102 protein-coding genes, 7 pseudogenes and 1 CRISPR repeat array (1 of these 110 cut by a window edge) are annotated in these 104872 nt (G+C 67.4%); of the genes and pseudogenes, 44 read left to right on the top strand and 65 right to left on the bottom strand.

The features are described from left to right. Positions 1 to 570 precede the first annotated feature (570 nt). Entirely contained in the window at positions 571 to 2955 is a 2385-nt protein-coding gene (locus tag PZB75_RS30610; RefSeq protein ID WP_275533183.1) for a DEAD/DEAH box helicase, read from the top strand. Positions 2956 to 3016: 61 nt separating this feature from the next. On the opposite strand, the gene PZB75_RS30605 is transcribed toward PZB75_RS30610, so the two are convergent. After that, complete coding sequence (locus PZB75_RS30605; protein WP_275538520.1) at positions 3017 to 4483, bottom strand: serine/threonine-protein kinase; 1467 nt, start codon at positions 4481 to 4483, stop codon at positions 3017 to 3019. Positions 4484 to 5450: 967 nt separating this feature from the next. Between PZB75_RS30605 and PZB75_RS30600 the strand changes: the two genes are divergently transcribed. Both PZB75_RS30600 and PZB75_RS30590 read left to right on the top strand, forming a co-directional pair. After that, positions 5451 to 6530 (top strand): hypothetical protein, encoded by a 1080-nt coding sequence (locus PZB75_RS30600; RefSeq protein ID WP_275538519.1) that lies wholly within the window; start codon positions 5451 to 5453, stop codon positions 6528 to 6530. Between the two features lie 1208 nt (positions 6531 to 7738). Next, on the top strand, positions 7739 to 8704 hold the full coding sequence (locus PZB75_RS30590; RefSeq protein WP_201105336.1) for a PIN domain-containing protein: 966 nt from the start codon (positions 7739 to 7741) through the stop codon (positions 8702 to 8704). A 200-nt stretch (positions 8705 to 8904) separates the two neighbouring features. Here PZB75_RS30590 and PZB75_RS30585 read toward each other — a convergent pair. Continuing rightward, positions 8905 to 9507 (bottom strand): annotated as a pseudogene (locus PZB75_RS30585) (hypothetical protein); the annotation flags it as partial. Between the two features lie 657 nt (positions 9508 to 10164). On the opposite strand from PZB75_RS30585, the gene PZB75_RS30580 reads away from it, so the two are divergent. Next, a complete protein-coding gene (locus PZB75_RS30580) occupies positions 10165 to 10668 on the top strand; it encodes a hypothetical protein (RefSeq protein WP_275538518.1) in 504 nt (167 codons plus the stop codon). A gap of 105 nt (positions 10669 to 10773) precedes the next feature. Here PZB75_RS30580 and PZB75_RS30575 read toward each other — a convergent pair whose 3' ends face one another. Further along, entirely contained in the window at positions 10774 to 11016 is a 243-nt protein-coding gene (locus PZB75_RS30575) for a hypothetical protein (protein ID WP_275538517.1), read from the bottom strand. Positions 11017 to 11106: 90 nt separating this feature from the next. On the opposite strand from PZB75_RS30575, the gene PZB75_RS30570 reads away from it, so the two are divergent. From PZB75_RS30570 to PZB75_RS30550, 5 genes are all read left to right on the top strand, one after another. Continuing rightward, positions 11107 to 12675 (top strand): NACHT domain-containing protein, encoded by a 1569-nt coding sequence (locus PZB75_RS30570; RefSeq protein WP_275538516.1) that lies wholly within the window; start codon positions 11107 to 11109, stop codon positions 12673 to 12675. Positions 12676 to 12709: 34 nt separating this feature from the next. Next, entirely contained in the window at positions 12710 to 13798 is a 1089-nt protein-coding gene (locus PZB75_RS30565) for an IS630 family transposase (protein ID WP_275533190.1), read from the top strand. A gap of 44 nt (positions 13799 to 13842) precedes the next feature. After that, complete coding sequence (locus tag PZB75_RS30560) at positions 13843 to 15144, top strand: hypothetical protein (RefSeq protein WP_275533191.1); 1302 nt, start codon at positions 13843 to 13845, stop codon at positions 15142 to 15144. A 411-nt stretch (positions 15145 to 15555) separates the two neighbouring features. Then, positions 15556 to 15891, top strand: coding sequence for a hypothetical protein (locus tag PZB75_RS30555; RefSeq protein ID WP_275538515.1), 336 nt, complete (start codon positions 15556 to 15558; stop codon positions 15889 to 15891). Positions 15892 to 15940: 49 nt separating this feature from the next. After that, positions 15941 to 16480 (top strand): hypothetical protein, encoded by a 540-nt coding sequence (locus PZB75_RS30550; RefSeq protein WP_275538514.1) that lies wholly within the window; start codon positions 15941 to 15943, stop codon positions 16478 to 16480. Positions 16481 to 16604: 124 nt separating this feature from the next. On the opposite strand, the gene PZB75_RS30545 is transcribed toward PZB75_RS30550, so the two are convergent. Further along, positions 16605 to 17153, bottom strand: coding sequence for an AAA family ATPase (locus tag PZB75_RS30545; protein ID WP_343286288.1), 549 nt, complete (start codon positions 17151 to 17153; stop codon positions 16605 to 16607). A gap of 268 nt (positions 17154 to 17421) precedes the next feature. Here PZB75_RS30545 and PZB75_RS30540 point away from each other — a divergent pair, with 268 nt between their 5' ends. Then, the gene (locus PZB75_RS30540) at positions 17422 to 17649 is read left to right on the top strand and encodes a hypothetical protein (protein WP_275533194.1); all 228 of its coding nucleotides are present in this window, start codon (positions 17422 to 17424) and stop codon (positions 17647 to 17649) included. 48 nt (positions 17650 to 17697) lie between these two features. Here the strand turns inward: PZB75_RS30540 and PZB75_RS30535 are convergent, their stop codons facing one another. Continuing rightward, a complete protein-coding gene (locus PZB75_RS30535) occupies positions 17698 to 17874 on the bottom strand; it encodes a hypothetical protein (protein ID WP_275533195.1) in 177 nt (58 codons plus the stop codon). A gap of 94 nt (positions 17875 to 17968) precedes the next feature. On the opposite strand from PZB75_RS30535, the gene PZB75_RS30530 reads away from it, so the two are divergent. Further along, positions 17969 to 18715, top strand: a complete 747-nt coding sequence (locus tag PZB75_RS30530) for a hypothetical protein (protein ID WP_275538512.1) — start codon at positions 17969 to 17971, stop codon at positions 18713 to 18715. Between the two features lie 570 nt (positions 18716 to 19285). Here the strand turns inward: PZB75_RS30530 and PZB75_RS30525 are convergent. Then, a complete protein-coding gene (locus tag PZB75_RS30525; RefSeq protein WP_275538511.1) occupies positions 19286 to 19996 on the bottom strand; it encodes a DUF4238 domain-containing protein in 711 nt (236 codons plus the stop codon). A 223-nt stretch (positions 19997 to 20219) separates the two neighbouring features. Between PZB75_RS30525 and PZB75_RS30520 the strand changes: the two genes are divergently transcribed. From PZB75_RS30520 to PZB75_RS30510, 3 genes are all read left to right on the top strand, one after another. Then, positions 20220 to 21134: a hypothetical protein gene (locus tag PZB75_RS30520; RefSeq protein WP_275538510.1), complete on the top strand. Its 915-nt coding sequence runs from the start codon at positions 20220 to 20222 to the stop codon at positions 21132 to 21134. A gap of 19 nt (positions 21135 to 21153) precedes the next feature. After that, positions 21154 to 21306, top strand: a complete 153-nt coding sequence (locus tag PZB75_RS30515) for a hypothetical protein (RefSeq protein WP_275538509.1) — start codon at positions 21154 to 21156, stop codon at positions 21304 to 21306. A gap of 273 nt (positions 21307 to 21579) precedes the next feature. Further along, the gene (locus PZB75_RS30510; RefSeq protein WP_275538508.1) at positions 21580 to 22101 is read left to right on the top strand and encodes a DUF4145 domain-containing protein; all 522 of its coding nucleotides are present in this window, start codon (positions 21580 to 21582) and stop codon (positions 22099 to 22101) included. Between the two features lie 74 nt (positions 22102 to 22175). On the opposite strand, the gene PZB75_RS30505 is transcribed toward PZB75_RS30510, so the two are convergent. The 5 genes from PZB75_RS30505 to PZB75_RS30485 all read right to left on the bottom strand — a co-directional run bounded on the left by PZB75_RS30505 (position 22176) and on the right by PZB75_RS30485 (position 25997). After that, on the bottom strand, positions 22176 to 22658 hold the full coding sequence (locus tag PZB75_RS30505) for a hypothetical protein (RefSeq protein ID WP_275533200.1): 483 nt from the start codon (positions 22656 to 22658) through the stop codon (positions 22176 to 22178). A 25-nt stretch (positions 22659 to 22683) separates the two neighbouring features. Then, the gene (locus PZB75_RS30500; RefSeq protein WP_275533201.1) at positions 22684 to 22965 is read right to left on the bottom strand and encodes a hypothetical protein; all 282 of its coding nucleotides are present in this window, start codon (positions 22963 to 22965) and stop codon (positions 22684 to 22686) included. 178 nt (positions 22966 to 23143) lie between these two features. Next, complete coding sequence (locus PZB75_RS30495; RefSeq protein WP_275538507.1) at positions 23144 to 23956, bottom strand: hypothetical protein; 813 nt, start codon at positions 23954 to 23956, stop codon at positions 23144 to 23146. A 135-nt stretch (positions 23957 to 24091) separates the two neighbouring features. Further along, on the bottom strand, positions 24092 to 24289 hold the full coding sequence (locus PZB75_RS30490; RefSeq protein WP_275538506.1) for a hypothetical protein: 198 nt from the start codon (positions 24287 to 24289) through the stop codon (positions 24092 to 24094). Positions 24290 to 24305: 16 nt separating this feature from the next. Further along, positions 24306 to 25997, bottom strand: coding sequence for a pRL2-11 (locus tag PZB75_RS30485; protein ID WP_275533204.1), 1692 nt, complete (start codon positions 25995 to 25997; stop codon positions 24306 to 24308). Between the two features lie 264 nt (positions 25998 to 26261). Here PZB75_RS30485 and PZB75_RS30480 point away from each other — a divergent pair, with 264 nt between their 5' ends. Next, positions 26262 to 26936, top strand: a complete 675-nt coding sequence (locus tag PZB75_RS30480; protein WP_275533205.1) for a hypothetical protein — start codon at positions 26262 to 26264, stop codon at positions 26934 to 26936. A gap of 84 nt (positions 26937 to 27020) precedes the next feature. Here PZB75_RS30480 and PZB75_RS30475 read toward each other — a convergent pair whose 3' ends face one another. The 17 genes from PZB75_RS30475 to PZB75_RS30395 all read right to left on the bottom strand — a co-directional run bounded on the left by PZB75_RS30475 (position 27021) and on the right by PZB75_RS30395 (position 47557). Next, complete coding sequence (locus PZB75_RS30475) at positions 27021 to 27215, bottom strand: hypothetical protein (RefSeq protein ID WP_275533206.1); 195 nt, start codon at positions 27213 to 27215, stop codon at positions 27021 to 27023. 5 nt (positions 27216 to 27220) lie between these two features. Further along, the gene (locus tag PZB75_RS30470; RefSeq protein WP_275533207.1) at positions 27221 to 27688 is read right to left on the bottom strand and encodes a hypothetical protein; all 468 of its coding nucleotides are present in this window, start codon (positions 27686 to 27688) and stop codon (positions 27221 to 27223) included. Positions 27689 to 27760: 72 nt separating this feature from the next. Then, on the bottom strand, positions 27761 to 28621 hold the full coding sequence (locus tag PZB75_RS30465) for a TIGR02391 family protein (RefSeq protein WP_275533208.1): 861 nt from the start codon (positions 28619 to 28621) through the stop codon (positions 27761 to 27763). Between the two features lie 160 nt (positions 28622 to 28781). Beyond that, a complete protein-coding gene (locus tag PZB75_RS30460) occupies positions 28782 to 29645 on the bottom strand; it encodes a replication-relaxation family protein (RefSeq protein WP_275533209.1) in 864 nt (287 codons plus the stop codon). A 439-nt stretch (positions 29646 to 30084) separates the two neighbouring features. After that, a complete protein-coding gene (locus tag PZB75_RS30455) occupies positions 30085 to 30513 on the bottom strand; it encodes a hypothetical protein (protein WP_275533210.1) in 429 nt (142 codons plus the stop codon). Between the two features lie 757 nt (positions 30514 to 31270). Continuing rightward, complete coding sequence (gene mobF / locus PZB75_RS30450) at positions 31271 to 33163, bottom strand: MobF family relaxase (RefSeq protein WP_275533211.1); 1893 nt, start codon at positions 33161 to 33163, stop codon at positions 31271 to 31273. 652 nt (positions 33164 to 33815) lie between these two features. After that, positions 33816 to 34754 (bottom strand): hypothetical protein, encoded by a 939-nt coding sequence (locus tag PZB75_RS30445; RefSeq protein WP_275538521.1) that lies wholly within the window; start codon positions 34752 to 34754, stop codon positions 33816 to 33818. Between the two features lie 182 nt (positions 34755 to 34936). Continuing rightward, positions 34937 to 35944 (bottom strand): IS3 family transposase, encoded by a 1008-nt coding sequence (locus tag PZB75_RS30440; RefSeq protein WP_275533212.1) that lies wholly within the window; start codon positions 35942 to 35944, stop codon positions 34937 to 34939. Between the two features lie 20 nt (positions 35945 to 35964). Beyond that, positions 35965 to 36348 carry a hypothetical protein gene (locus tag PZB75_RS30435; RefSeq protein WP_275533213.1) on the bottom strand — a complete coding sequence of 128 codons (384 nt, stop codon included), beginning with the start codon at positions 36346 to 36348 and terminating at the stop codon, positions 35965 to 35967. A 27-nt stretch (positions 36349 to 36375) separates the two neighbouring features. Next, on the bottom strand, positions 36376 to 36750 hold the full coding sequence (locus tag PZB75_RS30430; RefSeq protein ID WP_275533214.1) for a hypothetical protein: 375 nt from the start codon (positions 36748 to 36750) through the stop codon (positions 36376 to 36378). Between the two features lie 411 nt (positions 36751 to 37161). Continuing rightward, a complete protein-coding gene (locus tag PZB75_RS30425; protein WP_275533215.1) occupies positions 37162 to 38430 on the bottom strand; it encodes an ATP-binding protein in 1269 nt (422 codons plus the stop codon). Between the two features lie 150 nt (positions 38431 to 38580). After that, a complete protein-coding gene (locus PZB75_RS30420; protein ID WP_275538505.1) occupies positions 38581 to 39399 on the bottom strand; it encodes a hypothetical protein in 819 nt (272 codons plus the stop codon). Positions 39400 to 39670: 271 nt separating this feature from the next. Beyond that, entirely contained in the window at positions 39671 to 41656 is a 1986-nt protein-coding gene (locus PZB75_RS30415; RefSeq protein WP_275538504.1) for a hypothetical protein, read from the bottom strand. A gap of 344 nt (positions 41657 to 42000) precedes the next feature. Continuing rightward, positions 42001 to 42345, bottom strand: coding sequence for a helix-turn-helix transcriptional regulator (locus PZB75_RS30410; RefSeq protein ID WP_275538503.1), 345 nt, complete (start codon positions 42343 to 42345; stop codon positions 42001 to 42003). Further along, positions 42342 to 43469 (bottom strand): site-specific integrase, encoded by a 1128-nt coding sequence (locus tag PZB75_RS30405; protein WP_275538522.1) that lies wholly within the window; start codon positions 43467 to 43469, stop codon positions 42342 to 42344. The genes PZB75_RS30410 and PZB75_RS30405 overlap by 4 nt, the downstream gene beginning before the upstream one ends. A 246-nt stretch (positions 43470 to 43715) precedes the next feature. After that, the gene (gene mobF, locus PZB75_RS30400; protein ID WP_275533220.1) at positions 43716 to 44555 is read right to left on the bottom strand and encodes a MobF family relaxase; all 840 of its coding nucleotides are present in this window, start codon (positions 44553 to 44555) and stop codon (positions 43716 to 43718) included. 170 nt (positions 44556 to 44725) lie between these two features. Beyond that, positions 44726 to 47557 carry a hypothetical protein gene (locus PZB75_RS30395; protein WP_275533221.1) on the bottom strand — a complete coding sequence of 944 codons (2832 nt, stop codon included), beginning with the start codon at positions 47555 to 47557 and terminating at the stop codon, positions 44726 to 44728. A gap of 418 nt (positions 47558 to 47975) precedes the next feature. Here PZB75_RS30395 and PZB75_RS30390 point away from each other — a divergent pair, with 418 nt between their 5' ends. Together PZB75_RS30390 and PZB75_RS30385 are read left to right on the top strand one after the other, a co-directional pair. Continuing rightward, a complete protein-coding gene (locus tag PZB75_RS30390) occupies positions 47976 to 49130 on the top strand; it encodes a ParA family protein (RefSeq protein ID WP_275538502.1) in 1155 nt (384 codons plus the stop codon). Next, a complete protein-coding gene (locus PZB75_RS30385; RefSeq protein ID WP_275538501.1) occupies positions 49127 to 50218 on the top strand; it encodes a ParB/RepB/Spo0J family partition protein in 1092 nt (363 codons plus the stop codon). The genes PZB75_RS30390 and PZB75_RS30385 overlap by 4 nt, the downstream gene beginning before the upstream one ends. A gap of 300 nt (positions 50219 to 50518) precedes the next feature. On the opposite strand, the gene PZB75_RS30380 is transcribed toward PZB75_RS30385, so the two are convergent. Together PZB75_RS30380 and PZB75_RS30375 are read right to left on the bottom strand one after the other, a co-directional pair. Further along, positions 50519 to 50809: a hypothetical protein gene (locus tag PZB75_RS30380; protein WP_275533223.1), complete on the bottom strand. Its 291-nt coding sequence runs from the start codon at positions 50807 to 50809 to the stop codon at positions 50519 to 50521. Between the two features lie 199 nt (positions 50810 to 51008). Next, a complete protein-coding gene (locus PZB75_RS30375; RefSeq protein WP_275538500.1) occupies positions 51009 to 51692 on the bottom strand; it encodes a hypothetical protein in 684 nt (227 codons plus the stop codon). 338 nt (positions 51693 to 52030) lie between these two features. Here PZB75_RS30375 and PZB75_RS30370 point away from each other — a divergent pair, with 338 nt between their 5' ends. Next, positions 52031 to 52771 (top strand): peptidase E, encoded by a 741-nt coding sequence (locus PZB75_RS30370; RefSeq protein ID WP_275538499.1) that lies wholly within the window; start codon positions 52031 to 52033, stop codon positions 52769 to 52771. A gap of 60 nt (positions 52772 to 52831) precedes the next feature. Here PZB75_RS30370 and PZB75_RS30365 read toward each other — a convergent pair whose 3' ends face one another. Beyond that, positions 52832 to 53122 (bottom strand): hypothetical protein, encoded by a 291-nt coding sequence (locus tag PZB75_RS30365; RefSeq protein ID WP_275538498.1) that lies wholly within the window; start codon positions 53120 to 53122, stop codon positions 52832 to 52834. Positions 53123 to 53172: 50 nt separating this feature from the next. On the opposite strand from PZB75_RS30365, the gene PZB75_RS30360 reads away from it, so the two are divergent. Next, positions 53173 to 53556 (top strand): hypothetical protein, encoded by a 384-nt coding sequence (locus PZB75_RS30360; protein WP_275533213.1) that lies wholly within the window; start codon positions 53173 to 53175, stop codon positions 53554 to 53556. Between the two features lie 20 nt (positions 53557 to 53576). Beyond that, positions 53577 to 54584, top strand: a complete 1008-nt coding sequence (locus PZB75_RS30355; RefSeq protein ID WP_275533212.1) for an IS3 family transposase — start codon at positions 53577 to 53579, stop codon at positions 54582 to 54584. Between the two features lie 231 nt (positions 54585 to 54815). Here the strand turns inward: PZB75_RS30355 and ltrA (PZB75_RS30350) are convergent, their stop codons facing one another. Beyond that, positions 54816 to 56576, bottom strand: coding sequence for a group II intron reverse transcriptase/maturase (gene ltrA / locus PZB75_RS30350; protein WP_275538497.1), 1761 nt, complete (start codon positions 56574 to 56576; stop codon positions 54816 to 54818). Between the two features lie 1277 nt (positions 56577 to 57853). Between ltrA (PZB75_RS30350) and PZB75_RS30345 the strand changes: the two genes are divergently transcribed. Then, positions 57854 to 58834, top strand: a complete 981-nt coding sequence (locus tag PZB75_RS30345) for a hypothetical protein (RefSeq protein WP_275538496.1) — start codon at positions 57854 to 57856, stop codon at positions 58832 to 58834. Between the two features lie 178 nt (positions 58835 to 59012). Here the strand turns inward: PZB75_RS30345 and PZB75_RS30340 are convergent, their stop codons facing one another. Next, positions 59013 to 59867, bottom strand: a complete 855-nt coding sequence (locus tag PZB75_RS30340; RefSeq protein WP_275538495.1) for a hypothetical protein — start codon at positions 59865 to 59867, stop codon at positions 59013 to 59015. 147 nt (positions 59868 to 60014) lie between these two features. Between PZB75_RS30340 and PZB75_RS30335 the strand changes: the two genes are divergently transcribed. After that, positions 60015 to 61436 carry an IS1380 family transposase gene (locus PZB75_RS30335; RefSeq protein ID WP_275538494.1) on the top strand — a complete coding sequence of 474 codons (1422 nt, stop codon included), beginning with the start codon at positions 60015 to 60017 and terminating at the stop codon, positions 61434 to 61436. A gap of 137 nt (positions 61437 to 61573) precedes the next feature. Here the strand turns inward: PZB75_RS30335 and PZB75_RS30330 are convergent, their stop codons facing one another. From PZB75_RS30330 to PZB75_RS30300, 7 genes are all read right to left on the bottom strand, one after another. Next, positions 61574 to 62701, bottom strand: coding sequence for a hypothetical protein (locus tag PZB75_RS30330; RefSeq protein ID WP_275538493.1), 1128 nt, complete (start codon positions 62699 to 62701; stop codon positions 61574 to 61576). A gap of 250 nt (positions 62702 to 62951) precedes the next feature. Continuing rightward, on the bottom strand, positions 62952 to 63320 hold the full coding sequence (locus PZB75_RS30325; RefSeq protein ID WP_275538492.1) for a hypothetical protein: 369 nt from the start codon (positions 63318 to 63320) through the stop codon (positions 62952 to 62954). An 8-nt stretch (positions 63321 to 63328) separates the two neighbouring features. Further along, positions 63329 to 63586 (bottom strand): hypothetical protein, encoded by a 258-nt coding sequence (locus PZB75_RS30320; protein ID WP_275538491.1) that lies wholly within the window; start codon positions 63584 to 63586, stop codon positions 63329 to 63331. A 114-nt stretch (positions 63587 to 63700) separates the two neighbouring features. Continuing rightward, positions 63701 to 64636: a phosphotransferase gene (locus tag PZB75_RS30315; protein WP_275538490.1), complete on the bottom strand. Its 936-nt coding sequence runs from the start codon at positions 64634 to 64636 to the stop codon at positions 63701 to 63703. Positions 64637 to 64832: 196 nt separating this feature from the next. Next, positions 64833 to 65495, bottom strand: coding sequence for an HAD family hydrolase (locus PZB75_RS30310; RefSeq protein ID WP_275538489.1), 663 nt, complete (start codon positions 65493 to 65495; stop codon positions 64833 to 64835). Next, positions 65492 to 66136: a hypothetical protein gene (locus PZB75_RS30305; RefSeq protein ID WP_275538488.1), complete on the bottom strand. Its 645-nt coding sequence runs from the start codon at positions 66134 to 66136 to the stop codon at positions 65492 to 65494. The genes PZB75_RS30310 and PZB75_RS30305 overlap by 4 nt, the downstream gene beginning before the upstream one ends. Continuing rightward, on the bottom strand, positions 66133 to 66654 hold the full coding sequence (locus PZB75_RS30300; RefSeq protein ID WP_275538487.1) for a sigma-70 family RNA polymerase sigma factor: 522 nt from the start codon (positions 66652 to 66654) through the stop codon (positions 66133 to 66135). Before PZB75_RS30300 ends, PZB75_RS30305 begins: the two co-directional genes overlap by 4 nt. Positions 66655 to 67154: 500 nt before the next feature. Between PZB75_RS30300 and PZB75_RS30295 the strand changes: the two genes are divergently transcribed. The 7 genes and pseudogenes from PZB75_RS30295 to PZB75_RS30265 form a co-directional block, all read left to right on the top strand. Next, a complete protein-coding gene (locus PZB75_RS30295; protein WP_275538486.1) occupies positions 67155 to 68609 on the top strand; it encodes a hypothetical protein in 1455 nt (484 codons plus the stop codon). A gap of 59 nt (positions 68610 to 68668) precedes the next feature. Then, positions 68669 to 68833 carry a hypothetical protein gene (locus tag PZB75_RS30290; RefSeq protein WP_275538485.1) on the top strand — a complete coding sequence of 55 codons (165 nt, stop codon included), beginning with the start codon at positions 68669 to 68671 and terminating at the stop codon, positions 68831 to 68833. A 124-nt stretch (positions 68834 to 68957) separates the two neighbouring features. Then, positions 68958 to 69146: a hypothetical protein gene (locus tag PZB75_RS30285; protein WP_275538484.1), complete on the top strand. Its 189-nt coding sequence runs from the start codon at positions 68958 to 68960 to the stop codon at positions 69144 to 69146. An 824-nt stretch (positions 69147 to 69970) separates the two neighbouring features. After that, a CRISPR array of direct repeats spans positions 69971 to 71123; the repeat unit is 21 nt; unit sequence CCTCATCGCCCCTGCGAGGGG. Positions 71124 to 71226: 103 nt separating this feature from the next. Then, positions 71227 to 72054 carry a DUF4158 domain-containing protein gene (locus PZB75_RS30280; protein WP_343286287.1) on the top strand — a complete coding sequence of 276 codons (828 nt, stop codon included), beginning with the start codon at positions 71227 to 71229 and terminating at the stop codon, positions 72052 to 72054. Positions 72055 to 72167: 113 nt separating this feature from the next. After that, entirely contained in the window at positions 72168 to 72923 is a 756-nt protein-coding gene (locus tag PZB75_RS30275; RefSeq protein ID WP_275538483.1) for an IS30 family transposase, read from the top strand. 620 nt (positions 72924 to 73543) lie between these two features. Next, a complete protein-coding gene (ltrA, locus tag PZB75_RS30270) occupies positions 73544 to 75346 on the top strand; it encodes a group II intron reverse transcriptase/maturase (protein WP_275538482.1) in 1803 nt (600 codons plus the stop codon). 73 nt (positions 75347 to 75419) lie between these two features. Next, a pseudogene (locus PZB75_RS30265) lies at positions 75420 to 75866 on the top strand (IS30 family transposase); the annotation flags it as partial. 283 nt (positions 75867 to 76149) lie between these two features. Here PZB75_RS30265 and PZB75_RS30260 read toward each other — a convergent pair. Together PZB75_RS30260 and PZB75_RS30255 are read right to left on the bottom strand one after the other, a co-directional pair. Next, positions 76150 to 77157, bottom strand: coding sequence for an IS3 family transposase (locus PZB75_RS30260; RefSeq protein WP_275533212.1), 1008 nt, complete (start codon positions 77155 to 77157; stop codon positions 76150 to 76152). A 20-nt stretch (positions 77158 to 77177) separates the two neighbouring features. Further along, a complete protein-coding gene (locus PZB75_RS30255) occupies positions 77178 to 77561 on the bottom strand; it encodes a hypothetical protein (protein ID WP_275533213.1) in 384 nt (127 codons plus the stop codon). Positions 77562 to 78171: 610 nt separating this feature from the next. On the opposite strand from PZB75_RS30255, the gene PZB75_RS30250 reads away from it, so the two are divergent. The 3 genes from PZB75_RS30250 to PZB75_RS30240 all read left to right on the top strand — a co-directional run bounded on the left by PZB75_RS30250 (position 78172) and on the right by PZB75_RS30240 (position 79638). After that, positions 78172 to 78510 carry a hypothetical protein gene (locus tag PZB75_RS30250; protein WP_275538481.1) on the top strand — a complete coding sequence of 113 codons (339 nt, stop codon included), beginning with the start codon at positions 78172 to 78174 and terminating at the stop codon, positions 78508 to 78510. A gap of 61 nt (positions 78511 to 78571) precedes the next feature. Next, positions 78572 to 79057 (top strand): winged helix-turn-helix domain-containing protein, encoded by a 486-nt coding sequence (locus PZB75_RS30245; protein ID WP_275538480.1) that lies wholly within the window; start codon positions 78572 to 78574, stop codon positions 79055 to 79057. Positions 79058 to 79107: 50 nt separating this feature from the next. Next, positions 79108 to 79638 carry a transposase gene (locus PZB75_RS30240; protein ID WP_275538921.1) on the top strand — a complete coding sequence of 177 codons (531 nt, stop codon included), beginning with the start codon at positions 79108 to 79110 and terminating at the stop codon, positions 79636 to 79638. 2069 nt (positions 79639 to 81707) lie between these two features. Here PZB75_RS30240 and PZB75_RS30230 read toward each other — a convergent pair. After that, entirely contained in the window at positions 81708 to 81974 is a 267-nt protein-coding gene (locus PZB75_RS30230; RefSeq protein ID WP_275538479.1) for a hypothetical protein, read from the bottom strand. A gap of 233 nt (positions 81975 to 82207) precedes the next feature. Between PZB75_RS30230 and PZB75_RS30225 the strand changes: the two genes are divergently transcribed. Together PZB75_RS30225 and PZB75_RS30220 are read left to right on the top strand one after the other, a co-directional pair. Then, positions 82208 to 82471 carry a hypothetical protein gene (locus PZB75_RS30225; protein WP_275538478.1) on the top strand — a complete coding sequence of 88 codons (264 nt, stop codon included), beginning with the start codon at positions 82208 to 82210 and terminating at the stop codon, positions 82469 to 82471. Next, positions 82435 to 83076 (top strand): hypothetical protein, encoded by a 642-nt coding sequence (locus PZB75_RS30220; protein WP_275538477.1) that lies wholly within the window; start codon positions 82435 to 82437, stop codon positions 83074 to 83076. Before PZB75_RS30225 ends, PZB75_RS30220 begins: the two co-directional genes overlap by 37 nt. A gap of 610 nt (positions 83077 to 83686) precedes the next feature. On the opposite strand, the gene PZB75_RS30215 is transcribed toward PZB75_RS30220, so the two are convergent. The 3 genes from PZB75_RS30215 to PZB75_RS30205 are packed head-to-tail and all read right to left on the bottom strand — an operon-like array spanning position 83687 to position 86928. Beyond that, on the bottom strand, positions 83687 to 84235 hold the full coding sequence (locus PZB75_RS30215; protein WP_275538476.1) for a hypothetical protein: 549 nt from the start codon (positions 84233 to 84235) through the stop codon (positions 83687 to 83689). 15 nt (positions 84236 to 84250) lie between these two features. After that, the gene (locus tag PZB75_RS30210; protein WP_275538475.1) at positions 84251 to 84808 is read right to left on the bottom strand and encodes an XRE family transcriptional regulator; all 558 of its coding nucleotides are present in this window, start codon (positions 84806 to 84808) and stop codon (positions 84251 to 84253) included. Between the two features lie 2 nt (positions 84809 to 84810). Continuing rightward, positions 84811 to 86928 carry a helix-turn-helix domain-containing protein gene (locus PZB75_RS30205; RefSeq protein WP_275538474.1) on the bottom strand — a complete coding sequence of 706 codons (2118 nt, stop codon included), beginning with the start codon at positions 86926 to 86928 and terminating at the stop codon, positions 84811 to 84813. Positions 86929 to 87106: 178 nt separating this feature from the next. On the opposite strand from PZB75_RS30205, the pseudogene PZB75_RS30200 reads away from it, so the two are divergent. The 4 genes and pseudogenes from PZB75_RS30200 to PZB75_RS30185 all read left to right on the top strand — a co-directional run. Next, positions 87107 to 87424 (top strand): annotated as a pseudogene (locus PZB75_RS30200) (transposase); the annotation flags it as partial. An 84-nt stretch (positions 87425 to 87508) separates the two neighbouring features. Next, a complete protein-coding gene (locus tag PZB75_RS30195) occupies positions 87509 to 88093 on the top strand; it encodes a short chain dehydrogenase (RefSeq protein ID WP_275538920.1) in 585 nt (194 codons plus the stop codon). 261 nt (positions 88094 to 88354) lie between these two features. Continuing rightward, complete coding sequence (locus PZB75_RS30190; protein WP_275538473.1) at positions 88355 to 89017, top strand: hypothetical protein; 663 nt, start codon at positions 88355 to 88357, stop codon at positions 89015 to 89017. Positions 89018 to 89178: 161 nt separating this feature from the next. Next, the gene (locus PZB75_RS30185; protein ID WP_275538472.1) at positions 89179 to 89448 is read left to right on the top strand and encodes a hypothetical protein; all 270 of its coding nucleotides are present in this window, start codon (positions 89179 to 89181) and stop codon (positions 89446 to 89448) included. Positions 89449 to 89502: 54 nt separating this feature from the next. On the opposite strand, the gene PZB75_RS30180 is transcribed toward PZB75_RS30185, so the two are convergent. Next, a complete protein-coding gene (locus PZB75_RS30180) occupies positions 89503 to 89748 on the bottom strand; it encodes a hypothetical protein (RefSeq protein ID WP_275538471.1) in 246 nt (81 codons plus the stop codon). Positions 89749 to 89844: 96 nt separating this feature from the next. Here PZB75_RS30180 and PZB75_RS30175 point away from each other — a divergent pair, with 96 nt between their 5' ends. Both PZB75_RS30175 and PZB75_RS30170 read left to right on the top strand, forming a co-directional pair. Next, entirely contained in the window at positions 89845 to 90201 is a 357-nt protein-coding gene (locus tag PZB75_RS30175; RefSeq protein ID WP_275538470.1) for a hypothetical protein, read from the top strand. Positions 90202 to 90206: 5 nt separating this feature from the next. After that, positions 90207 to 90587: a DUF6233 domain-containing protein gene (locus tag PZB75_RS30170; RefSeq protein ID WP_275538469.1), complete on the top strand. Its 381-nt coding sequence runs from the start codon at positions 90207 to 90209 to the stop codon at positions 90585 to 90587. A 22-nt stretch (positions 90588 to 90609) separates the two neighbouring features. Here the strand turns inward: PZB75_RS30170 and PZB75_RS30165 are convergent, their stop codons facing one another. The 7 genes from PZB75_RS30165 to PZB75_RS30135 form a co-directional block, all read right to left on the bottom strand. Further along, on the bottom strand, positions 90610 to 91083 hold the full coding sequence (locus tag PZB75_RS30165; protein ID WP_275538468.1) for a hypothetical protein: 474 nt from the start codon (positions 91081 to 91083) through the stop codon (positions 90610 to 90612). 17 nt (positions 91084 to 91100) lie between these two features. After that, positions 91101 to 91355 (bottom strand): hypothetical protein, encoded by a 255-nt coding sequence (locus tag PZB75_RS30160; protein WP_275538467.1) that lies wholly within the window; start codon positions 91353 to 91355, stop codon positions 91101 to 91103. Between the two features lie 5 nt (positions 91356 to 91360). Next, the gene (locus PZB75_RS30155) at positions 91361 to 91684 is read right to left on the bottom strand and encodes a DUF6247 family protein (RefSeq protein WP_275538466.1); all 324 of its coding nucleotides are present in this window, start codon (positions 91682 to 91684) and stop codon (positions 91361 to 91363) included. Positions 91685 to 91833: 149 nt separating this feature from the next. Beyond that, on the bottom strand, positions 91834 to 91992 hold the full coding sequence (locus PZB75_RS30150; protein ID WP_275538465.1) for a hypothetical protein: 159 nt from the start codon (positions 91990 to 91992) through the stop codon (positions 91834 to 91836). A gap of 133 nt (positions 91993 to 92125) precedes the next feature. Further along, on the bottom strand, positions 92126 to 92800 hold the full coding sequence (locus PZB75_RS30145; protein WP_275538464.1) for a hypothetical protein: 675 nt from the start codon (positions 92798 to 92800) through the stop codon (positions 92126 to 92128). After that, entirely contained in the window at positions 92800 to 93387 is a 588-nt protein-coding gene (locus PZB75_RS30140) for an RNA polymerase sigma factor (RefSeq protein WP_275538463.1), read from the bottom strand. Before PZB75_RS30140 ends, PZB75_RS30145 begins: the two co-directional genes overlap by 1 nt. After that, positions 93384 to 93566 carry a hypothetical protein gene (locus PZB75_RS30135; RefSeq protein WP_275538462.1) on the bottom strand — a complete coding sequence of 61 codons (183 nt, stop codon included), beginning with the start codon at positions 93564 to 93566 and terminating at the stop codon, positions 93384 to 93386. Before PZB75_RS30135 ends, PZB75_RS30140 begins: the two co-directional genes overlap by 4 nt. A 384-nt stretch (positions 93567 to 93950) precedes the next feature. On the opposite strand from PZB75_RS30135, the gene PZB75_RS30130 reads away from it, so the two are divergent. Then, positions 93951 to 94109 carry a hypothetical protein gene (locus tag PZB75_RS30130; protein ID WP_275538461.1) on the top strand — a complete coding sequence of 53 codons (159 nt, stop codon included), beginning with the start codon at positions 93951 to 93953 and terminating at the stop codon, positions 94107 to 94109. A 210-nt stretch (positions 94110 to 94319) separates the two neighbouring features. Here the strand turns inward: PZB75_RS30130 and PZB75_RS30125 are convergent. Next, positions 94320 to 94412 (bottom strand): annotated as a pseudogene (locus PZB75_RS30125) (IS5/IS1182 family transposase); the annotation flags it as partial. A 694-nt stretch (positions 94413 to 95106) separates the two neighbouring features. Further along, the gene (locus PZB75_RS30120) at positions 95107 to 98421 is read right to left on the bottom strand and encodes an RHS repeat-associated core domain-containing protein (RefSeq protein ID WP_275538460.1); all 3315 of its coding nucleotides are present in this window, start codon (positions 98419 to 98421) and stop codon (positions 95107 to 95109) included. 355 nt (positions 98422 to 98776) lie between these two features. On the opposite strand from PZB75_RS30120, the pseudogene PZB75_RS30115 reads away from it, so the two are divergent. Continuing rightward, positions 98777 to 99385: pseudogene (locus tag PZB75_RS30115) on the top strand (IS3 family transposase); the annotation flags it as partial. A gap of 130 nt (positions 99386 to 99515) precedes the next feature. Here the strand turns inward: PZB75_RS30115 and PZB75_RS30110 are convergent. Together PZB75_RS30110 and PZB75_RS30105 are read right to left on the bottom strand one after the other, a co-directional pair. Further along, positions 99516 to 99824 carry a hypothetical protein gene (locus tag PZB75_RS30110; protein ID WP_275538459.1) on the bottom strand — a complete coding sequence of 103 codons (309 nt, stop codon included), beginning with the start codon at positions 99822 to 99824 and terminating at the stop codon, positions 99516 to 99518. Positions 99825 to 99916: 92 nt separating this feature from the next. Then, on the bottom strand, positions 99917 to 100294 hold the full coding sequence (locus tag PZB75_RS30105) for a hypothetical protein (RefSeq protein ID WP_275538458.1): 378 nt from the start codon (positions 100292 to 100294) through the stop codon (positions 99917 to 99919). On the opposite strand from PZB75_RS30105, the pseudogene PZB75_RS30100 reads away from it, so the two are divergent. Next, positions 100283 to 100453, top strand: a pseudogene (locus tag PZB75_RS30100) (integrase core domain-containing protein); the annotation flags it as partial. The gene PZB75_RS30105 and the pseudogene PZB75_RS30100 overlap by 12 nt on opposite strands. A 63-nt stretch (positions 100454 to 100516) precedes the next feature. Here PZB75_RS30100 and PZB75_RS30095 read toward each other — a convergent pair. The 6 genes and pseudogenes from PZB75_RS30095 to PZB75_RS30070 all read right to left on the bottom strand — a co-directional run bounded on the left by PZB75_RS30095 (position 100517) and on the right by PZB75_RS30070 (position 103944). Further along, a complete protein-coding gene (locus tag PZB75_RS30095; protein ID WP_275538457.1) occupies positions 100517 to 100897 on the bottom strand; it encodes a hypothetical protein in 381 nt (126 codons plus the stop codon). Continuing rightward, positions 100891 to 101247 (bottom strand): hypothetical protein, encoded by a 357-nt coding sequence (locus tag PZB75_RS30090; protein WP_275538456.1) that lies wholly within the window; start codon positions 101245 to 101247, stop codon positions 100891 to 100893. The genes PZB75_RS30095 and PZB75_RS30090 overlap by 7 nt, the downstream gene beginning before the upstream one ends. Positions 101248 to 101334: 87 nt before the next feature. After that, positions 101335 to 102354, bottom strand: coding sequence for a helix-turn-helix domain-containing protein (locus PZB75_RS30085; RefSeq protein WP_275538455.1), 1020 nt, complete (start codon positions 102352 to 102354; stop codon positions 101335 to 101337). A gap of 213 nt (positions 102355 to 102567) precedes the next feature. Then, positions 102568 to 102723 (bottom strand): annotated as a pseudogene (locus PZB75_RS30080) (DUF6009 family protein); the annotation flags it as partial. A 41-nt stretch (positions 102724 to 102764) separates the two neighbouring features. Then, positions 102765 to 103400 (bottom strand): IS3 family transposase, encoded by a 636-nt coding sequence (locus PZB75_RS30075; RefSeq protein WP_275538454.1) that lies wholly within the window; start codon positions 103398 to 103400, stop codon positions 102765 to 102767. A 232-nt stretch (positions 103401 to 103632) separates the two neighbouring features. Continuing rightward, positions 103633 to 103944, bottom strand: coding sequence for a transposase (locus tag PZB75_RS30070; RefSeq protein ID WP_275538453.1), 312 nt, complete (start codon positions 103942 to 103944; stop codon positions 103633 to 103635). Positions 103945 to 104270: 326 nt separating this feature from the next. Between PZB75_RS30070 and PZB75_RS30065 the strand changes: the two genes are divergently transcribed. Next, positions 104271 to 104654, top strand: a complete 384-nt coding sequence (locus PZB75_RS30065) for a transposase (RefSeq protein ID WP_343286286.1) — start codon at positions 104271 to 104273, stop codon at positions 104652 to 104654. Here PZB75_RS30065 and PZB75_RS30060 read toward each other — a convergent pair whose 3' ends face one another. Continuing rightward, a protein-coding gene (locus PZB75_RS30060) for an HAD family phosphatase (RefSeq protein WP_275538452.1) crosses the window boundary here: on the bottom strand, positions 104655 to 104872 show its 3' end. The gene runs 472 nt beyond the window's last position; 218 of the gene's 690 nt are visible here — the last part of the coding sequence; the start codon falls outside the window, past its right edge; the stop codon is at positions 104655 to 104657. It lies immediately after the preceding gene.

Genomic DNA, 104872 nt, shown 5'->3' with positions numbered 1-104872 from the left:
CCCGCGGAGCGGGATATGACCCGGCAAGTCAAGTCATAGTGAATGAATTGCGCAAGCGCAATTCATATTCCCGCGTAACGCGGGAATGGAATTCCGTGAACGGAATTCCGGGAGGGAATGCACTTCGCGCAAGCGCTCATTGCGGGCATCCGCGCAAGCGCGGTCGCCTGGGCTGGCAGCAAGGGGAGGTGCATCACGCTCGGGCCTGTGTAGGGCTTGGGGTTCCTGGCCACCACCCCTGCAACGGATGTGACGGGCCGTCGGGTTGTACGGGTGCCGGCCTTGTTGCAGTGACGGGTTTCGCTGCGCTCCACCCTGACCCCTCCCTCACTCTCAGACCCGCCCGGTGACGCTCATCAATGCCCCATCAGCATACAGGACAACCGGCCGCATCGGGTCGAGATTCGGTCATGTATCACCCTGGGGGTGAAAGTTGGCGTGCGGGTGATGCATCACGGACCACGCCTGTGTAGTGTTTGGGTCTACACACCACAACCCCGGACCAACCATTGCGCCCGGGACCTTCCATTCTTATTGCGCGCGGCATTCCGCGAAAAGGAGACCACGGGAATGGCTAGGAAACTGTTTCCTCACCAGATCGAGGCTGTTGCGAACATTGTGCGCGGTCTCGATGTTCCACTGGATGGCATTCCTGTCAATGGCCTGCGCGGACAGGTGCATGCCGCGTGCGGGACGGGAAAGACCACCATTGCCGCGGTGTCGGCAAAGCGGATTGTGCCCAAGGGGCGCATTCTGGTCCTGGTGCCGACGCTGGACCTTCTGACTCAGACGGTCCGTGAATGGCATGAGGCTGGGCACACGGGGCCGGCGGTTGCGGTGTGCAGCCTCACCGATGACCCGGAGCTGTGGAACCTCAAGGTGCGCTCCACCACGAACCCCGTGCAGCTGGCGCTGTGGCACAGCACGGGGCCTGTGACCGTCTACGCCACCTACGCGTCCCTGGGTGTCCTGGCGAAGGCGTTCGAGGGTGCCTACGGGCAGCAGCTGGCCCCGATGGACCTGACGGTGGTCGATGAGGCCCACAGGACAAGTGGCTCGATGGGCAAGGCCTGGGCCGACGTCCACGACCAGGACGTCATCCCCTCCTACCGGCGGCTGTATCTGACGGCCACGCCGCGGATCTGGGAGGAGCGGCCGAACCGTGAGGTCGCGGAGGGGGTGCGTGACCCGCTGCCGCGCGAGATGGCGGCCTCCATGGACGACGAGAAGGTCTTCGGGCCGGTCCTCTACAAGCTCTCGCTGGCATCGGCCGTGTCGCGGAAGCTGCTTGCGCGGTACCAGATCATCGTCCTGGAGCTCCAGGACCCGGTCGTCACCCCGGAGCGGCTGATGAGCGAGGAGCGGCACAGCGAGAGGGTGCGCGGTGAGCGCCTGGGGGCGCTGCAGGCGGCGTTGCTGCACACGATGGCGGAGCACCACCTCCAGACGTGCATCACCTTCCACCATCGGACGATAGAGGCGCAGGCGTTCGCGGAGGGCCTGGAGCGTGTCGCCAAGCGGCTGCACGCTGACCGGCCCGAGAAGTACCCGGCGCGCATCTGGGCGGACTGGCTGTGCGGTGAGCACGTCCCCGAGCGTCGGCGGGGGGTTCTGGGCGAGTTCGGGTCCACGGCGCTGCGGGCTGTCCTGTGCAACTGCCGGGTGCTGGGTGAGGGCGTCGACATCCGGGCTGTGGACTCGGTGGCCTTCCTGGACCCCAAGGGCGCTCCGCACGACATCGTCCAGGCGATCGGCCGGGCGCTGCGTCAAAAGCCCGGACAAGGGAAAGTCGCCTCTTTGATCGTGCCGGTATTCCTCCAGCCCGGAGAGGAGCCGGAAGACATGTTCACCTCCGGATCGTATCGGCCTTTGGTGAAGGTATTGGAGGGTCTGCGCGCTCACGACGAAGAGGCAATCGAATTGCTTGCGATTCCGCAGGAGCCTCAGAAGGACGTCGTGCAGCCGTCCGAGTACATCGGTTCGCCGCCCGAGGAAGGTGAGGACGAATCCCGTCTCTTGCTGCGTTTTGCGGCTCCGCGTGACCCGGTGATGGTCGCGGACTGGATTTCCTTCAACGTCATCGACACCGAGCGCCAGGACTGGGCGCGCGGCTGGTCGGCGCTCAAGACGTTCACGGAGCGTGAGCTTCACGCCCGAGTTCCCTATGGGTACAAAGAGGGCGCGTTTCCCCTGGGGACCTTTGTCGCAGAACAGCGAAGGGCCTACGGGGCGGGGCAGATGACCGGCAGGCGCGCGCAGCGGCTGGAGAAGCTGGGCATGGTCTGGAACCCGGCCGATGAGCGGTTCCAGGAGAACCTTGAGGCCGCCAAGGCGTACTACGCGGACCATTGGACCCTCTGCGCTCCGAGGTCCGCCGCTGCTCTGGACAGGCCGGTAGGGCAGTGGCTGAGCAATCTGCGGCGCCCCGGTGCGCTGGAGGGCCACCCTGAGTGGAAGACCGCGCTGGAGGCCGTGGACACGCACTGGAATCCCGCGTGGCCGCCGGAGTGGCAGCGGCACTACGCCGCGCTGCGGGAGCTGCTGACGGACGAGGACGACCGCTCCGAGGTCTTGCCCGGCTTCACCGTCCACGGCATGGACGTGGGCAAGTGGCTGGCGAAGCAGCGTCAGCACACGGTCTGGGAGGGACTGATAGACGGGCAGCGCGACCTCCTGGAAGCGGTCGGCATCGTGCCGTTGCCCCCGGAGCAGACGAAGCCCACTAAGGCCCCCAAGGCGGCCATGAGCGCCTTCGAGAAGGGCGTAGCGGCCCTGGAGCAGTACAAGGCCCGGGAAGGCTCTGTGAAGGTCCCCAGGGCCCACGTAGAGACGTTGCCGGATGGGTCGGAGGTCAAGCTCGGAGTGTTCCTCAGCAACAGCAAGAGCCGCCGGGCCAAGCTGACCGCCGACAAGCTCGCCGCGCTGGCCGACCTCGGACTCGACTGGGCTGCCTAGCCACGAGAACCTCAGGAGCCCGCCCTCAGCGAGTGGGGCGGGCTCCTGGGTACTCAGCTCGTCACTTCCTCCACGACCCTTGCGGCTCCCGCTCAGGCATACGGCGGGGGTGTCCCAGCTCCCCGCTGGCCGCCTTGGCGAGCCAACTGGTCCACCGGTCGATGAACTCGTCCAGATCCCCGACCGAGAGGGGCGTGAAGGGCCAGGCCACCTGGTGCATGGCCATGCTCGGGCCGACCGCCGCGCGAGCCTCATGGTTGGGATTGAGGGAGAACGGGTCGATCTTCGACGTCACGTTGCGCAGCGGCATGTGCATGAAGGCCGTCTCGAACCACTGGTAACGCTCGGCCGCCTGGGCGTCCGCGTACCAGAGGGAGTGGCTCCGCCCCCCATAGCCCAGCCGGTTTTGCGGGATCGTGAGTCCGATGGTCGCGTGGGCGATCACGTCGAACGGCGCCATCGATTTACCGTGCCAGGCACTGGGGTTGGTCTCCTGGGCGCTGCTGAAGGTCAGATCGGCTTCGGCCACGCGGAGCGTCCAGCCTGCCGGGGCCCTGCGCACCTCGGCCGTGGAGACGATGTTCGTGATCATTGTCAGGAGCTGGTCGGAGATTAGGCTGAGTGATGTGCGGGCGGCGTCCAGGAGGTCCCGGCGCCGCTCGGCTTCGGTGGCTTCTGCTGACGCCTGGCGGTCGGCTTCGGAGCGGCGTGCGGCTTCGGCCCGGTTCGCCTCTGCCAGTGCGGCCAGCCCGCCTGCCAGAGATGCAGTGGGGATGCGGCTCAGTCGCTCTAGTACGTTGCCAGCCGCGGGGCGGCCCTGGGGAGCGCGGAAAAGGCATTCGGTGATCAGCGCAGCCAGCAGGGCGGGTGCGGTGGTGAGCGGCGGTGGAGTGCCGTGGAGGTGCTGGTCCTGGTAGTCGTGCTCGTACGGCCCGGTGAAGGGCGTGATGCCCTCCAGGAGCTCGTAGGCGAGGACGCCCAAGGCGTAGATGTCGCTGGCGCTCGTGGCCCGTAGGTTCTTCCAGCGCTCCGGGGCCATGTAGGCAAGGGTGCCGGCGAACTTATAGGTCTGCTGGGCAGTGGTCGCTTCGGCGTAGCGGGCGATGCCGAAGTCGGCCAGGCACCAGCGGCCGTTGAGAAGCAGGACGTTCTCAGGCTTGAGGTCGCGGTGGACGACCTGGCCGTCAAGGTCGGTCAGGGTCTCGGCGATGTCCGTAAGCACGCGCACGGCCTCGGCCAGGGCGAGAGGCCCGTGCTGCTGCAGGTGTGCCCGCAGGGACTTCTCCGCCCGGGGCATGACGAGTACCCAGTGGTCTTCGTGCTCACCGTTGTCAAGGATCGGCACGATGTTGCGTACGCCATCGAGTTCGGTGAACAGCATTTCCCGTTCTGCGCCAGGCCGCTTCGGGACCATCTTCACTGCGGCGGGCAAGCCGTTGACATCCTGCGCTGCGTAGACGGCGCCGAAGCCGCCTCGCTCCCCGATGGGCTCGCCAACGACCCATTCACGGGCCAGTTTCAATCTCATGAGCACGCGCCTCGCCATCTTCGACCGCTCTGTCTGAATCATCATGCCGGAGCACTCCGACACCCGATCCGCGTTCACTCAAGCGGGCATGCTGAGGAGGGCGTGCCCCTGCCGGCTGCATGACGGTCTGGAGCATTTCGATGAGGCCGTCCCCGCCGCGGAACCTCAGCATGCTGTCGCGCGCGAGTCCGTGGGGCAGCGGGAAGCTGTAAGTGCCAGCTCCGTTGACGGGATGGAGTTAATGGTTCGCCCCTAGCTCAGCTCCGACACCGCGCCACTTGTCACCCTGCTGGACGACCTCGAGTTGTGTGGGGCCCGCAGGTCCACCTCAGCAGGTGAGCAGCCGGGAACGAGCAGCGGGGCCGAGCAGGGTGATCCGGTTCGGCCCCGCTGCTGTGTGGTCAGCCGAAGTCGAGCGTGTCCGGGGGCGGCGCCGACGGAGGCGGCGTCGGGGGCGTGTGGCCCCGCTGGGCGGCCTCCCAGCGCGTGATCAGCTTTTCCTTCCAGCCCTTCACTGGAGGCCAGGGGATGCCCCATTCGGCGAGCGTGGCACGCGTCCAGGCACCCTTTTCTGTGCGGGCTTTTCTGTGCGGGCGGCGTGGATCTCCTCAGGGGATGGCAGTACAGGCATGCGGGATCAACGAACGGCAGGGCGCAGGTGTCACCCACCAGCGCCGACTTCGCCCCCGGTGCCAGCGGCATCGCGCCCCAGAGGCTACACGCGCTCAAGTGCGATGCCGAGGGTCTGGAAGCGGCGGCATCGCACTGGTGTGCGTGTAGCCCCTGGGACCTTGGGCGGCCTCTGCTGGCTACGTGGTGGCCGGGACGGGCTCGGTGCGGTGGTCCAGCCGCGTGTAGAGGGCCCGCACAAGGCGGGCGCGGTTCCGGCCACAACGGGCTCCTCGCACAGAGCACAGCTGCCGCAAATATGAGTGCTCACCCGTGACGGATTCAGGATCATGGGGGCATGAATAGCGAGGACGCCCCGGACGCAGAAGACGGCGATGAAGAATTCGGCCAGGAAGCGGAGCCTCACCAGGGCCGTGGCGCCAACTACGACCTGTCCGGCTTCATGGAGTCGATCAGGCAGATCTCGGCCTGGCAAGACAAGATGTTGGAGCCCGCCCGCCGCCACATCCGACAGATGGAGTCCACCCGCCGGACCATCGAAAGTGTCATGGGACCGGGCAATACGGCCTACCAGGCTGCACTGAACGCCCAGCGCCATTACCGGGCGATCGCTGAGCCCATACTGGCACTGCAGAGCGATCTGAGGGACATCTACGACTGGCACGGCCGCATCAATGACGTCGTACGCAGCGTGTCGCTTCCCCGCACGCTGCTGGACCAACTCGCAGCGACAGCAGCCCTTTTCCTGCCTGCCAATCTCGTCGGCCTGGAAGCTAAGGACCTCTACACGATTCTGGAGATGGGTGAGGACGACGGGCTGTCCCTCGCATGGGCACCCCGGGCCGAGATCGTCAAAGCCCTGTTCCCTCTCAAGGAGCGCCAAGAGCGTTATGCCCTCCTGGGCGAACGCCGCGACGACGTTCTCGACGACGTCGACGCCAGCCTCCAGAGCGTCACCCATCCTGAGCTGACCGGCATGGTCGCCATCCTGAGCACTGCCACCCGCACCGCGCGGGCCGGCTTCGATGAGGGCGCCCAAGCCCTGGCGGGCAATGTGCTCGAGACCGCGATGAAGAAGCACGGCAACGCCTGGACCCGGCGTTCCTTCCCTCAGGTGACCTACCCGCCGAAGGCCGGACACCACGGCACCATCGGCAGTGCCCTGGGCGACGCGGACGATTGGGGCGATCTCACTCTGCGGCAGTTCAAGCACTACCTGGTGCTCGCGGGCATGCGAAACGCCTTCGGGCCCGGTGCCACCCAGGACACCTTCAACCGCCACCTTGGAGCACACCAGGCTTCGCCCGACGCCTACCGTCCGGAGTTCGTTCTGCCGGCAATCCTCCTCGCCCACGCCTTGCTGCGTGCGTTGGACCAGGACCTCGATCGCCCCGACGAAGAAGAAGACGAGGCGTAGCTGCTTTGAGTCTCCGGGCGCGGACGCAACGTTCTCAAGGGGTGCCCGACCCATCGGGCCGTCGGGTTGTGTGGCGGCCGGGACGGGCTCGGTGAGGCGGTCAGCCGCGCGTAGAGGGCCCGCACAAGGCGGGCGCGGTTCTGGGCACAGCGGGCCGTTTCTTCGATCGGGGTGGAGAGGCGGCCGTCGGCTTCGCGGAGGACGACTTCGGCGAGGGCGCCGTGGCCGTCGCTCTTGGGCAGGGCGGCGGCGTGGCGTCGGACGTCGGCGGTGAGAGCGCTGGCGTGGCCGGTCAGTTGGAGCACGATCTGTTCGTAGTCGCATGGGGAGGTCTGGGTTCTTCCACGCGAGGACGGCGGTGACGAGCGCTTCGTACGGTGCGCGGTCCAGAGGGAGGCCGGCGTAGACCTGGCCGTGAGGGTCGTGGAACTCGGTGTGGGGTGTCATCACTGTCTCGCCGCGTCGTCCTGGTCGCCGTCGTCGGGGGCGGCGAGGGTGGTGGGGTACGAGGAAGCGGGCGTAGCCGCGGTCGCGGGGCGTGCCAACCAGGGAAGGCCAGCCGAATACAAGTCCTCCTGGACCTGGCGCATGCCGCCCTGGTGCAGGCGGCACCCTCACACACCATAGGTAACAGCACCTGAGAACATCCGTGTGGTCGGACCGGCGATCACTCCTCGCCGGTCCGGCATTCCCATCCGCCCAGTGTGGCGGCGGGCACCGACAAGCTGGTGCAGAACGGCAGTAAATCAGGCGCGCCCGGGCGCCTCGGCCGGCCCGAAGCAGTACCTCCACAGGCCCCTGACCGGCAATGATGTCGCGCGCATAGTGGTAGGCGGCCTCGGCATCCTGGGTAGTCCTGAGCGTTCCCCGAACCCTTTTCGTGGCCTTGTCGCCGAACTGGGCCCCACTCTCGAGCAGACCGCGCACGACACTCCACTTCGAGGCGCGAGGCTTGGCGGCCCTCGTCCGGTCGGTGATACGGCGGGCACGGTTCTGGGCCATGGTCGACTCCCTGCTTCGGGGTGGAGTGGTCGGCTGCCGGCCTTAACTCCCGGAGCTGGCGGTCGGCCAAGAATCGGCAGAAGACCACCTCCACCAGTGACAGGGCGATCTTCGGGCCTCGACAGAGCGAACGGAATCCTGATCATCAGCCGTTGGCCTTGGGAAACCTGGTGAACCCCAACCGGCCTGCTGACAGGATCGTGAGCATGCTCATCACCCCGAGGCCCGGCGCTCACTCCCAGAACATCCGCGACGCGCTCAGCAGCGCTCACCTCGCAGCTGACAACCTCCGCAGTGCGCACAACACCAGTACCTACCACCGGCTCCTGCAGTACCTAGAGTGGGCCACGGACGCCTCGGGCACCCTGCGGCACCAGATAAGCGACGGGGACATCAGCCGTCTGATCCTGACCCGGCGGTACGAGGTGCTCCTCGGCAGCTGCGGCACCCTCGCTGGGAGCGACCAAGAGCGCCTCGTGAACGGCCTAGTGAACCTCGAGCTCGCTGAGCGCGTCGCCGATCTCGGCGCCGCCGTACAGGCCTTGGACGACCGGTTGCGCCACTGGTTCGGCCAAGAGGTCTTCGTGGTCGCCGACTCCAGCTTCTACTGCCACAACCCAGAAAAGCTCGAGGGCATCGACCTCCACACCATCCTCGACCTGCGTCCCGACACCAGCGTCCGGCTGCTTTTCCCCATCACAGTCGTAGACGAACTCGATGGGCTCAAGGAGACGAGCAAGCAACATGGCCGCTGGCGGGCCACTCACACGCTCGGCCTTCTGGACGGGCTACTGAACGGTTCAACGTCTGGGGTCTGGCACAGAGCGGCGACGTTCCAGGATGAGAGCGGGCTTTCGAACGTCCGAGGTGACGTGCACGTCGAGATCGTCCTTGACCCGCCCGGGCACGTGCGGCTCCCGATCGCGGACGACGAAATCATCGACCGGGCTGTGCACATTCAGGCGTTGGCGAACCGGGAGGTACACCTGCTGACCTGTGACACCGGTCAGCACACCCGCGGCCGGGCCGCCGGCTTGAAAGTCACCAAGATCCCCACGAAGGACCCGGGACCGGAGCCGGACAAGGAAGGCGCGGGTTGGCCCGCGAACGGTACACACGCAAAGCGCCGCGAACGCCTGGCCGCCGGAGGCAAGGAGGGCCGCGAGAGCTGAGCGGCGTCTACTGCTGGGCTGGAACCGCGGCCTTCCTCCAGGGCGCTGCGAGGTCTCCCAGGGTGTCGAGCATGAGTTGGCACCAGGTGATGGCCGCATTGGCAGCCAGTTGGGCGTGACGGATTCCAAGGTTGGGGGGGTGCACTGGCCTGGCCGTGCCCAGTGCCGTATCCGCGGTTACGGAGTTCCGCTACACCGACGGCAATCGAGGCCACGCCACCGAGGATCTTCTTGACCGCGTCGGTGCCATCTGGGCCGGGAGTCACGGACGAGGCGTCAAGATGGAGGGCCTTCTGGGCCTGCTTGACGAGGGCAGGCACCTTCGTGTACTCATCGAAGGCAATTCCCCGTTCTCGGAGTACGGTCTTCGCGGTTGCCTCGATCAGCTGCTTGGCGCTTCCGATCGCGGCGGCTGGATCGTCTGCGATGGTGCGGCTGACCCGTTCAAGCTCCGCGAGGATGCCCGACGGGTCGGTCAGCTTCTCCAGGTGCCCCGTGGAGACTGGTCGGCGTAGCCATGAGATCCGTCCACGTTCGTCGACGCTCAGGCTGTCGCGTTCCAGTTTGACGGTGACTTCCTCTAGCCAGTTGCTCTCCCAGCCGCTCTGTCGGTAGTAGCGGATGAAGTCCTCGAAGACGAGAAGAGCACGGGAGACCTGGGCGTAGTCCGTCCAGTCGACTGCAGCGGCGTACGTCTCGAAGGTGATGCGGCGCACGCTGGTGTCGTCGTAGTTCAGTTCGTCCTCGGGAACGGGGGCGAAATTGTGGTTCTGCCAAGCCTCGGCCACGAGGCGCACCGTCATGTCGGTCGCCAGCGACCGGAACTCGTTTCGGGTAGCGCGGCTGACCAGGTCTCTGCGGTACGACGACATGTTCAGACGATATGGCGGACCACTGACCTTGGAAGCGGAATTTCCCGGCTCATGCCCCGTCTCTCCGTCGATTCCTGGGAGGTGGCCAGTCCCGCGGCGGCTGTTGCACGAGCGGCAGAGCGTGCGCAGGTTCTCCATACCGTGTCGGCCGCCTGCCGACTGGTGCTGTATGTGATCGATGCTGAGATCGTCCTCGGAACCGCAGGCAAGACACCGGAAGCCGTCGCGCCTGAGCACAGCTATTCGCGTTGTCTGACGGGGTCGTCGCGGAAGGACCTCATGAGCGCAGCAGCCGCAGATGAACGCCGGGACGAAGGACGGGTCGTCATATGCACGCGGATCGGCGTAGTATTCGTTGGGATCGTCCGGCACCTCATGGCATCCGCAGGTGCATCCTGGGAGCCGTACGTAGCTGGTGTACGTGTCCTTGTCACTCACTGCGCCAGCCTAGAGGGACCTTGGAGCGGAGCATCGCGGCCCTGGCGCAGGACCGGGTGAAAGCGGCGGAGACGGAGCCAGGCATCGTGCTGTGCGCCTGTCTGCAGCCGTTCCAGGAGCGCCGCCCGTCCGCCTGGCACGATGCGCAGCATGAACCTCATGCCGGAGCTGAGCCGTCAGGCTTTGGCCGCCCGCGGCTTTCGTGGCTTCGTGCCTTTCCGTGACCTGCCCGTCAGCGATGTGCCCGCCGGGCACGGGGTCTATGTAGTGATCCGCATGGCCGTCGCTCCCCCGGCGTTCCTCTCCTCCAGCTCGGCCGGACATCTGAAGGGTCGCAACCCGTCCGTGGCCCCCTGCAAGCTCGCCGATGCCTGGGTGGACGGGGCGACGGTCGTCTATGTGGGCAAGGCTGGAGGCCGCAACGGGTTGCGCCAGCGGCTGACCGCGTATCGCCGGCACGGAACCGGTCAGCGAGCCGGGCACTGGGGCGGCCGCTACATCTGGCAACTGGCCGATTCGGACACGCTGGTCGTGGCTTGGCGGCCGACGCCGCACGCGAGTAAGGCGGAGCAGGCCCTTCTCGACGAGTTCAAGATCATCTACCACGGTGCACTGCCTTTCGCCAACCTCAGGAACAGCACCCGCAACAGGTAACGCCGGGGAAACTGGCTAAGGCCTCCCCGTCCCTCGCGACCGAGTCCGCCGTCGTGCCCGGCGCCGTGTGTGTGCATCTGTCGCAGTGCAGCACTGCATCCGTCTTCATAGTGCTGCGAGGAGGAAGGTCAGCAGTGCCAGGGAGAGGGTGGCGCTGCCTGCGAAAGCCAGGGCACCCCGTAGCAGGGCGCCGGCGTAGGTGGCTCCCTCGATGCGGGCAAGCTTGCCGGCCGCTGCTCCTACAAGGGTGCAGAAGATCGCAACGACTGCGAGCAACAGGACCAGGAGCATCAGGTGGCTGGATGAGGTGTTCATGGCTTCTTCCCGGGACGCTTGACGAGGTGACACCGAGGAATTTCTCGGTTTCGGTGTTCGCCGGGGTTCGGGGTGAACAAAGATGAACGAAGGCGGTCGCCCTGCAGGACGGAGAAGCGGGACATGGGGGACGTGGACGAGGATCCGTTGGCGGAGCTCGCGTCTCGGCTGCGTACCCTCAGGGTGCAGCGTGGTTTGCAGATGGGTGGGTTGCAGCAGAGGACCGGGCTGGGGCGGACAACGGTCAGCCAGGCACTGAATGGTCAGGCGTTGCCTTCCGAGGCCACGCTGGTGGCCCTGGCCAAGGCGTTGGGTGCAGATGTGGAGCCTCTGCTGGCCTTACGTAACGCCGCCTCCCCCGTGCCGCAGGCACGCAGGAACTATCCGCAGCTGGTTAGGGCAACGCGGCTGAAGGCACAGCCTTCGTTCGAGGAGCGGTACCTCCGTTACGTGGCGGAGCGGCATTCCCAGCTGACGGTCGTGGGGCTGGATCTGAGTCGGCCGGAACGTGCGCGTTGGCCACTGGACGCGGCTTACTTGAGCTTGGAACTGGCGGAGCGGCCGGAAGACTGGCTTGCGGGCAATGAGGAAGCCAACCGGCCGTCCGTCGTCGTGAAGCGTGCGGAGCACGCGTTGGCCAACTGCCGCCGAGTTCTTCTGCGAGGACTCGCGGGCAGCGGAAAGACAACACTGCTGCAGTGGCTGGCTGTCGCGACGGCACGCAATGAGCTGCCGGAGGAACTGGCGGACTGGCGGGGGCGCGTACCTTTCGTCCTGCCACTGCGGACGCTGGTGAGGCGTGGCCCGCTTCCTGAGCCGCACGATTTCCTGTCTGCGGTCGGCACCCCCTTGGCCGCATCACAGCCTGAGGGCTGGGCCGATGCTGTGCTCGACAGGGGGGAGGCACTCGTCCTGGTCGATGGCATCGACGAGGTTCCTCAAGAGCACCGCGGCGCCACGCGGGACTGGCTCGAGCAGCTTCTTGCGGCCTACAAGGACGCACGCGTCGTGGTCACCACACGTCCGTCCGCTGTCCCGGAAGGCTGGCTGGCCTCGTCGCACTTCACCGAACTGTCAGTGCGGCCCATGAGTGCGGCCGACACCGGAGTCTTCGTTCACCGGTGGCATACCGCAGCCCAGCACAGTTCTACGACCGAGACCGAGCGGGCACAGCTACATGATCTCGAGACAGCGCTCCAGGTCACCGTGCGTGCGCAGCGCGATCTGGCGCAGCTGTCCAGCACACCCTTGATGTGTGCCTTGATTTGCGCGCTGCACAGGGACCGCCGCGGTCATCTGCCTCACAGCCGCATGGAGTTGTACGAGGCAGCGCTGTCTATGCTGCTCGTGCGCCGCGACCTCGAGCGCAGCATCGATGACCCGGAAGGCATCCAGCTCACCGAACACCAGAGCGTCCAGCTACTGCAGCGTCTGGCTTACTGGCTCATCCGCAACCGCCAGACCGAGATGGAACGAGCCACTGCGCTGGCCCTGATCGGCGACGCGCTGCCAGCCATGCAGGCCGTGGCCGAACAGGGCACCCGCGACCAGGTTCTAACACACCTGGTCGGCCGCAGCGGGCTCCTGCGCCAGCCCACGGCGGACACCATCGACTTCGTCCACCGCACCTTCCAGGACTACCTCGGGGCCAAAGCCGCCATCGAAGCCCACGATTTCCCTCTAGTGTCCTGAGTCGTTAGTTCGCGTGCGGTTGTAGAGTGTGGCGATGCCTGGTCCGAAGCCGTTGCCGCTGGAGCTGTCCGATCACGAACGCAGGGTCCTGCGGGGCTGGTTGCGCAAGCAGACTGCGTCGCAGGCACTGGTTCTGCGGTCGAGGATCGTGCTGGCGTGCGCGGAGGACCGGTCGAACGCCCAGGTCGCGGACGACCTGGGTGTCTCGCGGGAGACGGTGCGTAAGTGGCGGTCCCGGTTCGTCGCGGACCGGCTGGAGGGCCTGGTGGACCGGCCGCGTTCGGGTGCACCGCGGAAGATCACGGACGAGCAGGTCGAAGCCATGGTCGCCAGGACGCTCGGCCAGAGCCCACCAACAGGCGATTCGCACTGGTCGACACGTTCGATGGCCCAGGCGCAGGGCATGTCGCAGTCGGCCGTCTCGCGGATCTGGCGGGCCTTCGGCCTCAAGCCCCACATCGTGGAGACGTGGAAGCTGTCGACCGATCCGCAGTTCGTGACCAAGGTCCGTGACGTGGTGGGCATTTACCTGTCGCCGCCGGAGAACGCGCTGGTCCTGGCGGTGGACGAGAAGTCGCAGATCCAGGCCCTGGACCGAACCCAGCCCGTCCTGCCGATGGCACCGGCCACGCCGGCGAAGATGACCCACGACTACGTCCGGCACGGCACGACCAGCCTGTTCGCCGCCCTCGACATCGCCTCCGGATCAGTCATCGCCCAGCACTACCGCCGCCACCGCCACCAGGAGTTCCTCCGCTTCCTGAAGGTCATCGACGCCGCCGTCCCCAAGGACCTCGAACTTCACCTGGTCCTGGACAACTACGCCACCCACAAGACCGAACCGGTCAAGAAGTGGCTGCTGCGGCATCCCCGCTTCCACCTGCACTTCACCCCCACCTCGGCGTCCTGGCTCAACCTCGTCGAACGCTGGTTCGCCGAGCTGACCTCCCGCAAACTCCGCCGCTCGGCCCACCGCAGCGTCATCGAACTCGAACGCGACATCCGCCGCTGGATCAACGAGTGGAACAAGAACCCCAAGCCGTTCGTCTGGACGAAGACCGCCGACGACATCCTCGACACACTCGCCGCATACTGCACACGAATTAACGACTCAGGACACTAGTCGTCAACAATGCCCATGACGACCAATGGGAAGACGTCGTACGCATGGCCGTCGCCCACGCCCGCCCCACCGAAAGCGCTGATCTGCTCCGCCGACTCATCGAACGCGGTGACGCCGAGACTGAGCACAGGAGCAGACTTCACCTCCTGGCGGCTGCCAGCCTGCAGTACGCCACAGAAATCGAACCCGCCGTCCGCAAACTGGTCGAACACCATGCGCGTGTTCTGATGCCGCCCCGCTCACCGGAAGAAGCGACAGGTCTTGCGGCGCTCGGACCGGGCATTCTGGACCTGCTACCGGGGCCTGAAGACCTGGAGTATGACGAAGTAGGCGCTGTCATCCAGACTGCCGCCACCATCGGAGGCGATCACGCCTACGCCTTCCTCAGCAACTTCACCCAGTCACTGAGTTCCGGACCAGTACCCTACGAACTCGTCAATGGCTGGGGCAACTTCGAATCGCTTCCCTATGCGCGGGAGATCCTACTCCCCGTCAAGGACCGCCTAACCCTTGTCGTAAATACCAATGACCAGCGCAACGCCTTGCAGGCGCTAAAACCCATCCTCGACGTCAACTTCGGAGAAGCTTTCGCCGACGAAGAAATAATCGAACACCTCTCTCCCGAACACACCCAGAGACTCCGAATCGACGCAGGCAGCTTGCTAGCTGATTTGCAATTTGTGCACCGTCTACCCGCCTTGAGAGAACTCACCCTGTCCGAGTGCAGCCAACTCACACACATTGAAGACCTCGCAGGACTACCACTGACATCTTTGAGCCTCCTCCGCTTTCCGGATGCAGTCTCTTTCGATGCTTTGGCTCTCCTTCCAGAACTCTCCGAGCTGTCTCTCTACACTCGATTGCCTTGGAACAGGCTTGAGGAGATGCCCGCACCACCGGGCTTAACCGAACTACGCCTAGTCCGCACGATCGACGCCTCACTAGAAGGCATCTCAAAGTGGCAACTTTTGGAAAAATTGGTCATCAACTCGGGACCGACCCCAGCGGAGTGGCGAGAAATCTCCTCGCTGCCAAAACTGACCGACCTTTTTATCTCCGAGTTTGATCTGGCACAGGCCACCCCGATGCTCAACGTGACACGCCTTCAGTTGTCAGTCACCGATACAGATACACAGATACACCTAATCCCGTATATTTTTCCTAACCTAAGAAGCGTACTCATCAATTGCTACAATTTCTTATCTAAGAATATTGACATCACTCCACTTAAGCAGATCGAGGATTTGAGCATATCCCTGCAGTACGCGAACAGCGTAATCGGCCTAGAAGAATTTGACACAGATGCTATTCAGCGGTATCCACGACCCCGAAAGACGGGCGCCTGATTTACCGCAGAACAAAAATAGGTCGCTATCGACTCTAAAGGCTGTCCCGTAACTCAACGCAGGCCTGGTTGGAGCTCCACTGAGGTGTCAGGTTGTCCGGTTCCGGACCGACTTGCCGCCTTCAGCGAAACCTCAAGCAATCGGCGCATACCGGGACACCGTTGAACGGAGCCAGCAGTTACGGGACAGCCTTTAACCGTAGCGAGGGCAGGCTCTTTCCCTACCGGCCTGGTGGTCGCGGGTAACGGGCCTGCTGCGGTGTCGCATGCAGAACAGTTCCTGTGTCTTCATGGTTATGGAGTACCGCAGACCTCCGTACCCTTGCCGCTGGCCTCCTTCGACAGGAAACTGGTCCGGCCTGTGTGCTGATTTCCCTGACCTGCTTGCTGCGGATTGGCACGATGAGCTGCGATGGACTTACAAGGGATCGCGCTGGTCGTCACCACCTCGGTAGCTGTCGTGGGGGTGCCGTGCACGCTACTGATCGGGCGCTGGCAGCTCCGTGCTGCCCTCCAGACTGCCGGTGCCACGCACCAGGCGGGTCTCCGCCAGGCGGAAACGGCCTACCAAGCCGCGCTGGACACGGTCCGAGCACAGTCGGACTCGGCTCACGACCAGTGGCTGCGCGGCGTACGCCGGGAAGCATGCTCGGTCTTCCTCCTCGCCATCGGGGAACTGGTCGGGATCCTGGACCAGGTCCTGGACAGCACGGGCGTAGCCGGACAGTCTGCGACCGGCCAACCGTGATCTCCAGCGGGCGCTGGCTGTCCTGGAGCTGGAGGGCGACGCGGAACTGGTGGGGGCCGCCCAGGAACTGGTGGCCTGTTGCGATGAGATCGCCGAAGCGGCGCTGAGCAGCAGCTTCGCTGCCCGCACCTGGCGTGCCCTCTATGCCAGGCAGGTGGAGGAGAGGAACGCTGTCACGCGGCGGGAGCAGTCGAGCACACCGGTCACCGATGCGGTCAACGCGCTGCTCGACCTCCAGGTCCGTCTCGCCGGCATGCGTGACGCCTATACGGCTGTGGAAGCGCCGCCCGGTGTCCGTCCGGGAACGATCAGCGCGCTCGGCCACTACGTACCCCGAGGTGGCCACCCGTTCGAATCCATCGGTGAGGCCTACGCCGCCGTGCGGCATGTGTACGAGACCGCGGTTCAGTTCCTGGAGAGGACCGACCTGCCACGCGAAGAGGCTGCTGTCTTGTTGCGCGATGCCGTCCACGAGGGCCGGGTCACCGTCCTCGACTACATGACGGGCCAGTCCACTCGCCTGACCGAGACCCGTAGGACGTTCCTTTCCGCAGCACGCCACGCGCTGGGAAACCACAGCAACGGGTGACAGTGCCAAGAGCCGGCGGACGCGCTGGGCTCCTGGTCGACACCCGTCGTGCACGGCCGCGCGGCACAGACTGGGTCGGGCCAGCCCCGTCACCGGTTCGGGTGGCGAGCAGCGGGTTGCGGGCTCAGCGGTCAATCGGGGCGATCTCGTCCAGCCCGCTCTCGTACAGGATCTGCGCGACGGTGTCCTCCAGGGAGCTGTCCGCCCCGATGACGGTCTCCAGGGCGCCGGGCAGCAGGTCTTTGGCCCGGTACCAGTCGCTGAGGTGATCGGGGGTGACCTGCTGGAGGTACGCGGCGTCCAGCTTCGTCGCGTGCCGTAGCACCGTCTCCGCGTACGGCACATCGAGGTAGTAGCAGCGTGAGACACCGCGGTGGGCGCGCACCAGGTCCTGCAGCATGGGGCCGTAGCGGTCGGCGTACAGGATGCCTTCGACGACTACGTGGAAGCCGTTGTCCAGGGCGTAGCGGGCGGTCAGGTCGATCAGCCCGATGTTGGCGCCGCCGGGCCGGTCGCGTTCACGGAGCACCATCCGGCGAAGGTTGTCCTGGCCCACGATGGCGAGGTTGCGGCCGAAACTCTCACGCAGGCTGGCCGCGACGGACGACTTGCCCGAGGCGCTGTTCCCACGGACCACGATCAGACGCGTGTTCCTTGGTGCCCACGGTGTTATGCGCGGCCTCAGTCACGGAGGATCCCAGCCCCAGATCAACCGTTCGTCGTGTGTCGCCGTATCCCGATGAGCGGTGGGCACAGACGGGATTCTCAGCATCAGCAGCTACTCCCCCAGAACGCCCTCATGCTCGCAGCGTACGCAGCCAGCACGCGTTCGCCTCTACGGACGTCCACCCACGCATGGTGGTTGAGGGCAACGCGCAGCTTCTCGCGAACGCGGCACGTGGCGGGCCTGACGGGCGAGCCGCTCGCGTACGAGGCGATGCGTGCGCCGACGAACCGGATGCGGTACGACCGTGCGGCAGGCCGAGCAGGCGCAGCGTCCCGAGGAGGAACCGCAGAAGCTGTTCACCGAGGCGTGCCTGCACGGGCTGCGGGCGAAGCTGTGCGACGAAGTCGATTCGCTGGACAGCTACCTGCCGCCGCAGGTGGCCGCGATGGCCCGCAAGGTGGCCGAGGTGCTCGAAGTACCGGAGCTGGCGACGACGTCGTGATGTCGGAGCCGCGCTGTTGGTGAACAGCACGGCTCGGCGGTCGTCGGCTCAGGCGATGGCGTGGTCCACCAGGGCCCACATCCGAGACAGTTCACCGGTCGTGATGGCCGTGCCCGGGTCTTCCGCGAGGAGCCGTGCCGCCCCGGTGACCAGGGAGGCGACCGCCACGAGCCGGATCTGCTGGTCCGGGATGAGCCACAGCGCGCCCTGGACCGCACACGGCACGGCCGCCGGCGTGCTGCGGGTCTCCTCGTCGAAGCCGTTGCTCGTGGGCAGGATCGAGCCGCTCGGTGTCGGTAGCTGGCGCTACGGTCTAGGGATGACGACATCACCGTGGCAGCCGCTCTCCGCCCGCGAGGCCGGCCTACCCGTCGACCGGACAGTCCATGAAGGAGTTCCCGAGCACCTGGAACCGGGACTGCGGTCGTGGATCCGGGATTCGGTGGTGACGGAATCGCTTGTCCACCGCGTCATAGCCAGGCTGAAGTTGACCGCCGATGCTCATGTCTTCGACAACAGCCGCCTCCCGTCGAGCGCACGTGATCTGTCCAGGGTGTCGGCTGGCCTGCTTCTCGATGTCGTCGACTGTCTGCTCTACCTCGATATCGGCGAGGTCGCCCACCACGAGTACCTCGTCAAGCACCCGAACGCAGCCTCGCCCTTGGCGGCAATATTCTCCAAGCACGCGAAGTTCGTGGATCCGGTCAACACACTGGACGCACTGCTCGGCGATGCCGCCTCCGCCTACCAAGTGCGCGAGGCCGATGACGTCTCGCACGCCGGTCTGGAGCGGGTTGTCGACGCCACCGTCGCCGAGTCCGCCGTCATGGCCATGCAACACGCCGAATCGTCTGGCCGCGACGACGCCAGCTCGTATCTACGCAGTTCCTGGGCCAAGGGCGTACGCACTGCACCCCGACGCAAGTGGCGCCTACGTCGATGCGGTGCGGGCAGTGGAAGATGTCGCGATCCCCCTGTACGCCAGCACCAAACCCCAGCCGACCCTCGGCACCGTCATCCGAGAACTGGACGACAACGAGGCCGCCTACTCGATGGTGATCCTTGACAACAAGGCGGTCCCAGCCAAGGTCGAAACGGTTCTCTCCCTCATCGAGACTCCTCTGGCAAGGGCACCGCGACCGGCACCCCGGAGGACAGACCAGCGCGCCCATCACCCTGGAGGCCGCCCAGGCCGCCGTCCACATCGCCGTGCTCCTCGTTCAGCTCCTCAGTACTTCCGCGGTGACCAAGAACCTGCCACTGCCACCGCAACCGTGACAGCCGGCGGACTTCCTCCGGCCATCGCGCTACCCCTCTCCCGGCCAAGCACGGGAAGAAGGTGAAGCGGCTCGGAAGCTTAGCTCCTGGCACTCCGGATGCCCTGCTTTAGGTAACTGCGGACGATGGTGTCCAGGCCTCTGCGGGGCCGGAAGTAGACGCGCTGCTCCGCCGCCTCGATCTGAAGCCGGTTGAGGAAGCCAACCGTCTCCTCGGTGGCGATGCTCAGTCCGTAGCGGGGGTCCGTCCGACCAAGAGATGCCTGGGACCGAAAGGCAACACGATGGAGGTGGAGTCGCCAATCGCTACGTTGAAGGCGGTTCTGGTTTCACTCTGCTGAATAGCCAGGGCCGGGGTGTCACCCAGGAGGAACTCCCCGGCGGCGGGCACCAGAATCTCCAACCCTGCATCGCTTGATCATCTCTTCCGCTTTGGCGAAGGTGTCCTCGATCCGCGCCCGGAAGTCCGCACCGTTCTCAAAGTTCGCCAGGTGCGGGCTCAAGATCTCGTCCGCCGCGGCAGCCAGGCCCTGCGGTCCGGGAAGGTGAAGTCCGCTGCGTTGCAGTACCGCGAGGCGCAGCAGGTCGGACTGGTCGGTAAGCAGAGCGGTGCGCTGCTCGGTGTAGATCTTGGTGAAGATGCGCTGATGGACCTTGCGGTAGTTCAGCGAGCGGACCAGGTGCAGGGCGATCAGGTCCTTCAGGGTCTGCACATGCTGTTCATGCTGGAAGACGTCGCCTCGATCCACCGCGCGCGCGGCGTCGGGTATCCGTGTCTCGAGCTTGCCCCATAGCTGTTCCAGGGAGGCAGAGGCGAAGCGTGCGAAGTGCGGGACCTTGCCGCACTGGCGCGGACTCGCCATCTTGTGCAAACGGTCGGGGTGGTCAAGGTTGAAGGGCACGAGCTTGAGCCCATCGCTGCCGAACGGAGCGGCGAAGCGCTTCAGCAGGACTTGGGAGATCACGTGCTGCCCGACCACGTGGCGATCGGCCTCGGGTCGGAGTTTCTCGATCCGGGCATCGATCTTCTGCGCCGCCGCCAGCCACTGGGCGGGTGATCCCTCGTTCATCTGCCCAGTGTGCCAACCAGGTCCGACAAGCGGACGGATTTTCGGTCCGCCCTCAGTCCGGGTCTTCCCGTAGCCGGAGTTGGCTGCCGCGTGACGCCAGATACGCGGGATAGGGACAGCGTTCGTGGGCGCTGCGGGAAGCCCGAGCGCCGCCAGACATCGGCCGTGAGTCGAGCCGGAATCATTGACGCGAACAGTCCATGCGCCGCGCTCGCAGAAGGTGGTGGCCGCAGCGCGTCTTCGGATCGTAGTGTGCGACGGCCCCGTCGCGGTCGTTGCTTTCACCTACGCGCTGCCGTGGCGTGTGCTTGGTCTGCATGATGGCGGGATGAACTTGCCGTCCGGAGTGCCAGTGTTCAAACTGCGGGATGCCATCGCGGAGGCCTTGTGGGGTTACGTCAAGGCCAACCGACTCGCTGCGGTTGGTGAGTACCTGGGGCTCGCCCCGCAGGGCGCGGACGAGGATCCGTTCAACAGCAAGAAGGGCTACGTTCTGGCTCGGCTGGAGGACAAGTCGCCCCCGGATCTGATGGAGATAGCCCGTCGCGTGATCGAGGAGTACGGCGATGACGACCTGCAGCAGTTACTGGCTCAGCTGGGCCTGCAGGGCGTCTCCGGAGAGCTGAAGAACCTCATCTTCGCGGCCGACGGCCCCAAGCCGCAGATCGTCCTGCCGGACTCCATCAGCAACACCATCCGCATCGTCAAGAACGAGCAGTACTGCCTGGTGTACGACCAGCCGCTGGAGGGCCGCGGGCTGAGCTGGCAGGACTTGGTCACCTGGTGGGTTCGCCAGCACCCTGAGCACGCGGACGACCCGACGCAGGCGCGGATCTCTCTGCGGGACCGGCTGCGACGCTCCCTCGGGGACAACGGTGCTGAGCTCCTGGTGTTCGACACCTATGTCAAGCTCGGCTTTGACCTCCCCGCCCTTATCCCTCAGGTCTATCTCCACTACGACCCCTACAGCATGAGCGAGCTGGGCGGGGCCAGACGCCTTGCCCGCCAGCGCATGGATTTCTTGCTGCTGATGAACCATCGCACCCGCGCGGTCATCGAGATCGACGGCATCCAGCACTACGCCCGCCCTGCCGGCCGCGCCGCCGGGCAGCGGCCTGAACACCGACTGGCTCCCTGACCCCGGGCGCTACGCGTCGATGGTGGCCGAGGACCGCGAGCTCACGCTCCAGGGCTACGAGGTCTACCGCATCGGCGGCCAGGAACTATGCGATGCAGCGGCTCCCGAGATGCTCACCGCCTTCTTCGAACGGCTCCTACGCCGCCACGACCACACCGACTCGTCAAGCTGACGGGCCGGTCTCGGTCTGCCTGCCATCGAAAGCCGGTGTGCGCAAGATGCGCGCTCACTACAGTGCTGTGATGACTGAGCAGGAGAAACTGACTTCACTTGAGCAGCGCAGAGCCGTATGCCCCTACGCGGAATGCGCCACTGGCACCGTGATGGACATGGTTGATCGGCGCATGATCGCTCCGGAGAGCCGTGATTACGCGTTTGACGAGTTCGGCAACGAGGATCCCTGCCGGTCTTCCCCCTCTCCTCATGGACGCAGCAGGAATGCTGGGTGTGCCAGCTGTGCGGTCGCTCGATCCTGGAGGTCATCGAGTGCAAGCAGACCGGCTGGGGCAGGGAAGCTCGCATCGAAGAACTGACACGGTTGGTGCTGTGGCCCTCCCCCGCTCCTCGCGTGCTGCACCCAGATGTACCGGAGCGGATCCGCAGCGCGTACGAAGAAGCCTCACGGGCCGAGAACGCCGGTGCGGCCCGGCTCGCCGGCGTCGGGTACCGGTCAGCGGTAGAGGAGCTGTGCAAGGACCAGGGCGCCACCCACAACACCCTGCACGGAAAGATCCGGGAACTCGCGGCGAAAAACCTGCCTGGTGACATCATCACGGCTATGGACGAGACACGAGTCGTCGGCAACGACAGCGTGCACCAAGGCGTCGCCTACTCAGCCGAAGAACTGGCCGACATCGCAGAGCTGGTCGCCGAAGCCACGGTTCTCCTCTATGTCCAGCCCGCGCAGCGACGTCGCATGGCGGAATCCCGCAAAGAGCGTCACGAAACGGCCCAGCAGAACCCGTAGTTCCGCCTCCCAAAGAGGGCATGGACGAGGCAGGCATGGTTGGGGACGCGCAGCACCGCTGCCAGCCACCACGCTTATCCGATGGCGTGATCCAGCAGGGCCCACATCCGCGTCAGCTCGCCCGTCGTGATGGCTGTGCCCGGGTCTTCCGCGAGCAGCCGTACCGCCCCCAACACCAGGGAGGCCACCGCCACCAGCCGAATCTGCTGGTCCGGGGTGAGCCACCGTGCGTCCTGGACCGCGCACGGCACGAATACCAGCTTGCGGCGGGTTTCCCCGTCGAGGCCGCCCGCGCCGTCGACCATCACGCCGTCGGGTTCCATGCGGTCGCAGTCCTGCGGGTCCAAGGCTGCCGTCGCCTCCTCGATCGCTTCGGGCAGATCCTCAAGAAGCCAGGAGCCGACCGGGCCGGGAGTCGGCGCCTGGGGCAGGGAGCGGATCCATTCCGCCGCGCGGCGGCCGGCGGCCGCGGCCGCGGCGAGGGCTTCGTCCTCGCCGTCCCACGGCTCGTAGGGAACATCATCGGTGGGCCCGGCGGGCAGGTGCGAGATCGTCACGCCGGGCTAACCGACTTACTTCCTCTCAGGTCACCGCGCCCGCCGTCTCCTCCGGGCCGGGGTCGCGCAGCGGGTTGGGGTGGGAGCAGTCCCAGCACCGCACCGTTTCGGGGAGGTTCTCGAATCGTGTGCCGGAGACGCCGAAGGAGCCGTCGATGCGGAATCCTCCGCAGTTCTGGCACGGGGTGGCGTGGAAGGGCTTGTCGCAGCGGGAGCAGGTGCCTCCCGCGCTGGTGGGGTCAAGGCGGGTAACTCGGGTGTCTGCGCTGCCGCATCGCACGCAGAACACGTGCTGGGTCGTGTCCATGGTTCTGGTGTACATCAGGTTCGGCGGTTCGTTCCCCCTGCTCCGGTCCGGCCGTGTCGCAGGCGGTCGCGGAACGCGTGACGGCGGGGAGCTCCGCGGTTGTTGAACAGTGCGAGCCCGACCGGGCCCCGGGGAGCCGTGGCGGTCCCCCGGGGCCCGCGGTGTGTCGGCCGTTCGGTCAGGCGGTGGGGTCGTCCGGGTCGGTGAGCCAGGTGACGACGTCGGCGTCGGTCATCCGGATCGCCTGCGTCTCCTCGGCCTCGCCGTGCTGGATGACGTGCAGGTGGCCCTGCTGGGGGTGGCGCTGCTTGGGGGCGGGGCCGGCGGCCGGGGCGAGGACCTGCCAGGTGTCGGCCGTGAACCGCGCCAGGATCACCGTGGCGAACAGCTCCCGGGCCGCGCCCCTGAGGACGGTGGCCTGGGGGCGTCCGTCGAAGATGACGTGGACGCGGGCCGCGCGCCCGACCCAGAGCGCTTCCTCGAGCGCGGCGATGGCCGGTGACGTCTTCGGGTCGTCCTTCTGCCGGAAGGTCTCCCAGTAGCGGGCGAGGCGGCTCAGCGTGGTGTTCGCTTCGTCGATGGCGACGATCAGGCGGGGCACGGTGTCCAGGTCACCGTCGAGGTCGAGGCGGCGCTCCAGCTCGGTGGCGAGGCCGAGGAGGGCGTCGTGGATGCCGGCGATGTTGCCCCGGTGGGTGACCGTGGGCAGTGCCTTCGCCCACAGGTGGGAGATCCGCTTGGTGTCCAGGACCAGGGCGTGGGCGCCCTGGTGGAGGAACTGGGCGGTCAGGGAGCGCAGCATGGTGGTGCTGCCGCCGCCGCTGGCGGTGCAGACCAGGACGTGCGGGGATTCGCCGTCCAGGTCGACGGCGATGGCCTGTCCGGTGGTGCTGATGCCGATGAGGGCGGTTCCCTCGGGCATGGCCTCTATCTGCTCCCGCAGGTCGGGGTCGGCGAAGCTGAGCATCGTGAGGAGCGCGGTCTTCTTCATGGGGCGGTGTTCCTGTTCTGTGTGGTGCCGGGGAGAGCCGGGGGTTCTTCCGGGTCCGGGGGATCGTGTCGGTGAAAGCGGACAGGTTCGGATCGAGGGGCGGGTCAGATTTCTGACCCGCCGTGGTTCCGGGGTTCAGTCGAGGTCGGTGGTGCCGGTGGGGGCGCGGGGCCGGTTGCGGGCCCACTTCTTGAGGTCGTGGACGCTGTAGAGGAGTTCGGTGCCGCGCTTGGCGGCCGGGGTGGGGAAGGTGGGGTCGTTGGCGCGGGCGAAGCGCAGGGCGGCCAGGGTGAGGCCGGGCAGGTGGTGCTCGGCGGCCTGGCGCAGTCCCACCTCCTGGTCGTCGTCATCAGGTGCCGGATCCGTCGGCGACGTCGCCGGGACGGTGACGGGCTCGGCGGCCGGGGCCGGGGCGGGGGCGACCGGCGGCAGGGACGCGTCGCTGTTCCAGGTGTCGGGGGGGCGGGAAGTCGGCGGGTGGGTCGGGTTTGTGGAGCACGGGCGGGCCCGGCTGTTCGGGGAGGCCCGGGTGCTGCGGTTCGGCCGCGGTCGTCTTGCCGGTGCTGGCCCACTCGTGGGCTTCGGCCTCGGTGAAGAACAGCACCTGCGTCTCGGTGGCGCTGCCGCCTGTGACGACCTGGGCGCGGCCGGCGTGCTTGGTGGACTTCGGCGCCGGGTGGACCTCGGGGGCGAGCATCCGCCAGGCGTTCACGCTGTAGCGGGCGAGGATGCGGGTGGAGAACTGCTCGCGGACCTCCGGACCCCCCAGAGCGCGGGCGGTGGCGGACTGGGCGACCAGGAGGACGTGCATGCGCAGCTGGCGGCCCATGTAGAGGATCTCGTTGAGCGCGTCGACGGCCGGGGAGACCTTCGGGTCGCCGGACTCGCGGATCTTCTCCCAGTAGCGGGCCAGCTGCTTCATCGTCGCGTTGACCTCTTCGAGGAGGATCAACAACCGTGGGCCGATGGCCTTCGGATCGGCGCCGATACCGAGCTCGTCGGCGACCCGCGTACGGCGCCGCCCTTCGATGCCGAGGGCGATGAGCTGGTCATGGATGTCGGCGACGTCGGCGCAGTAGGTGACGCCGGGCAGGCCGCGCGCCCAGAGGTGGGAGATCCGCTTGGTGTCCAGGATGAAGACCCGGCTGCCGTGGTGGAGCATCTGGCAGGCGATGCACCGCAGGATCACCGACTTGCCGCCACCCGTACTGGCGTTGACGAGGATGTGCGGGGATTCGGCGTCCAGGTCGACGGAGACGATCATCCGCCCGGCGGCCCCGAACCCGATGATCGGTGCGGACTCCTTGGCCTTGGCGACCAGGTCCCGCATCTTGGGGTCCTTGAAGAGAGCCGTGGGCGGGGGCTTGCGGGTCTTCTTCACCAGCACGTACGGCTTGCGGCCCTCCGGGTGCCAAGAGAACGTCACGCCCTGGAGGGCGAGTTTCTGCGTGATGAGGTCGGCCACCACGTCGCGGGAGAACCCGAGCCGGGTGGGCAGATCGATACGGATCTGCGCGTCGTCGTCCGTGAAGTTCTTCGGGATGTGGAGGTAGCGGCGCGGGTCGGTCTGCTCCGCCAGCCCGAGCGGCTGATGCAGGGCGTCGTGCAGCGGGCCCACCCACTCGCGCATCAGCTCCCGGCGCTCACGGGTCAGGACCATGTACGTCGCGGTGCCCACCGTGAGGACGGAGGCGGCGGCGATCCCGCCGGGCTCCAGCGTCGCGAGCGCCGCCTCCCGGTTCTCCCACAACTCCGTCAGGGTCTCGCGGGTGGCGTCCAGGTCCCGGGTGGTCAGGTAGCCGCTCTCCGCGACCCCGCCACCGAGAGCGAGGCGGAAGGACAACCGGCGCCACCCGGGCTTGTAGGAGCGGCGGCGGACCTTGCCCTCCACCTTCGGCAGGACCCGGGTACCCGCACGCCAGAACGTCGCGTCCGTACGGCGGACCCCGTCCAGGTCTCGGCCGGCCAGCACCCGGGCGATCCCGCGCGCGAGGGAATCGGCGGACTCATCCACCTGCTTGTCGAACTTCGTCTGCGCCATGGCCGTGCCCTTTCGATCTGCGTCCCGGCACCTCACACCCGGAACCGGACACCGACCGTAAAAGCGTTGCCCTGTGCATAAGTTCTGGCGATTGACGAGCCCTGAGCTGCAGATCTGTGGACGGCGAGCCCGTGAAGATCAGGCGACGACCGCGGGAAGGCTTGGCAGTGGTGCGACTTTCGATACGTCTCATCGCGCACTGCACTCCCGGCCCGATCGAAACTTTAGTTGTCACGAAGCGTTTGCGTGCCCTACAGTTTCAGCATGGTTGATATGTGGGAGCTGCTCGACAACGAACCCTTCGAGGCGCGGGTCGCCTTCCGGGCGCAGGTTCGCGATCTGGTGTGGAACGAGACGAGGCGGCGCGTGAGCTTCCTGGGGCTCAGCGAACACGGGGGACCTACTAGCCCGAATGCGCTCGCCCCTGCATCCGCGGCCGCCAAGGTGCTGCACATCGCTTACCTGGAGGTCGCCACGGAAGCCGGTATCTCCGCGCGGGAACTGGCCAACGACGCCGCGACCCGCGCAGGCCGGGCTGCCGCTTCCTACGCGGAACTGGGCGAAGCGGCCGGGATCACCCGGCAGGCCGCCCGCAAGCGGTGGCCGGAGGCGGTCGGCACTCACTGGGCGCTCTACCTCCTGACCGGCAAGCGCCACCCGCACGGCAGGGCCGTCCAGGTGTTCCGCAGCAGCAGCAAGGCGATCGAGGCCGGGCGCACCGCCGTCGACGAAGGCGGCCTCACCGACGACGGTGCCGTGGCGGCCGTCGTCATCGACTCCGGCCGCCAGGCAGTATGGGCCTGCTACTTCGACAACGGCACGTACGCACCGGAAGAAATCACCCTGCCCGAGGACCTGGAAACAGTTCCTGCCCCCGGCGAGGGTGAGCACGGCGAATGGCAGCATCGGTGGGAGCGGCACATCACCCGCCTGCTCTGACAGCGGCAGGCCGGAACTGCCGGTCACGCGTCGGGCCCGGGCCTCCTTGTGGAGATCCGGGCCCGACGATCTTGAGGTGCAGTCTCAGCGGGTCTCGGTGTTCCCCTGCGGCCGCACCGCCGTGGTGAAGGTGGGGTTGGTGTCGCTCTTCTTGTCGGTGCCGATCAGCGCCTGGTTGGCGAAGGTGTCGACGAAGTCCGGCTGAGGCGCCGGAGCTGGGGCGGGTGCGGCCGGCGCGGGGTCGGGCTGGCCGCTCCCCTGGTTCGGTTCGTTGCTCATGGTCCTCAAGTGTGCAGCAGCAGTGCGACAGTCGACAGGCAAAGGCCTGCGCCAAGCGACCAGAGGCTGACCGCCCAGTACCGGACCTTCTCCTCGTGTCGTTCCTTGTTCTTCTCGAAGATGACCGCCCGGGACGCCGCCAGCTCAGCCAGGACCCGCCCCTTGGGGGACCCAACGTGTGCCGCCAGCATCGGGTGGGGCTCCAGATCCTTGTGCTCCGCCACCCGGAACGTCAGCACACCCGTGACCAAGGCGATGGCGTACGCGGCGAAGGCGCAGTAGGCGAGGACCTCGTGGCGCTGGTGCGTCGCCAGGAACTGCGCGGCGGTCGCAGCGAAACCGATGAGGAAAACTGCCTTGGTGTCGATCTTCGCCAGCGATTCCGACTGCCGCGCCAGACGCGAAGCCACCTCGTTGTTGAGGAGCTCCAGGGTGTCCGTCTGCGCTTCGATTTCAGCCGGTGTCATCGTCATGCCGAGAGCCTATGAGCCGAGCGGGGGCGCCGTCCGGCTCATAGGAGGTGGGCCTGGCCAGCGAAGGCCGGGTCAGGTGCCCGCCTCCTCGCTCCGACGGATCTCGCACTGATCGAGCAGGCGGGCGAAGTAGCTGTACGCCGCGAGTCGCTCCATCCCTTCCTGTTCAGTGAGCTCATCGCGGGTGTGCGTTGCGACGTTCCTGACCGTGAGGTTCAGTCCGGTCGCGAGGTTGTTGAGCGCGCCAGCCAACGGCGCCAGCCCTCCGCGCATGCTCTTGGCAGTCTGATCTTCCGCCGGGCCTGGCCAGGCGAGCTTGGGCTTGCTGGGTTCTGGGTCGCCCGCGGAGAGGGTCTGCTGCCAGAACGAGGTGTCGGTCACGTCGTTGCGGCCCAAGCGTTTCTTCCAGTGCACGGTCAGTGCCTCCGACGCCTCGCGCACCGCGACCCGGTACTGGTGGGTCGTCCAGTGGGCGGCCGCCGCCGTCCAGATGACCTCATGGAGTTCGGAAGGGGCGAATCCTGGCGTCGCTGACTCCGCCGCTGCCTCAGCCTCGCTGATCATCATGCTCAGACGGCCCCGGACCCTGGCCGCCGTGGTGCGGACCTCCTGGGGTGTGAAGAGCGCCTTGGGGGCCGACATCAACGACCAGTTCTCGATCGGGTCAAGGACCCCGACCCCGTCCACGGCGATCTGCGCCCCAGTAACCGTGACCGCCCGGGCAGCGGCCCCCGCAGCCTCCGCCACGTCCAGCTCGAGCCGGCGTATCGCCGCCCGGTCCTGCCCGTCCTTGGGCCGGACCGTGGGGAACAGCCCGCGCGTTTGGACGTGGTCCGACTCCTCCTGGGTCTCCATCCAACGCCCGAAGACCTCCTCGAACCGCTCCACAGCGGCCCACAACCGCTTCAAGTAGTCAGCGCTGTACGTCGTCACGCCCTACCCCCTCCTCTGGATCATGTCTGCCCGCCACCGAGAGCTAGAAGAGTGCGCCTGCTCGTCGTCGGCCTTCATCCGACCAGCCTTCCAGCCACCACTGACAGCGCGGTCCCGATGGCCGGAGGACCGGCAGGGGTGAAGGCCGGGCCTGTCGTACTCATCGCGCCTTCGGCAGTGCGGCCAGGGTCCGGCGTTCCTCGCCGCGGTGGTTGCCGACGACCCGCCACACCGCCCTGCCCGCGCCGTGCTCCGTCAGCAGGGACAGAGTCGTGGTCGCCACGGTGAGCCGGTAGCCCACGCTCCCCACCCGGCCGGCCCGCTCATGGAAGGCGGCTTCTCTCGTGTCCGGGGCCGCGCGGCGCCGGGCCGGGGCGAAGACGAACAGCACCGGCGGGAACGGGCGGTCCAGGGACGGCCCGGCGTAGTTCTCCTGCCAGTGCGAGCGCGGCGGGCGGGCGGCGTTCCCGCGCCCGGCTACCGGGGCGCCCCGGTAGGCGTCGTAGCGTTCCAGCTTGGCGATCAGGCGAGCGTAGGACATGGTGCGGTCGATCTCCACGAACGCGCTGGAGCCGTCTGCCAGGAGCACCACGCCGTCGGGCAGCAGATTCCCTGCCGGGGTGGGGTGGGGCGCTTCCACCCGCCAGTCCGCGTGATCGGCAAGCTGCGCCTGGTGGAAGGCGATGGCGGTGTCGACCAGGGCCAGGCCGTGCTCCCGGAGGCCGGTCTTGCTCGCGGCGATGCGCTTGCCCGTGGTCCGGCCGGTGGTGGGTGCGAGTTCACCGGAGGCCGCTGCTTCGGCGAGGCCGACCGGGGTGCAGTGCCAGTAGCTCTGCTGGGCGCGGTTGGTCCGGCCGACCAGGGCCGGGGACTCCTCCAGCAGGTTGCGCAGCGCCCGGCGTACGTGGTCGGTGTCCTGCTGGTGCGGCAGCAGCAACGCCTTGAGCTGGCGGGGTGTGGCCAGGCGCAGCTGAGCGAGGGTCAGCAAGACCTCGCCGCGGAGGTCCGCGCCGGCCTTCGCCACCGCCTTCTTCCCGGGCCGGGACGCTTCTCCCAGTACATCAGTACTTGTAGAAGAGGAGTTGCAACCGGCCGGGGCAGGCGAATCAGGGGTCTGATCAGCAACAACGCTCAGACGGCGGCGAGTGGCTGCGTGGCTGGGTGCGGGGCTTGCCCCAGGGCTCGGAACGGGGCTCGCTGTCGCAGCGGGGTGCGCCGGGGAAGGGCGGGTGTGTGGATCGGGTGCGGCGGTCATCGGGTCCTCGCGGTTCTCCGGCCCTACGTAGCCGGATCGGTGACAGGTCCGGCCCGTACGCGGATGTGCGTACGGGCCGGAGCCACCGTGCGAGGTCACCCCTTGACCGCGGTCTGACGCCCGACCATCACCGGTGCCCGGTACGCCCCTTGACCACCGTTCGTTCTCCCGGTTTGTCCGTGGCTGACGCCACACCGGCAGGCGGGGATCAGCGGGCGGGGCGTGTGCTGGAGGGTGAGGCTCCGCGCCGCCAGTCCGAGGGCTTCTGGGCCCGGAACGTCTCGCCGCTCTCGATCCGGGCCTTGTTCCGGGTGAACTCCCGCTCGGCTGCCGACAGCTTCCGGGGTGCGCAGCCGGGGTGTCCCCAGCCCTCGGTGACCTTCGTGATGACCTCGCCTTTGGCGTAGTCCTTGAAGCAGGCCGGGCAGGTGCCGCCGTACGCGGCCCGCAGCGACCCGCGCGGCAGCGGCACCGTCTTCTTGGCCACCGCCTTCTTCGCGGCCGGCTTCCCGCCACCCGCCTTCTTCCTCGCCGCCTGCGCCCGCAGAGACGCCTCGCGCTGCGCCTTGCCGGGCCGCTTCTTCGGCTGCTGCCCACGTGCCGCCTGGGCGGCCTTCTGTGCCGGGTTCTGTCCCACGCGCGGACCATAGAAGCCGACATGCGGCGAGCGGCGCACGCCACGCGCACCAGAGGGCCCAAGCGGTGGCGCGCGGATGCGGACCGGCGCGCGCACGGTGCGCTGAGTTGCGCACGATGGAACGCACTCCCCCGCCCGGTGGAGCGCACCGGGTGGCCTCCGCCCACTCCTGGTGCGCTTCGCGGTGGCCGCCACTCTCCATCCGGTGAGGAAGGTGTCATGCACTTCCACCCGGTGGGACGCGCCTCGATACGGCGCTGCGCGGCATCGTCCGCACCGGCCTACGGACGGTGACGGTGCGCGGTGTGCCGGGAGGGAGAGATCTCCCCTCCTCCACCGTGCACTGGGACCCCGGCGCCGGTCGATGCCGGAGAGGTAGCGGACGAGGTCAAGGGGAAACGTCGAAGATCACGCGGAAACTCGTAGCTGGACAAGGGTTGCTTTCCGCCCGATGGGCTGGGTGGAATCCGGCGGCGCACCTGGTCAAGGGGGTGCATCGAGTGCACCGCATCCGATGCGCCGTCACCCTCCGTACGCACACCGGGTGGAACAGGCGGAAGTGGTGTCCACCCCCACCCGTGCGGTCTCGTGGTGCGCATCGCGCCGCGCACTGTCGGTGCGGTGGCACGCGGCGGGTGGAACATCACGGTGGGCTCCACTCCACTCGATGCGCGCCACGGTGGGCTCCACCTTCTCCGACGGACATCAGGGGTGGAGTCCACTCCGGCCCGACGCGCGCCGTCCGGTTGGCGTCCCTTCACAGGTCGGGGCCAACTGCCCTGCTCTGGTCGGGCTGCGCCGTGTGGTGCTGTTGTGCGTCGGCGGCCGGGGCCTGCTTCGCCTGGTGCGCTTGCTTGGTCTGGTCTGCCTGCTCTTCGACCGTGCGGCCGCGGGCCTCGGCTGCACGGGTGAGGGCGGCGAGGTGGGCGAGGTTCTGCGGCGAGGTGATCCACGTCTCGGGGTCAGTGGTGCGGCCCTCCAGGTACTCCTGCGGCATCGCGGCCTGCTGGTGGGCGTGGATGGCGGCGACCCGCTGCGCCGGGCTCTGAGCGGCATCCCCGCCGGGATGGTCGACGCCGTGCGGCGCGGCCTGGTCGTGGTCGCCAGCGGGTGGGGGTGCGGCCGACGCGGTCGCGGCCGGGGCTTCGTCCCGTGCGGGCGGTGCGGTGAGGGCGGTACGGATCGCGTTCTGCAGGGCGTGGCTGGCGACCTTGGCCCGCTCGTACCGGGTCGACTCCCGGGGTGGCTTCCCATCGGTGCCCGCGATCCACCAGCGGCTGGGCGAGGTGAACTCGGCTGTGTAGGAGAGCTGGTCCGGGGCCGGGGCCCGCCGGCCTTTCTGGGGCACGGTGAGCTGACGGCTGTAGCGCTCCAGAGCCCGGTCGGCGATGTAGGTGTCGATGCCGGGCGCGTAGGCGCGGCCGCGCAGGGTCTCCAGCAGATGCCGGCGCGCTTCGGCCAGGACGTGGCGGCGGTAGAAGACTCCGCGCACGGTGAAGACGACCGCGGCGACGTCGACCGTGGCGAGCGCGGTGTCCACCCAGGGGCCCACCCGGGCCCGGATCGCCGCCCCGGCCGCCTGGCACCGTTGAAGGAGCTCGTCGACCATCCGCTGCCCGAACTTCAGGAGCGCGGAGACACGCCACCACGCGAGCAGCTGGTCCAGCGGGCGCGGGGTCTTCTTGTCCGGGCGGGTCTCCTGCGCCGCCCACCACGCCAGACCGTGGCGGGCGCGCTCGCCGGGCAGCCGGCCGTGCTTCTTCACGTAGTCGTCGGTGATGCCCTCGAGGACGTCCTCGATCCGGCGGCGGCGGGTGGAGGACCAGTCGATGAGCTCCTGGTCGACGCCGGCTATCTCCATCACCGGGCGAAGGCCCGGCGTCACCTCCCTCGGCACGGTCGCCAGCCCGAGTTCCTCGCACACCTCGGTGGTCATCTGAAGGGTGTACAGCGTGTCGGCGGCCACGATGTTCTTGTAGAGCCGGGCCGTGTCCAGCGCGTACCAGGAGCTGTCCGGGCGCTGTGCCCGGTTGGCGATCAGACAGTGCTCGTGCAGGAGCGGAAACCCGTTCCTGTTGTCGTAGTGCCTGAATGCCGCGACGACCAAGGCCGGGGCCTTCGCGCGCCCCCGGCCGGACGCCCACCGGGTTTCTGTGACCTCGTCCTCCAGCCAGCGCAGGGTCGTGGCGATGGCCCGCTCGTGCGCCCGCTCGATGACCCGGCGCGTCCGGTCGTCCCCCAGCGCCCACAGCACGACCAGTGAGGCCTGCGGCCGGAACACGAAGTCCAGGGCGAGCAGCGGGGTCTGCTTGCGGTGCTCGATCTCCTCGATCGGCTGGCCGAGGACGGTGGCCCGCCGTGCCGTGGCCGGGTCGACGCCGTCGTCCAGGAGCTCGCGCTCCATACGGTCGGCGTCCGGGTGCCGGCCTTCGCCGAACAACAGCTTCATCTGCCGTTCCGTCACCCCCTGCCCGTCGGTGAGGCCCAGCGCGGACAGGCCGCGGCCTCTCCACACCCCGGGCGGGAGCCCGGCCATCTCCTGAGCGTCCTTCAACGACTGGCCGACGGGACGGCGCCCGTCCCCGAACGCGACCCCGCGCATGTAGTACCGCCAGGCATTCCGCCGCTGCACCTTCGCAACACTGATCATCCCGGCAGCGAACACCGGCTCTGACCTGCACAAAAGAGCGCTCCCGTGGGGCGGGAGAGTTCACCGGAACTTCACGGCCGATCCCGCACAACGGGCGCCGGCGACAACATCGCGCCCGCCCTGCGGACGCACCCGAGGCCATGCAAATCCTGTGCGGCACCCGGTCACACACGCCTCACAGGCAACGAAAACCGCCAGCAGACACCGCTAACGCCATAACGCGTACACCTACGTACCGCTCCCCCACGACCGGGCGGAAGGCGCCCCGTCCCAGCACCACGTCACCGACTCCCTTCAACCCGAGTAGGACCCGCCGCCCCCGGCATCGCCGGGGGCTTCTTGCTGCCTGGAGGACCGACGTGCCGACCTACGAGACGCTGCCCCGCTTCACCCGCGACCTGGAACACCTCACCCCGGACCAGCACCGCCGGTTCCGCCGGACCGTGGCGGCCTTCGTCGACGACCTGCGCACCGGCCGCCAGTTCCGCCCCGGGTTACGGGAAGCGCGCAGGTTCCCGAAATCCCGGAGCCGGAGTACGCCGAACCGGGACGCCACTTCCCTGTCTTCGGCGGTGGTCGTGCGAGTTCAGACTTCACGGCTGGGGCCGGATAGGTACCCGTATTCATCCGGCCCGTGCTCCGGCCTCCTGTGTCAGCTGGTGCGGCCGTTCACTTCGAAACGTTGGAAGAGGGCCAGCAGGAACTCTTGGAGCAGGAGCCTGGCACGTTCCGCGTCCCTGAGTTCGTCGTGGCCGAACCGGAAGACCTCGTAACCTCTGAGCTTGAGTTCGCGGTCCCCAGCCACCAGCTCCGCGTACTTACAGCTGTCGGGTACCTGACCGTCGTCGCGGGTGTAGTGCTGGGACCCGTCGACCTCAAGAACGACGCGCTGGCCGTGGGGCAGTAGGAGCAGGAAGTCCATGCGGGAGCGCAGCAGCGCTTCAGGGCCACGCTCACGGACTGTTTTGTGGTCCCAGTGGAGCCACACCTCGGGCAGGAGCGCCGGGAGGTCATAGACGGCAGAGCCGAGGATGTGGTGGTAGAGCTCGAAGACGTTGCGCTGCCCGGGTGAGTTGCCGGGCAGGCTGCGGCGGAGCCGGTGGTAAAGGGTCTTCTTGGCTTCGGCCTCGTCTGCGATCTTTTGGGTGTCCTGCCACCAGGTTTGGAGGTCTCGCCAGCGGATGCCGTCGCCTGTGATCTCGCGGTCGTAGACAAGGACGTTGCCGGGGTCACCGACGATTTCGATGTCGTTGTCCACTGCGGAGAGGAATCGGATGTCCGGCTTGGTGAGCGAGGCGAAGATGACGTTCTTCGGCCGTCGGTTGTCGGCGAGCCGGGTGGAGACCACGGTGAAGCGCGGGTAGCCGCCGTCGGCCCCGGTCTCACGGAGCTCGACTCCCGCGCTGCGGATCTGCTCGTTGATCTGTGCCACGAGGTGACGTTGGGCGGGCTCGTCGAGGAGCACGTCGGCGGAGACGGCCGATGCGAGGAAGCGGGCGAATCGCGCGTCGCCGGCCTCGAACGCCCCGAGGTGTTCGAAGAGGTCCTCGGTCGACCAGTCCTCCGGGTTGCGGAAGACGTGTTGCTGGATGTGCTATCTCAGCCCAGGCGGGCGGTTGGTGCTGGGAAGTAGCAGGTCGGCAAGGGATTCTTCACGGTCGAGCACCCAGAAGCGCTCCAGCAGCGTCATGAATCGGGCTTCGTGGCGTGCCATGTCCGCCAGGTCCAGGGCTCGGGCCGGAAGATTTCAAGTCCAGTGAGACGGTCGTGATGCTATGAGGTTTGTGGTGCGGGTTCCCTGCGCTTGGCTGGGTCGTTGATCCATGCCTGCTGGGGTATCCGGGGTGGTCGGGGGCGGCGGCCGAAGCGTTCGGGGTGGCGGATGTATGCGTCGGCGAGGGTGACGGCCCGCTGGTCGCGGACCTCCTCGGCGGTGCCGAAGTGCACGCTGGCCGGTGTGTGCCAGCCGATGCCCGAGTGCCGGTGTTCGTGGTTGTAGTACGCGATGAATGCCTCGAACCACTCGCGGGCATGGGCCAGCGAGTCGAATCGTTCGGGGTAGTCGGACATGTACTTCGTGGTCTTGAAGTGTGCCTCGCTGTAGGGGTTGTCGTTGGAGGTCTTCGGCCGCGAGTGCGACCGGGTGACGCCGAGGTCGACCAGCAGCTGCGAGACCCTCTTGGAGGTCATCGAGGTGCCGCGGTCGGCGTGCACGGTCTGGGGCACGATGCCGTTGCGGATGATGGTCTCGCGGATCAACTCCTCGGCCCGCACCGCTGATTCGGCCCGCTCAACGGTGTGGCCGACGATGTAGCGGCTGAAGATGTCGATGATGACGTAGGCGTGATACCAGGTGCCCTTGACCGGTCCGGCCGCCTTGGTGATGTCCCAGGTGAACACCTGCGAGGGTCCGGTTGCGACCAGCTCGGGCACTGCTTTGGCGGGATGAGCGGCCTGCCGTCGGCGCTCACCGGACTGACCCTGCTCGCGCAGGATCCGGTACATCGTCGAGACGGAGCAGTAATAGCGGCCGGCGTCCAACTCGCGGGCCCAGATCTGGGCGGGCGCCAGTTCGGCGTACTCGTCGCTGTTCATCAGTTCCAGGACGGCAGAGCGCTCCTGGTCCGTCAGGGCCGAGGGCTGCACCTGCGCGTGGGAGCGGGGTGCGCGGACTGTCGGGGGCTTGAGGCTGCGATAGTGCGTGGCACGTGAGCGACCGGTCAGCCGACACGCGGCCGTGATGCCCAGCTGAACCTCGACGCCGGTGAACGCCTCGTCCACGACAGGGACTGCGGCAGGCTTCAGTCCGCGCTCTCGGAGATCATTTCCAAGAGCGCGGAAGCTTTTCCCATCACCTCGAGTGCGGCCCTGTTCCGGGCCAGGTCCTTCTCCAGCCGTGCCACCTGCTGCCGCAGTTTCTCGTTCTCCACCTCCGCGGCGGACTTCTTCCCACGGGCCGGGCTCGTGCGGCGGTCGACCAGGTTCTCCAGGGCCCGGGCGTCCCGGGCGGCCCGCCATTCCTTGACGTGCGAGTGGTAGAGCCGTTCCCGGCGCAGGACCGCGCCCTTCTCGTTCCTGGGCGCCGCGTCGTACTCAGCGACGATCCGCAGCTTGTACTCCGAGGTGAAAGTGCGGCGCTTCGGCCTCGGTGCCGGGTCGGACCCGACCGGTTCAGTGCTGGTCATAAGGGGCGATTCTCCTGTCCTACCCTCTCAGGCTAACCCGACAGAGCGGGATGTCTCACCCAAGGCTGGCAGAGAGGGGGCCAGTTCGCGTCGGACCCTCTTGGATATCCCCGGGGGTGACGACTCCGCCCAAAGTAGATCTTGTATCCCGTTGCGAGTCGCAGCGGTGAGGCTCCCACGAGCCAGGATGCTTTGCGCGACGTGGGTGAGGTCGTTGTCGGAGACCTGGGCGTAGCTGCGTTCGATTCGTTCACGCAGCGATCCCTCCTCCTTGGGGATCTCCGGCATGGCCAGCTCCGCGAACGCTGCGTTGAGGGTGGCGTGCGTGTTCCCGCTGAGGTGGCGCGAGACGACAGCGTCCAGCTGCTGCCGAAGTCCCGAGCGGTACCTGCTGCTGACCATCAGCCGATGATCCCAGAACTTCGCCGGGCAGTCAGCAGTTTGCAGCGTCCAGGACGGCTGTCGAGTCAGGCTCGCAGTGCTGGGCGGAGGGCCGAGCGGTGCTGGTCATGGCGCGATGGACGCCTCAGATGCGAGGCGCCATGACCTGCCCCGGCAGCGGCCCGGGGCAGGCGGTCTTTCTCTGCGCCAGCTTCACCGCGGCCTGGGCAAGTGCGCGCGCTGCGAGTGCCTCGGGAGAAGCCATGGCCTGGACTGTAGCCACGAACCGGCTCCCGCAAGAAGGAGACCGCGGGTCCCGTCCCCACCCTCTCCTTGTCGACCGCACCCCACCTGTCACCGCCGACGCCATCGCTCGCACCGGCTTCTGGGACGAACGAATCGGTAACAGCAGGCCCGCAGGGAGCAGCTCAGCTACGCCGACCCGTCACGCTCTGGAGGGCGGATCATCAGAACGTTCGACACACCGCCCTGGTTCACGCAGTCCTGCGCCAGGTCGTGCACCTGCCAGAAAAAGTCCGGGTCAGAAGCAACTGCATTCACAGTCGTCTCGACAGGCGTATACCGATGCAGAGGGGTCGACACCTCGTCGTAAACGAAGCCCATGGTGTCCCGGGTCAGAATTGTCAGCGGCCCTTCGCCAGCCCACTCGACTCCGACACGCACGTCGTACTCGCCGGCACCGGTCAGGTCCGCAGTCGCTCGGACCAACGCCATCATGTCCGCGATCGAGCACTCGATGGCAGAGGACTCGACGTGGCGGCCCTCGAAGAACTCCCCGCCCTCAGCGCCCGAAGCAGCACGCCGGTGTCCGCCCACAGCGGCCGCCAGGGTGACCGATCCGTCGTGGTGGATGGTGGCCCACGCCTCCTTCCACAAGGAGTAGGCGGCCGCTGCCGTGTTCACCAGGACCCACCGGCGCAGGCCAGGGCGAGGGTTGAGCCGGTTCACGCTCTCCAGGGGGTGAACACCACCCCGCCCCGCGTACATCAAGGCAAGGCTCTCTGCCTTGGACATCACCTTCTGCGCCTGGTCGCGCGTCAGCCTCTCGCGAACGAGAGGGAGCCGCGGGTGGGCAACCGCGATCAGCCACGCCCGCTTGCGGCTGTCGCGCCCGGCGGCGGCTTCGGTGAACAGCGAGTCCAGGGCCTCGGTCGCGTGGCGGCGCTCGTCGAAGCGAGCACGGTACATGGCCTCGATCTGGCGTTCCTTCATCCATACCGTGTCGGCGTCGTTGCGGACGGGAGCGCCAAAATAGTCGTGCCGATAGATCAGGTGCGGACCGTCGACGCTAGCCGGGATCTCCACCACCACGGCCCTGTTCCCTGCCTCGCCCACACGGTGCACACCCAGCCCGAACACTGGCGGAGAGATCGCAGTGATCGCGGCGCTTCGCAGTGCCCGCTCGTGGCCCTCATCGAACTCGCCGACATCGACGCGGCTAGTCGCCGCCTTCTGCGTCTCTTGTACGCCGTAAACGATCACACCGCCGCCGCTGTTCGCCATGGCCGCGACATCCTTCGGGAAGTCTGTCTGCGGCAGACCTTTGGCGGGCGGCAGCTCGGACTTCCAGTCCAAGTCGCTGTGTTCCGTCACGCCAGCTGTTACGGCGGCGTCCAGGATGTCACCGGTCAGTGGCCCAGGCGCGAGCCCGAGTATGCGGTGAAGTGGCGTGAAAGGCATGGCGCAAGCTTAGGGAAGCCCTCTGTGCCCTGTCCTCCTGAAGCTGCCACGAAGGGACCAGTAGCTCCAGGACGGCAGCGCCGCCGGCCGGGATCCGCCCGACCGGGGGCCGAATGCGCAGCGGCCGCTCTCGCCCCCGGAGCGTCCGGGCTACGCGAGCGGGGCATTGGCGCCGGTGAGGTCTTCGACCACACCGGGGTCGAGCTCCGCAGCACAACCCCGCAGACGCTTCTGCTGCGCGGGGGTCAGGCCGAGCTCGTCGTCGAAGGCGAGGCGTTCAAGGGCGGCGGCGACGTAGCCGGGCGCGGCTGCTGCCAGCGCCTGGCGCATGGCCTCGCCGACCACGTCTGCCGCGGGCAGGCTGGCGGAGTAGTGCGCGGCGATGCCATATGTCTCGGCCGCGCGCGTGTTGATTCGCTCCAACGCAGCCTGCATATTGGCGTCACCCTGGTCGGCACGCAGGACGAGGTCCACTTGGTCGCGGCCGTTGGCGGCAGCAGTCACCGGTCGGAGACCAGACGCAGTCGGCCCCTCGGGGGCAGTCTCCTGTACCACCTCAGCGGCCGGGGCGTCCTTGGGCCTGCGTCGCAGCTTCTCCTTGAATCGGCGTGCCCCCTCCTTGAGGTACGGGGTGGCAACCTCCACGGCGGCGACCGTCACGGTTTGAGCGACCTCAACTGCAATGTCGGTGGCGCAGTTGACGAGGAGGTTCCTTAGGCCGTCCCCGTAGCCCTCGTCGTACCGGTCGTCGGCGTCGAAGAGTTCGGCCTGGGCAACGAGCGAGTTGTCCCGGTCATCGCGGGCGGTACCCCGCATACCGCCGGAGGAGGCACGGGAGTGGTCGAGGTGGGTGCCGGCCGGGAACTCGACCAGCATGTACTTTCGATTCATTTGGAGCCGTTGATATTTGGACATGACGGAACTGTAGAAGGCTGCGCCGACAACACGGCCGTTTTCAGAGATCGCCATTAGTCGTCGCTGAGGAGGTCCCTCGTCCTCGCTCCGCTCGAGTGCCTCGTCCGTGCCCCTATCGTGCCGATCCTCTCGCCTCGGCGGCGAGGAACGTGCCTGATGTGCCTGCACAAGCTATGGGTTTGTGGCCAGCCGTTGCACTTAACAGATGCAGATAAGGCCCTACGACTAACGGCCGGTGTACGTACTGCGGATCGCCGCCGGTGCCCGCCCCACCCGAGCCGACGCCCCCTGGCATGCAGATCCCCTGGAAGGCTGACGGCCCGCTTCACCTCGGCAGCTTGGCCGTGCGCTCCGGGTGGGCGACGGTGACGTAGTGCATGGCGGTCTTCTCCGTGATCCCGAAGAGCCTCATCAGCCGGAGAGGGTCGGCGGCTTCGGCGGCTTCGTTGAGGATGCGGTCCTGGCGCAGGCCGACCAGGGTGAGCCCTTGGGGCAGGTCGTCGCGGAGCAGGGTCTTGCTGACTGCGGGATGGTCGGGGTCGAGTGCCGATCTCTGGCTGACGAGCAGGCGAGGGTTGGTCGAGGCGGGCCAGCGACCGTGGCGGTAGTCCAGCCAGTCGGCGGTGATCCGGTGGGTGAGTTCCTCCAGGTAAAGGGTGTGCCGTCGAAGGCCGCGCCGGATGACGAGGGTGCCGCGTGCAAGGTCCAGGTCGCACGTCAGAATCGTGCGGAGTTCATGGACGGGCACGGCGTGAACAGCGGCCAGGACAAGGACCATGCGCCCGAGCGGGGTCTTCGTCTGCTGCAACGCGTTGGCCAGCAGGTCGCTGCGGACCGGCTTCGGGATCCCTGTCGGGTTCCCGACGCGAAGGTGCTGGGCAGGGTCGCGGAAAACCACCCGTTCGCGCTTCAGCGTCCTGAACAGGCTGCGCAGGGCGAGGGCGAGCTGCCGGCGGGCACGTCCGGCATGGCCGTCCACGGCCGCGTCGACGTGGCGCCGGGTGATCTCTCGAAGCGAGAGCAGGCCTGCCTCCGCCCAATCGGTGAGCACCGGCTGGACAGAGGCGAGGTACGGGCGGATCGCGTCGTAGCCGCGGGTCTCCCCTTCATGGCGGCCCCGGCTTCGCAGCACCTTCACCCACTGCCCTACCTCGCCAGCGAGGGCCTCCGGCATCGCGGCGATGGTGTCTTCGATCCACGCCAGATCGACATCGCGGTGGAGGTCGGGGTCCTCCAGAAGAAGGCCCCGGTCGCGCAGGAACTGGCAGACGGTCTTGGCTCTGAGGCCCGGTCCGGTCCGGGCAAGCTCGTGGATGTCCCGTTCGGAGATGGCCCCTTCGGCGCCGCACCAATAGACGAGGATGCTCAGGGTGCGGATGTTGCTGTCGCGGCCGGGTGACTGCCGCTCGTGCAGAACCCGGCTGAAGTCCTCGACCAGCCGTGCAGTCGTCCCGGTCAGCCCCAGGTCGGCCGTGTTCCGGCCCTGGAGGCCCGACAGCAGCCGCGTCCAGTCGCGCCGGATGGCAAACAGCTGCTCCTGCCCGGCAGCGGTGTGCACCGGCGCGGGTAGCAGCCCCGGTTGGAACGGTTCGTCGACCGGGATCGGCGGGGGCGGTCCGGATCCTCCGACGGGCACGTCGACCATCAGCTGTGTGTACCGGGTGGTGGCGGGCTGGGCGTCGTCGAGGAGACGGTACGGGCGGCAGCCGCGGCAGCGGCCCTTCCGCAGCGGGAGTTCCCGCCGGTGGCAGCGTGTGCAGGTGCTCCGCGCCAGCTTGGCGTGCCAGTGCTGACAGGGAGTGCAGCGGGAACCGTACTGGCCAGAGGGCATCCACGCCTGGCAGTCCGCACACGAATGCGGCGTCCGGCACCAGGGCACCCGGCCGGCCACGGTCCGGGGTGGGCGGCGGACTGCTGGGAACAGTCGCAGGGGTTCCGGCTCGGAGGCCAGCAGCCCGGCCCGCTGGAGAACGAGGCGGATGGTGTTGCGGCCGGCGGGCAGGTCCCGCAGGAGTACCTCGGGCAGCAGCCAGGTGCCTTCGGCCGCGCGGATCGCCAGCGCGAGTCGCAGCAGCGCGGCCTTGCGGTAGCGGTTCCCGCGGCTCAGCCCTTGTTCGGCGGCGATCTCCTCCAGCACTGCCTGGGCTTTCTCCCACCCGGGCACCGGACGGCCCGCAACCGCCCGGGCCGTGTCCGCGGTCAGAGTCCTGGGGATCGTGAACAGCGGGATCTGCCCCCACGCGCCCGGCTCCAGCACCGCGGGCCGCTGCTCGGTGCCCGCGCGCTGCTGCCGGAGTCTGAGGTTCCACACCTCGCTGGTCCGCGGACCGGTGCCGCCGGCCCGGCTCAGCTGGCGGGCTGAGTCCGCGCGGTCGTGATAGACGCCGACTGTCAGCTGGAGGTTACGCGGCGGTGCCCCCTCGATGCCCAGGGCCCACTCGGCGTCGTCCAGCAGCCGGATCGCCTGCAGGCATGAGCGGCACAGACCGTCGGAGTTCAGCAGCCGCTCGTGCCGGCACCGCGGACACGTTCCCCGCTCGCGGTAGTGCTGTCGCCAGCGCCTGCACCCGGCGCAGGCCCCCGCTGGTTGAGGACGACCCAGCCCAGACAGTCCGCGCAGCTCCGGGCCGTTGCCCGGTCCGCGGCCACCGGCGCTCAGCTCGGCGGGAGCGGGCGCGGCCCACTCCCCCGGCGGCTTCCCGGCACCGGCCGCACCGGCCCCGACGGCAATTCCGCGCCGTCGGCCGTCCGTTCCCCTTCCTCCGGCAGCGCCTGGGTTCCGGCGAGGGGCTCGGCCTGCAGCAGATCCGCGACGGTGCAGCCCAGCGCGGCGCACATCAGGTCCAGGTCCTCCAGTCGCACCGTGACCGGAGTGCCGCCCCACAGCGCGGCGACCTTGCTCAGCGACGGGTTGAACCCGACCTGCCGGAACGCAGCTAGTACCTCGGGCGGCCGCCACAGATCGCGCTGCGCGGCCACCATCCGCAGATTCCACTTCACCTCAGGTTCCCCTTGTCCATCACCAGTCGTCGGGCCGCCCGGGAGCTGGCCTCCACGTTCGCGTGCTCAGGATCGGCCTGCGCGGTCGCCATGTACCGAAGAGTCGTGGTTGCCCAGGCGTGTCCGAGGACCTTCTGTACCTCCCACAACGTCATCCCGCGCTCGTAGTTGTGGGTCGCGCACGCGTGCCGGAGAAGGTGCGGGAAAAGGTCGGTGACCGGCCCGCTCAGGTAGCTCGCCGCCGCGCTGTGCAGGGCGCGACGGAACGTCGAGGGCACGATCGCCGGCGCGATCGGAAGGTTCAGCGCCGCGATCGCCGTCGGCTTGCGCTCCGACGGCCACAGCGGCGCCCGCGGGTGCTCGGCATCATCACCGAACTCGCCCCGGATCTGCTCGATGTACCACCACAGCAGAGCCCGGCCCTCCTGGAACAGGTACGCCTCGCGCGGCCGCGGTCCCGAACCGCTCGCGCCCTTGCCCAGGACGACGAACCGGCCCCACTGACCGTGCTCCCAGTGCACGTCCCCCATGCAGACGCCGCACAACTCCGCCGCACGGACGCCCGACAAGTAGGCGATCTTCGTCATCACGTAGTCGCGGCAGGCGACCAGGTACTTCCGCGCCCGGGGCAGGTCCTCGCGCCAGCGGCCGAAGAACATCTTCATCGCCGCCTGCGACGGCGGGATTCTCAGCCCGAAGTCGCCTCGGTGCCGGGGCCTGTTGAACGGATCGATCGGCGACTCGACCACAGCCCCGAAGCGGCTCATAATCTCGCCCGCGTACCGCTGCTCCAGGAACGCGAAGTACCGGTCGATCTTGCCGATCTTGTACCGCATCGTCGACTGGGCCCGCTTCCCCGGCCCGGCGAAGTACCGGTCGACCTCGCGGGAAGAGAGTTGCCACGGCACCGTGCCGTAGAACTCACAGACCTCAATCACCGGCTTGATCAGCCCATCCAGCGTCTCCTGCGCCAGCCCCGCCGCGTCCCGGGCCCACTGATACTCCGACAGCGTGTCCAGGAAGAAGCTCTCCTCGTCGTGCGCCGAGATCCTTGCCTGCCGGCGCCGCTGAAGCGTCACAACGTCAGCGAGCCCGGCCTCGACCGACACCGAGGCCGGGTCCACCGGCATGCCTGGCTCCGGCACGGTGCGTACGAGCGACAGGGTGCGACTTTCGAGATCCGACACAAAGCCGCAGATTACGGCGATCACTCGCAGAATCTGCGAGTTATTGCGGAGATCTCACACCATCGAGTGAACGGGCCCAGCACGCCGATCTACCAGCTGAAATGCGACGTCGACACGCCAGACGGCCACGAACGAACCCGTACGTACTCCACCAGTCAAGCGCGTCCAGCGCGCATCCGGCATCTACGAACTCGCGTGGTCCATGGGCGCTGGACCCGCAGGACGCGCCACCTGGCAATACGGGCCTGCACTCCGCCCCAACACGCCCCCGAGCGCCTCGCACACCTCGGTCGTCATCGCCAAGGTGTACAGCGTCCCGGCGGCCACCACGTTCTGGTAGAGGCGGTAGGTGTCCAGAGCACCCCAGACCGGAACGCCGTCGGCGCCCAGGCGCTGGACGCGGTTGAGGATCAGGCAGTGCTCGTGCAGGAGCAGCAGCCCGTCGCGGTTGTCGAAGTGACGGAAGGCGGCGACCACGAGCGCCGGCGTCTTCGCGCGGCCGCGGTCTGACGCCCACCGGGTCTCGACAACCTCATCCTCCAGCCAGCGCAACGCCGTGGCGACGGCCCGCTCGTGGGCCCGCTCGATGACCCGGCGAACGGTGGCATCGCCCAGCGCCCACAGCACGACCAGCGACGCCTGCGGCCGGAACGTGAAGTCCATGCCGAGCAGCGGAGTCTGCTTGCGGGCCTCGATCTCCTCGATCGGCTGCCCCAACACGGTAGGCCGACGGGCCGTCGTCGCGTCGACGCCGTCGTCCAGGAGGCCGCGCTCGATGCGGTCGGCGTCCGGGTGCCGGCCCTCGCCGAACAGCAGCTCCAGCTGACGCTCGGACACCTCCGCGCCCTCGGTGAGTCCCAGCGCACGCAGACCACGCCCCAGCCACCGTCCCGGTGGGAGCCCGGCCAGCTCCTGGGCGTCCTTCAACGACTGTCCGGCCGGACGGCGGCCGTCCCCGAACGCCACTCCGCGTATGTAGTACCGCCACGCGTTACGCCTCTGGATCTTCGCGACACTCAGCATCGTCACAGCAGACACCGGCTCTGACCTGCGAAAAGGCACGATCCCGTGAGGCGGAAGACTTCACCGGAACTTCACCACCGCTCCCGCACAGCGGGCGCTCGTGGCGACGCCGTGCCCGCCCGGCGGACACCACTAGGGCCATGTAAATGCTGCGCTCCGGCGGTCGATCCTCATGGGATGTTCGGGCAGCTTCTGTGGCGGAGACACCTCACGGTCGATGCCGGGAGACGAGTACCGGGGGCCGGTCCAAGAGACAGTGCCCAAGCCTTGCGAATGCTGTCGATCAGAGGCCGGGCGCTGTAAGGCGATATCCCGAGTTCTTGCCGTGCGTCGGCAAGCCGTTCAGGATCGCCGTCCTGGCCGTGCTCGGCTGCCAGTTGCTTACGGCGCTCAAGTCCGTCGGTGCTGAAGATGTCGAGCAGGGTGAGTGAGAAGTAGGCGTACGTGGATGCTTCGTCGATGAGCTGGCGTGCACTGCTGCTGATCTCTGGTTCGTCGGGTGGTCGATGTGATGAGTCGCCGACGGTCGCAAGAAGAGGTCTGGCGTCGTAGGCGTGAAAGGCGAAGTGATCAAGCGTGCGCACCACATCCGCTTCGACGCACGGACAGGGGTCGCGCAAGTAGCTGCTGAGCGTGCGGAAAGAGGCGAGGATGCCGTTGGTGTCATGCGACCACTGCAGTTTGCTCAGCAGGGTCCGGAAGCCGGCGAAGGTTTCCGCGAGTTCTTCCAGAATGAGTTGCCGCGAGATGTCTGTGAGTTCGTAGGACTGGGTCTTGTCCTGTGTCTCGCGGAGTTGCAGGCCATAGCGGAGCAGGTCGCGCAGGATGCCGCCTGACAGAGCGTGGGCGAGCAGGATGTGTGGTTCCTTCAGTGTCTGTGAGCGCTTGGCCAGGATGGCGCGTGAGTCGCTGAGGGTGCTGGGCTGGACATGGATGATGTCGTCCAGGGAACTGTCGGTGGCGTCCCTGTGAGGAAGGCCCCTGCGGACGAAGGCGGCTCCCACGTCCTCGGCGACCGAGATCAAGTAGTGGACCAGGGGAACGCCCAGGATGGCTTTGATCTCCCGGAGGAACGCGAGCGCATCGGTGTCCGCGCCCAAGCGGTCTACTTCGTCGATGGCGATCACGACGGTCCTGCCCGCTTCGGTCCTCTCGACGGCGATGGACCTGAGCAGTTCGCGGAATTCCTCAACAAGCTCCGGGTAGTTCGGGGGGACTGTGGACACAGACGCGGAGTGGTTGGTGCCCAGGCTCAGGATCTGGGCAGCGCCCCCCGTGGTCACGCCGTTGGTCACCTGTTGGATCGTCTGAAGACGGTAGAGGTGGTTGCGGCATCGCGTGACCAACTCGGGTTCTTCCGCATGCGGTTGCCAGTCCCCCAACTTCGACACCAGGACTCCGGCGATAATCCCTGCCAGTCGCAGCGGGTTTTCTGGGTCCGCCAGTAAGGACCGTATCTGCGGGTTCGTGATGAGGAAGAACACCAAGTAAATTCCTGCGGCGGCGCTGATCGGGCGGAAGATTCTCTCTAGGAAGATGTGCCATCTTCCAAGAGGGAACTCGACTCCCGAATCACGAACGAAGCGCAAGAACCACCACACGAGCAGCAGCCCTCCTGCATAGCCGACAGCGCGGTAGAGAGCCTCGGGCTGGGCGATATGGAGGTTTAGGGCCTGCTGGCGTATCTGTTCGTCGAGCAGCAGAGTGGCAGCGGATGCCCAGGCCAGGAGCAAACCGATAGGTCTGACGCCGCGCATCCACAGGCGACCCAGCATGCGGGGCAGCCAGGCTTCATGCCGTGACTTCCACCAGACGATCCCGCCGATCGTGACGGCCAAGCTCGCGACAACGGTGTGGCCCTGCCAGATGGCCGTGACGTCGTGGCCAATCGCGTCGGTGTACGCGTGCGCGGCGTCCGACGCGGACGTGGCGTACTGCTTGTAGAAGGACCGCATCGAGGCGGACAGGCCCAGCACCACCAGGGCGGTGGCGGGCACCGCGAAGGAGCTCCACCGGCTCAGCCGTTTGACCTGGAGCCATATTCGCCGCAGTGCTCGGCGCGCGGGCGACAGGCGCGCGAAACCGGTGGGCTCATAGCCCCGGGCCCGCATGTACTTTTCGCACAGCTGGACCGACAGCGACAGGAGGAAGTCATGGGGAGCGTAGGTGGCCGGCGCCTGGACGATCACGCCAAAGCCGGCTTTCTTGACGCACTGCTCCAGCAGCGTCGATTTGCCCGCACCGCGCGGTCCGCAGACGGCGATGGTGCCGTCCTCAAGATGCGTGAGCTTGCGTTCGAGTTGACGCCGGGCCCCGTTCTCGATGACGAAGCCGGGCGCTCGAGGCGCGCGCAGGCCCCATTCGTAGTCGTCCGGAATGAAGAGGGAGTCGGGGTCGTCGCCCAGCATATGGCGGACCAGGTCGGCCACCACGGGAGCAGTACCTGTCTCAAGCAGCTCTTCACCCCAGCGTGCAGCGCACAGTCCTACCTCGATGCGCTGAACGAGCCAGGCGCCTTTGAGCCCTGCTGCTATCAGGCACTGCCTCAGGTTGGACCACAGCGCATACCCGCGCCAGATGTACAGCCCGACCATCGAGACAGCTGCCGCCACAACTGCGATGAGCAGAGCGAGCAGGCCACTGAATATCAGCAGGACCATCGAGACGGTGGCGACCAGCGAGCAGACCACTCGCCAGTTCCACTGCGTCGCTCGTGCTGCTCGCTCGTGTTTATCCCGGGCCGCAGCCAGGTCTTCGATCGCTCGGTCGAGCAAGGGCGAGGGACAGCGGAGGATGGTGTAGCGGCGGTACCGCGCCGTCATCATCCGATCCACAACGGCCTCACGGTCTACGCCCGCACGCTTGCCGAGCAATCGCTCCGTCGCAGGCCCATCAACCGCGAACTCCACACACCGGTGGTAGATCCCCGTTTTGTCCTCACCATCGACGAAATCGAAGGCCCTCGCTGCCCATAGCTCCAGCCAGGCCCGCAGCCGCAGCATCCCTCCGCCTTCCCTCGAGGTGCAGAACCTGCGGATGCTATCCCTGCGTTGTCAGCGTCCGAGTGCGTTTCGGTGAAGGTGGCTCAGTTCTTGCGGCGCCATGCGCGCGAGCTATCGACCTCCGAGCGACAAAGGGCACACCCCGCTTCACCGCCGACCTCCAGCACCACACCCCGCCCCGGCTTACGGAACAAAGACGTTCGCCGTGCCCCCGGCGTCTACGAGATCACCTCGTCCATGGGGGCACATCGGAGTCATCTGGCGTTACATCGGCAGGCACGACGTCTCAGGTGCCGGTGGTAGGCCAGCGCTCTGTCGCTGTGAGCACCCCGAGCACGACGGAGTTACCGCATTACGGAGTGAGTGAGGACGAGTGTTGTCCGGCTACGCCCGCGCAATAGGTGAGTAAGGTATCCGCATGACCGCCCCATACAGTCCCGATGATCGGGAAAAGGTAGTTGCGAAGCTCCCCGCGCCGCTGCGACAGGAACTGAAGGTCCGTGCCGCAGAGTTGGGCGTGGATATCAAAGATGCCGTTACGGAAGGCGTCCATGCCTGGCGCAGCGCCGACGCTCCTCGCCCTCAGGTCGACACGTCGGGCGGCGGTTCGTTCGCCACGTATCTCCCGACAGGCCTTTACGGGGAGTTCAAGGACGACTGCAAGGCCCGAGGGATCCCGTTCAACCAGGGCATCGCCCAGTCGATCCGGCTTTGGCTCGACAGTCACCCGTCGCCCCGCCGTGCCCCCCGCACGACCGGTGCGCGGCGTCTTGTATTCGGGAACCAGAAGGGCGGTGTCGGTAAGACGGCGACGTCAGCCGGTGTGGCGGAGGCTCTCGCGGAGATCGGCCAGCGCGTCCTACTCGTCGACTTCGACCCTCAGTGCCATCTGACCAAGCAGCTTGGCTACGAAATGCTCGCCATCGATGAGCCCAGTCTGGCCAAGCACATGCTTGGCGAGGGAAAGGGTGCGCTGCGTGACCTGCTGGTGCCGATAGAAGAGGGTGCTTTCGGCGGCCGGCTGTTCCTCCTGCCCGGGTGCAAGGACGCGTTCCTGCTGGATGCGAAGCTGGCGACGACGCGTCATGTTCGTATCAAGGAGATCGCCCTCGAGAAGGCGCTGGAGCCGCTGGAGAGCGAGTTCGACTTCATCGTCATCGACTGTCCGCCCAGCCTGGGCTACTCGATGGACACGGCGCTCTACTACGCCCGCACGCGGGACGGTGAGGAAGCCAGCGCGTCAGGCGTGGTGATCCCGGTGTTGGCAGAGGACAGCTCGGCCGACGCCTACGACATGCTGTACGACCAGATCGAGGACCTTTCGGAGGACCTGGACGTGGCCATCGCCAAGTTGGGGTTCGTCGTCAACATGTACGACAGCCGCAAGGGCTTCATCGCTACGTCGTCCCTCGAAAGCTGGAAGGCCATCGGTGATCCGCCGGTTCTGGCCGTGGTCCCTGAGCGGAAGGAGCAGCGTGAAGCGAACCGTCTCAAGGCTCCGTTGCTTTCCTCTGCGCCGAACTGTGAGCAGTCCGAGGCGATGCGGACTGTGGCTCTGGCGGTGAAGGGATGAAGGCCGCGGACCGTCTGGGGACTGGGTCATCGTTCAACAAGGTGCCGCGCGGTCGCAGTGACCGTGGGCGGGCCAAAGCAGTGGCGCAGGGTGATGTGCCGTCGTACGAGCTGGTGCGGCTCCGCCTGAGGGAGGTGAAGCCCACTCCCCTGAACCCTCGGCGGAATTTCGGCACGGACGAGCAGAAGGCCCGTTTCGGTGAGGAGCTGCGGGCTGTACAGCTCGCAGCGTGTGTCGCTGTATCGCGCGATGCATACCTGTCCCTGTGGCCCGAGCACGCTGATCACGTCGGCGGGGCCGACTACGTGCTCGTGAACGGGGAGCGCCGCTACCGCAGTGCGGATCACGTGGGGCTCGAGGCGCTCGACTTCGTGGTGCGGAACGATCTCGCCTCGTCGCGGGAAGACTTCGTAGATTTTCTCCTCAAGGAGAACCTCGATCGTGAGGACTTCGATCTCGTCGAGCGGGCTCGTGGTGTCCAAGCACTGGTAGAGGTCTGCGCTGGAGAGGGCGACGCCGGCGCCCAGACTCGGGCGGCTGAGCGGCTGGGCAAGTCCAAGGCCTGGGTGACCAACCAGCTGGCCCTGCTCACCCTGCCTGAAGGCATTCAGGAAAAGCTCAGTGCCGGCGTACTGCCCGAACGGGAAGGCCGTCTGCTGGCTCGTCGCCTCAAGGCTCAGCCAGGTCTGAGCAGCGCCGACCTCATGGAGCACCTGGCCTCGCACCGGGAGGCAGAAGCACAGAAGCGGGACGAAGAGAAGAAGCTGCTGCGGGCAGCCAAGAGCGGAGGCGTGTTGACCGCGGTCAACACGGAGACCGTCAGCGCGGGCGGCCCCACGAATGGGCAGCCATCCGTGTTGACCGCGGTCAACACGTCGGAGTCGTTGGCGGAAGGCACGAAGCCGGGCGACGAGGCGCCGGAGGTGTTGACCGCGGTCAACACCTCCGCTCCCCGCCGGTGCCCGCGCGCCAGGCGTCAGCCAACTCGGGCTCCTCGGTCTCCAAACCGCCCGCTCAGTCGTCCGTGCCGTCTCAGGGTCGCTCGGCGGAGCACACCGGGGAGGCTGAGGAGTACGCGCAGGTCCTGATGAAGGAGCTCGGGGAGACGCCAGCAGCTCAAGCGGCGACGATCGCTTCGGCTCTCTCTACAGCCGAGCTGAATGCTCTGATCGAGGCTCTTCGAGAGCACGTCTAGCAGGTCGCCTCCTGGCCCGATCAGCGTGGCCCGTCGTGGCAGCACCCACGGTGTGTTGACCGCGGTCAACACCGGATCGGTTGAGGGCAATGAGCAGGTGGTCTTGACCTGGCGAAGACCCAAGAACGAGGAAAGGCCCGGCTTCCCCGCAGTCAGTGGGGAAGCCGGGTCTTTGTCGTGCCGGTCGCGTGTGTCAGGCCGCCCAGGTAGCGGGGGCGCCTTCGTCGGGGTTGGGGATGCTGGCAGCGGTCGCCGGGGCAGCGGGGTGGCGCAGGGCGGTGATCGGGACGACGCCGGGTTCGGTGGCGGGTGCCCAGACCACGCGCCAGGTGTCGTCCCACTCGCAGGCGCACCTGTGATCGGCGTGGGGATGGTGTAAGAACACACCCCATGTCTGGACGGCGCGCGGGATGCGAGGGATGAGCTCCGAGGGGTCGTCGCCCGGGTAGAGGTGGAGGTTGCGCCAGGTGTGGACATGGGCCATGTATGCGGCGGCTCCCTCGATGGCGTCGGCCCACCGGTGGTGCCCGAGGACGATGAAGGCGACCGGGTAGAGGTGGTCCTCGGTGGCGTCATCGATTCCGGCGATGTTCAGGCCGTGATGGGTGACGAAGCCGCTGTTCGACGGGGTGTGGTGCCGTCGTCGCCTTCGCTGGTCTCGATCTCGTACAGGGGCGTGGTGGTCACGCGTTCACCTCCGCGATGGCGTCGGCGAGGAGGGCGGTGATGTCGGTGAGGTACGGGTCGGTGTAGCTCTCGTGGTCGTTGACGTCGAACAGCGCGTTCTTCGCGGTGACGGTGAAGCCGGGGAGGACGGTGGCCGCCTGGCCCGCGAGCTCGGTGTTGAGGTGGTCGGCGTCGTGGGAGGCGACCCAGGTCTGGAAGTACGGCCCGAGGCGCAGCAGGGTGTAGCCGGTGCCGTCGGCGCGGCGGGCTTCGACGTGGACGCCGTAGTGGGCGGGCGTCATGCCGATGTCGGCGGGGAGGGGCAGGTTGGCGGCGGCGTGGGTGAGCATTGCGTAGGCCGGCTGCCAGGTGCCGAGGATCGCGGTTGTCTCGCAGCGCAGCCAGCCCTTGGCGTTGTAACCGAGCTGGTGGCCGTGGAGGTAGGCCGCGGCGTGCGGGGTGTCGGGGTGGACCAGGGAGACGGCGATCGTCTCGGTGCCCTGATCGTCGCCGGGGCGGGGGTGCGCGCGCTCGATGAACGTCCCGACCCTCACGGCGATGTCCTGGGCGAGGTCGGGCGTCCAGGGCTGCGGGTTGCGGACGGCGGCGAGCATCGCGCGGAATCCGTCGACGACGGCCTGGTCCTCGGGGGCGACGGCGCGTGATGTGGTGGCGCAACGGCTGAACATGCGACGGATCATCGGGCGGTCTCCTGCTCGGGGTGGGCGGTGCGGGTGTCGGCGGGCGTCTTGAGGACGCGCGGCAGATGGACGTGCAGGTGCTCGACTACGACCTCGCGGCCGCGGTCGCGGAGTTCTCGGGCCAGGAGTTCGGTGAGTCCAGATGCCCTTTTCCGGACTAAGGAGTGGGTCGCGGACTGACCTGTTGCCGCCATTCGACGTCTGCGGTGGCCGTGGCCAGCCCTGGATGATGGGGCCTCGGGCAGTCAGAGGGGCTATTCGATTGCGGACGGAGCCGATGGCTTGGCACGGTTCAGGGCATCATGCGCGTCTGAATCTTGATCTGAGGAGGCACCCTCGTGTCTGTCGTTCCGGAACGTCGTTTGGCTCTCCTTGGAGGCGGCTTCTCCACCGACGACGATGGGCTGCTGGATGACTGGGTGCTCGATCAGGTGCCCGTTCCTCGCCCCAGGGTGTGCTTCATTCCGACAGCCAGTGGCGACGCCCCCGCCTACATCGAGCAGTTCTTCTCGGCGTACCAGTCACGTTCCTGCGAGCCCAGCGTCTTGCATCTCTTTCGGCGGGAGCTCGATGACGATGCCCTGCGCACGTTCCTGCTCTCTCAAGACGTCGTGTATGTAGGTGGGGGTAACACCGCGAACATGCTGGCGGTCTGGCGCGCGCACGGCGTGGATCGGCTACTTCGCGAGGCCTTCGACCGGGGGACCTTGCTGTGCGGCATCAGCGCTGGTGCCAACTGCTGGGCCGAGGGATCGCATACAGACTCTTTCGGGCCGCTGACTCACCTCTCGGACGGGCTGGGCCTGTTGTCCGGCTCGGTCTGCCCGCACTACGACAGTGAGCCCGGCCGACGATTGTCCTATCAGGCAGCCGTGGCAGACCGCGCGCTTCCGGCTGGCTGGGCGGTCGAGGACGGTGTCGGCGCCCTCTTCACGGGCGGTCTGCTGGCGGACTCCGTGACGCGTACGCCTCAGGCCTGTTTGTATCGGGTAGAGCCCGGCAAGGATGGCGGAGTCGACGAGCAGGCCATGCAGTGTCGCCTGCTCGTCGCAGCACAACAGCCCACTTCAACCGCGTGAAGTGGTGAGAGAGCGGCCCCGCCTAGTGCGGGGCCGACGGCCGCGTTGGTGCAGAAGGAATCAGCCTTGAGGCTCGTGTTCTGGTAGTCCCGGCGCAGGTGATGGTGCGTGGTCAATGAAGAGGGGAATGCCGAGGTCGACCAGCTGGGGACGTCCGTCGGTGCGGCTGTTCTTGAGGCTGTTTAGCTTGGCCATCGCGGCGTCGAAACTGACCTGGAGTCCTTCGACCTCGCCGAGCCAGCCGTTTCCGCGGGCTTCGGTGATGCGCTCGCGGAGGTTCTGGATGATCTCGACGAGGCGGGGTCGCTGTCGGGGGTCCAGCTCCCTCTCTGCCAGCCTTGGGTGAGACATCCCGCTCTGTCGGGTTAGCCTGAGAGGGTAGGACAGGAGAATCGCCCCTTATGACCAGCACTGAACCGGTCGGGTCCGACCCGGCACCGAGGCCGAAGCGCCGCACTTTCACCTCGGAGTACAAGCTGCGGATCGTCGCTGAGTACGACGCGGCGCCCAGGAACGAGAAGGGCGCGGTCCTGCGCCGGGAACGGCTCTACCACTCGCACGTCAAGGAATGGCGGGCCGCCCGGGACGCCCGGGCCCTGGAGAACCTGGTCGACCGCCGCACGAGCCCGGCCCGTGGGAAGAAGTCCGCCGCGGAGGTGGAGAACGAGAAACTGCGGCAGCAGGTGGCACGGCTGGAGAAGGACCTGGCCCGGAACAGGGCCGCACTCGAGGTGATGGGAAAAGCTTCCGCGCTCTTGGAAATGATCTCCGAGAGCGCGGACTGAAGCCTGCCGCAGTCCCTGTCGTGGACGAGGCGTTCACCGGCGTCGAGGTTCAGCTGGGCATCACGGCCGCGTGTCGGCTGACCGGTCGCTCACGTGCCACGCACTATCGCAGCCTCAAGCCCCCGACAGTCCGCGCACCCCGCTCCCACGCGCAGGTGCAGCCCTCGGCCCTGACGGACCAGGAGCGCTCTGCCGTCCTGGAACTGATGAACAGCGACGAGTACGCCGAACTGGCGCCCGCCCAGATCTGGGCCCGCGAGTTGGACGCCGGCCGCTATTACTGCTCCGTCTCGACGATGTACCGGATCCTGCGCGAGCAGGGTCAGTCCGGTGAGCGCCGACGGCAGGCCGCTCATCCCGCCAAAGCAGTGCCCGAGCTGGTCGCAACCGGACCCTCGCAGGTGTTCACCTGGGACATCACCAAGGCGGCCGGACCGGTCAAGGGCACCTGGTATCACGCCTACGTCATCATCGACATCTTCAGCCGCTACATCGTCGGCCACACCGTTGAGCGGGCCGAATCAGCGGTGCGGGCCGAGGAGTTGATCCGCGAGACCATCATCCGCAACGGCATCGTGCCCCAGACCGTGCACGCCGACCGCGGCACCTCGATGACCTCCAAGAGGGTCTCGCAGCTGCTGGTCGACCTCGGCGTCACCCGGTCGCACTCGCGGCCGAAGACCTCCAACGACAACCCCTACAGCGAGGCACACTTCAAGACCACGAAGTACATGTCCGACTACCCCGAACGATTCGACTCGCTGGCCCATGCCCGCGAGTGGTTCGAGGCATTCATCGCGTACTACAACCACGAACACCGGCACTCGGGCATCGGCTGGCACACACCGGCCAGCGTGCACTTCGGCACCGCCGAGGAGGTCCGCGACCAGCGGGCCGTCACCCTCGCCGACGCATACATCCGCCACCCCGAACGCTTCGGCCGCCGCCCCCGACCACCCCGGATACCCCAGCAGGCATGGATCAACGACCCAGCCAAGCGCAGGGAACCCGCACCACAAACCTCATAGCATCACGACCGTCTCACTGGACTTGAAATCTTCCGGCTGAAGAACGGGGCAGCGAATGTCCCGTTGACCGAACTAGCTTGGGCTCCCTTGCTGCGCGGCCGGTGAAGACGTAAAGGCCTGTGGTCGGGTAGCCGGATCACGTTGCCGTGACCCGGCCCCCTCAGAACCGGACGTGCACCTTTCAGCGCATCCGGCTCAAGCAAGCCACGAGGGCTTCGCAGGTCAGCAGGATTACGTGATCCGTTTGCCGTCGCCAGCATGGTGCTGGCGGTGGCATTCGGAGTGCACGAGGCGAAGGTTGGTCCGCTCGTCCGTGCCGCCGTCTCGCCGGTAGGTGAAGTGATGCTTGTGGAGCATCTTCTTCGAGGCCGCGAACCAGTTGATCCACTCGCGTGGGCTGTCCGGTTCGTACTCGGCTCCGACGATCAGCGCCTGCTTGCAGAGAGGACAGAGCCCCTGCTGCCGGACCGCCAGGACAAGACTCGTCTTGTCCATCGGCGGCGGCGCTTTCCTGCGGCGGCGGTCCCGCCAGTAGCCGGTCAATGCGGGGTCGTCCGGGGACGCTCCGCCCTTGACGAGCTGGTGGCGGACGATGCCGGTCCAGGCGAATTTGATGAGGAAGGCACCGCTGTCGCGGTCGCCGAACACCCACCGATCACGCCGGGACGGGTGGAACCTTCCGAAGTACCGGTCCACGACCCAGTACCTCGACTTGTTGCGGTGGCGGCGTCTGGCCCATTTGAAGGTCAACCGCCACATGTAGTGATCCAACGACGAGAACGTCGTCGTGGACGCCACCGCCCGGTAGTAGGCCGCCCAACCGCGAACGATCGGGATCAGCCTGCGCAACACGGCCTCGGCGTTCGCCCCATGCAGGGCCTTGACCTCGGTCCGCAGTCGCGCCCGGAGCCTCGCGCAAGCCGCTGTGCTCGGTTTGATGATCAGCTTTCCGCCCGTGCGGCGGACGGTGAAGCCGAGGAAGTCGAACCCCTCACCGAGGTGGACGACCTGAGTCTTCTCCTCGTTGAAGCGAAGCCCTCTCGGCGCCAGCCAGTCCTCCAGCCGAGCCCTGACCTGGTGCACCTCTGCTTCGTCGTGGCAGAGCACGACGAAATCGTCGGCATACCTCACCAGCACCGGAGTGCCCGGCATGGCGCCGGGCTCGCGCCCGGCCCGCACCGTGTATTGGCACCCTGCGGCCTGTTCAAGTCCATGCAGAGCAACGTTCAGCAGCAGCGGGCTGATCACACCGCCCTGCGGAGTTCCCTCCTCGGTCGGTGCGAACCGGCCGCGGTCGATCACGCCCGCCTTCAGCCAGCCCGCGACCAGGTCCCTGGCGGGGAACTGGCCGAGCATGGTCATGAGGTGGTTGTGGTCGATGCGGTCGAACGCCGCCGCCAGGTCCGCGTCCAGGACCCACAGACGCTTCGGGTTCTTGCCCTTCACCGTCCAGAAGATCGCGGATATCGCGTCCTGGCAGCTGCGTCCGGGCCGAAAGCCATAGGACCTCGGCTCGAACCGTGCTTCCCACTCGGGTTCCAGCGCGTTCTTCACGCGGGCCTGGAGAATCCGGTCACGGATGACCGGAATGCCGAGCGGTCGCTGTTTCCCGTTGCTCTTCGGGATGAACACTCGCTTGACCGGCCTGGCCTTCCAGGGCATCGACGACCGATGGATCTCGGCCGCCAGCGTGCCTCTCGCCTTCGGCGTGAGGGCCCGTTCCCCATCGATGCCAGCGGTCATGCGACCACTGCTCTGCTGCGTCACCCGCTTCACGCTGACCAGCGTGTTGCTGTGGCTTCGCAGCATGAGCTTCTGCAGGTTGCGGACCTTCTTCAGGTCCCCTTCCTGCGTTGCCTTGAAGATCCTCTGCCTCAGCCGCCGTACGTTCTCCTCGCAGATGGCCCAGTCGATGCCGTGCCAGTCGAGTAAGTCGTCCTCGGGTCCGTTCACCGCAGGCGAGGATGTCACGACAGGTGTCGTGATCTCCATGTTCGCCTCCGATGCCTAACTTGTCCCTCGGTTCGAGCGTCCTTGCAGTGGTGACTCCAAAGGCTCACCTGATCCACGTGGGCGCCCTTTCGAGCCGGGCCACCAGGGCCCGTATCCGGCGAGTTATGCGAGAGCGGGTGAAGGTCCCAACTCCCGGTTTCCTCTGGCCTTTCGGCCTGCCGGCCTTCGCTTCTTGGATCTTCCTTCTCCCGCCGGGGACTTCAGCCTTCCTTGCGGTCGGCCTACCAAGCCTGGGCTTGGACCCCGTCGGGGTTTCCACGTTCCGCACCAGTAAGACGCGGCTGGGGTGGGCGCCCCCTCTACCCCGGGACCAGCGGTGTCCTCCCTCCGGGCTCAGTTACCCGAAGGTCGCTTGGTGCCTTGCAGCACCGGGTCCTGTGACCGCCGCTTTCGAACCATCGAGCGGTCTTAGCAGTCACGGGGCATCATCGAGGGTTCACTTGCGTTCGCCCGTCCAGCCTTCCCCTCGCCTGTTGCTCCTCGATGGCCGAGGTGCCCTTGGGCTTGACCGCTCCGCTTCACACCCCGCCGTTGCCAGCGACGCATGGGAGCGCGGGGACGGGCCCTGGACACTGGCCCGAAGTTCAGCCGATCGATACCTCCTTCACGTGGCTGTCCTCACTTACCTGGAGCGACTTCGTGTCGCACACTGAGCGCTTCAGTTGGCGAGTGAGCGCCAGTGCGGAGGCCGGTAGCTGCCTCTACGCCATCCGGCCGCCCGCGCCGTGCTTCTGGATCGCAGCATCGAGCACCCCCGAGAACTCGGACTAGCAGGTCTGCGGCATGATCTCCGTGCTCGGTCAGCGCCCAGGAGAGAACCGCGATATGTCCGGGCACCGGGGCGGCTCCGCCGGACGCGGTCTTCAGGATCCGCGCCACCTGGCCGTGGCTGACGGGCTTGCCCTTCTCGATCAGCGCGGTCAGGTCAGCCGTTGCGGTACGCAGCCAGCCGAGGCCGTCGGCCGCGGTCGCAGGGGCGGGCTTGTGTGCGACTGGGCGAAGGTCGGCTTGGTCCAGTACCTCCAGTTTCAGTCCGGCTGCGTCGCACAGTTCCCGTGCGGCATTCCGGACGGCCTCGTCGACTGGGGTGATCGAGGCGAGCAGGTGCACGTCCGCTCCGAGTCGCTGGCTCAGGGCGACGTCGCGCTGGAGTTGGGCTGGTCGGCTGCCTGCGCCAGGGACTGCGCCTGGCCCGCGACTTCGCCCTCGACCTCGACTGGCTCACCGAAGCCGCCTTCGCCTATGTCGGCGACTCCGTGTGGGAACCCCTCGCCCCACCCGCCCACGACCACGACACCACCCCCCTGCAGACACCCGCCGACGCCTTGGTCGAAACCCTCAGCACCCTGGCACGCCGGCAACGCGAACACCGCGCGCGGACCGTCCACCGGCTCACCCTGGTCATCGACTCCGCCCTGCTGCCCGCACAACTGCACGACATGGCCCTCTACTACCGGGCCAAGGCCTACCGCGACATCGGCCGCAGCCAGGAATCACGCCACGGTTACCAGCAGGTCGCCGACAGCGCCGGCCGCCTGGCCCCCGCCGCCCGCCGCGGACTCGCCCAGGCCGCCCGCCTCGCCGGCGACTTCCCCACCGCCCTGGCCGCCGCACAGACCCTGGGCTGGGAAGGCCGCCACCAGCGCGTCCTGGGAGACCTGTACTGGCTCCAGGGAGAACCGGCCCGCGCAGCCGCCGCCTACCTCGCCGGACGCACCGAGGCCGAACAGCACACGAAAAGCGGCGAAGCCGCACACAACCAAGCACTGCGCGCCCTCGCCACCGCCTTCCACGACCCCCATCAAGCCGACGACGAACTCGCCCTGGCCCAACAGCTCCTGAGCAACCTCAACCTGCGCGCCAGCACCCTCAACGCCGCCATCGCCGCACTCATCCGCGACGCCGGCACCCCCTCCCTCAACGACCGCGTCCAGGCACTGCGCACCGAAATCGACGCCGCCGGCCTCACCTCCACGACACCCACCCTCGAACTCGCCGCCGCCTTCCATCACGCCGTCCTCGGCGACGACGCGGTCGCCGCGACGATCTCCCGGCTGCACGACCTCACCCGCGACGGCGACTACGCCTACTACACCGACATCGCCCACTTCATGGCCGCACTCCCCCTCCCCCACCCCTCACCGACCCGATGGCTCGACGGACCCGAAGCCACCCGCGACCGCTGGCGCACCCTCGTCACAGACCGCCGCCACCACCTGGCCGCAGGCCCCCGATGAACAACGCGACGGCCCCGCCGAAACCGGTGGGGCCATCGCGTTCACAGATCGGTACAGCAGAGGTCATGACGCGAGTTGACTCATGGGTCCGGGCCGTGGTCGGGATGATTGCCCCATCCGACGGTTCCCGGCCTAGGTGACGGATCCGCACCAACCGCAGTCGAGGTCGACCCCGGAATTACTCTGGCAGGCGTGTGATGAAGGCAGGGGCGAGTGTGCGGACACGGTCCTCTTCAAGGGAACCCGCGAGGGCTTTGACAGCCATCTCGACGCCGGGCGTGCCTCGCCCCCCGAAGAGCTGACGCAGCTTCTCCAGTCCGTCCGTCGCGACGTCGCCCACGCGTGGGTCGTTGCGCAGCACGCTGAACAGGTCGGAGACCTGTCGTGCCCTGGTGGTCATCATGATGCGCAAGACGTCGCCAGCATCCTTGTCGGTCAGGTGGTCCGGGCGCTTTTCGGACTGACTGAGCCGGTCGGTGATTTTGAAGGCTTTGGCTACCAGGAGCGCCGCGGGGCCGGCGACGTTGACCGTGATCGACCGGTCGTCGGCAGGGTCGAGACTTTTGACGGGCAGGGGAGAGCGGTCCACGGCAGCGACCTCGAGGCCCTCGATCCAGCGCGCGGACATCGTTCCGTGCGGCGGCACCTTGGCGCTGCGGCGGCCGTTCTTGGGCGAGAGCTGCCGGGGAATAAGGAGGTCCAACTCCACCGGCACGACCTGGTCGCCCACGGTCTCCTGCCGTTCCCAGAGCCCGGGTTCGTTGTCCTTCTTCAACGTGAAGCCTGCCTTGAGCAGAGATTCATCGAGAAGGGGCTCTTCCTCGAGGAGCGCGGGGTCGATGCTCAGGTCGCCGTCGGAAGTGAAAGGCGAGTTGCGTAGCGCCGCCTCCGGGGTCCGCAGGTAGACAGCCTGCGCGCCCACGACCGTCAGGGCATCGAGGTGAGGGCTCAGTGCGACCAGGCCGTCGAGGAGAACACGTCGGGCCACCACCGTCAGTTGATCGGGGTCGACGCCCGCCGGGGCCTGTGACATGGTGCCTCGCGCTTCTCCGTTGGTCTGCTTGCGTTGCGATCTTAGCCTCGGCGTTTCGCCTGGCGTGAGGCCAGTTGCTGGCCGGTAACGCGAAAGTGCCTTCTGAGCTGGGACGATGAACCTTGTCGAGGGGTTCTGTCGGTCCAGGTGGAAGGCACTTTCTGCGTGCAGGGTATCGGTTCTCGTCCCAGGCTTCATGTCTCCACCGACGGTGCGGGGGTCGTCGGGCACGTCGGGGCTCGGCTACTGGCTGATCTCGCCGACGTCACCGGGCTGACCAGCGCATACTCCACCGCGTTGAGGCCGCTTCGGCCACGCGGCACCGGCCACGACCCGGGCCGGATCGCGACCGACCTCGCGGTGATGCTCGCTGACGGCGGCGAGACCATCACGGATCTGACCGTGCTGCGCGACCAGGGCGAGGTGTTCGGACCGGTCGCCTCGACACCGACTGCCTGGCGCCTGCTGGCCGGCGTCGACGAACGCGTACTGGACCGCCTGCGCTCGGCCCGTGCCCAGGCCCGGGAAGTGGCCTGGTTCCAGGCATCCGAGACCAGCTGTGGCATACCGGCGGCGAAAGCCGGCGGACAGGAACTGCCCGGCTTGGTCCTGGACATCGACGCCACCCTGATCACCTGCCACTCCGAGAAGGAGGCGGCCGCACCCACCTACAAAGGCGGCTTCGGCTTCCATCCTCTGGTGTGTTTCCTGGCCAACACCGGCGAGGGCATGTCGGGCCGGCTGCGGCCCGGGAACGCCGGAGCCAACACGGCCGCGGACCACATCGCGGTGCTGGACGACGCTCTCGCGCAGGTCCCCGACGCCCACCGACACGGCACCGACATCCTGATCCGCACCGACAGCGCCGGATCCGCGAAAGCCTTCCTCACCCACGTCCGCAACCTGCGAACACGAGGAATCCGCACCTTCTTCTCGGTCGGGTACGCGGTCACCGAGCCGGTCCGCCGCGCGATCCGCGCCCTGCCTGACCAGGTCTGGCACCCCGCTCTGGACCAGGACGGCACCCTCCGCGAGTCCGCCGAGGTCGCCGAGCTGACCGGCATGACCGACCTTGCCGGCTACCCGGCCGGCACCCGCATCATCGTCCGCCGTGAACGTCCCCACCCCGGAGCCCAGCTCTCGCTCTTCGACCGGGACGAGGGCATGCGGCACCAGGCGTTCCTCACCGACACCCCGTTCGCCTCCGGCCCGGCCCAGTTCCTTGAGGTCCGCCACCGCGGACACGCATGCGTCGAAGACCACATCCGGTGCAGCAAGACCACCGGTTTCGGCCGCTTCCCCTCCCGCCGCTTCGGCGTCAACGCCGTCTGGCTCGAACTGAGCCTCGCGGCGATCGACCTCCTGGCCTGGACCCGCGTCCTCCTGCTGGACGGCGAACTCGCGGCTGCCGAACCCAAGAAACTCCGCTACCGGCTCCTGCACGTCGCCGCCCGGATCACCCGGGGCGGCCGCCGCCTCCACCTTCGGATATCGGCGACCTGGCCCTGGCGACACGAGCTCGCCGCGGCATTCCACCGCCTGACCGCACTACCCCGCCCCGCCGACTGACCCGCCGCCCCCGCCCACCTCGACTCAAGGACCTCGGAGAACCCGACCCCGCGCCGGGCCCTCACCATGCCCACCCGCCGACACGGTCTCAAACAACCCTGCTCAGCCGCCCAGCAACCCCAACTGAAACGGCGAGGTTAGTGCCGATCAGGTGGCGTGAGGGCAGTGCTCCTGACACTGCGCCACTCTTCAGGGTGCTCTTCCATGAAGTGCAGGAGAGCCTCTCCCTCGGCGGGCATCCGGCCGGGGCCGGCCAGGCAGTCGAGTGCCGCCTGGCTGGGCGCGGCGCACTGCACGCCGTCAACCAACTCGGACCGCTGCCGGACGAAGGAATCAGGTTCGTTCAGGAGCAGGACGTCCGCGCCGTCTGCGACCGGCAAGAGGCCGAGTTCGTCGGCCACGTCGTCAATGTCCAGCCAAGATGCCATGTAGAGCATCAGCTGGCCTCCCACGGCGACCTGAACAGAGCGCTGGGCGGCGTAGGAGCCGGTGACGCAAAGACCGTCGACGTACTCCGTGGAAAGCTGAGGGATCTGTCGCAGCAGGGCTGGGATGCCGTTGGGAGCCAGGAAACCCTGGTAGGCCCCTGCGGTGAGGAGAGACGTCTGCTGGGCGCGGGCGCGCAGAAGCTGAGCCCAGTCGACGTCCGCGATGATCCTTCCCTTGCGGCGGATCAGGAGCTGGTCTTCCAGGGTGTCCAGGAGCCGAGACACGTACGGGAGGCTCAGCCGGGAGATCCGGTGCAAGTCCGTGGCGCGGTGAGGCGGTGGCACATCGGCGAGAAGGCGTACCAGGCGTCCTGCTTTCGCCCCTGCCAGAGTGGTTCTGCTGGTTTCCCGGGGAGCTGACCTCGGTGCCTTCTCGGCTCCGGCGGTGTGGATGATGATGGCCGGCCGCGACACTCGGATGTCTACATTGCCCGTCAGGTCCAAGTACGCGATGCCGTTCTGCCGCAGCAGTTCCCGGGCCTGAGATGAGATCCACGGCGCGATGATCAGCAGATTTGTGTAGTGGTTGACCTCCCGGAGCAGCTCAACCCTGGGCACCAGCCGCTCCGCCACGAGCCGCGGTGGGACTGCCTGGGTCACCTCCACCAGCAGTTGCGTGAAGGTACTGTCCCCCTCCGCCCTCACCTCCAGAGCAGCGTCGAAGACCTTGCTCTTGTTCGGGCGCTGCGTGACCTGCCACTCCGGCCCCAGCAGGCCGCTCAGGACATGAATGCCCTGTTCCAGCAGGTGTGCCTCTCTGATCAGGGGTGATTCCACGGAATCATCATCACACACGTCACAAGCAAACTTGCCTGGAGCGCGGACTTTATCGAGCCAGTAAAGTTACTGATCCAGGCAACATTTTCCAGCATGCTCACTTGTTTGGGCCGGGCAAGTTCTGGGATCAGGCAATGTGCACGTCACTCAGAACGAATCGGGACCGCTCGGGACTCAAATCCTGGCCTGCCCGGCGAACCTGAACCAGCGAGCCATGTGGATGCCACTTTGCCGGTTCGGACAGCAGTGGTCAGGACGTGAGGTCCAGAACGCGGACCGGCTCACCGGCCCACCGCTCCGGCGCCGTCGTCGCGACGAACGCCCCGTCCGGGCGGTCCGGCGTCGGCTGCGCCGCGTACAGGCTGTGTGCGGCAGCCCAGCTCTCCTGCCGGGCGACGGCGAGCGCGGCGGCGAGGTCCAGGTCCAGGACCGTGATCCCGGGCAGCGAGGCGAGGTGTTCGGCGGTGCCGGGCCGGGCCCGGTCGGCCTCGACGAGCGCGCACGCCGGAACGTAGAGGAACCAGCCCGGCTCGGCGTGCGCCCGATGGATCAGCCGGGACGCGAGGACGTTGCCCTCCCCGGCCGCGGCCATCGCCGTGTCGTCCAGGATGATGTGCATGGCATCACTCACCTGCCAGCCGCCCGCGCTAGACGCCGGTCGAGCTCAAGGTCCAGGTCGTCCTGCTCGGACGGAGAAGGGGCGTACCCGCTCCAGTCCCTCAACGCCACCCGCGCCCGCTCGGCCCGCTCGGCCCGCTCCGCCGGCGTTAGCAAGGTCTCCGCCAGTCGCGCCAGATACGCGCGCAGCGACAACCCCTCCGCAGCCGCGATCGCGGCCAGCCGGTCCTTCGCTTCCTCCGGGATACGGACATTGGCATCAGACATCATCGTGCTCCTTCCCATCCCCACAGGGTACGGGTACGTACCCGTACCCGGAGCGATTCGCTCAAGGGCGAGCTGCCACCACCATCACGGGACAGGCAGTGGAGCCTGCAAGTTTCACTTCAGGCGGTGGGTGAGGAGTGCGAGACCGGCGGCTGCGGCGCGGCGCTGGTAGGCGCGGAGGCCGGGGGCTCCGGGGGGTGCGGGGAGGCGTGCGTTGCGGTGCCAGTAGCCGGTGAGGGCGGCGAGAAAGGCTGTGGTGGTGTCGGGGTGCTCGGCGGTGGCGGGGTGTTCGTGGAGCAGGTGGGCGATGTCAGCGGGCTCGTGTCCGGCGAGGACGAGTTGCGGGGCGAGGGAGGCTGCGTCGATGCAGGCGGGGCCGGTGGTGGCGTGGGCCCAGTCGACGAAGGTCACGCCGAGGTGGTGGTCGCGGACCATGTTGTCGGCCCTCAGGTCGCCGTGGACGATGCGGTCGCCGTGGGCGAGGGCGGGCCAGGCAGCTTCCCGTTCGAGAAGGTGTGGCAGGAGGTCGCGCGCGGCAGCAGAGAGGTCCACCGGTGGCTCGGCGGCCAGTTTGTCCCAGCCGTGCAGGGCCGCCGACGTGGAGGGCGTCGTGCTCACCGCCGCGGTGTACGGGGCCGGGGCGGGGGTGGAGGTGAGCTTGTCCAGCAGGGCCCAGATCTGTCCGGGGTCGGAGGAGGCCGGGGAGAGGCCGGGGTGGGGGCCGTCGAGGTGCGCCATGACGACGGCGGTCCAGTCGGCGTCGTGGTGAACACCCACCACTTCGGGGGCGGGGGCGCCTGGCGGCAGGGCGGCGAGGACGGTGCCCTCGTGGAGGTTGGCCGCGGTGAGCGGGTCGTCGGTGGGGGCGGCCTTGACGAAGTACCGGCGTCCGTTGGCGAGGGTGAGGGCGGCGGCGAGCTGGTGGCCGAAGCCGCCCGCAGGGGTGATCGCGTCCGTGACGGGGGCGTCGAGTGCGGTTTCGAGGCGGGCCCGCAGGGGGACGGGGACGTCGGTCCATCGCAGACGGCCGGCAGGAGGGGGCGTAGACACGAGGTGGCTCACAAGGGAGGAGGTGGGCGACGGGGGCTCGGGGATGAGCGCCGACCCGGACCGCTGGCTTGTTCAGTGGTCCCGATCGGCGCTTGGAGCCTGTCGCCGCATCACGCGCATTTCCGTGTCCCTCGGTGGTGAAAGCGTGGAAGGGCACCCGGGAGGGGTGCCCTTCCACTGTAGTGGCGCGGACGGGTCAGTTCGCAGCGATTTGGGGCAGGTAGTGCGGGTGGTGCGGGAGGGATGGGCCGATGCGGGTGGGGTCCGGCAGGACCTGACCGGCGCCCGCAGCGTGCAGGACCGGCGCTGGGTGCCAGCCCCAGTCGGCGCCCAGCGCGACGATGCCGGCGGCGCGGGCGGCGGTCATGTCGCCGGGGCTGTCCCCGACGAACACGGCGTCCTCGGGCCGGGCGCCGACCCGGTGAAGGGCGGCGTGCAGTCCGTCGGGTGCGGGTTTCGCGGGCGCGTCCTGCCGGGTGATTACCACGTCCAGCAGGTCGGCGAGCGCAACCGGCAGGTACCAGGACAGCCGGTTGCGGTCCTGAAGGGTGACCACGCCGACCGCGACCCCTTCCGCGTGCAGGGCCAGCAGTCCCGCCAGCACGCCGGAGAACACGTCGGGCAGCCGGCTGGCGAGGGCGCCGTCCCACCAGCGGGCGCACGCGTCGTCCGGATCGGCCACCCCGAGGAGGGCCAGGACCTCGGTGCGGGGGCGGTGCAGCGCGGTGGGTGGGAGGTCGGTGGCAGTGGTGCGGCGGCCGGTCGCGCACGTGGTGACCGCGGCGAGGGTGGCTCGTACGGACGGGCCGCTGTCGAGGAGGACGCCGTCGAGGTCGAAGAGCGCCGCCTGCCGGGTCACGTGGTGCTTCCCGGGTCGGTGAGGAGTGCGGTCAGGGGCAGCCGGTGCTCGGCGAGGAGGGCGGTGGCGCCGGCGTCGCGGTCGAGGACGCACAAGGCGGTAGCGACCTTGGCGCCCGCGATCCGCAGGAGGCGGGCGCTGTGCAGGAGGCTGGTGCCGCTGCGGGCGGTGTCGTCGATCAGGGCGGTGCGGCGGCCGTCGAGGTCCGCGCCTTCGATCTGCCGAAAGGTGCCGTGGGTTTTCGGGGCGGGGCGGACGTAGGCGGCGGGCAGGCCGGTGTGGAGGGACACGGCGGTGGCGAGCGAGATGCCCGCGAGTGCGGGCCCGGCGAGGGAGCAGGCGAAGACGAACAGCCCGTCGAGGTCGAGGTCGCCGTCGGCCCAGTTCGTGAAGGCGGGATCGGGTGCGTCCAGGATGTCGGTGAGCTTCTTCATGTGCGCGGCGGCCCCGGTGCCCGTCACACTCCAGCCGGCGACCACCCCGAGGCGGCGGCGGGCCCGGATGACTTCGGGCCGAGCGGGCGCTGCGATCGGGAGGTAGCCAGCCTCCAGGGCCAGGCGGCGCAACCCGTCGGCGACGTCGAAGGTGCGGCGGGGTTCGCATATGGAGGCCCCGGCCAGTCGTTCATCCCAAGTGCTCACGATGTGCCCTCCTGTGTGTCCTGCAGGATCCGGTGGTACTTCGGGGACAGCCGCTTGCGAGCCTGGCGGCAGTGGTGGTCGACGGTGCTCGCCGTGAGGCCCATGTACCAGCCGATGCGCTTGGTGCTGTGGCCGCCGATGTAGCGCAGCACCATGACGTCGAACTGGCGCGGTGGGAGGTTGCCGAGCGCCTCGTACAGGCCGGTGCCGCTGTCCAGGGCGGCCATCCGCTGGCGCAGGGAGAGCAGTTCCTCGGATATGACGGTGCGCCGCATGATCGCCCGGACCTCCTGCTGGAGGTCCTCGCTCTCCGCCTTCAACTTGTCCCAGAGCCTCAGGATCTCCAGGAACCCTCGGTGCACCGCGCGTTCCGCCGCGTCGTTCGTCCCCAGGACCGCCAGGGCCAGGTCGTGGAACGCCACCTGGTTGCTCAGGTAGAGCGCCTCGAACTCCAGGGGCAGCGGGAGACAGCCATCCTGCGGAATCTGGCTGTCATCGTCGCCGACTTCTTCGAACATTGATCCTCTCCGTTGAGGGGGTTGCGCCGGAACAGGTGTGATCCGGCGTGAACCACTCAACCTTCCGAACGCTGCGAACACGCATGCGTACCCACGCCTATTTCACGTTGGGCATTCAAGCGACCCCTTACAGTCACTGAGCACGCGGCGTCACACCTACCTGACCAGTAACTTCGGGAACTCTGCGCAACAGGTCGATGCCCGTGAGTTGTCACGGAAGTGACGAATGCCACACTGCGGCGACCTTGAGGTGATGCCGGGTCACATCACGATGGAGTGAATTGGCCTGTATAGCCTGCGAGTTGGCGCCTTCGAGTGCTATGGGGCGAGACGCATCGCCGCGAACGGGAAAGGCTTGACGCGAGCGGCCGCCCGAGCGATTCGGCCGCCGCCTCCCGGATCAAGCCAAATCCCCCGCGAGCTACGAGAACGGGCCGCGCGGACGCCACGCCCGGAGGAAAGTACCGCTGTGACAGTACGTTTACTCATAGTGAGGTGGCGTGAACAACCGCAAGAAGGGGCCCGAGGGCGAGGACGCCTCCAGCGGCCTGACCATGCTTCACCAGGCGATGCTCCACACCGGCACCACCCTGAGCGAATCCCTCGACCGAGGGCTCGACGACGTGAAAGCTGCCAACGCGACAACCCACCAGAGCACGGTCCAGGAGCTCGCCGCCATGACCAGAGCACTGAGGGACACGAAGAACGTCCTTCTGGCCCGGCCGTCAGAGAGCCGGCAGGACACGCCCACCCAGGAGCTGGAGCAGCTCCGCGTGCTCCTGGAGGGCGTACAGACCACCCTCAACACGCTCACCGAAACGGTGACGTCCGCGCCGACCGTCGGACCCGCCGCCCGGTACAGCACCGTCATCACACCGTCGGCCGACGGCACCGAGCCCACCCGAACGCTGCTGAACGTCGTGCCCGAGCAGCGGACCGCCGGCCCCGTCTCCTCGGTGGAGGCTGCCGACAACGACGCGGTGACCTCACCCCCGGCCAGTTCCCCGAGTGCCCAGCCGGAGCTCGCCCCGGTCAAGAAGCTGGAAGCCGCCGCCACGTCGGACGCTCCGCCCGCCGCCGATCCGGCTCCCGAGGACGGGGAAAACGTCTCCGCCGGCGCCGAGGCCTTGACGGCGGAGACGATCCAGCAATTGGTCCGCGAGGTCCTCGCCGAGGAACTGGCCCCGCTCCTGAACTCCCGGACGGAGCCGGCCGACGAGAAGAGCAGCGAGCAGGCCGCCATCCAGGACGCCATCGGGAGCCAGCTCCGCGAAGCGGCCGGCGAACTTCACGAAGCCGTCACCGCGCTCCGCGACCAGGTCGCCGCCGACCGCCAGGAAACCCGCGACGAACTCGCCGCTCTGCGCGAGAGCACCGCGGGCCTGCATGCCGCACTGGACGAGAGCACCACGGCCCTGCACGCCGGTCTGGACGAGCTGCGCCCCCGGCCGTCCGAGGAGGCCGAGACGGCTGTGGTGAGTAAGGAGCACACCGCGCTGCTCAAAGAAGCCGCTCGGGTCTCCTCCGTCGACCTGCTGTGCAACCGGGACATCTGGGAGTTCATCACCGCCCAGGCCGGAGGGCACCGCCACTTCCGGGTCCCGCCGCAGGTCGCCGCCGAAGGAGACGAGCGGATCCGGGTCGCCCTGTCCGGGCGCTCGCTCATCGCCCTGCTCATCAGCCTCCACGAGTTGCGGCACACCGCGAAGGAGGGAGACGGGGACCAGGAGCTCGCCGACACCGTGTACGAACGGATCGAGGTGAGCCTGGCCGGACTCACCCCGCGCGGCCAGCAGGTCACCATCACCCTCGACGACCGCTCCCCCGCCGACGCCACGGACAGCGAGACCGCATCCGATCCGGGTACGGAGCCGGAACCGCGCCCGCACCCCGCCCCGGAACCGGTACCGGGCCCGAACCTTGACGCCGACGACAGCGGCACCGGACCCGCCTGACGACACACCCCTGGGGTGCGGCAGCCTCCGGTCCGCACCCCCTTGGGATGGAGGGCCACGTGAACTTCGAGTTCGAGTGCTGGGACTGCGAGGCGGACTGCGTCGTGTGGGGGAAACCGACCGGGTTCTGGAGCGAGCTGTACAAGCTGCCCGACGAGTGGGACTGCTGGAACTGCGGCGCCATCAACAGCACACCGGATCCCCCATGGACGCCGGCCGACTGACCTCGTTGACCTCCCGCCGCCTGGCCCGAACCAACCGTCCGGGCCGGGCGGCGCCTACGGTTACGGGGCTGATCGTGAGCTGGGCGGCGCCGGGTGCGGGTGCGCGGCGCCGTACGGGCAGGCAGTGGACGGCGCGGTCGACTCCGGCGAGGAGGTCGGGGACGGGGATGCCGTAGTGGGCGGACAGCCGGTCGACATCGGTCAGGGACTACGCGGCGGTACCGGCCTGCTTGCGGCTGATCTGGGTCTGGCTCAGCCCGATCCCGTCGGCGAGGTCGGTCTGGCGCTCGCCGGTCAGGCGCATCAGGTGTGACCATGCAGTCTTGTTGGCAAATCGCGGCGCAGCTTGTCGCTGGTCTGACGGATGTGTCGCTGCGTAGTTGGCAAAGAAGCAGCAGCTTAGTTGGCAAGCCTTGGTCACCGAATGTAATCGGTAGACGTTCGACTCGCAGTCCGCGTCGATGCTGAGGGTTCGGCGTCGCCCAGAAGATGTCGATGCCGACCTCGGCGCTTGGGGACGCTGAGGCGCCGGGCAGTTGCCAAAGCAGTAGTGGATGAGGCGAGCGATTGCCATCCTGACGGGATGGAAGAAGCAGAAGACCGGTTGAGCCTGCCCCGACCCCGCTGGGCGAGTGCCGAGATTGCCGTCTGGGGCGGTGCCAGTGAGGACGATCTGGCCCTCGCTGGCGGCTATCTGAGAGTGGCCGAGACCGCTGCCCGATACTGGATCGCCCGCGGCCCGGACGACCGGCTGCCCCTCCCGATCCTCTACAACTACCGACACAGCATCGAACTGTCGTTGAAGTGGCTGATCCGTAAGGCCGCCCAGTGCGTGCTGCGCGAGGGCTACACAGGAGAAGAAGACCTCAGTTCCGACCAGTTGGACAAGCGTCTGCGTACGCACAACATCAGGAGACTGGCGGACTGTCTCAACCGGTACTTGGCCCTGCTGGACCTGCCCAAGGTGGAACAGCGCATCGATCCGGATTCCTGGAGTCAGCTCAACTGGCTGGACAGCGAGGATGTGTCAGGGGAGGCCTACCGGTACGCCGTGGTCGGCCACGGTGCCGGCCGGGCTCCCGCCCTGCCTGTGCAGCAGAACGTCAACTTCTACGAGCAGGTGAACGAGCTGCGCAAGTCCTCATCGCCCCTGCGAGGGGTCACAACTGGCCGAGCTCGGTGTGCTGACGCCGGTCGGGCAGGTCCTCATCGCCCCTGCGAGGGGTCACAACTTGAGGACCTGCACCAGTTGTGCCCGCGTCACCCCGGTCCTCATCGCCCCTGCGAGGGGTCACAACGCGGGGTTCGCGAGAGCCCCGACCTGGAGAACGCGGGTCCTCATCGCCCCTGCGAGGGGTCACAACCACCGTGCAGGAGCCCGAGACTCCCGCCTACTTTCCGTCCTCATCGCCCCTGCGAGGGGTCACAACCAGCGCGGGCACGTCCTCCGGGCCGCCCTGCGCGGGCGTCCTCATCGCCCCTGCGAGGGGTCACAACCGGTACCAGCCGGACATGCTGACGCGTGCCCCGGCGGTCCTCATCGCCCCTGCGAGGGGTCACAACATCCTCCCGGAGGCTCACTGTTGTCCCCACCTGCGGGTCCTCATCGCCCCTGCGAGGGGTCACAACCGGACGTGGACACCCGCGACACCAGCAGCCTGACCGTGTCCTCATCGCCCCTGCGAGGGGTCACAACGGCATGGATGATCCGCTGCCGCCGCACCTGAGGAAGGTCCTCATCGCCCCTGCGAGGGGTCACAACTCTGCTACGCGGCCGGGACCGCCGCGCTGGAGCAGTGTCCTCATCGCCCCTGCGAGGGGTCGCAACATCTGGGTGGCGGAGCTGGGCCGGTGGGTGGGCGTGGGTCCTCATCGCCCCTGCGAGGGGTCACAACACCAGTGGGTAATGGTGAATACTTCCCGGGTCACGCGGGTCCTCATCGCCCCTGCGAGGGGTCACAACGTGTACGGGGTGGTGTTCGCCGTACCGAAGGACGCCGTCCTCATCGCCCCTGCGAGGGGTCACAACATCAGCTTCTTCGTGCTGCCGTCCGAGGCGGGCACGGTCCTCATCGCCCCTGCAAGGGGTCACAACGCCGTCTCCTCACGCTGCATGCCGATCGCGTCCTGAAGTCCTCATCGCCCCTGCGAGGGGTCACAACCCACCGAGGGAGCCCCGATGACCACCATCACCACCACCGGCCCTCATCGCCCCTGCGAGGGGTCACAACATCGGGTCCAGGAGCAGGAGCCCGTACCGGCCGGGGGCCCTCATCGCCCCTGCGAGGGGGTAGCGCCGAGGTAAGCCCAAAAGCCGCCAGTTGTTGATCTTGGGGTTCGGTCCGAGGGTGCCCGTCACCCGTTCGGCCAAAGGTCGTTGGTGCTGATACTGACTGATCTCTGGGCCTGGGGCGGGACTTGCGACCTCGATCGAGCGGACCGCGTACCCGCGGTTCAAGCGGCTGATCACCGCGCATGAGCTGCATCTCTTCTTCGCGCCGACGCGGGAGGAGGCTGCGTGGGCCGCTGAGCGGATGGACTCCGACGGCCATCAGCTCGCGCTGTTGCTGGCGCTGAGGTCGTATCAGCGGATGGGCCGGTTCCCGAAGCCGGACGAGTATCCGGAGATGGTGGTCGACTTCGTCCGCCGTACGGTCGAGCTGCCGGAGGGCACGCTCCCGTTGCACGAGACGGGCCGCACTGCTGAGCGGCAGCGTACGGAGGTGCGCCAGCGGTTGGGGACGAAGTACCAGCAGTCCCAGGCACGGCAGATCGCTGAGGCGGCGATCCGTAAGGAGGCCGCGTCGAAGAACCGCCCCGCCGACCTGATCAATATCGCGCTGGAGAAGGTGGTAGCGGCCGGGCTGGAACTGCCGGCGTTCTCCACCTTCGACACGATGACCTCCACGATCCGCACAGAGGTGAACGCCTCGATCTGCTGCGGCATCCACGACCGGATGAGCCTCGCCGAGCAGGCGGGGATGCTGCGGCTGATGGAGGAGCGCGACAGCGACGGCACCACGCAGTTCAACCGGCTGAAGCAGACTGCCCAGGGCCCGAGCTGGTCGCACTTCAAGCGCCTGTTCACGCACCTGGAGTGGCTGGACGAGCTTGGCGACACCACGGTGTGGGTGGACGGCGTCGCGGCGCCGAAGGTCACTGACTTCGCCGGGTGTTTTCGCCGGGCAGTTTTGGCCCCACTAGAACGAGGTGAGTTCTAGATCTCGTCGCAACACAAGACCCCAAAGGTGTTGCAATGACGAGGAAGCGTCGAGGAGTTAAAACGCGTGGACCTGCTGCTTTGGCAGATAAGCGTGATCGCTACCTTCGGCTCATGGCGCAAGGGATGAGCAACTCGGCTGCTTGCCGAGAGGTCGGTGTCAACCGCAAGACGGGCTACCGCTGGACCTACGGGCGGACGGTGAAGGCTGCGACCGGCGAGGACTACGTCTACGCGCCGATCGCAGAGAAGAAGGACGGCAGGGTCTCCGACCGCTTCCTGTCCGAGGACGAGCGCGTACAGATAGCCGACCTGCTCTGCGCGGGCCACTCTCTGCGGTCGATAGCCCGTCGGCTGGGCCGCAACGCGTCCACGATCAGCCGCGAGCTGCACCGCAACAGCAACCCCGCCACCGGCGCCTACCAGCCTTTCCAGGCACAGCGCCGGGCCGTGGCCCGGCGGGCGAGGTCGAAGGAAGGAAAGCTCCGACGCGATCCAGAGCTGAAGGAGTTCGTCGAGCTGCACCTGGGTAAACGTTGGAGCCCGGAGCAGATCAGCCGAGCACTGCCAGCCGCGTTTCCCGGTCAGCCGGAACGTCATCTGTCCACGGAGACCATCTACCAGGCGATCTACCTACCTCACCGCGGCGGCCTGGACCGCGCGCCGGGCCAGCTACGGACCCGGCGCAAGCATCGGCGCAAGCGTCGCCGCCCCGACCAGCGCCTCACCCGGTTCAGGATCACCGGCCTGACCATCAAAGAACGCCCCGCCGAAGCCGCCGGCCGGGCCGTCCCCGGCCATTGGGAGGGAGACTGTGCGACACGAAGTTGCACGAATTTGAGTGGACTGACCGATTGGAGAGGCAGTTGATGAAGCTGTAGGTGCAGTCACGGTTCCGTGTCCGTATGACCCGTCCCCGCCCTTGACGTGCGATTCCGGTAACGGAGTGGTGCGAAGCTCAGGGGAAAGCCCAAGGACTTCCGTTCCATCCGGAAGTTACCGGCAAGGGGAAGACCGGACGGGTGAAGTGCTTGAACTCCCGATGATGCCTCGTGATCCCAATCCCCGCCGATGGAATGTGTGAGTAGGGTGCATGGCTAGCCGTTGAGAAGCGGCAGGCGCTGGCCGGTAGAGGTCACTCCGGCCAGGTGGACACCGCCGCCTCGGGGTAAAGGGAGCACCCACCCCGGTCGTATCTCATTCGTGTGGAACGTGGAAACCCCGTTGGGGTCCGGGCCGCTTTCGCTCGGACGGCTGACCGTAAGGAAGGCTCAACTCCCCAGCGGGAACAGGACGGCCCAAGAAGCCAACGCCGGAAGCCGAAAGGAAACGGGAAACCGGGGCAGACGATCGGACTCTCCGCCGGTCGCCCCACATAACCGTCCGGATACGGGTACTGCCCGGGCCCGAAAGGGTGCTGACGTGGGCCGGGTGAGCCTGTGCAGAATCGCTGGATAAAGACGACGGAACCGAGGGATAAGTTGGACACCATGCTGATAGCGGACGGGGCGGCTTCGGTCCTTCCGGCTGCATCTGTGCCGGTGAACGGACCCGAGGGCGAAGACTTGGACTGGGCGTCGATTGACTGGCGGCGGGTCGAGGAGGACGTACGGCGTCTGCGGCAGAGAATCTTCACGGCATCGCAGGCAGGGGACCTGAAGAAGGTCCGCAATTTGCAGAAGCTGATGCTCCGGTCCCGTGCGAACACGCTCTTGAGCGTGCGACGGGTCACGGAGATCAACGCTGGACGCGCGACGGCGGGAGTCGACGGAAAAGTCGTGTTGCTTTCCCAGTCCAAGGCCGAATTGGCCAAATGGGTCCAGCATCGCGCCCGACTGTGGATTCCCAAGCCCGTCAAGAGGGTGTTCATCCCCAAACCGGGGACTACGAAGAAGCGCGGCCTCGGAATTCCCGTGATCGTTGACCGGTGCCTGCAAGCTGTGGCACTTGGTGCACTGGAACCCGAGTGGGAGGCACGGTTCGAGCCGAAGTCGTACGGCTTCCGGCCCGGCCGCGGCTGTCACGACGCGATCGGTGCCATCTACTCCACGCTCAATGGGAAGAACCCGCAGCGTGTATGGGTGCTCGACGCAGACCTGAAGGCGGCGTTCGACCGCATCGACCACGCCCGGCTGATGGCCGCTCTCGGCACCTTCCCCGCCCGGGGACTGGTCCGTCAGTGGCTGAAGGCCGGGGTCGTGGATCGAGGCCGGTTCGCCCCGACAGAGGAGGGAACTCCGCAAGGAGGGGTGATTAGCCCGTTGCTCTTCAACGTGGCCCTGCACGGAATGGAGGAAGCCGCAGGGGTCCGCTATTACACCACCGGCAGAGATGCCGGGAGTGCACAGAGCGGCAGCCCCGTGCTGGTGAGATACGCAGATGATTTTGTCGCAATGTGCACCAGCCGTGAACAGGCCGAGCAGGTCAAGGAACGGCTGGCCGCATGGCTGACGCCCAGGGGACTCGCCTTCCACGAGGACAAGACACGCATCGTCCACGCGGAGAGCGGATTCGACTTCCTGGGGTTCAACGTCCGCCGCTATCACGGCAAACTGCTGATCAAACCGAGCGCAGCGGCTCAGAGACGGATACGGGAACGGCTCAGTACCGAAATGGTGGCCCTGCGAGGAGCTAACGCCGGTGCGGTACTCAAGAAGATCAACCCGATCACGCGGGGTTGGTCGGCCTATTACCGGACGGTGGTGTCCAGCGAGATTTTCACGGCGCTGGACAATCACATGTGGAAGCTCGCTTACAAGTGGGCCAAGCACAGTCACCCGAACAAGCCGAAGCACTGGATATCTGACAAGTACTTCGGCCGGTTCAACAGGTCCAGGAACGACCGGTGGGTGTTCGGTGACCGCGACAGCGGTGCCTACCTGATCAAGTTCTCCTGGACGAAGATTGTCCGGCACCAGTTGGTCAAGGGGAAGGCGTCCCCGGACGACCCAGCCCTGGAGTCATATTGGGCTCAGCGGCGACGCAAGGGAATTTCTCTACCAGTCGACGCCATGACCGTGCGTCTTCTACAGGCACAGCACGGCCGTTGCTCGATCTGCGGAGGGCTCCTACTGCACGCCGACCATCCGCCACAAAGCCCAGAAGAATGGGAAGCGTGGCGGGTTGTCATCCGGAAGGCGATCTCCAAGCAATACATGGCCTTCCCGGACGGGAGCACGCCGGACGGTCAACGACTCCGTCTACTCCACACCCATTGTCAGCGGCGGAATGGAGCCGCTGCGACAACGAGTCCAGTACTTTTGCCTGCCAGCGAGCCTCTGGGGCTTGCTTGAGCCGTGTGCGGTGAATAGCTGCTTGCACGGTTCTGAGGGGGCGGGGACGCAGTAATGCGTCCCCGCTACCCGACTGATCATCGGCAAGGACAACCGGTCCGCCATCGGCACTCTCGTTGACCGCACGACGCGCTACGTCAAGCTCGTTCACCTCCCCGGCGGTCGCGGCGCCGAGCATGTCCGAGACGCCCTCGTCCGCACCTTCACGGACCTCCCTCCCTCGCTCGCACGCTCGCTGACATGGGACCAGGGCAGCGAGATGGGCCGTCACGATGAGTTCACCCGCGCCACGAACATCCCGGTCTTCTTCTGCGACCCCGGCAGCCCCTGGCAGCGGCCGACGAACGAGAACACGAACGGTCTTCTCCGCCAGTACTTCCCGAAGGGCACCGACCTGTCCGTCCACTCAGCGGCCGACCTCGCGGCCGTCGCACTTGAACTCAATGACCGCCCTCGCAAGACCCTCGGCTGGCAGACTCCGGCCCACCACTTCAGTAGGCTCATCGCAACAGTCGAGTGACCAGGTGTTGCGACGGTTGCTGGAATCCGCCCGGATTGTTATGGCCCCACCCTCGATCGGGTGACGTTTCGTGAGTGTCCTGGGACGGAGGTGGCCAGGTGTAGATAGCGGTCAGTGGAGGTCGGTAGCGTGTGTTCCACGGAGCCCGCCCGGCTGCTTCCCCTGACAGGAATGCGGACGGGCAGGCGCCTTGTTGGCGCTTGCTTGTGGGTAAGAGGCTCGCAGGAGTGTCGGTGGAAAGGGCTGCGCGGAAGATTTCAAGTCCAGTGAGACGGTCGTGATGCTATGAGGTTTGTGGTGCGGGTTCCCTGCGCTTGGCTGGGTCGTTGATCCATGCCTGCTGGGGTATCCGGGGTGGTCGGGGGCGGCGGCCGAAGCGTTCGGGGTGGCGGATGTATGCGTCGGCGAGGGTGACGGCCCGCTGGTCGCGGACCTCCTCGGCGGTGCCGAAGTGCACGCTGGCCGGTGTGTGCCAGCCGATGCCCGAGTGCCGGTGTTCGTGGTTGTAGTACGCGATGAATGCCTCGAACCACTCGCGGGCATGGGCCAGCGAGTCGAATCGTTCGGGGTAGTCGGACATGTACTTCGTGGTCTTGAAGTGTGCCTCGCTGTAGGGGTTGTCGTTGGAGGTCTTCGGCCGCGAGTGCGACCGGGTGACGCCGAGGTCGACCAGCAGCTGCGAGACCCTCTTGGAGGTCATCGAGGTGCCGCGGTCGGCGTGCACGGTCTGGGGCACGATGCCGTTGCGGATGATGGTCTCGCGGATCAACTCCTCGGCCCGCACCGCTGATTCGGCCCGCTCAACGGTGTGGCCGACGATGTAGCGGCTGAAGATGTCGATGATGACGTAGGCGTGATACCAGGTGCCCTTGACCGGTCCGGCCGCCTTGGTGATGTCCCAGGTGAACACCTGCGAGGGTCCGGTTGCGACCAGCTCGGGCACTGCTTTGGCGGGATGAGCGGCCTGCCGTCGGCGCTCACCGGACTGACCCTGCTCGCGCAGGATCCGGTACATCGTCGAGACGGAGCAGTAATAGCGGCCGGCGTCCAACTCGCGGGCCCAGATCTGGGCGGGCGCCAGTTCGGCGTACTCGTCGCTGTTCATCAGTTCCAGGACGGCAGAGCGCTCCTGGTCCGTCAGGGCCGAGGGCTGCACCTGCGCGTGGGAGCGGGGTGCGCGGACTGTCGGGGGCTTGAGGCTGCGATAGTGCGTGGCACGTGAGCGACCGGTCAGCCGACACGCGGCCGTGATGCCCAGCTGAACCTCGACGCCGGTGAACGCCTCGTCCACGACAGGGACTGCGGCAGGCTTCAGTCCGCGCTCTCGGAGATCATTTCCAAGAGCGCGGAAGCTTTTCCCATCACCTCGAGTGCGGCCCTGTTCCGGGCCAGGTCCTTCTCCAGCCGTGCCACCTGCTGCCGCAGTTTCTCGTTCTCCACCTCCGCGGCGGACTTCTTCCCACGGGCCGGGCTCGTGCGGCGGTCGACCAGGTTCTCCAGGGCCCGGGCGTCCCGGGCGGCCCGCCATTCCTTGACGTGCGAGTGGTAGAGCCGTTCCCGGCGCAGGACCGCGCCCTTCTCGTTCCTGGGCGCCGCGTCGTACTCAGCGACGATCCGCAGCTTGTACTCCGAGGTGAAAGTGCGGCGCTTCGGCCTCGGTGCCGGGTCGGACCCGACCGGTTCAGTGCTGGTCATAAGGGGCGATTCTCCTGTCCTACCCTCTCAGGCTAACCCGACAGAGCGGGATGTCTCACCCAAGGCTGGCAGAGAGGGGCGGCCGGTCAGATCGTCTCTGCGCCCTGGTTTCTGAGTTCATCGCCGGTCTTTTTGGCGGGGCCGGCCGAACGGTAGCGACCCATGCTCTACCAGGAGATCAGAACGGCTTCAAGGGGCGCCATGCCGTAAAGCATGAGGGAGACCTTGCCGAACCTGATGATGAGGAAGACCAGCCCCGCGAGGGCGTGGACCAAAAGCGATCGCCTGATGACGTGGCCGCATACGATCGCCAGTTGGTATGCCAGTCAACGACCCGGCCCTGGATGCCACCCGTAGCCGCCTCAGACACCACACCCGCCAAGGCTTCCGCGCCCAGCTCGTACGAGATATCTACCAGAAACGGACTTAACGCCCTCTGGGGGCAATTGGTGCCCTTACATACCTGACGTGCCATCGGCTACTATCCGCAGTTCAGACGCCAGTTCGGCCGCGGAGATGTTGCGTTATGAGACCCACGAGAACCGTCATAGCTTCCTTCGCCTGCGCCGCAGCTTTGCTCAGCGTAAGCGCGAGCCCTGCATCCGCTGCCGTGCCACAGAACTACTACGTCGGGAACGCAGGCTCCACCGGCGGCTATTCGCAAGGCACCGTGACCTTCCACAACCGAACAGTGCAATTGTCCGGCACGGTGAAGTCGAACACCACCGGATGCGTGAAGGTTCGGATCCAAGCGAATGTCTCATCATTCGCCCACACGGAGGAGCGCACCGCCTGCGGGCGGGGAACCGGTTCAAGCAAGGACTTCGGCTACACGCTTCCGAGTTATGTTGGCGGCTACACCCTGGTTTCCATTGAGCTTACCGAGGTTACTGCATCGGGTGCCTATATCACCATCTTGGACTCCACGGTCCGTTACCCCGGTTACTGAGGCTGAACTCGTGGTGTCGTAAGGGGTGACGGCTGGCCGGTGGCTGCGGTATCACGGAGGTATGCGGTATCCACAAGGGGGCGGGCTGACCGCCGAACGACAGCAGTTCCGCGAAGAGTTACGGCTCCAGGCGGCCGAGCGGTTCGCCTTGGGCGAGGGTAGTAGCGTGATCGCCAGAGATCTGCGGGTCAGTGTCCGCTCGGTCCAGCGATGGCGTCACGCGTGGGCCGAGGACGGCCCGCGATCCCTGCGGTCGCAGGGGCCGGCGCCACTGCCCAGGCTGAGCGAGAAGCAGTTCGCTCAGCTGGAGGCGGAGCTGGCCAAGGGGCCGGCCGCGCATGGCTGGGGGGACCAGCGCTGGACGCTGGCCCGGGTCAAGACGGTGATCGGCCGGCGCTTCCACCTGACGTACACGATCCAGGGCGTGCGGAAGCTGCTGGTGCGCAACGGCTGGTCCTGCCAGGTACCGGCCCGCAGAGCGATGGAGCGGGACGATGATGCGGTCGCGGGGTGGGTCAAGGAGGTGTGGCCCCGCGCGGAAGGTTAGCGGCGGCCCGTGGGGCCTGGCTGGTCTTCGAGGACGAAGCCGGCTTCTCCATGACGCCGCCGCACGCAAAGACCTGGTCACCACGCGGCCGGACCCCGGTGGTGCGGGTCCGGGGCCGTTCCCGCCGCCGGATATCCATAGCAGCGCTGACCTGCTACAAACCCGGCCACCGGTCGAGGCTGATCTACCGGCCCCGCCGCGACGACGGCAACCGTGACGGGCGCAAGAGCTTCTCCTGGCGCGACTACCGCGACCTGCTGAACGCCGCCCACCAACAGCTCGACGGCCCCATCGTCCTCATCTGGGACAACCTCAACGTCCACAAAGCAGCCGGCCTGAGAGAGTTCGCCGAAACCCGCGACTGGCTGACCATCCACTACCTGCCGCCCTACGCACCCGACCTCAACCCCGTCGAAGGCATCTGGTCGCTCCTACGACGCGGATGGCTCTCGAACGTCGCCTTCAGCACCCCGGAACACCTCGTCCAGACCGTCCGGCGCGGCCTGCGGCACATCCAGTACCGCAGCCATCTCATAGACGGCTGTCTCACCGAGACCGGCCTGACCATCCGACCCGCCTGACCAGCAGCACGACATCCCCAGTTCAACCTCAGTAGCTAGGTCCTGGGGTGCGGGCCAGGCCAGCGCCTGGGCAGGCAGGTCCGGGATGAAGGTGCGCACAGCCTTGGCGCTTTCGGCTACACCGGAATTCATGAGGTGGGTCATCGCCGTGGCGGTGTTTCCGACTTTCATATGTAGCCGGGCCAGGAGCTGTTCGGCCTCGCACTGGTGTCCCCAACTGCCCATGGCGACGGCACGCCGGCGGTACTGCAACAGGTGTTGGCGGGCGTCGTGGAACTTCTCTCGTACCAGTTCGAACATGGCCGATGCCCGGGTGTCCTGGAGGGCGGGCAGAACGCTGTCACGGCTGGCCTGGCGCAGGACCTGCTCGAAGCCGTGGGCGCTGAAGATCTTCTCGGGGTCCTTCAGGGCCTGTGGAGTGCGACTAAGGACCAGGCGCTGGGCAGCAAGCCATTCCCCTGCGTCCTGGTGGGTGCGGGCCGCCAGTGCAAGCTCGACCGCGTCGTAGTAGCCGTCGACGGCGCCGTGCATGTCCCCGGTGGTAGCCAGGAAGCGGGCGCGGCGGGCAGCGAGCAAACCACGGATGGGAATTGGGTAGGTATGCCGGGCGGCGCGGTGCAGCTCGCGCCAGGCATCGCCGGTGGGGTCGGCGTCGGCCAGGCACGCCTGCAAACGGGCGGTGTCCAGGTCGCTGGTGCCGCTGGTCTCGGTGATCGCAGTGAAGCGTTGTGCCCGCTGGGTGACGAGCTCAGTCCGGCGCTCTGCCAGGGCGTGTTCGGCGAACAGGGTGGCTGCCCGGAGCACGCTGGGGTCGTCGTCCAGTTGGGCGTCGAAGTGCGCGGCGACGTCGTCGAGGGTGACGTGGTGCTCGAATTCGAACTCGGCCAGGCTTCCCAGGGTGTTCACCGTGCGGATCAGCGCATCGTCCGCCTCCACGTGCTTCTCCGCAAGGCGGATCAGAGTGGCGCGGGCTTCGAAGGCACGGTCCTCGACCAGATCGCGGGCCATCCGGGCCAGGTCCACACGCACGGCCGCGTCGCTATCACCGGCTGCATGCAGGGCCGAGGCCTGCCGGGCGCGCAGCGTCCGGGCGTAGGGGCGGTACAGGGTCTGTTCCAGCTGCTCGGCGATCCGCCCGTATGCGGTGGCGGCCGTCGCGGGATGTTCCTGCCGGGCCTGGTCTGCGGCGGCGAGGTCCCCGTCCAGCCCGAGATGGGCGACCGGGCCCCGCAGCAGGGCCTGCGCATCGGGCCCCTCGTTCGCCTCTGCAGGCGAGAGCGCAGGAGCCGGGGGTGCTGGGCAGAACAGCTGGGTGGTGGCGGCTCCGAAGAACGCGGTCACGATGTCCGGGTGCGGGCGCAGCAGGTCCGACAGTTGCTTGCGGTTCCACAACTCGATCTGGAGGTCCGAGTATGTGGCGCGTAGCTCGAACAGCTTCTCGCTGATCTCCGTGCGGTTCGCGTCATGGGTGGTGACCACGACCAGTCGGCGGGCCCCGAAGGGCCGCTTACCCCGCGCGTAGCGGTCCACCGCGTGCTCGAGGTCGACCTGGGTAAACTTCTTCAGACGTTTGGCCTGGAAGACCGCCGCGTTCTGGCCTGTCACACCGACCACGTCGATGCCGTGCTGGTTTTGTCCTCGCTCCCCGTAAAGCCAGGTCTCCTCCCAGCCTTCCACCCGTCGTGCCAGCCACGCCACCAAGTGCTCAACGTTCTCCCACTGGAGATCTCCCGTGTTGAGCAGCAGCGGTGCTGACACCGTAAGCGGCAGGGCCGTCGCTGACGGAGCCGCCAGCAGTTCGTGGTCCCCCTCCATCCTGCGGATCAGCTCGTCGTGGCCAACCTCCTTGTCGCTCATGACAGGGACCCTACGGCTCGCCACTGACAATCAGCCGCCCGCCGTGATCGCGGGCGAGCCACAGGAATGCTGCAGCAGGGGCTGTGCCGTACGCCAGCGGGCACGGACCCTCGTATCTCGCGCTGTCGGATCGGCCCCTTTGACCAGCGCATAACCAAAGGTGTTGCGGCAGGTGGGGCCCCGAAGATAGTTCTTCTTACATGGTGATGCGATCACGGCGCCTGGAAGATCTGCTCGGAGCGCGGCTGGACGACTTGAGTTACCACGACATCGAGAGCCTGGTAGGTAATCCTGAGGCGGCCGAAGCGGAGGATCTCGACTATAAGCGGGATCACTACGAGTCCAGCGACAAAGGCAAAGAGGAGCTGGCTAAGGACGTTGCCGCTCTGGCCAACCACCGAGGAGGCGTCCTGATCCTCGGCATGGCGGAGGCCAAGGGGGTGCCGAGCCTGGCTTGTGGCGTCGACCTCGATGACCACCACTTGAGGCGTATGCGTCAGGTGATCGCGAACAATACGGCCCCGCCGGTCCCTTACGAACCGATGCTTGTGCCGAAGCCCGACGCTGCTGGCACTGGTTTCCTCCTCCTGGCCGTTCCTCGCAGCCCGCAGGCTCCGCATGCCGTGACAGCCGCTCCGACGAAAGCTTCGAGAGACGTTCTGCGCTACCCCGGCGGGGCGGGAGCCAGACGGAGTGGCTCACCGAAACAGTGGTGGCCACCGCGTACCGGGCCCGGTACACAGCAGCAGCCGCGCGCGATGAGCGACTGGCCGATGTGGAAAGCGACATCGTCATGGCCGTCGTGGAGCGCACCACTCCGCACCTCATCGTTGCTCTGGTTCCTGAGATTCCGGGCGAGATGATCGTCAACGCAAGCACCTTCGAGCGATACCGGGTGGAACTCCTGGGCGCGGACTTGTACCTCGGGCAGGGGCACGCGTGTTCGGCTATGCCACGGTTGGAGCGCGTCGGCTGATCGCTCAGGAGAGCAGAGGGGACCATGGTGCGCGGGCGGAACTACATCGTGACGGCAGCGCAGCGATCGTTCTCCCCCTGTACACGCACCAATCGAAGATCCGAGGCGATGACGTCGATCTGCAGTTCGTCGAATTGGGGGAGGTCGTCTACCAGCTGCTGTGCGCGCTGCCGTTCCTGGCTGGACATGCCCGTGACCGGGCTGCGGCCAGCGGGACAGCCATGGTCAGGGCTGTGCTGGTGAATGACATCGGTTCCCATCCCGATGTCTCCATGCACACGGCCGCGGAGTACCGCGATCCGTTGCCCATGACCGTTGACCGCCTGCATAGCGGTGTCGGGCGACGCCTGGAAACCAGCACGCAGCCGTGCGAGTACGCCTACTCCGAAGCCACCGTGCTGCTTGATGACGTAGCAGACCACGACAGTGGCCTACTCCAGGCCACCGCTGTACTGGCCGACGAACTCCTTCACGCCTACGGCATCCCGGAAACGGGGCTGATCACCACGGACGGGCAACTGCGCACCGCCGGCTTCACTGAGCGCAACAGAGGCGCCCTCACAGCCTGGGCGAGGGAGCATAACCTCATTGATGGTGCAGCATGACGGCCCCTCGGCGGGCCTGGAGCTGCGAACCTCACGTTACCGGCTGTCGCCCCAGCCGTTACGGCCATGCGCAGCAGTCTGCGCAGCCCCTAGAGAGCCACCGCGCTTAAGGGCAGTGGACATTACGACGGCCCCAACTGCGTCGCGTCGTCACGGCGAGCCAGGTACAAGCAACGCCTGCCATCCAGGCTCGATGACCTGACGGTGCCCAGTCACGGGATGGTGGAGCTGCCCCCGCACATCGCGTGGTCCGGACTGCGCACCCTCGAACTGGACCTGCCTCGCCAGCGCATGAGCCTGTACAGAACAGTGCTCGGCGAAGGAACGCTTGCGGGCCTATGGCGCTTCCTCAACCGGGACATCCTGCTCGAGCTACGGCCGGTGCTCCGCAAGCTCATCAGCATGACTATCACAGACATCTGGGAGGACGCGTCCCCGACCTGCAACCGTGATCACCTTCCAGCACGCTCCCCCGGCACCGCCATAATAGGCGTTCTCACCGCAACTGCGGCAGTCTCAACCAACTTGCAGGACCGCAGGTGCAACAGCCCGAGCAAGGTCCAGAGCCCGTCGCAATCCATTTGCGGCACCTCAGGTCAACGGCATGCGGTCACCGCAACAACGGTGCGACCTCACACTGCTTCTCCCAGGTCGCCGCGACGTAGTTGAGGAGTCCGGCCACGGAGCGGTCGGCGTCACTGGGGTTGCTGATGAGGACCAGGTCGGCGGCGGCCGCGACGCCGGCGGCCGGGGTCGACTCCTTTCCGGCGCCGGGGTCGACGGTGCGGTCGTAGGCCAGGGCCAGCTGGTAGCGGATGCCGCCCCGGCTCTGGACGGTGATGGTGTCCTCGCGGGGGTCGTCGGCGCTGGCGACCACGAAGCCCGGGTGGTTGAGGATCGCGGCGGCGACGGCCTCGGTCAGTACCGGCTCGGGCAGGAGGTCGTCTTCGGTGGGTTCGGCGTCCTTCAGGGTCAGGACGTAGCCGACCCCGGCCGGGGTGGTGAAGGTGACGGTGTCCCCGCCGGCCTCGCCGTCGGCGCCGAGGAAGTGCGGGCTGTTGCGCAGCGCGTCGGCGATGCGCTCGGGGTCGTGGTCGGCGTCGATCAGCGGGCTCTTGTCGAGGTCGATGAGGTCGATGGGAGAGAATTCAGTGGTCATACTTTCCGCTCCTATTCAGTAGTCCAGGTCGAGGTAATCAATGTCGTTGATTTCCACGTCCGACAGTCCCATAGCGCGACCGCCGCCGTCCTGGAAATACACTTCTTTGAACCCTTCGGCGATGATTTCACGCATCTGCTGGTCGCTGGCCCCCGTGTCGCGGGCGTCGAAGAGGCGCTGCGCGTACGCGGCGGGGAGCTTCACGGTGAGTCGCCGGAACCGGCCGTCGTCGGTCGATCCGGCGGACGACGTGTAGCCGAACCGGGCCCGGGTCTCCACCGTGATCCCACCGGATGCGGCGGCCTGCTTCTGCCGGCGCTTACGCACCATGGGCTGCCACCGCTGCCGTACGGCGTCGTCGATCTTCGAGGCGACGTCGGCCCGGGCGTGCTTACGCGCCCCGCGCCGGTACCTGTTGACGGAGTCGGCTGTCACCCCGAGCTCCTGGGCGACGGCCTTGGCGCTGCCCATCTGCCGGAGCAGGTACCCGATCTGACCCTTGAGCGTCTTCGGCGGCTCCTTGGTGAACGCTTCCCGGTCGGCCCGCTCGATAGCGTCCTCGATCTCCCCCACGGTCACTTCCCTTCGTCCAGGACGGCGTCGTGGCCGTCACCCTTGATGTGGCGGGCCGGGTTGAAGCCCTTCTCCATCAGGTCGACCGCCCACGCCATCTCCTGGACGCCCTCCAGCTTCGCCAGGCCCGGCGTGGGGCCGAGACGGAAGGCTCCGGGCTGCGGCTTCCCGGACGCCGCGTACGGCAGGAAGTCGAGCGGGCTGGCGCTGGGGGCCGGGTAGACCACGCAGTCCGACAGCACGGCCAGCGGGTACATGCCGGTCATCTTCGCCATGTTCGCCAGCTTGCGGTGCATGTTGACGCGGGCCTTGCTGATGACGGCGGCCCGGATGTCGGGGCGCCAGGTCGGGCGCATCATGGCCGGCCACGGCTCGCCGTCCTTGTGGCCCTTGCCCTGCGGGTTCTCGAACAGTTTCCCGATGCCGCCCTTGATGGTGCCCTTGATCGCGGCGAGCACGGCCGTCAGCACCGGGTCGACCTGCTTGTGCTCCTCCATCGCCGCGAGGAACTGGGCGTCGGTGAGGTCCTTGGTGACTCCCATGTCGGCGAGAGTGTCGACGTAGGCGGCCTTGAGCCGGTCGTGCCACGGGTCCAGGTACGCCCCGGTCTCGCGGCGCAGGTACGCCTCCAGCGGTTCGACGTTGCAGCCGAGCTCCTGGGCGTAGGCGACGGTGTGCGTCTGGTACCAGGCCGGTCCCGTCGGGCGCTCGCCGGTCGGCGTGAAGGGCGAGGGAAGGCGCGGGTCGACCTCCACGTGGGACAGGTCGACCAGCCAGGACCCGGGGATTTTCGGATTGAACTTCGGGGCCACGAAGTGGTCGGGTTCGGACAGGCCCACCGTCAACCGGGCGGCGGCGGCAAGGAACGCGGTGTTGAGGTCCAGGCCCACGGCGAAGGGCAGCAGGCACTCCTCATAGGTGAGCTTGTCCACCGACCGCACCCACTGGTACGCCTCCTCCTTGAGGAAGCCGCCCTTCCAGCCGATGCTGTGGACGGCGGGGTGCTCGATCTGGCCCTCCGGCGGGGCCGGGTCCATCGGCTGCGTGCCCAGCGAACCCGGGTTGTGGCCGGACACCCAGTTACCGGTCTCCTCGTCGCGCACCGGCCGGGTCGGCGGGCGCAGCGCGGTCATCAGCTCCAGGCCCGAGACGGCGGTGCTGCCGCGCGGGGTGGCCACCCTCTGGGCGTAGATGCCGAGGACCTGGGCGATGGCGGCCGGCTCCATGTCCGTCACGCCGGGCCAGGAGCGCTCATCCAGGGCGTCCCAGGGCAGGATCGCGAGCTGCACGCACTGGCGCTGGGCGCCGGTGGCCTTGCGGTAGATACGGGCCCACGGGCCGAACCCGCGCTGGGTGAGCTGCCACTTGGCCTTGATGACCTGTTTGACGACCGGGTGGTTCTCCTCCAGGCGCAGCCCGCGGCGGTCCTCCAGGCGCTCGGGCAGCCCGAGCTTCACTGCGGCCGCCGTGGTCAGGACGATCAGCGGGTCGGCGTCCTTGCCGTTGCGGTGCAGCTTCGGCGCACCGAGGCCGGCCTCACGCAGCGTCCACTCCACCAGCTCCACCACCGTGGTCGCCGGGCAGTCCAGCACGATGCCGTCGACGCCGTACGCGGAACCGTCGCCGTCCAGCACGGCGAGCGGACCGTTGGGGAAGCGCGGGTCCACCGCGGGCTTCGCCGCCTTCTTCGCGGCCGGGCGGCGCGACGACGTCGCCGGACGGGCGGCCGGGCGCTCCGGTGCGACCGGGGCGGCGGGGGCCTGAACCGGTGCGGTGGTTTCCGGCTCGGGTACCTCGGGCACGGCCGGGCCGGTGAACGTCTCCGGGACCGGAGCGGACCGCGGCGCGGCCACGGGGGCGGAGGCGGTGTGCGCGGGGTACTTCGCGGCCCAGCCGTTCAGCAGCCGCTGGTACGCCGATAGCCGCGGCTCCTTGGGCTCGCTCCTGCCGTTCTCGTAGTTCTTGACCGTCTGCACGGTGGACTTCAGCGCGGTCGCGAGACGGGCCTGGGTGATGCCGGCGGCCTCCCGCAGCCGGGCGCGCTCCGCCGGGTGCGGGAGCTGCGGCTCCTCCTCCAGCAACGCGTCGATGTTCGCGAACAGTTCTTCCTCGGATGCCATGGGTGGATCTCCTTCCGTGCACCCACCCTAGCACCATTTACCCTAACTTTTAGCCCGTTATTTAACCCATCCGGATTTATTTGCGGGTGGGGAATTGACGGCTTCCTGGCGACCTCTCTGTCCAGTGCCATCGGACCTTGAGCGGATGCCCCGGATGATGACGCGAAGAGACTGCGGGCTGAAGGATGTCCTGGCGCGCTGCCCCGAACTGGACACGACCGCTGGGCACGTCCGCAACTTCGGCGAGATACTCAGCAACCGTCTGGGTGCCACGCTCCCTGCCTGGATCAACTCGGTCGACGCCAGCCAACTACCTGGCCTCACCGGCTTCGCAGTCCACCTGCTACGGGACCTCGACGCCGTGACAGCGGGGCTCACCCTGGACTGGAGCTCCGGCAGCATCGAGGGAGCCGTCAACCGCATCAAGAAGATCAAGAGACAGCTCTACGGGCGAGCCGGATTCGAACTACTCCGCAAGCTGATCCTGCTTCAGTAGGCGTCCGAAACCGCTCGCCCGGGTCTGTGGCAGTGCGGAGAAAGTCGTCGCTCGTGTGTTACCGACCCTGACATGATCGGTGACATGAAGGTACTTGTGATCGGAGCGACAGGCACGATCGGCAGCGCTGTCGCCAGCGCGTTAGAGGCTTCTCATCAGGTGGTCAAGGGGTCCCGCAGGGGGCCGGTGAAGGTGGACATGGAAGACCCGTCTTCCTTGGACGCACTCTTCGACGAGGTGCCGGATCTCGACGCTGTGGTGTGCTGCGCCGCCAGCGGCCCGCTGGTGGACCTGGAGTCAGCGGCGGATGAAGAGATCGTGACTGGAGTACAGGGCAAGCTGCTGGGGCAGGTCGCGCTGGTGCAACGAGCTGTGCACCGTCTGCGCGATGGCGGCTCCATCACTCTGACCGGGGGCACCTTCTCCACCCCGCTGGCCGGCGGTTCGCTGGGGGCTCTCGTCAACACCGGCCTGGAAGGCTTCGTCCGCAACGCGGCCAGCGAGCTGCCGCGAAGGCTTCGCATCAATCTCATCAGCCCTGGGTGGATCAAGGAAACCCTGGAAAGCATGGGCGCAGACGGGAGCGAGGGAACTCCTGTCTCCGAGGTGGCCCGGGCGTATGTGACAACGCTGGAAGGCACCGCGCAAGGCCAGACCATACGTCCGTAACCGTCAGGAGAGGCTGGCCCGTCGCGATCGAGGACGACGGGCCGGCGACCTGAGTACGGATAGCCGAACCCCTGCCTCAGTCCGGGCTCGGGCACTGTCGAGACAACTGCGGTGACGTTCCGCAACCGCTCCCCAAGATCTGTGCCAGAACCGAGTTGTGAAGTCAGTTCGTCATGACTTCGGGAGGCACCTGGTGAACTTCTGGGGCGATGTTCACGAGAACGGACAGCACCGGGGATCGCTGCGCGACATAGTGCGGGAGTGACCGCTACATCGAACCGCTTGGACCTGCCCGCACGTCGTCGCCGCCACGCACGACTGATCGCCGCCCTGACCACGCTGATCGGAGCCTGCGCCGAAGCGGCTGGCGCGGTGTACCAGCCCATCGCCGCCGCCTCGCCCGGCACGGAGAACGTCGAGGTGAATGTCTTGCCGTGCGTCCAGGTCAGCCTCACCGCCGCTGCCCTGCTGGACAGGGCCCGTGCCGAGGACGACGCCCGGTGGCCGGCCGTCATGGCGTGGGAGCGGGCGCAGGCCCAACGGACGTATGCGGCACGGTGTGCCGTGGCGCAGGCCCAGGAGTTCATGGAACAAAGCGACCTGTCCGGTCAGAACGGCGTACCGCTGCCGACGGTAGAGCAGGCCGCCGCGATGGACCTGGTGAGCGCCGGCACCGAGGTCACAGCCCGCTGGCGGACCGATCCGGAGGAGGCGGTCGCTCTCGTGCACGAGCTGGCGGCTGGGGGCGAGCTCGCCGTAGACGAGATCCTCGACGAGGCGGTCGACGCCGCGGCGGTGACCGGTCTGCTGGCACTACAGAAGGCGCGCACCGCCCCGGACCCGAGCACGGCGGCGGAGCTCTGTCTGAGTGCCGTCTCCCACATCGCGCTCGCGGTCACCCTGGCCTCAGCGGACTTGGACTGATCGCGATCGGCGCTCCCCAGCGCTGTCCATTCTCGTGAACATTCAGCTCGGCCAACGGAAGACCAGCCCGCCCACAGCGCACGGAGAGCTCAGGCCACTGACGCCTTGAGGCCAGGCCGATGGTGAAGCGCGCACGGCGGACCGTACGGAAGGATGACCGGGTGACCTCACCCTCTCGTGACCGCTCCGCCCTCGGCCGCGGCGTCCGCACCCTGATCCCCGCCGCCCCCGCCACCGCCTCACCCGGCGAAGCCGCGACCGCCGCACTCGCCTCACTGCGCACCGTGCCGGTCCAGGCCGGTGTCCTCCAGGCCGCGGCCGTCCTCCTCGACACGCTCACCCAAGACGAGGACCAGGGCCTGCGCGAGGCCGCCGCCTCCACCCGCGATCACCTGCTGACCGCACTCGGCGCCGACCCGCACACGCCCTAAACGGCCGGGCCTTCCAGCCGGACGATCGCTTCCCGCATGAGGGCACGCCCCTCCTCAGGCGCGGCCGGCCAGGCACACCACCGCGTCCAGCCCTCCCCAGGACCCCCTCAGCGCCAGATCCCCGGACGCCGCGCACACCGGACACTCCACCAGCTCGCTCACCGTCGCGGTGTCCGGCTCCCCCGCCGAAAAGACCGTCGAGTCCTCCAGCATCCGCCCGGCCAGCGCTTCGGCCCGGCGGTCGGGCCGGGTGATCCTGATGCGGTCCGTACGGATCCCGTAAACCAGCTCTGCGCTCACTCGGGGCCCCTAGAAGCAGATGTGATGCAGGCACGCTACGCGCACGGCAACACAGCCCGCACTCGAACAAATATTCCATTCACGTACGCTTCACGTGTGCCTTCGTATGACTTCCCCCAGGACCTGCGCGACGCCCAGCTCGCCCTGCACCAGACCCGCGCCGCCTGCGAGCAGTACGCCCGCACCCTCCCGTGGTCGGCGGAGCCGATGCCCGGGTGGGAGAGCGACAAGCAGCTGCACAGCGGATACCGGTCGGCCAAGCCCGACAGCCCCGGCTACACCGACGAGCAGCGCGAGCAGATGGCCCAGCTCCGGTCCGAGCTGCTGGAGCTGAGCATCGCCGTGACCACCCACCCGTACTGGAAGGGGCTGTCGGGCCCCGATGCCGTGGCGGCGCGGATGGCGCTCAAGCACGCCCACGAACAGCCCACCGCCGCCGACACGGCGCTCTGAAACCCGTGTCCGATCCCGCCGCCGTCTCACGCCTGGACAAACTCCGCGCCCTGGAGGAGTGGCTGAGCTGGCAGCTCACCCACACCCGGAACAAGATCCGCGAAGCAGAAGTCCAGGAACGGCAGGAGCAGCGGGCCCGGGAGCGGGCGCGGGCTGAGCAGGTGTGGAAGATCCAGCCGATGCGGACCCGGTCGACCGCACTGCTGCACCGGGGCGGGTGTTCGCTGTATCCGAATGAGTTCGGGTACAGCAGCCGCGAGGAAGCGATCATTGCGCTGGCGGAGCCCAACATCGGGCTGTGTGAGGTGTGCCCCCGCAGACCGGGCCGGGATAGGTCCGTACGCGCTGCTCTCCGGGGCGAAGTGCTCGCCGGAGGCAGCGACTGACCGCCGCCGACGGGGCCTGGAGCTACTGGGCCGTGCGCAGCAGTCCCTTGCGGTAGAGGTTGGTAGCGATGAGGACGATGTCCGGGCGGGCTGTGCCCGGGCTGATGCCCAGGCGGCGTGCGTTCGTAGTGGCGGCGTGGTCCAGGCCGCCGGTCGTGGCGACGGACTGGAAGATGGCGAGGCACTCATGGTTGAACAGCACGGTGGCCCTGGTACGGGTGTCGCCGATGACCGCCCGGCCGTACTCCTGGTCCCACCGCACGTACCCGGGCACAGCCAGAGGGCCCGCCGGGAGGCCGGGGGCGAGGTGGTCGACGGCCTCGTCCGGATGCTCGGTGTGCCAGGAGAACAGAAGGCCTTCGTAGTCCCCGTGAAGATCTTCGTCGACGGCTTGGGCCCAGGAGCAGTCCGGGCAGTGCACGGCCGGCTGCCCGCGGAAGCCGCCAGCGAGGCGGGCGGGGCGGTGGGCCGAGAAGATGCCGTCGGGGTCGCTCACGATCTGAACGGTACGGGTTACAGGGTGTACCAGTCGAGATCGGTGATCAGGACTTCCGGCTCTTCCAGAGGACGGACGCTGTAGCGGATCCAGCCGTCGCCGAAGCTGAGCACACGGTCGTACGGGTCTTCGATGCCGCGCAGCGGCCGGCCTTTGCCGTAGGGGTCGGCCGCGATGCTCTGGATCTCGGTCCAGTACCGCTGGAGCACGTCGGGGGACAGTGCGTGCAGAGCACTCTGCGCGGTCGTGGTGAAGCGGGGGGTCGATGCCACAGGCGTCAGCGTAGACCGCTGAACGCGGCCTCGACGGAGATCACGTCAGTCTCCCCGCCGGCCTGCCAGCGGCGGCTGTCCTGGTCGGCCTGAACGGCCCGGGGCGAGACCAGCGCGCACACGATGGCCCAGTACTCAGCGGTGATCTTCTCCAGGCGGGCGGTGAGAGCGGCCAGATCGAGGTCGGCACGTGCCTGGTCGAGCGCGGCGTCCCACTCCGCCTGAAAGCCGGCAGCACGGGCCGCGGGGAGTGCCGCACGGACCGACGCGGGGTCGCGGGGGATCACGGCACTGCGGCGCGGCAGGGGTTCGGTGGGCTGAGCGCTCATAGCGGTGATCTCCTGGCGGGTGGAGAGCGGGACCTGCCAGGGACGCGGAACCCTTTGGTTGGCGCTGCGCCCCAGGTGGGTTCCAGCGTACGCGGAAATCCCAGCTGGTATCAGGCTTCGTTGAGGCTCTGGGTTGTCCGTTACCGGTTTCAGAGCCAGAGTCCGAAGAGGGTGGCGGCCAGGGTCCCGGCGCCGTAGCAGACGCCGCGCATGAAGTGGGTGGCCGCAGGACGGCTCTGTGCGAAGGCCCACCGGCGGAGCTGGGTGATGCGGTCCGCTCTTTTGGGCAGTGGGTGGTTTGTGCTCATGGGAGTCCTTGGAATCACGGAGTGCTGAACGGGTGCTGCGGTTGGCCGTCGCACGAGTGAGGGAACGCAGCGGGACGGGGCGGGTACGGCGCTTCCCGGTGAGGGGAAGCGCCGGTCGTCCGGTGTGTTCGTGTCAGTGCTGGGCGAGTGCTCGGGGCAGGTGTTTCTCGGCCACGAAGTGCTTCACCAGGTCCAGGCTGACGGGTCCGGTGTGGGAGGGCTGCCAGTTCGGGGGTACGGCGGACAGACGGAGCCGTCCTGGGAGGTGTCTGTCTGCGGTGTAGCCGAGGAAGCGGGAGTAGGCGCACCACACGCGGGCGGCGGGGAGGGGGCCGGCGCCCGCGTAATAGAGGGCGAGGACGTGTGCGGAGAGGGGGTCGTCGGCGCCGGCGGCGAAGCGCCACCAGTACAGGGCGCTGCCCCTCCGGCCGAGGATGTAGAGGAGGCAAGCGAACGCGCAGGCACCTGCGGCGTCGTAGTCGTGGTCGAAGGCGGCCATGAGTGTGGTGATGCCGTCGGCGAGCAGGACGGTTTCACACAGGCGGCGGACGTGGTCGAGGGAGGCTGCTGGCCGGTCGGCGGGATCGGATCCTGTGAAGGGTGCGGATCGGCGGCGGATGCCTCGCCGGATCGCGGGCCGGGTGGAGCGGTGCGGCGAAGGATCGGCGGGGCCGATCTGGACTCGCTGCGGCCGTGTGGGTGTCTGGTCGATCCGTGCGAAGAGGCGTTGCATGAAGTCGTCGGTGTCGTGGGTGCTGAGCATGTCGTGAAGCACCTGCGCTTCGGCGCGCAGGGTTTCTTCGAGCATCAGGAATCTCCTCTCTTCCCCGGTTCGGGGAGATCCATGAGAGCGTGCAGGGCTTTGAGACCGAGGTAGATATTGGCTTTGGCTGCGCCGGGACTGATGTTGAGGTACTCGGCGATCTCGGCGGAGTTCTTTTCTTCCAGGTAGCGCAGCCGGACGCATTCGGCTTGCTTGGGGGCGCGTTCCTCCAGGGCGGCCCGGGCCTGGTCGAGCCGGTCGTATCCACGCAGTTCCAGCAGATCGTCGGCTGAAGGTGTGCGAGGCAGTCCGGAGTTGGGGAGCGGGATCTCGCGGCCCGCCAGGCGGGCTCGGCGGCGGTAGTAGTCGATGGTGGCGGCGCGGACCATCGACAGTGCGAGGGCGAGTGGGTTGGCATGGGCCTCGATGACGGTCCATTTGGCGTACATGTTCACGGCGGCGTTCTGGACGGCCTCGTCGGCGTCGTAGAGGTTGCGCAGGCGGCCCATGGCCAGGCGCATGAACTCGGGCATGTGACGTTCGACGAATTCCTGGTAGGTGATCTGCTTCCGGGAACGCTCCGGGAGCTCTCCCGGAACGGCGAGCTCATGGCTCTCGTGGGGGCCGCTCACTGGGCCCCCTCGGGCGACGGAGCGGTGACCCGGTGCGGCGCGGTGCGCGCGTTGTTACGGAACGGCGCGCGAGCCTGCGAGGCGGTGCGGACGGCGAACACAGAGGTTCCGCGGCCTGCGGCGGTCAACCGGTAGGCGCCGGGGTGTACCAGCGTGTACCAGGCCCTGAAAAGCCTCACGGACTCCTCCTCTTCTTTCAGATGGAACCCGGCGCGCTTCGTTGCGCTCCCGGGGTACGTGTTGCACCCCCTACACCGATCGGAAGGCCCTCCAGAGTTAAGCGGGGGACGCACGTTCCCTCATGCTGAGTGATCGGGCGACTACCAATCGGCATCTGACCTGCGATTATCTGACAATCTGTGACGCGTCTCACGCGCACTGTGTGCATAAACTCACCGAGTGATGGATCGATCGCTCTCCGCATTCAGTCGGGATGGCCGGAATCACCCAGGCATGCGGGCGTGCGGGCGCCCGAGGACGCGGCGGACGGCCCGGAGCAATTCCCACCACAGGGGCACGCCAGAGCCGGGCTTCATCAGCAGCCCTCTGGGCAGATTCTCCGCATGCCTAGCTCCCGCAGCGCTCCTGACCGCCCTGTCTTCCTGTCCTCTGGCTTGGCCTGGAACGCCGACGCCCAGCTGGTCGGCGAGGTACTCCAAACTGTGGGTTCGGCCGCCGCGCGGACCCTGGACGACACCCCCGCTACCTACGGCCGGCCCTGAACTGGCAGATAGCCGCCGAGATGGTCGGCGACTGCATCACCACTGACCACCGTGCCAAGCACGTACGAATGCCTCTCCTGCCCGCCCATGTCCTGGAGGCGGTGTGGGCCTGCCAGCGCGGCACTCGTCCAGCACGAACCTTTTCGTCCGAGCCGCATCCATTGCCTCGGCCGGAGTCGGTGCGAAAGCGGCCAGGACTTCAAATCCCGAACCGGCGGCAAGCCGGGTGTAGGTGCCGCCGCACCTCGGGTAGGCCAGTGCGAGCAGGGCCTGGCGGCCGACGGGCAGTCGTCGCCACCGCGTACCGATTTTCCGCTGCCGAACTGCGAGCTGCCCGGATCAAGCTGTGGGACACCCGCTCCACCGCCACCCCCTGCAGGGCTACCGGGTACTGGCCACGACCTTCTGCCGAAACCGAACTCACCGGCACCGACAGACCGGGTCAGACCATCCGCATCGTCCTCGACGACGGCCTCCCTCAGGAACCGACGGCTGACATCCCGCACACCGAGAAACGGTTGTGGCCGTCCGGGGCGCTCCGGACGGCCACAACCGGCGGGCCAGACGTAAACCGCCTGTCTCGTGACCGGGCGAAGGGCATGAGTTCTACGTCGGGCGAACGGGACGAAGCGCTGGGGAGATACTCCGTTCTCCGGCGAGTTCGCACAGTCTTTCGGCCGCCGCCGCCGACGGCACGGGTGTGCCCCAGGGGGCCTGGGTTCGCCTGCGCCGTCGACGGGGTTCCTGCCGGGCCAGGTCCGGAGGCTCAAGAAGCAGCCGACGCCCTCTGTCCAGGCCCGGCCTGTTGCAGCTTCCGGTCGGTGCTCCGGTGGGCGGCGCTGCGCTCTACGCTTGCGCCGGTACGAGTCCAAGACTCCTGCGGATTCACCGCCGCCTTCCTATGAGAACGACGGCGAGTCCACCGATCACCGCTCCCACGACAAGGCCGACAATCCAAATAGGGTCCATTTCGAACTCCGTTCGATGCGATGCGATGTCAGCCGAATATCTCTGACCAGGTGTAGTCAACGGCGCCTGTCACCAGACCGCCCGCGCCACCCGTGGCGGCACCGATTCCGCAACCGGCCGCGGCACCCGGACCCGTCCAGATGGACCCGAGAGCGCCAGCCGCGCAGCCTCCGACTCCACCGGCTACACCTGTGCCGATGGTCTTGCTGGCGAACTTGCCCCAGTCCCACAGCCCGGTGGGGTCGGTGTGGTTGATGGGGTCGCCGGTGGCGTAGAGGTAGGTGTTGGTTTCTTGCCCTGAGGGGTCGGGTTGGGTGAAGCGGGTGAGGTTGGGGTCGTAGTAGCGGGCGCCCATTTTGTAGAGGCCGGTGGGGTCGTTGTAGGCGCCGGCGTAGCGGTAGGGCTGGGGGGTGGTTTCGGTGGGTGTGGTGCGGGGGGTGCCGGTGGGGGCGTAGGCGTAGGTGTGGGTGCGGGTGCCGGTGTGGTCGACGGCGCCGAGGATGTTGCCGGTGGCGTCGGTGAGGTAGTAGTGGCTGTTCCCGCTGCGGGTCATGGAGTTGAGGGTGCCCCCGGGTTCGCGGACGAATCCCGTGTCGGTGGCGCCGGTGGTGGTGGACGCGAGGCCGAGCTGGGTCTGGTGGAACCAGGTGTCACCGAGCTTGGTGCGTTCGTCGTTGGTGGTCCCGGCGTGCCTGAGGTCGTAGGTGGTGTTGGTGTTGGTGGTGATGCTGGTGAGCTGGTTGTGGTCCGACCATGATTCGCCGGTGCGGGTGCTTCCGCCGACGGGTGCGGCGGCGGTCTCGTTGCCTGCGGCGTCGTAGGACCAGCCGGTGGTGGAGCCGGACTTGGAGATCAGTTCGGAGGCGTTGTCGTAGGCGTAGGTGGGTGTGGTGGGACACGAAGCCGCTGTTGTGTCCTGGTGGGTGAGGTTGCCTGCGGTGTCGAAGCAGTAGAGCCAGGACGCGGTGCGGGAACCGGAGGCGGTGTTGGTCTCCTTGGCGTTGGTCAGGCGTCCTGCGCTGTTGTAGGTGTAGGCGGTCTTCAGGCCGGTGCTGTGATCGGTGCGGGTGTAGATCTTCGTGCCGGGGTCGCCTGATGCCTGGGTGTAGGTGTAGGCGAGGTCGATCAGCTTGGTGGTGGTGTTGGTGGTCTTGACGGCGGTGGGTTTGCCGTCGTTGTCGAGGGTGACTTTCTGTACTGTGCCGCCGGGGTAATTGGTGTGTGTGCGCTTGTCGTTGTTGTTGTAGGTGTAGGTGGTGGTGCGGCCGGACGGGTCCTTCAGCGAGGTGAGGCGTCCCGCGCTGTCATAGGTGTAGTGGGTGGTGCCCATGGGGTCGGTGTAGGTGTCGAGGTCACCGGCCGCTGTGTAGGCGAGGGTCGCTTCGGAGTCGTCCTGCAGGGAGCGGAAGATCTCGCGGGAGAGGGTGTCGTAGGCGTAGTCGGTCTCGCCGGTGGCGTCCTTGCGCCAGGTTTGGTTGCCGTCGTCGTCGTAGGTGTAGCGGACGGTCTGGTTGGTGGAGGAGACGGTGGTGATGCGGTCGCGGTGGTCGTAGGTGTAGACGGTCTGGATGCCGCGGCCGTCCTTGACGACGTCGGGGCGGCCCGCGTAGTCGTAGGTGATCGTGGTCCCGCCCTGCGGGGTGGGCGGGGTGATGGTGGTCAGGTTGCCCTTGACGTCGTAGGTGAACGAGGTCTTCTTGCCGCGGGCGTCGGTGACCGAGCACTTCTGGCCCTTGAACCCGCCGCAGGTGGGGGTGGCCGGGTTGTAGTCGGTGTTCGTCGTCCCGCCGCCGGTGCCCGTGACGGCGACGGACGTGGTGTTGCCGACCGCGTCGTAGGCGTAGTTCGTCTTGCTGTTGTCCGGGGTGTCGAGCGTGCCGGGGACGTCCATGCCCGCCTTGGTCAGCCACCCGGTCATCTGCGCGGTGGCGCCGCTGGGCAGGGCGGCGGACGTCGGGTTGTTGCGGGTGTCCCACCCGTAGGTGGTGGTGTTGCCCGCCGCCGACCCGGAACCCATCGCGTCGACGGCCGTGGTGGCCAGATGGGCCTGGTAGGTGGTGGAGCGGGAGTGGGTGAGGGGGTCGGTGACCTTGGTGACCTCGCCGTCCGCGTTGTGTACGTACGTCGTGGCGTCGCCCTCGGGGTCGGTGACCGTGGTGGTCCCCGCTGCGGTGGCTGTGGCGGCGGTATAGGCGTAGGTCCAGGTGGGGCCGGTGCTGCCGCCCTCGGTGGAGGCCCGGAGCATGGAGGTGACCCGGTTGGCGCTGTCGTAGGTGAAGCGGGTGACCCGGTTCATCTGGGTGGTGACCGTCTCGACGCGGCCGGAGGAGTCGTAGCCGTAGGTGACGGTCGCCGCGTTGGTGTCGGTGACCTTGTGCAGGCGGTCCTGGGCGTCGAGGTGGTAGGAGACCTGGCGTCCGGTGTGGTCGGTGGCGTGCCACCAGCCCCCGCCGTCGTTCGTGACGTCCACCCATCGCCCCGACCGGGACTCGGTGACCTTGAACCCGGCCCCCGCACCGTGCGAAACCACCGTGATCACACCGTCGTTGCGGTCGGTGACCTTCGACAGCACACCGGAAGCGGTGTAGGTGTCCTTCGATCCGGACTTGCGGTCGGACAGGGTGTACGTACCGTCACTGTTCCTCACCAGATCACGCGAGTAGCCGTCCGGGGTGGTGAACGTACCATCACTCTTCTTCACGAACGACACCGTCGCCCCGCCGGCGTCGTACCACAGGACCCCACTCGCCAACGAGGTCTCCAGACGGCGCTCGAAGGTGAACCAGGAACGCTGCGCCATCTGACCGGCCGGTGCGTCCAGCGAGTTGTAGGTACGGGCCAGTTGCAGCTTCTGACCCACCCCGGCGATGTCGAAGTCGGTGCCCGCGAGCATCAGGTTGCCCGTCGAGTAGTCCACCCGCGCCACCAACGCGTCCGTCAGACGTGTGTCGGCGATCCGGTGCCAGGGCACATCTCCCTGCCCCTTCGGGACCCCGGCCAGTGTCTGTACGGGGTCCGGCTCAACGGGCGACGCCGAAGGCACGGGCGCGGCCTTGTTCTGCTTGCGGGCCAGGGCCTCGGCCGCGGCCGCGTCACGGGCCCGGTCGGTGCGCTCCCACTCGGCCCGGAGCCACGCCGCCCGCTCCCCCGACGCCTCGCCCGCGGGCTCCGGGGCCGGGGCCCGGTTCACCCCCACCTGGACCTGCGGCCGCTCCAGTTTCTGCTCCTTGTTCCCCCACACCGACACCGGGGCCGCCGGCCGGCCGGCCGCGACGGCGGGCAGCGCCGTCACCCCGAGCGCCAGCACCACGGCCGTCGCCGTCAACGTATGCCGTGCGGTCATGCGGGCACGCCGAGACGGCATGCCGAAGGCACGTAAAACCATCAACTTCCCCCCACAGGAAGACGATCCCGGCGACCCCAGTGGTCACCGAGCGCCCACAACCTCACACAGCCCCCACACAAAGTCCCGGGCTCTTCCCTCGAACCCGCCCTGTATACGCCCTGGAATCAGCCCCTCCCCTTCCCCCGGAAACACCCACAACACCGGTCCACACAAGCAGCATCAGGCCCATATGCCCGCAGAAGGGCCGCGCATATGCGGCTCAATTATGCTGACGAAACCTTCGTCGTTGCCGAGCAAAACTGCCGGTACGGGGACTGTGCTGCCTTCGCTGCCAGCTCTTCCGGGCTCGGGCGGCATCGCCGGGCTGCGGCTGCGAAAGCGCCAGGTCACCACGGTGCCCGAGCCGTCCGCCACGCCGGTGTCGGACCTGCTGGGGCGTGACTTCACCGCGAGCGCGCCGAACACGAAGTATGTCGGCGACATCACGTACCTGCCGGTGGGCGACGGCGAGTTCCTGTATCTGGCGACGGTGATCGACTGCTTCTCACGCCGCCTGGTGGGCTGGTCGATCGCCGACCACATGCGCACCTCCCTGGTCACCGACGCGCTCCGGGCAGCCGCCCGGACCCGCGGCAGCCTGGCCGGCGCCGTCTTCCACAGCGATCACGGAGCCCAGTACACCTCCCGCCAATACACTGAGACATGCGCCGAGTTGGGTGTGCAGCAGTCCATAGGAGCGGTCGGCACCAGCGCGGACAACGCACTCGCCGAGTCGTTCAACGCCGCCCTCAAACGCGAGACGCTCCGCGGCGCCCGCCGCTTCCACGGAGCACGCGCCTGCCGCCTGGCGGTCTTCCGCTGGACCACGCGCTACAACACCCGCCGACGGCACTCGGCGAACGGACAACAGGCACCGATCGCCTACGAGCGGCAGTCAGCTACTCTGATACTTGCCGCATAACGACACGAACAGGTGTCCACGCTTCGGGGACAAGGCCCCCTGACAGTGGACCTGGACGGGTTGCCGTCGAAGTTGGACAACCGCGTTTCCCTTGGAGTGAACGTCTTCTCCGCCGCAGGTCGTCTGGGCTTCAGGGACCGTGAAGCTCTGTCTCCCATGCTTCGAATGGCGGTTCCACCTGGTATCCGGGGTCACAGCGTCTGCGGACCCACTGGGCAGCGCGGTACTGAGCGTCGCCGTCGTTGACCGTCTCACCCCGCTCATCCACCTCAAGAACATTAGCGAAGATCGCGAAAACCATCTCAAGGTCTGAGCCGTAGTTGAGTAGATGAGGGCGATAGTCGATCCCGTCCAGCAGGTCGACATCCAATGTGCCGTTGCCCAGGTAAAACGCGAAGAAGCGGAGAGCAGCCCGTACATCTGTCGGGAGGTGTGCCACGAGATCATCCTCCGCAGAGCAGGCGAGGCATTCAGTCTCCCTGCGACCGGCTCATCAGTCCAACTTCGATGACAGATGACCCAACTTCGCTGTCAGAGGACACGGGTCAGGAGCGCGGCGAGCGCACCGGCGGCTTCCGGCTCGGTGGTGGCCAGGCAGGCGACGAACGCCAGCTCGTCGACGTCGGCGCCGGGGATCAGGCGGGCGAGTTCGGCGAGCAGCGCGGCGTGCGCAAGGACCGAAGGCGTCAGAAGGTCTGCGGCTCCCTCGCGGGTGGCCGGGTCGCGGTAGTGCCCGAGGTGCGCGGCCAGGGCGTGCGCGAGCCAGGCGTCGACGTCGGCCTGGACGTACCCGCCGGCTCGCCGGGTCAGCTCGTCACGGACGGCTTCGTCACCGTCGCGGGGCTCGGCCTGCTCCAGGGTGCCCAGCTCGCGCAGCGCTTGGAGCTCGTCGGCGCGGAGACGATGCACCAGAGGCTCTTCACGACGATCAGCCAGGCCAGGCTGGATCTCTTCCAGTGGCTGACGTACTACAACGGGCGAAGGCGCCACAGCTCGCTCGGCTACCTCTCACCCGTCGAGTTCGAACAACAGCACCAAACGGAACGTAAACTCACACTCGCGGCATGAACCCCTGTGTCCACACTGCGGGGGGCACCTCAATCCAGCCCGCGCCAAAAACGTAGGACAAACTCAGCAGAAGATGTAGTCGAGCACCGCCGAGGTAGGTACTCCGGAATGGAAGCCGCTGAAGTTGACGGACTTGCCGTTGCCTCCCGCCCAGGGGGACTCCCACCAGCCACCGTCATTGAAGAAGATGCGCACGTAGGGGCAGCGGCCGTCAGCTTTGGTGTCATGCACAGTGCCGGTGATGTTCCCATCGCACACCCGTGCGTCGCCATACCCCTCAGGGCGCGAGCCGGGGCCGCCTGTATCGACGACCTTGCAGGTAAGCGCTGCGCCGGTGGATGCCTGCGCCATGGGAGCCGATGTCAGTCCGAGCGCGCAGAGGGCTCCCAGCAGGCCGCCGGTAACCGTGATCACGCGCTTTTTCGTCCGGATGCCTTTCAGCAAGAGATGTACCTCATCTCCGCGCCCGTGTACTCGCCCTCGTGGTACCCGCTGAAGTTGACGGACTTGCCGTTGCCCCCGGCCCACGGGGAGTCCCACGGGTCACCGCGCGTGAAGGAGATGCGCACGTAGGGGCAGCGGCCGTCAGCTTTGGTGTCGTGCACGGTGCCGGTGATGTTGCCGTCACACACCCGGCCGTCACCGTAGCCCTCTGCGGTGGCCTGCGGGCTGATGACCCGGCAGGTGGATGGACCGGGCGTGGACGCCTGGGCGGAAGGGATCGCTACCAGCCCCAGAGAAGCGAAAGCGATCACCGTCGCTGCTGCCGTTCGGAACCCGATACTGCTGTTCATAATTCCCCTAGCCGTGAGCGTGTCCTGACGGGCCGGCGACCAGTCGGCTGGCCCGTCGCTTGCTTGACGAGTCTGGGCGCAGCCTCGCTATCCGTCATTGGCCGACAGTGCAGGAAGTGTTGTCTCAGAGCGCACACCGAGGGCCATACGTCGGTGCTCACCCGGCGGCACGCCGTAAGCGGCGCGGAAAGAACGGCTGAACCGCTCGGGGCTGGTGAGGCCCCACCGCGCGCCGATTGCGTGCACTGGAACGGTCAGGAGTCGCGGATCGGTGAGGTCCCGGTAGCAGTGCTCGAGGCGACGCCGGCGGATCGCCGTCGACACGGTCTCGTCTCTGCCGTGGAACAGCTGGTGCAGCAGCCTCACCGAGATGTGAAGGTGGGCTGCGATGGCGTCGGGACAGAGATGAGGATCGGCCAGATGATCCTGGATGAAGACGTCGATGCGTGCGAGCAGCACCCGATGCCGTGTTTCTGGGAGAATACTGTCCTGTGCCTCGGCACGGGCTGCGAGCAGACCTGCGGCCAGGTCCAGGCTCGCCAAACCGAGCCGCTCGCTGTCGGGCTCGTCCAGGGCGGGCGCCTCCCGGGCAACCGAGACCAGGTGGTCGGCGAGGATTCGGCCGATCCCTGACCCGGCAGAGAGGGCGCGGGCAAAGAGGGGGCCCAGCCTGGCCTCGCGCACGGGGACGAGCGCCCTGGGAAGGTGCAGGATGATGGCCCTAGCTGCGCCGCTCCCCGGCGTACTGACGGCCCGGCCGCGGTAGGGGCGCGACGATGTCCAGAGGGCGAAGTCGCCGGCGCGGAGAGCGGCGTGGTTGCGGCCTTGAGACACTTCCATGGCCCCGTCCAGGATCAGGGTCAGCTCGTAGGTCTCCGGATCCCCGCGACAAACCAGCTCCGCAGTGCGCTCCGAGCTCAACGCGGGAAAGGCCATGGTGGTCAGTTGCAGTGCTCCCATGTCGAGCGAACCCAAACTTGCAGTGAAGTCCGAGGCTCTCTCACTGCTGATCCGAGTGGGAGCAACTCCCCGTCCGACGGCTTCGCGCCACCAGTCGAAGCGCTGCTCCTGCGGTAACGCTGCCGTGTCGAACTCAATGAACACCATGGCCCCTCCACCCTGGGTAGCCTGTATCTACTCGCCTAAGATGCCGAGTTGCCCTGCGGCAGTGGAATGGACGGGGTCGATATGGCCGAGCCCTTGTCACAGATGACCGGCAGGCGCCCATCAGCAGGCCGGTGTCCTGATAGCCGACATCCGTTTCCAGGACCGCCCCGGCCTGCGATCGGGCAGCGGAAGTGAGGGGAGATCAGCTCTTCGTCAGGCGACCGTTGGCGCAGACAGGCCGCGCTGGGAAGGCTCGGTCTTCCGGCCGACCTTCCGAGGCTCGACTGTCCTGGGATCGACAGCCTCGCAGGGAGCTCCCTCTCGGTACAGGCCGTCGGGCTCTGCGTCACGTTCATGGGGCAGCAGGTAGTGAGCTTGTTCCGCTTTGACGGACACCTTTGGTGTGGTGGTCAGGCTGCGAGTGCGGTCTCGTATTCGGCGGGGCTGAGGTATCCGAGGCTGCTGTGCAGTCGGTGCAAGTTGTACCAGCCCTCGATGAAGTCGAAGATCGCGGTGTGGGCGGCGGCCCGGCTGGGCCAGGCGGAGGTGCCGAGCAGTTCGCGTTTGATGGTCGAGAAGAACGACTCTGCGAGCGCGTTGTCCCAGCACTGACCGGTGCGGCCGACCGACAGACGAACCCCGAACTCAGCTGCCCGGGCAGAGAATTGCTGACTGGTGTACTGGCATCCGCGGTCCGAGTGGAAGATCACGGGGCGGGTTGGGCGACGTTGCCGCCAGGCGGCAGTCAGGGCGTCAGCCACCAGATCGGTCCGCAGGTGATCGGCGGTTGCCCAGCCGACCACACGCCGGGAGGCGATGTCGATGACCGTGGCCAGATAGAGCCAGCCCTTCTCGGTCGGGATGTATGTGATGTGGCCGCACCAGCGGGCATCGAGCCGGTGCGGTCGGGCTGGAAGTCCCGGGTGATGAGATCGGGGCGGAAGGCCGCCCTGGGGTCGGGGATCGTGGTCACGTGCCGTCGTCGGCGGTTTCGGCCCTGCAGGCCGGCGGCCTGCATCAGTCGTGCGACACGACGTCGGCCGCACCCGGCGCCCTCGCGCTTGAGTACGGCATGCACGCGCGGGGCCCCGTAGGTTCCACGCGATCTCGCATGGACCTCGGTGATCTGCCCGGTCAGCTCGGCGTCCCGCACTGCACGGGGGCCGGGCGGTCCGGAGCGGCGGGCATAGAAGGCGGTCCCGGAGACCTTCATCAGCTCACACGCCCGTTTGACGCTGTGACCTGCCTGCTTCTCCGCCTCGATGAACGGGTGCACCGTCACCGGGTCTCCTTCGCGAAGAAAGCTGTGGCCCGCTTGAGGATGTCGACGTCCTCGCGCAGCCGGCGGTTCCCCCGCCGCAACGCGGCCAGCTCCTCACGCTCACTGCTGGTCAGCCCGTTGCGCTCGCCTGTGTCGACCTCGGCCTGCTTCACCCAGTCCCGCACCGCGGTCTCGGTCAGTTCGAAGTCCTTGGCGACCTGGCCGACCGAGCGGTCGCCTCGTCTGCACAGCCCGACGATCTCGGCCTTGAACTCCGGCGTGAACGAACGACGAGGGCGGCGAGGCTTCTTCTTCCCCATGCTCTCCATGATGGACATCCTCCCGGGGCTGAACCCCAGAACTTGAATGTCCGTCAAAGCGGATCAAGCCCACCTGGCGCCTGCCCCCTTTACCCTTCTATCAGGGGGCGGGGTGGCTTCGGCTGCCGCGCTTCATCTGCTGCGGCCTGGTCAGCCGCTCCTGCTTCTCCAACAGCCGCAGGGTGCGCCGTACGCGTCCAACACCGGGCAGCCAGCTCCTCTTGTACAGGCTCTGATCCAGGATGTCGCGCAGCCACCAGGTGCCCTCGGTGTCTGAGGTTCCCCCGAGATGCGGAAGGTGGTGACAGAGGGTCAGATGGTTCTATGAGAGGAACATCGACCATGGCTGCCCCAGGAAGTACTCGCTGGAGTTGCGTGAGCGTGCGGTGCGGATGTATCGCACCTCGGATCCGAAGCCGCAGATCAGGAAGCTGGCCGTCGGCCTCGGCGTCCACCCCGAGGCCCTGCGGGGCTGGATCCGGCAGGGCGAGGCCGACGCCGGCGAGCGTGATGACCGGCTGACCACCGACGAACACGCCGAGCTGGTGGCTCCGAGGAGCCGGCCACACGCCTTTTGTTGCAGGCTCCAGAATTGCCACGCACTCCACGTGCGAAGTTATCGGGCACACGTCACCCGGGTCGAGGCTGGAGAAAACGGCAGGTCAGGTGGAATTGCTCTTCTCTATCAGGGCTATGGCGGTCCTGAGTTGCGGCATTGATCAAGCGTTCTGGGCCGTCACACCGCCGACCCCGCCTCCGCCCCTGCGGATCGCGGGCGTGTCGGCCAGGTCGGCGACCACCGCCTGTGCTCCGGCCGCCGGTGTGCTGCCAACGGCGATGTAGCGGGCTCCACTCGCCTGCGCCGCCTGGAAGCCTGCCTCCGAGTCCTCGAAGACCAGGGCGTCCCTGGGGCTGACCTCCAAGCGGCGGCAGGCGA

It is taken from the genome of Streptomyces sp. AM 4-1-1 (assembly GCF_029167625.1).
In the GTDB taxonomy this organism is placed as follows: domain Bacteria; phylum Actinomycetota; class Actinomycetes; order Streptomycetales; family Streptomycetaceae; genus Streptomyces.
This window is presented reverse-complemented; position numbering and strand designations above follow the sequence as displayed.

Excerpts from the sequence above, each read along its gene's own strand:
- PZB75_RS30610 (WP_275533183.1), top strand. The coding sequence starts at position 571 with ATGGCTAGGAAACTGTTTCCTCACCAGATCGAGGCTGTTGCGAACATT.
- PZB75_RS30605 (WP_275538520.1), bottom strand. The coding sequence starts at position 4,483 with ATGAGATTGAAACTGGCCCGTGAATGGGTCGTTGGCGAGCCCATCGGG.
- PZB75_RS30600 (WP_275538519.1), top strand. The coding sequence starts at position 5,451 with ATGAATAGCGAGGACGCCCCGGACGCAGAAGACGGCGATGAAGAATTC.
- PZB75_RS30590 (WP_201105336.1), top strand. The coding sequence starts at position 7,739 with ATGCTCATCACCCCGAGGCCCGGCGCTCACTCCCAGAACATCCGCGAC.
- PZB75_RS30580 (WP_275538518.1), top strand. The coding sequence starts at position 10,165 with ATGAACCTCATGCCGGAGCTGAGCCGTCAGGCTTTGGCCGCCCGCGGC.
- PZB75_RS30570 (WP_275538516.1), top strand. The coding sequence starts at position 11,107 with ATGGGGGACGTGGACGAGGATCCGTTGGCGGAGCTCGCGTCTCGGCTG.
- PZB75_RS30565 (WP_275533190.1), top strand. The coding sequence starts at position 12,710 with ATGCCTGGTCCGAAGCCGTTGCCGCTGGAGCTGTCCGATCACGAACGC.
- PZB75_RS30560 (WP_275533191.1), top strand. The coding sequence starts at position 13,843 with ATGGCCGTCGCCCACGCCCGCCCCACCGAAAGCGCTGATCTGCTCCGC.
- PZB75_RS30555 (WP_275538515.1), top strand. The coding sequence starts at position 15,556 with ATGGACTTACAAGGGATCGCGCTGGTCGTCACCACCTCGGTAGCTGTC.
- PZB75_RS30530 (WP_275538512.1), top strand. The coding sequence starts at position 17,969 with ATGACGACATCACCGTGGCAGCCGCTCTCCGCCCGCGAGGCCGGCCTA.
- PZB75_RS30525 (WP_275538511.1), bottom strand. The coding sequence starts at position 19,996 with ATGAACGAGGGATCACCCGCCCAGTGGCTGGCGGCGGCGCAGAAGATC.
- PZB75_RS30515 (WP_275538509.1), top strand. The coding sequence starts at position 21,154 with ATGGTGGCCGAGGACCGCGAGCTCACGCTCCAGGGCTACGAGGTCTAC.
- PZB75_RS30500 (WP_275533201.1), bottom strand. The coding sequence starts at position 22,965 with ATGGACACGACCCAGCACGTGTTCTGCGTGCGATGCGGCAGCGCAGAC.
- PZB75_RS30495 (WP_275538507.1), bottom strand. The coding sequence starts at position 23,956 with ATGAAGAAGACCGCGCTCCTCACGATGCTCAGCTTCGCCGACCCCGAC.
- PZB75_RS30485 (WP_275533204.1), bottom strand. The coding sequence starts at position 25,997 with ATGGCGCAGACGAAGTTCGACAAGCAGGTGGATGAGTCCGCCGATTCC.
- PZB75_RS30480 (WP_275533205.1), top strand. The coding sequence starts at position 26,262 with ATGGTTGATATGTGGGAGCTGCTCGACAACGAACCCTTCGAGGCGCGG.
- PZB75_RS30475 (WP_275533206.1), bottom strand. The coding sequence starts at position 27,215 with ATGAGCAACGAACCGAACCAGGGGAGCGGCCAGCCCGACCCCGCGCCG.
- PZB75_RS30470 (WP_275533207.1), bottom strand. The coding sequence starts at position 27,688 with ATGACGATGACACCGGCTGAAATCGAAGCGCAGACGGACACCCTGGAG.
- mobF (WP_275533211.1), bottom strand. The coding sequence starts at position 33,163 with ATGATCAGTGTTGCGAAGGTGCAGCGGCGGAATGCCTGGCGGTACTAC.
- PZB75_RS30435 (WP_275533213.1), bottom strand. The coding sequence starts at position 36,348 with ATGACCAGCACTGAACCGGTCGGGTCCGACCCGGCACCGAGGCCGAAG.
- PZB75_RS30430 (WP_275533214.1), bottom strand. The coding sequence starts at position 36,750 with ATGGTCAGCAGCAGGTACCGCTCGGGACTTCGGCAGCAGCTGGACGCT.
- PZB75_RS30425 (WP_275533215.1), bottom strand. The coding sequence starts at position 38,430 with ATGCCTTTCACGCCACTTCACCGCATACTCGGGCTCGCGCCTGGGCCA.
- PZB75_RS30420 (WP_275538505.1), bottom strand. The coding sequence starts at position 39,399 with ATGGCGATCTCTGAAAACGGCCGTGTTGTCGGCGCAGCCTTCTACAGT.
- mobF (WP_275533220.1), bottom strand. The coding sequence starts at position 44,555 with ATGCTGAGTGTCGCGAAGATCCAGAGGCGTAACGCGTGGCGGTACTAC.
- PZB75_RS30395 (WP_275533221.1), bottom strand. The coding sequence starts at position 47,557 with ATGCTGCGGCTGCGGGCCTGGCTGGAGCTATGGGCAGCGAGGGCCTTC.
- PZB75_RS30390 (WP_275538502.1), top strand. The coding sequence starts at position 47,976 with ATGACCGCCCCATACAGTCCCGATGATCGGGAAAAGGTAGTTGCGAAG.
- PZB75_RS30385 (WP_275538501.1), top strand. The coding sequence starts at position 49,127 with ATGAAGGCCGCGGACCGTCTGGGGACTGGGTCATCGTTCAACAAGGTG.
- PZB75_RS30380 (WP_275533223.1), bottom strand. The coding sequence starts at position 50,809 with ATGGCCCATGTCCACACCTGGCGCAACCTCCACCTCTACCCGGGCGAC.
- PZB75_RS30375 (WP_275538500.1), bottom strand. The coding sequence starts at position 51,692 with ATGATCCGTCGCATGTTCAGCCGTTGCGCCACCACATCACGCGCCGTC.
- PZB75_RS30365 (WP_275538498.1), bottom strand. The coding sequence starts at position 53,122 with ATGTCTCACCCAAGGCTGGCAGAGAGGGAGCTGGACCCCCGACAGCGA.
- PZB75_RS30360 (WP_275533213.1), top strand. The coding sequence starts at position 53,173 with ATGACCAGCACTGAACCGGTCGGGTCCGACCCGGCACCGAGGCCGAAG.
- ltrA (WP_275538497.1), bottom strand. The coding sequence starts at position 56,576 with ATGGAGATCACGACACCTGTCGTGACATCCTCGCCTGCGGTGAACGGA.
- PZB75_RS30340 (WP_275538495.1), bottom strand. The coding sequence starts at position 59,867 with ATGTCACAGGCCCCGGCGGGCGTCGACCCCGATCAACTGACGGTGGTG.
- PZB75_RS30325 (WP_275538492.1), bottom strand. The coding sequence starts at position 63,320 with ATGCACATCATCCTGGACGACACGGCGATGGCCGCGGCCGGGGAGGGC.
- PZB75_RS30320 (WP_275538491.1), bottom strand. The coding sequence starts at position 63,586 with ATGTCTGATGCCAATGTCCGTATCCCGGAGGAAGCGAAGGACCGGCTG.
- PZB75_RS30300 (WP_275538487.1), bottom strand. The coding sequence starts at position 66,654 with ATGTTCGAAGAAGTCGGCGACGATGACAGCCAGATTCCGCAGGATGGC.
- PZB75_RS30275 (WP_275538483.1), top strand. The coding sequence starts at position 72,168 with ATGGCGCAAGGGATGAGCAACTCGGCTGCTTGCCGAGAGGTCGGTGTC.
- ltrA (WP_275538482.1), top strand. The coding sequence starts at position 73,544 with ATGCTGATAGCGGACGGGGCGGCTTCGGTCCTTCCGGCTGCATCTGTG.
- PZB75_RS30255 (WP_275533213.1), bottom strand. The coding sequence starts at position 77,561 with ATGACCAGCACTGAACCGGTCGGGTCCGACCCGGCACCGAGGCCGAAG.
- PZB75_RS30245 (WP_275538480.1), top strand. The coding sequence starts at position 78,572 with ATGCGGTATCCACAAGGGGGCGGGCTGACCGCCGAACGACAGCAGTTC.
- PZB75_RS30240 (WP_275538921.1), top strand. The coding sequence starts at position 79,108 with ATGACGCCGCCGCACGCAAAGACCTGGTCACCACGCGGCCGGACCCCG.
- PZB75_RS30215 (WP_275538476.1), bottom strand. The coding sequence starts at position 84,235 with ATGACCACTGAATTCTCTCCCATCGACCTCATCGACCTCGACAAGAGC.
- PZB75_RS30205 (WP_275538474.1), bottom strand. The coding sequence starts at position 86,928 with ATGGCATCCGAGGAAGAACTGTTCGCGAACATCGACGCGTTGCTGGAG.
- PZB75_RS30195 (WP_275538920.1), top strand. The coding sequence starts at position 87,509 with ATGAAGGTACTTGTGATCGGAGCGACAGGCACGATCGGCAGCGCTGTC.
- PZB75_RS30155 (WP_275538466.1), bottom strand. The coding sequence starts at position 91,684 with ATGAGCGCTCAGCCCACCGAACCCCTGCCGCGCCGCAGTGCCGTGATC.
- PZB75_RS30150 (WP_275538465.1), bottom strand. The coding sequence starts at position 91,992 with ATGAGCACAAACCACCCACTGCCCAAAAGAGCGGACCGCATCACCCAG.
- PZB75_RS30145 (WP_275538464.1), bottom strand. The coding sequence starts at position 92,800 with ATGCTCGAAGAAACCCTGCGCGCCGAAGCGCAGGTGCTTCACGACATG.
- PZB75_RS30130 (WP_275538461.1), top strand. The coding sequence starts at position 93,951 with ATGCCTAGCTCCCGCAGCGCTCCTGACCGCCCTGTCTTCCTGTCCTCT.
- PZB75_RS30120 (WP_275538460.1), bottom strand. The coding sequence starts at position 98,421 with ATGACCGCACGGCATACGTTGACGGCGACGGCCGTGGTGCTGGCGCTC.
- PZB75_RS30090 (WP_275538456.1), bottom strand. The coding sequence starts at position 101,247 with ATGAACAGCAGTATCGGGTTCCGAACGGCAGCAGCGACGGTGATCGCT.
- PZB75_RS30085 (WP_275538455.1), bottom strand. The coding sequence starts at position 102,354 with ATGGTGTTCATTGAGTTCGACACGGCAGCGTTACCGCAGGAGCAGCGC.
- PZB75_RS30070 (WP_275538453.1), bottom strand. The coding sequence starts at position 103,944 with ATGGAGAGCATGGGGAAGAAGAAGCCTCGCCGCCCTCGTCGTTCGTTC.